The 113,387-nt window shown below is 72.6% G+C and carries 102 protein-coding genes and 1 pseudogene (1 of these 103 running past the window's edge); 45 read left to right on the top strand and 58 right to left on the bottom strand.

Features of this window, described 5'->3' with window-relative positions:
• The 4 genes from AB0C22_RS24890 to AB0C22_RS24875 form a co-directional block, all read right to left on the bottom strand.
• Positions 1-3,005: the 5' portion of an FG-GAP-like repeat-containing protein gene (locus tag AB0C22_RS24890; RefSeq protein ID WP_219460286.1), read on the bottom strand. 268 nt of this gene lie to the left of the window's left edge; the window shows 3,005 of its 3,273 coding nt (coding positions 1-3,005); the start codon lies at positions 3,003-3,005; its stop codon lies off the left edge, out of view.
• A gap of 184 nt (positions 3,006-3,189) precedes the next feature.
• Positions 3,190-3,390, bottom strand: coding sequence for a DUF664 domain-containing protein (locus AB0C22_RS24885; RefSeq protein ID WP_255597981.1), 201 nt, complete (start codon positions 3,388-3,390; stop codon positions 3,190-3,192).
• 110 nt (positions 3,391-3,500) lie between these two features.
• The gene (locus tag AB0C22_RS24880; RefSeq protein WP_308290676.1) at positions 3,501-4,139 is read right to left on the bottom strand and encodes a class I SAM-dependent methyltransferase; all 639 of its coding nucleotides are present in this window, start codon (positions 4,137-4,139) and stop codon (positions 3,501-3,503) included.
• The gene (locus AB0C22_RS24875) at positions 4,136-5,200 is read right to left on the bottom strand and encodes an alpha/beta hydrolase (protein WP_219460294.1); all 1,065 of its coding nucleotides are present in this window, start codon (positions 5,198-5,200) and stop codon (positions 4,136-4,138) included. The genes AB0C22_RS24880 and AB0C22_RS24875 overlap by 4 nt, the downstream gene beginning before the upstream one ends.
• Positions 5,201-5,280: 80 nt before the next feature.
• On the opposite strand from AB0C22_RS24875, the gene AB0C22_RS24870 reads away from it, so the two are divergent.
• Positions 5,281-5,868, top strand: coding sequence for an XRE family transcriptional regulator (locus tag AB0C22_RS24870; protein WP_219460297.1), 588 nt, complete (start codon positions 5,281-5,283; stop codon positions 5,866-5,868).
• Between the two features lie 103 nt (positions 5,869-5,971).
• Here AB0C22_RS24870 and AB0C22_RS24865 read toward each other — a convergent pair whose 3' ends face one another.
• The 3 genes from AB0C22_RS24865 to AB0C22_RS24855 all read right to left on the bottom strand — a co-directional run bounded on the left by AB0C22_RS24865 (position 5,972) and on the right by AB0C22_RS24855 (position 10,100).
• The gene (locus AB0C22_RS24865; RefSeq protein WP_357537301.1) at positions 5,972-8,887 is read right to left on the bottom strand and encodes a tetratricopeptide repeat protein; all 2,916 of its coding nucleotides are present in this window, start codon (positions 8,885-8,887) and stop codon (positions 5,972-5,974) included.
• A complete protein-coding gene (locus AB0C22_RS24860) occupies positions 8,817-9,278 on the bottom strand; it encodes a hypothetical protein (RefSeq protein WP_357537299.1) in 462 nt (153 codons plus the stop codon). Before AB0C22_RS24860 ends, AB0C22_RS24865 begins: the two co-directional genes overlap by 71 nt.
• A 201-nt stretch (positions 9,279-9,479) precedes the next feature.
• Positions 9,480-10,100 carry a CatB-related O-acetyltransferase gene (locus tag AB0C22_RS24855; RefSeq protein WP_357537371.1) on the bottom strand — a complete coding sequence of 207 codons (621 nt, stop codon included), beginning with the start codon at positions 10,098-10,100 and terminating at the stop codon, positions 9,480-9,482.
• A gap of 84 nt (positions 10,101-10,184) precedes the next feature.
• Between AB0C22_RS24855 and AB0C22_RS24850 the strand changes: the two genes are divergently transcribed.
• On the top strand, positions 10,185-10,817 hold the full coding sequence (locus AB0C22_RS24850; protein ID WP_219460308.1) for a TetR/AcrR family transcriptional regulator: 633 nt from the start codon (positions 10,185-10,187) through the stop codon (positions 10,815-10,817).
• Positions 10,818-10,858: 41 nt separating this feature from the next.
• On the opposite strand, the gene AB0C22_RS24845 is transcribed toward AB0C22_RS24850, so the two are convergent.
• The 4 genes from AB0C22_RS24845 to AB0C22_RS24830 form a co-directional block, all read right to left on the bottom strand.
• Positions 10,859-11,422 (bottom strand): hypothetical protein, encoded by a 564-nt coding sequence (locus AB0C22_RS24845; protein WP_357537297.1) that lies wholly within the window; start codon positions 11,420-11,422, stop codon positions 10,859-10,861.
• A gap of 302 nt (positions 11,423-11,724) precedes the next feature.
• A complete protein-coding gene (locus AB0C22_RS24840; protein ID WP_219460315.1) occupies positions 11,725-11,838 on the bottom strand; it encodes an LPXTG cell wall anchor domain-containing protein in 114 nt (37 codons plus the stop codon).
• 59 nt (positions 11,839-11,897) lie between these two features.
• Positions 11,898-12,341: an IPT/TIG domain-containing protein gene (locus AB0C22_RS24835; RefSeq protein WP_357537295.1), complete on the bottom strand. Its 444-nt coding sequence runs from the start codon at positions 12,339-12,341 to the stop codon at positions 11,898-11,900.
• Positions 12,307-13,008, bottom strand: a complete 702-nt coding sequence (locus AB0C22_RS24830) for a hypothetical protein (RefSeq protein ID WP_219460324.1) — start codon at positions 13,006-13,008, stop codon at positions 12,307-12,309. The genes AB0C22_RS24835 and AB0C22_RS24830 overlap by 35 nt, the downstream gene beginning before the upstream one ends.
• A gap of 382 nt (positions 13,009-13,390) precedes the next feature.
• Here AB0C22_RS24830 and AB0C22_RS24825 point away from each other — a divergent pair, with 382 nt between their 5' ends.
• Together AB0C22_RS24825 and AB0C22_RS24820 are read left to right on the top strand one after the other, a co-directional pair.
• Positions 13,391-14,797 (top strand): NAD(P)/FAD-dependent oxidoreductase, encoded by a 1,407-nt coding sequence (locus tag AB0C22_RS24825; protein WP_219460326.1) that lies wholly within the window; start codon positions 13,391-13,393, stop codon positions 14,795-14,797.
• Between the two features lie 406 nt (positions 14,798-15,203).
• Positions 15,204-16,421: a chitosanase gene (locus AB0C22_RS24820; RefSeq protein ID WP_219460330.1), complete on the top strand. Its 1,218-nt coding sequence runs from the start codon at positions 15,204-15,206 to the stop codon at positions 16,419-16,421.
• A 63-nt stretch (positions 16,422-16,484) separates the two neighbouring features.
• Here the strand turns inward: AB0C22_RS24820 and AB0C22_RS24815 are convergent, their stop codons facing one another.
• Positions 16,485-18,839 (bottom strand): AbfB domain-containing protein, encoded by a 2,355-nt coding sequence (locus tag AB0C22_RS24815; protein ID WP_357537292.1) that lies wholly within the window; start codon positions 18,837-18,839, stop codon positions 16,485-16,487.
• A gap of 361 nt (positions 18,840-19,200) precedes the next feature.
• On the opposite strand from AB0C22_RS24815, the gene AB0C22_RS24810 reads away from it, so the two are divergent.
• Positions 19,201-20,211: a LacI family DNA-binding transcriptional regulator gene (locus AB0C22_RS24810; RefSeq protein ID WP_219460339.1), complete on the top strand. Its 1,011-nt coding sequence runs from the start codon at positions 19,201-19,203 to the stop codon at positions 20,209-20,211.
• A gap of 208 nt (positions 20,212-20,419) precedes the next feature.
• Here AB0C22_RS24810 and AB0C22_RS24805 read toward each other — a convergent pair whose 3' ends face one another.
• Positions 20,420-21,148, bottom strand: coding sequence for a DUF1062 domain-containing protein (locus AB0C22_RS24805; protein WP_255597534.1), 729 nt, complete (start codon positions 21,146-21,148; stop codon positions 20,420-20,422).
• Between the two features lie 373 nt (positions 21,149-21,521).
• On the opposite strand from AB0C22_RS24805, the gene AB0C22_RS24800 reads away from it, so the two are divergent.
• Positions 21,522-22,298: a maleylpyruvate isomerase family mycothiol-dependent enzyme gene (locus AB0C22_RS24800; protein ID WP_219460346.1), complete on the top strand. Its 777-nt coding sequence runs from the start codon at positions 21,522-21,524 to the stop codon at positions 22,296-22,298.
• Between the two features lie 142 nt (positions 22,299-22,440).
• Here the strand turns inward: AB0C22_RS24800 and AB0C22_RS24795 are convergent, their stop codons facing one another.
• The 7 genes from AB0C22_RS24795 to AB0C22_RS24765 form a co-directional block, all read right to left on the bottom strand.
• Positions 22,441-23,649: an iron-containing alcohol dehydrogenase gene (locus AB0C22_RS24795; RefSeq protein WP_357537289.1), complete on the bottom strand. Its 1,209-nt coding sequence runs from the start codon at positions 23,647-23,649 to the stop codon at positions 22,441-22,443.
• A 195-nt stretch (positions 23,650-23,844) separates the two neighbouring features.
• Complete coding sequence (locus AB0C22_RS24790; RefSeq protein ID WP_357537287.1) at positions 23,845-25,305, bottom strand: NAD-dependent succinate-semialdehyde dehydrogenase; 1,461 nt, start codon at positions 25,303-25,305, stop codon at positions 23,845-23,847.
• Between the two features lie 230 nt (positions 25,306-25,535).
• Complete coding sequence (locus tag AB0C22_RS24785; protein WP_208570269.1) at positions 25,536-26,612, bottom strand: ABC transporter ATP-binding protein; 1,077 nt, start codon at positions 26,610-26,612, stop codon at positions 25,536-25,538.
• The gene (locus tag AB0C22_RS24780; protein ID WP_219460358.1) at positions 26,612-27,679 is read right to left on the bottom strand and encodes an ATP-binding cassette domain-containing protein; all 1,068 of its coding nucleotides are present in this window, start codon (positions 27,677-27,679) and stop codon (positions 26,612-26,614) included. The genes AB0C22_RS24785 and AB0C22_RS24780 overlap by 1 nt, the downstream gene beginning before the upstream one ends.
• Positions 27,679-28,596: a carbohydrate ABC transporter permease gene (locus AB0C22_RS24775; protein ID WP_219460361.1), complete on the bottom strand. Its 918-nt coding sequence runs from the start codon at positions 28,594-28,596 to the stop codon at positions 27,679-27,681. Before AB0C22_RS24775 ends, AB0C22_RS24780 begins: the two co-directional genes overlap by 1 nt.
• On the bottom strand, positions 28,596-29,549 hold the full coding sequence (locus AB0C22_RS24770; RefSeq protein ID WP_219460363.1) for a sugar ABC transporter permease: 954 nt from the start codon (positions 29,547-29,549) through the stop codon (positions 28,596-28,598). Before AB0C22_RS24770 ends, AB0C22_RS24775 begins: the two co-directional genes overlap by 1 nt.
• Positions 29,546-30,931, bottom strand: a complete 1,386-nt coding sequence (locus AB0C22_RS24765) for an extracellular solute-binding protein (protein WP_308290677.1) — start codon at positions 30,929-30,931, stop codon at positions 29,546-29,548. Before AB0C22_RS24765 ends, AB0C22_RS24770 begins: the two co-directional genes overlap by 4 nt.
• A gap of 443 nt (positions 30,932-31,374) precedes the next feature.
• Here AB0C22_RS24765 and AB0C22_RS24760 point away from each other — a divergent pair, with 443 nt between their 5' ends.
• From AB0C22_RS24760 to AB0C22_RS24750, 3 genes are all read left to right on the top strand, one after another.
• Positions 31,375-32,118, top strand: coding sequence for a GntR family transcriptional regulator (locus AB0C22_RS24760; RefSeq protein ID WP_208570274.1), 744 nt, complete (start codon positions 31,375-31,377; stop codon positions 32,116-32,118).
• Positions 32,119-32,211: 93 nt separating this feature from the next.
• Positions 32,212-32,781, top strand: coding sequence for a DJ-1/PfpI family protein (locus AB0C22_RS24755; RefSeq protein ID WP_357537284.1), 570 nt, complete (start codon positions 32,212-32,214; stop codon positions 32,779-32,781).
• A gap of 19 nt (positions 32,782-32,800) precedes the next feature.
• Positions 32,801-33,619 carry an alpha/beta hydrolase gene (locus AB0C22_RS24750; RefSeq protein ID WP_357537282.1) on the top strand — a complete coding sequence of 273 codons (819 nt, stop codon included), beginning with the start codon at positions 32,801-32,803 and terminating at the stop codon, positions 33,617-33,619.
• Positions 33,620-33,783: 164 nt separating this feature from the next.
• Here AB0C22_RS24750 and AB0C22_RS24745 read toward each other — a convergent pair whose 3' ends face one another.
• Together AB0C22_RS24745 and AB0C22_RS24740 are read right to left on the bottom strand one after the other, a co-directional pair.
• On the bottom strand, positions 33,784-34,974 hold the full coding sequence (locus AB0C22_RS24745) for a nucleotide-binding protein (RefSeq protein ID WP_219460379.1): 1,191 nt from the start codon (positions 34,972-34,974) through the stop codon (positions 33,784-33,786).
• A complete protein-coding gene (locus AB0C22_RS24740) occupies positions 34,971-36,488 on the bottom strand; it encodes a hypothetical protein (RefSeq protein ID WP_357537279.1) in 1,518 nt (505 codons plus the stop codon). The genes AB0C22_RS24745 and AB0C22_RS24740 overlap by 4 nt, the downstream gene beginning before the upstream one ends.
• 26 nt (positions 36,489-36,514) lie before the next feature.
• Here AB0C22_RS24740 and AB0C22_RS24735 point away from each other — a divergent pair, with 26 nt between their 5' ends.
• Complete coding sequence (locus AB0C22_RS24735; RefSeq protein WP_219460383.1) at positions 36,515-38,089, top strand: hypothetical protein; 1,575 nt, start codon at positions 36,515-36,517, stop codon at positions 38,087-38,089.
• A gap of 29 nt (positions 38,090-38,118) precedes the next feature.
• Here AB0C22_RS24735 and AB0C22_RS24730 read toward each other — a convergent pair whose 3' ends face one another.
• A complete protein-coding gene (locus AB0C22_RS24730) occupies positions 38,119-39,006 on the bottom strand; it encodes a macro domain-containing protein (protein ID WP_219460386.1) in 888 nt (295 codons plus the stop codon).
• A 379-nt stretch (positions 39,007-39,385) separates the two neighbouring features.
• Here AB0C22_RS24730 and AB0C22_RS24725 point away from each other — a divergent pair, with 379 nt between their 5' ends.
• Positions 39,386-39,922: a hypothetical protein gene (locus AB0C22_RS24725; protein ID WP_219460389.1), complete on the top strand. Its 537-nt coding sequence runs from the start codon at positions 39,386-39,388 to the stop codon at positions 39,920-39,922.
• The gene (locus AB0C22_RS24720; RefSeq protein WP_357537275.1) at positions 39,919-41,445 is read left to right on the top strand and encodes a hypothetical protein; all 1,527 of its coding nucleotides are present in this window, start codon (positions 39,919-39,921) and stop codon (positions 41,443-41,445) included. Before AB0C22_RS24725 ends, AB0C22_RS24720 begins: the two co-directional genes overlap by 4 nt.
• Before the next feature lie 146 nt (positions 41,446-41,591).
• Here AB0C22_RS24720 and AB0C22_RS24715 read toward each other — a convergent pair whose 3' ends face one another.
• Entirely contained in the window at positions 41,592-42,242 is a 651-nt protein-coding gene (locus tag AB0C22_RS24715; protein WP_219469873.1) for a DUF4291 domain-containing protein, read from the bottom strand.
• 503 nt (positions 42,243-42,745) lie between these two features.
• Between AB0C22_RS24715 and AB0C22_RS24710 the strand changes: the two genes are divergently transcribed.
• Positions 42,746-43,108: a hypothetical protein gene (locus AB0C22_RS24710; protein WP_357537273.1), complete on the top strand. Its 363-nt coding sequence runs from the start codon at positions 42,746-42,748 to the stop codon at positions 43,106-43,108.
• 46 nt (positions 43,109-43,154) lie between these two features.
• On the opposite strand, the gene AB0C22_RS24705 is transcribed toward AB0C22_RS24710, so the two are convergent.
• The 3 genes from AB0C22_RS24705 to AB0C22_RS24695 form a co-directional block, all read right to left on the bottom strand.
• A complete protein-coding gene (locus AB0C22_RS24705; protein ID WP_357537271.1) occupies positions 43,155-43,508 on the bottom strand; it encodes a hypothetical protein in 354 nt (117 codons plus the stop codon).
• A gap of 82 nt (positions 43,509-43,590) precedes the next feature.
• Positions 43,591-44,358: a hypothetical protein gene (locus tag AB0C22_RS24700; RefSeq protein WP_357537269.1), complete on the bottom strand. Its 768-nt coding sequence runs from the start codon at positions 44,356-44,358 to the stop codon at positions 43,591-43,593.
• Between the two features lie 78 nt (positions 44,359-44,436).
• Positions 44,437-44,802 (bottom strand): hypothetical protein, encoded by a 366-nt coding sequence (locus AB0C22_RS24695; protein ID WP_357537267.1) that lies wholly within the window; start codon positions 44,800-44,802, stop codon positions 44,437-44,439.
• Between the two features lie 75 nt (positions 44,803-44,877).
• On the opposite strand from AB0C22_RS24695, the gene AB0C22_RS24690 reads away from it, so the two are divergent.
• Positions 44,878-45,243 carry a nuclear transport factor 2 family protein gene (locus AB0C22_RS24690; protein ID WP_357537265.1) on the top strand — a complete coding sequence of 122 codons (366 nt, stop codon included), beginning with the start codon at positions 44,878-44,880 and terminating at the stop codon, positions 45,241-45,243.
• A gap of 160 nt (positions 45,244-45,403) precedes the next feature.
• On the opposite strand, the gene AB0C22_RS24685 is transcribed toward AB0C22_RS24690, so the two are convergent.
• The 3 genes from AB0C22_RS24685 to AB0C22_RS24675 all read right to left on the bottom strand — a co-directional run bounded on the left by AB0C22_RS24685 (position 45,404) and on the right by AB0C22_RS24675 (position 47,431).
• Complete coding sequence (locus tag AB0C22_RS24685) at positions 45,404-45,574, bottom strand: hypothetical protein (protein ID WP_208570549.1); 171 nt, start codon at positions 45,572-45,574, stop codon at positions 45,404-45,406.
• A gap of 137 nt (positions 45,575-45,711) precedes the next feature.
• Entirely contained in the window at positions 45,712-46,542 is an 831-nt protein-coding gene (locus AB0C22_RS24680) for a M23 family metallopeptidase (protein WP_357537263.1), read from the bottom strand.
• A gap of 115 nt (positions 46,543-46,657) precedes the next feature.
• Positions 46,658-47,431, bottom strand: a complete 774-nt coding sequence (locus AB0C22_RS24675; RefSeq protein ID WP_357537261.1) for an SDR family oxidoreductase — start codon at positions 47,429-47,431, stop codon at positions 46,658-46,660.
• A 101-nt stretch (positions 47,432-47,532) separates the two neighbouring features.
• Between AB0C22_RS24675 and AB0C22_RS24670 the strand changes: the two genes are divergently transcribed.
• Entirely contained in the window at positions 47,533-48,402 is an 870-nt protein-coding gene (locus AB0C22_RS24670; protein WP_357537259.1) for a helix-turn-helix transcriptional regulator, read from the top strand.
• A gap of 319 nt (positions 48,403-48,721) precedes the next feature.
• On the opposite strand, the gene AB0C22_RS24665 is transcribed toward AB0C22_RS24670, so the two are convergent.
• Positions 48,722-50,449, bottom strand: coding sequence for an aminotransferase class V-fold PLP-dependent enzyme (locus AB0C22_RS24665; protein ID WP_357537257.1), 1,728 nt, complete (start codon positions 50,447-50,449; stop codon positions 48,722-48,724).
• Positions 50,450-50,726: 277 nt separating this feature from the next.
• Between AB0C22_RS24665 and AB0C22_RS24660 the strand changes: the two genes are divergently transcribed.
• Positions 50,727-51,509, top strand: coding sequence for an inositol monophosphatase family protein (locus AB0C22_RS24660; RefSeq protein WP_219460416.1), 783 nt, complete (start codon positions 50,727-50,729; stop codon positions 51,507-51,509).
• Between the two features lie 31 nt (positions 51,510-51,540).
• Here AB0C22_RS24660 and AB0C22_RS24655 read toward each other — a convergent pair whose 3' ends face one another.
• Entirely contained in the window at positions 51,541-54,153 is a 2,613-nt protein-coding gene (locus AB0C22_RS24655; protein WP_219460418.1) for a CHAT domain-containing tetratricopeptide repeat protein, read from the bottom strand.
• Positions 54,154-54,339: 186 nt separating this feature from the next.
• Between AB0C22_RS24655 and AB0C22_RS24650 the strand changes: the two genes are divergently transcribed.
• The 3 genes from AB0C22_RS24650 to AB0C22_RS24640 are packed head-to-tail and all read left to right on the top strand — an operon-like array spanning position 54,340 to position 56,762.
• On the top strand, positions 54,340-55,653 hold the full coding sequence (locus tag AB0C22_RS24650; RefSeq protein ID WP_357537255.1) for a S8 family serine peptidase: 1,314 nt from the start codon (positions 54,340-54,342) through the stop codon (positions 55,651-55,653).
• A gap of 28 nt (positions 55,654-55,681) precedes the next feature.
• Positions 55,682-56,323 carry a sigma-70 family RNA polymerase sigma factor gene (locus AB0C22_RS24645; protein ID WP_219460421.1) on the top strand — a complete coding sequence of 214 codons (642 nt, stop codon included), beginning with the start codon at positions 55,682-55,684 and terminating at the stop codon, positions 56,321-56,323.
• Positions 56,298-56,762, top strand: a complete 465-nt coding sequence (locus tag AB0C22_RS24640; protein ID WP_219460426.1) for a hypothetical protein — start codon at positions 56,298-56,300, stop codon at positions 56,760-56,762. Before AB0C22_RS24645 ends, AB0C22_RS24640 begins: the two co-directional genes overlap by 26 nt.
• Positions 56,763-56,889: 127 nt before the next feature.
• Here AB0C22_RS24640 and AB0C22_RS24635 read toward each other — a convergent pair whose 3' ends face one another.
• Entirely contained in the window at positions 56,890-57,918 is a 1,029-nt protein-coding gene (locus AB0C22_RS24635; protein ID WP_208570537.1) for a hypothetical protein, read from the bottom strand.
• A 389-nt stretch (positions 57,919-58,307) separates the two neighbouring features.
• Here AB0C22_RS24635 and AB0C22_RS24630 point away from each other — a divergent pair, with 389 nt between their 5' ends.
• On the top strand, positions 58,308-58,805 hold the full coding sequence (locus tag AB0C22_RS24630; RefSeq protein ID WP_357537252.1) for a cellulose binding domain-containing protein: 498 nt from the start codon (positions 58,308-58,310) through the stop codon (positions 58,803-58,805).
• 177 nt (positions 58,806-58,982) lie between these two features.
• Here AB0C22_RS24630 and AB0C22_RS24625 read toward each other — a convergent pair whose 3' ends face one another.
• From AB0C22_RS24625 to AB0C22_RS24600, 6 genes are all read right to left on the bottom strand, one after another.
• Positions 58,983-59,666 carry a lytic polysaccharide monooxygenase gene (locus AB0C22_RS24625; protein ID WP_357537250.1) on the bottom strand — a complete coding sequence of 228 codons (684 nt, stop codon included), beginning with the start codon at positions 59,664-59,666 and terminating at the stop codon, positions 58,983-58,985.
• 343 nt (positions 59,667-60,009) lie between these two features.
• A complete protein-coding gene (locus tag AB0C22_RS24620) occupies positions 60,010-60,585 on the bottom strand; it encodes a hypothetical protein (protein ID WP_357537248.1) in 576 nt (191 codons plus the stop codon).
• 363 nt (positions 60,586-60,948) lie between these two features.
• A complete protein-coding gene (locus AB0C22_RS24615; protein ID WP_357537247.1) occupies positions 60,949-61,485 on the bottom strand; it encodes an ATP-binding protein in 537 nt (178 codons plus the stop codon).
• Positions 61,486-61,625: 140 nt separating this feature from the next.
• Positions 61,626-62,021, bottom strand: coding sequence for an Imm7 family immunity protein (locus AB0C22_RS24610; protein ID WP_357537245.1), 396 nt, complete (start codon positions 62,019-62,021; stop codon positions 61,626-61,628).
• A 23-nt stretch (positions 62,022-62,044) separates the two neighbouring features.
• Entirely contained in the window at positions 62,045-62,593 is a 549-nt protein-coding gene (locus AB0C22_RS24605) for a hypothetical protein (protein ID WP_357537243.1), read from the bottom strand.
• Positions 62,594-62,743: 150 nt separating this feature from the next.
• On the bottom strand, positions 62,744-63,478 hold the full coding sequence (locus AB0C22_RS24600) for a DUF2470 domain-containing protein (RefSeq protein WP_357537241.1): 735 nt from the start codon (positions 63,476-63,478) through the stop codon (positions 62,744-62,746).
• A gap of 73 nt (positions 63,479-63,551) precedes the next feature.
• On the opposite strand from AB0C22_RS24600, the gene rpsD reads away from it, so the two are divergent.
• Complete coding sequence (rpsD, locus tag AB0C22_RS24595; protein WP_219460451.1) at positions 63,552-64,160, top strand: 30S ribosomal protein S4; 609 nt, start codon at positions 63,552-63,554, stop codon at positions 64,158-64,160.
• On the opposite strand, the gene AB0C22_RS24590 is transcribed toward rpsD, so the two are convergent.
• On the bottom strand, positions 64,148-66,007 hold the full coding sequence (locus AB0C22_RS24590; protein WP_357537239.1) for an ABC transporter ATP-binding protein: 1,860 nt from the start codon (positions 66,005-66,007) through the stop codon (positions 64,148-64,150). The genes rpsD and AB0C22_RS24590 overlap by 13 nt on opposite strands.
• On the bottom strand, positions 66,004-67,746 hold the full coding sequence (locus AB0C22_RS24585) for an ABC transporter ATP-binding protein (protein WP_357537237.1): 1,743 nt from the start codon (positions 67,744-67,746) through the stop codon (positions 66,004-66,006). The genes AB0C22_RS24590 and AB0C22_RS24585 overlap by 4 nt, the downstream gene beginning before the upstream one ends.
• A gap of 99 nt (positions 67,747-67,845) precedes the next feature.
• Here AB0C22_RS24585 and AB0C22_RS24580 point away from each other — a divergent pair, with 99 nt between their 5' ends.
• From AB0C22_RS24580 to AB0C22_RS24550, 7 genes are all read left to right on the top strand, one after another.
• Entirely contained in the window at positions 67,846-68,883 is a 1,038-nt protein-coding gene (locus AB0C22_RS24580; protein ID WP_357537235.1) for an iron-siderophore ABC transporter substrate-binding protein, read from the top strand.
• Positions 68,883-69,923: an iron ABC transporter permease gene (locus AB0C22_RS24575; protein ID WP_357537233.1), complete on the top strand. Its 1,041-nt coding sequence runs from the start codon at positions 68,883-68,885 to the stop codon at positions 69,921-69,923. The genes AB0C22_RS24580 and AB0C22_RS24575 overlap by 1 nt, the downstream gene beginning before the upstream one ends.
• Positions 69,920-70,954: an iron chelate uptake ABC transporter family permease subunit gene (locus tag AB0C22_RS24570; RefSeq protein WP_357537231.1), complete on the top strand. Its 1,035-nt coding sequence runs from the start codon at positions 69,920-69,922 to the stop codon at positions 70,952-70,954. Before AB0C22_RS24575 ends, AB0C22_RS24570 begins: the two co-directional genes overlap by 4 nt.
• On the top strand, positions 70,951-71,763 hold the full coding sequence (locus AB0C22_RS24565) for an ABC transporter ATP-binding protein (RefSeq protein WP_208570525.1): 813 nt from the start codon (positions 70,951-70,953) through the stop codon (positions 71,761-71,763). Before AB0C22_RS24570 ends, AB0C22_RS24565 begins: the two co-directional genes overlap by 4 nt.
• A gap of 35 nt (positions 71,764-71,798) precedes the next feature.
• Complete coding sequence (locus AB0C22_RS24560) at positions 71,799-72,194, top strand: hypothetical protein (RefSeq protein ID WP_219460474.1); 396 nt, start codon at positions 71,799-71,801, stop codon at positions 72,192-72,194.
• 84 nt (positions 72,195-72,278) lie between these two features.
• Entirely contained in the window at positions 72,279-72,923 is a 645-nt protein-coding gene (locus AB0C22_RS24555) for a hypothetical protein (protein ID WP_219460477.1), read from the top strand.
• A gap of 156 nt (positions 72,924-73,079) precedes the next feature.
• Positions 73,080-73,961: a fructosamine kinase family protein gene (locus tag AB0C22_RS24550; protein WP_219460483.1), complete on the top strand. Its 882-nt coding sequence runs from the start codon at positions 73,080-73,082 to the stop codon at positions 73,959-73,961.
• A gap of 68 nt (positions 73,962-74,029) precedes the next feature.
• Here the strand turns inward: AB0C22_RS24550 and AB0C22_RS24545 are convergent, their stop codons facing one another.
• Positions 74,030-74,422 (bottom strand): nuclear transport factor 2 family protein, encoded by a 393-nt coding sequence (locus AB0C22_RS24545; RefSeq protein WP_219460487.1) that lies wholly within the window; start codon positions 74,420-74,422, stop codon positions 74,030-74,032.
• Between the two features lie 175 nt (positions 74,423-74,597).
• Here AB0C22_RS24545 and AB0C22_RS24540 point away from each other — a divergent pair, with 175 nt between their 5' ends.
• From AB0C22_RS24540 to AB0C22_RS24515, 6 genes are all read left to right on the top strand, one after another.
• The gene (locus AB0C22_RS24540) at positions 74,598-76,106 is read left to right on the top strand and encodes an MFS transporter (RefSeq protein WP_219460491.1); all 1,509 of its coding nucleotides are present in this window, start codon (positions 74,598-74,600) and stop codon (positions 76,104-76,106) included.
• 13 nt (positions 76,107-76,119) lie between these two features.
• A complete protein-coding gene (locus AB0C22_RS24535) occupies positions 76,120-76,698 on the top strand; it encodes a TetR/AcrR family transcriptional regulator (RefSeq protein ID WP_219460494.1) in 579 nt (192 codons plus the stop codon).
• Positions 76,699-76,834: 136 nt separating this feature from the next.
• Positions 76,835-77,509 (top strand): hypothetical protein, encoded by a 675-nt coding sequence (locus AB0C22_RS24530; RefSeq protein WP_219460495.1) that lies wholly within the window; start codon positions 76,835-76,837, stop codon positions 77,507-77,509.
• 216 nt (positions 77,510-77,725) lie between these two features.
• Positions 77,726-78,136 carry a hypothetical protein gene (locus AB0C22_RS24525; RefSeq protein WP_219460498.1) on the top strand — a complete coding sequence of 137 codons (411 nt, stop codon included), beginning with the start codon at positions 77,726-77,728 and terminating at the stop codon, positions 78,134-78,136.
• Between the two features lie 136 nt (positions 78,137-78,272).
• Positions 78,273-78,533, top strand: a complete 261-nt coding sequence (locus tag AB0C22_RS24520; RefSeq protein ID WP_219460501.1) for a hypothetical protein — start codon at positions 78,273-78,275, stop codon at positions 78,531-78,533.
• A gap of 175 nt (positions 78,534-78,708) precedes the next feature.
• Positions 78,709-78,969: a hypothetical protein gene (locus tag AB0C22_RS24515; protein WP_219460505.1), complete on the top strand. Its 261-nt coding sequence runs from the start codon at positions 78,709-78,711 to the stop codon at positions 78,967-78,969.
• Between the two features lie 6 nt (positions 78,970-78,975).
• Here AB0C22_RS24515 and AB0C22_RS24510 read toward each other — a convergent pair whose 3' ends face one another.
• From AB0C22_RS24510 to AB0C22_RS24490, 5 genes are all read right to left on the bottom strand, one after another.
• Entirely contained in the window at positions 78,976-79,926 is a 951-nt protein-coding gene (locus tag AB0C22_RS24510) for a hypothetical protein (protein ID WP_219460508.1), read from the bottom strand.
• 9 nt (positions 79,927-79,935) lie between these two features.
• Positions 79,936-81,357: a DHA2 family efflux MFS transporter permease subunit gene (locus tag AB0C22_RS24505; protein WP_219460511.1), complete on the bottom strand. Its 1,422-nt coding sequence runs from the start codon at positions 81,355-81,357 to the stop codon at positions 79,936-79,938.
• Between the two features lie 190 nt (positions 81,358-81,547).
• Positions 81,548-82,246, bottom strand: a complete 699-nt coding sequence (locus AB0C22_RS24500; RefSeq protein ID WP_219460515.1) for a class I SAM-dependent methyltransferase — start codon at positions 82,244-82,246, stop codon at positions 81,548-81,550.
• Positions 82,243-83,064 (bottom strand): glycosyltransferase domain-containing protein, encoded by an 822-nt coding sequence (locus AB0C22_RS24495; RefSeq protein WP_219460519.1) that lies wholly within the window; start codon positions 83,062-83,064, stop codon positions 82,243-82,245. Before AB0C22_RS24495 ends, AB0C22_RS24500 begins: the two co-directional genes overlap by 4 nt.
• 176 nt (positions 83,065-83,240) lie before the next feature.
• Positions 83,241-83,471: a hypothetical protein gene (locus AB0C22_RS24490; protein ID WP_219460522.1), complete on the bottom strand. Its 231-nt coding sequence runs from the start codon at positions 83,469-83,471 to the stop codon at positions 83,241-83,243.
• Between the two features lie 287 nt (positions 83,472-83,758).
• On the opposite strand from AB0C22_RS24490, the gene AB0C22_RS24485 reads away from it, so the two are divergent.
• On the top strand, positions 83,759-90,241 hold the full coding sequence (locus tag AB0C22_RS24485; protein ID WP_357537225.1) for a type I polyketide synthase: 6,483 nt from the start codon (positions 83,759-83,761) through the stop codon (positions 90,239-90,241).
• 178 nt (positions 90,242-90,419) lie between these two features.
• Here AB0C22_RS24485 and AB0C22_RS24480 read toward each other — a convergent pair whose 3' ends face one another.
• The gene (locus AB0C22_RS24480) at positions 90,420-90,698 is read right to left on the bottom strand and encodes an acyl carrier protein (RefSeq protein WP_219460528.1); all 279 of its coding nucleotides are present in this window, start codon (positions 90,696-90,698) and stop codon (positions 90,420-90,422) included.
• Positions 90,699-91,066: 368 nt separating this feature from the next.
• Between AB0C22_RS24480 and AB0C22_RS24475 the strand changes: the two genes are divergently transcribed.
• Genes AB0C22_RS24475 through AB0C22_RS24460 form a run of 4 tightly spaced genes read left to right on the top strand, consistent with a single transcriptional unit; the run spans position 91,067 to position 95,175 of the window.
• The gene (locus AB0C22_RS24475; RefSeq protein WP_357537223.1) at positions 91,067-92,101 is read left to right on the top strand and encodes a ketoacyl-ACP synthase III family protein; all 1,035 of its coding nucleotides are present in this window, start codon (positions 91,067-91,069) and stop codon (positions 92,099-92,101) included.
• The gene (locus tag AB0C22_RS24470; protein WP_357537221.1) at positions 92,098-93,027 is read left to right on the top strand and encodes an SDR family oxidoreductase; all 930 of its coding nucleotides are present in this window, start codon (positions 92,098-92,100) and stop codon (positions 93,025-93,027) included. Before AB0C22_RS24475 ends, AB0C22_RS24470 begins: the two co-directional genes overlap by 4 nt.
• Positions 92,990-94,249 (top strand): glycosyltransferase, encoded by a 1,260-nt coding sequence (locus AB0C22_RS24465; RefSeq protein WP_357537219.1) that lies wholly within the window; start codon positions 92,990-92,992, stop codon positions 94,247-94,249. Before AB0C22_RS24470 ends, AB0C22_RS24465 begins: the two co-directional genes overlap by 38 nt.
• The gene (locus AB0C22_RS24460) at positions 94,246-95,175 is read left to right on the top strand and encodes an acyl-CoA thioesterase domain-containing protein (protein ID WP_357537217.1); all 930 of its coding nucleotides are present in this window, start codon (positions 94,246-94,248) and stop codon (positions 95,173-95,175) included. The genes AB0C22_RS24465 and AB0C22_RS24460 overlap by 4 nt, the downstream gene beginning before the upstream one ends.
• A gap of 39 nt (positions 95,176-95,214) precedes the next feature.
• On the opposite strand, the gene AB0C22_RS24455 is transcribed toward AB0C22_RS24460, so the two are convergent.
• Positions 95,215-96,234, bottom strand: a complete 1,020-nt coding sequence (locus tag AB0C22_RS24455; RefSeq protein ID WP_357537215.1) for a methyltransferase — start codon at positions 96,232-96,234, stop codon at positions 95,215-95,217.
• A gap of 401 nt (positions 96,235-96,635) precedes the next feature.
• Between AB0C22_RS24455 and AB0C22_RS24450 the strand changes: the two genes are divergently transcribed.
• The 3 genes from AB0C22_RS24450 (at position 96,636) to AB0C22_RS24440 (ending at position 99,860) form a co-directional block, all read left to right on the top strand.
• Positions 96,636-97,220 (top strand): 4'-phosphopantetheinyl transferase superfamily protein, encoded by a 585-nt coding sequence (locus tag AB0C22_RS24450; protein ID WP_219460542.1) that lies wholly within the window; start codon positions 96,636-96,638, stop codon positions 97,218-97,220.
• The gene (locus AB0C22_RS24445; protein WP_357537213.1) at positions 97,220-98,548 is read left to right on the top strand and encodes an FAD-dependent oxidoreductase; all 1,329 of its coding nucleotides are present in this window, start codon (positions 97,220-97,222) and stop codon (positions 98,546-98,548) included. Before AB0C22_RS24450 ends, AB0C22_RS24445 begins: the two co-directional genes overlap by 1 nt.
• 469 nt (positions 98,549-99,017) lie before the next feature.
• Complete coding sequence (locus AB0C22_RS24440; protein ID WP_208570499.1) at positions 99,018-99,860, top strand: AfsR/SARP family transcriptional regulator; 843 nt, start codon at positions 99,018-99,020, stop codon at positions 99,858-99,860.
• Between the two features lie 76 nt (positions 99,861-99,936).
• Here the strand turns inward: AB0C22_RS24440 and AB0C22_RS24435 are convergent, their stop codons facing one another.
• Together AB0C22_RS24435 and AB0C22_RS24430 are read right to left on the bottom strand one after the other, a co-directional pair.
• A complete protein-coding gene (locus tag AB0C22_RS24435; RefSeq protein ID WP_219460549.1) occupies positions 99,937-103,251 on the bottom strand; it encodes a BTAD domain-containing putative transcriptional regulator in 3,315 nt (1,104 codons plus the stop codon).
• A 218-nt stretch (positions 103,252-103,469) separates the two neighbouring features.
• Complete coding sequence (locus AB0C22_RS24430) at positions 103,470-104,339, bottom strand: hypothetical protein (RefSeq protein ID WP_219460552.1); 870 nt, start codon at positions 104,337-104,339, stop codon at positions 103,470-103,472.
• A 135-nt stretch (positions 104,340-104,474) separates the two neighbouring features.
• Here AB0C22_RS24430 and AB0C22_RS24425 point away from each other — a divergent pair, with 135 nt between their 5' ends.
• Entirely contained in the window at positions 104,475-105,266 is a 792-nt protein-coding gene (locus tag AB0C22_RS24425; protein WP_357537211.1) for an SDR family NAD(P)-dependent oxidoreductase, read from the top strand.
• A gap of 181 nt (positions 105,267-105,447) precedes the next feature.
• Here AB0C22_RS24425 and AB0C22_RS24420 read toward each other — a convergent pair whose 3' ends face one another.
• The 6 genes and pseudogenes from AB0C22_RS24420 to AB0C22_RS24395 form a co-directional block, all read right to left on the bottom strand.
• Positions 105,448-106,038, bottom strand: a complete 591-nt coding sequence (locus AB0C22_RS24420) for a hypothetical protein (RefSeq protein WP_219460558.1) — start codon at positions 106,036-106,038, stop codon at positions 105,448-105,450.
• Positions 106,035-107,429 (bottom strand): hypothetical protein, encoded by a 1,395-nt coding sequence (locus AB0C22_RS24415; protein WP_255597538.1) that lies wholly within the window; start codon positions 107,427-107,429, stop codon positions 106,035-106,037. The genes AB0C22_RS24420 and AB0C22_RS24415 overlap by 4 nt, the downstream gene beginning before the upstream one ends.
• Complete coding sequence (locus AB0C22_RS24410; protein ID WP_219460559.1) at positions 107,426-108,226, bottom strand: ABC transporter ATP-binding protein; 801 nt, start codon at positions 108,224-108,226, stop codon at positions 107,426-107,428. The genes AB0C22_RS24415 and AB0C22_RS24410 overlap by 4 nt, the downstream gene beginning before the upstream one ends.
• Positions 108,227-108,308: 82 nt before the next feature.
• A complete protein-coding gene (locus AB0C22_RS24405; RefSeq protein ID WP_357537208.1) occupies positions 108,309-109,112 on the bottom strand; it encodes a hypothetical protein in 804 nt (267 codons plus the stop codon).
• Positions 109,109-109,678, bottom strand: a complete 570-nt coding sequence (locus AB0C22_RS24400) for a sigma-70 family RNA polymerase sigma factor (RefSeq protein ID WP_219460563.1) — start codon at positions 109,676-109,678, stop codon at positions 109,109-109,111. Before AB0C22_RS24400 ends, AB0C22_RS24405 begins: the two co-directional genes overlap by 4 nt.
• Positions 109,679-109,816: 138 nt before the next feature.
• Positions 109,817-109,975, bottom strand: a pseudogene (locus AB0C22_RS24395) (RNase III inhibitor); the annotation flags it as partial.
• Positions 109,976-110,161: 186 nt separating this feature from the next.
• Between AB0C22_RS24395 and AB0C22_RS24390 the strand changes: the two are divergent.
• The gene (locus AB0C22_RS24390) at positions 110,162-110,602 is read left to right on the top strand and encodes a hypothetical protein (protein ID WP_219460570.1); all 441 of its coding nucleotides are present in this window, start codon (positions 110,162-110,164) and stop codon (positions 110,600-110,602) included.
• A gap of 192 nt (positions 110,603-110,794) precedes the next feature.
• Here the strand turns inward: AB0C22_RS24390 and AB0C22_RS24385 are convergent, their stop codons facing one another.
• On the bottom strand, positions 110,795-111,532 hold the full coding sequence (locus tag AB0C22_RS24385; RefSeq protein ID WP_357537205.1) for an isocitrate lyase/phosphoenolpyruvate mutase family protein: 738 nt from the start codon (positions 111,530-111,532) through the stop codon (positions 110,795-110,797).
• Positions 111,533-111,800: 268 nt separating this feature from the next.
• On the opposite strand from AB0C22_RS24385, the gene AB0C22_RS24380 reads away from it, so the two are divergent.
• A complete protein-coding gene (locus AB0C22_RS24380) occupies positions 111,801-113,174 on the top strand; it encodes a PQQ-binding-like beta-propeller repeat protein (RefSeq protein WP_357537204.1) in 1,374 nt (457 codons plus the stop codon).
• The last annotated feature ends 213 nt before the right edge of the window (positions 113,175-113,387 follow it).

Genomic DNA, 113,387 nt, shown 5'->3' with positions numbered 1-113,387 from the left:
AGCCAGGCGCTGCCCGGCCCGCCCCGGTTGTTGATCCACGCCCGGACCTGGCCGTACTCACCCAGCACCAGGTAGTCGTCCCGGCGGTCGCCGTTGAGGTCGGCGAAGGTGACCGTTGCCCCGGCCGCACCGAAGCCCGAGGTGACCTCGCCCTGGGACGCCCAACTGACGGTGTTGCCGGTGCCGGCGTTGAGCCAGGCCTTGACCTGGCCCTGGTCGCCGACCACCAGGTAGTCGTCCCGGTTGTCGCCGTTCACATCGGCGAACCGGATCTGGTCGCGCGGGCCGGAGCCGGCAGCCACCTGCCCGATCGACGACCAGGCGACCGCATTGCCGGTGCCGGCGTTGAGCCAGGCCTTGACCTGGCCCTGGTCGCCGACCACCAGGTAGTCGTCGCGGCCGTCGCCGTTGAGGTCGGCGAACCGGATCTGCTCACGCGGACCCGAACCGGAGGCCACCTCGCCCCGCCAGTCCCAGCCGACACCACCGCTGTCCCGGACGTTGAACCAGGCGCTGACCTGCCCCTGGCCGCCGACCACGAGGTAGTCGTCGCGGCCGTCGCCGTTCAGGTCCGCCCACCGCACCTGCTGACGTGGAGCGCCGCTGCTGGCGATCAGCCCCTGCCAGGCCCACGGGTCCGGGCGGCCGTACCGGTCGTTGAGCCAGGCGGTGACCTGGCCGCTCGCGCCGACCTTGAGGTAGTCGTCGCGGCCGTCGCCGTTCAGATCGGCCAGGTCCAACTCGGCACTGGTTACGCCGGCCCCACCGGCGACGGTGCCCTCGTAGCCCCACGGTCGACCGCCGGTGCCGATGTTGTTGAGCCAGGCGCGGATCCCGGCCTGCTCGTCGACCACCAGGTAGTCGTCCCGGCCATCACCGTTGAGGTCGGCGAAGCGGACCTGGTTGCCGTTGGCGCCGACGCCCGAGGCGATCTCACCGAGCCCACCCCACGGGGAGCCGGCACCACCGATGTTGTTCTGCCAGGCCCTGACCCGACCCACGCTGTCCACGACCAGGTAGTCGTCGCGGCCGTCGACGTCGATGTCGGCGAACCGGATCTGGTCGCGGGTCGCACCCACGCCCGAGGCGATCTCACCCTGGGCGGCCCAGGCCACCCCGTCGCCGACGCCGACGTTGAACCACGCCTTGACCTGACCCTGGTCGCCGACCACCAGGTAGTCGTCGCGGCCGTCGCCGTTGAGGTCGGCGAACCGGATCTGCTCGCGGGGCCCGGATCCGGAGGCGACCTGCCCCCGGCTCTGCCAGCTGACGCCGTTGCCGACACCGGCGTTGAGCCAGGCCCTGACCTGGCCCTGGTCGCCGACGAGCAGGTAGTCGTCGCGGCCGTCGCCGTTGAGGTCGGCGAACCGGACCTGCTCACGCGGGCCGGCCCCGGCGGCGACCTCGCCGACGTAGTTCCAGCCCTCCGGTCGAGGACCGGTCGGCGGCGGGGTCGTGCTGGGCGGCACACCACACGCCCCGGGATCGCCCGTACGCGGCGGCCGGATCAGTCCTTCGGTCAGCGCGCTGTCGATCGCGCCGTCGAAGGCGTCGGCCATCTTGCGGTACCCGGTGTTGTTCGGGTGCAGCCCGTCGGTCATGTCGGCGGCAGTCACCGCGCTCATGCTGACCAGCCGCACCGGCCGTCCGACGGCGCGCAGTTCGCCGACCAGGCTCACCACCTGCGCGTTGTACTGCTGCACCCGCGCGTTGATGTCCGGCGACAGCGACGGCACCAGGGTGGCCACGAAGACGGTGGACTCCGGGCCACGCCGGAGAGTGGTGTTGATCAACGTGCGCAGCTGCCCCACGGTGGCCGGGATGTCGACGGCGCTGCGCAGGTCGTTCGTCCCGATGTGCAGGGTGACCACGTTGGGGCGGTAGCGGGCCACCGGGCAGTCACGCACCAGGCTGTTGATCTGGTTGATCTTCCAGCCTGGGTGACCTTCGTGGTTGGTGTCCGGCAGCTCACCGGTGTCCACCGAGCCGACGAAGTCCAGTGCGCCCGGCTGGTCCGACAGCAGGTCCCACAGCCGGGCCCGGTAGCCGGTCCCGGCCGGGCTTCCGCCGACACCCTGCGTGATCGAGTCACCCAATGGCATGACGCGCAGCGACAGCGGTGGCGGTGGCGGCGTGGGTGCCGGAGGCCGCTGTACCGCCGCCCATATGTCGCCCCAACGGGCTGCCACCCAGTCGGCGGTCGCGGAGATGGTGTCGGCGAGGGCGGGCCACCACGAGTTCCTCCACTTCGCCGCGATCGCCTTCATTTGCTTCAAGACCCACTCTCGCCCCTCGCCGGACCTGATCCAATCACCGAATCGGGACTCCCAGAACGCCTGGAACGTGCCGGCGGCGGCCCCGGCCAGGCCGGCGGCGAACGCGTAGAGATACTGGTGCCAGTCGTCCAGCCGGTTCTCCCAGTGGGCCTTGATGATCCAGGTGGTGAACCCGGCGAGGAACCCTCCCACCGCCCCGCAGGTCAGCACGAAGGCCGGAACAATGAGCCCGCAGATCGCCGTCAGGGCCCACTGCAGGCCCCACCCGATCGCGGCCAGAATCAGGTCCTGATACCAGGTCAGATCGGGATGGTCGTCGTCCGCCTCCAGGGTGAACACCAGGCTGGTGCTTGTCAGCGTGACCTGACCGTCGACATCGACCCAGTGTAGAGCCCCACCTCCCGGCGGTAGATCCGGCTGGTAACGCTCGATCTCCTCCCGGATCGTGTCGCTGAACAGCGGATTGCGGTTGTTGAGTTCGTTGACCCTGGCCGCCAACACGGCGCGGTCGACCTCGGCATCCAACGGGATCTCGACCGTTATGGTGTCGGGCACCGCATCGGCCAGCCGCGCCCCGAATGTCGCCAGTTTCGCCTGGAAAGCCGCCTTCGCCGCGGCTCTGGCCGGTTCTCCCACCCCCGCCCGGCCCGGCCCGGCCAGGCCGGCCACCAGTGCTGATATCAGAATTGTTGCCAGGAAGAGGAATGTCCTTCGATGTCTACGGAGCATGGCACGGAGAATAATTTCGATCGACATCGAAGTCCACTGTGCTGTGTGGCACGTCCACTCGGGCCGGATTAATTGTGTTTCCGAGCGACTGTCGAGGATATTTAACGGGCATTTTACCGCCCAGCCATTAATTATCGGCGCTTTCAGGCTGGCTGAGGGAGCTGAGAGTTGGCCGCAGTGGCTGTCAGCGGCCGGTGGACCCGTCGATCCTCTCGCGGATGATGTCCGCGTGCCCCGCGTGGCGTCCGATCTCCTCGATCATGTGGACCAGCACCCATCGCTGCGACGGCGGCAGGGCGCCACGGCCGGGCGGCCGGCGTGCCGGCTGGGTCAGCTCGGTCCAGGTCTCGAACTCGGGCTCCGGTACGCCGGCGACCTTGTCCATGATCGCATTGCGGAGGTAGTCGATGAAGCCGACCAGAGTGTCCTTCTCCCCGGGGGCGGTCCATCCGGGCCCGGTGTCCTTGCGTTTCCTGGTTCGGGTGGTCGGCGGCATCAGCTTCTCCGATCATGTCGTTGGATGAGCAGAACGTTGTCGGTGACGGTGGCGCTCCGGCCTTCCGGTCCGGTGGCCCGGCGGCGCGGCATGTCGGCGCGTACGACGGACCACCGGGCCGGGTCGAGGGCCAGCTCGGCTGCGGTCTCGCCGGGTGAGGGGTAATGCGTGTCGGGATCTCTGTTCCACGACCAGGGCGCGGTCGAGCCGTGGTCGACGATCAGGAGATGACCGCCGGGGCGCAGCGCGTGCGCCGCGGTACGCAGTACTCGCCCGCGGTCCAGCGCGAAGGGAGTGTGCAGATACTGCGCGGAGATCAGGTCGAACTGCCCGTCGGGGAAGCTCCGGGCCAGATCGTGCTGTTCGCCGGTCACCCGGCCGTCGACGCCGAGTTGCCGGGCGCGTGCCCACACCCGTTCCACGGCGGCGGTTGAGATGTCCACAGCGGTGACCTGCCAGCCATGCCGGGCAAGCCAGATGGTGTCGCCGCCGGCGCCACATCCCAGGTCGAGGGCATCGCCGGGAGGCAGTGTCCCGGCTGTCTCCTCCAGCACCGGGTTGGGGTTCCCAGCGGAGCCGCCGCGCCGGGCGCGGTGGTGCTGTTCCCAGAACGACTCGGCATCGAGTGCACCGGTCACCGGTCCGCCCCCCTCGCGAAGAACGTCACCAGTTCGGTGGTGACGAATTCCGGGTTCTCCTGGATCAGCCAGTGCCCGGCCCTGGGCACCTCCACGGCGCGGGTGATGGTGGGCATGAGGGGCCGGACCGTCGAGCGGGTGAAGTCGAGCGTGCCTTCGGCCGTCAGCAGCATCGTCGGCATGGTGATCGGCTTCGCGGCCTTGTTGTCCCGTTCGTCCTGGTCCAGGGTGCGGTAGAGCTCAAACCCGCCGGTCAGGACTTGCGGGCGCTGGTACGTGCGGGCGTACTCGTCAATCTGTTGTGCGGTGAAGGGAGCCTTCGCGCCCGGCCCGCCGAAGCTGACCCCACCGTAGGCAACATACCCGTAGAAAAGAGACAGGTAGTCACGGACGTCGTCGTCGACCAACAACTCGGGGAACCCGTCCTGGTGGTGGAACGACATGTGCCAGCTCGCCTGCCGGTAGGCGCTCGCGCTGAGGGCGGGGCCGGGCATCGGATAGTCGAGGTGGGCGTACTTGACGACCTCGTCCGGGAACTGTGTGGCGTACTGGAACGCCACTCCGGCACCGAGATCGTGGCCGGCCAGGTTGATCTTCTTCAGCCCGAGCTTGTCGACGAGCAGCCGGTGGACGTAGCGGGCCAGGGTCGCCTTGTCGTAACTGGACGGCGCACCCTCGCTGTCGCCGAGTCCCGGCAGATCAAGCGCATACACGGTGTACTTCTCGGCGAGCGCCGGCATGATCTCGCGCCACGAGTACCACGACTGGGGCCAGCCGTGCAGGAGGACGAGCGGCTCGCCGGTGCCGCCGGTGACGTAGTGCATCGTCACGCCATCGACGTCGGCTGTCTCGTGGGTGAATTGACGGTTGAACGGGGCATCATCCCGGGTGGCCGCATCGTGACCTGCCGTGATGGTGGCGCTCGCCTGCTGTGCCGTCGTGTTCTGCGTCCTGCCGCCGGTGGTCGTGCACGCTGTCGCCAGGACGAGCGCGGCCGTGGCGGCCGCGACGGTGCGCGACCACCGTGTTGCCGGTGTCGAAGTTGCTGCTGATGTGAGCATCGGTTACCTACCTCCGCCACCAGCATGACCAGCAGCGTTGCCTATTTGCGAGAAACGTTGCGGATCCGCATCATGAATCCATGAACGTCACGTCGCACGACGTCCTCGCGGGCGTCGGCCCGCGCCTGCACGCACTACGCAAGGCCCGGAACATCTCCCTGGCCGCCCTGGCGGCAGAGACCGGCCTGACCGCAAGCACGCTGTCGCGTCTCGAGAACGGGAAACTGCGCCCGACGCTGGAGCAACTCCTGCCGCTGGCGCGGGCGCACGGCGTCCCGCTCGACGAACTGGTCGCGGCCCCGCCCACCGGCGATCCACGCATCCACCTGCGGCCGGTACGGCGGTCCGGCTTCACCGTCGTGCCGCTGACCAGACGTCCCGGAGGCATCCAGGCCTACAAGGTGATCTATCCACCGGCCGGCAGATCGGCTACGACGACACTGCAGACCCACGATGGGTACGAATGGTTCTACGTACTCAACGGACATGTCAGGCTCGTCCTCGGTGACCAGGAATACCAGCTGGGCCCCGGCGAAGCCGCAGAGTTCGACACCCGCATCCCGCACCAAATCGGCAGCGCCGACGCTCAGGCCGCAGAGCTGCTCACCCTCTTCAGCGCCCAGGGCGAACGCGCCCACCTGTCGCCCTCCCTGACATCGCCCACCTGAACGACCCGGCTCCGGAGCAGACACCTCACCCGAGCCAGGCCGAGGGTGGCGCGACCAGCCACGGCATCCTTCGCAGAAACGCCCAGGAGCTCGGCTACCCCGCCTACCTGCCGTCCGGCACGCCGGGACCGCCCCGCAGCGACCTGCCCGACCGGGCATCGGCGAACATGAGCCCCATCAGAACGACGAACGCCGCCTGATGGAACTCCGGCGGGAAGATCCCCGGCGGGATCGTTCCCGGGTGAAGGTTGCCGAGCCACCGCTGCACCAGCGCGACGCTCTCGTGTTCGTCGACGCCGGCAAACACCTCGACCGCCCGTTCATAGTGGCGTCGAACCTCGTCGGCCGGCCCCGTGTCGAGCAGGGCCAGGCAGAGGCCGAGCAGCGCTTTGCCTTCGCGGTACCGGTCGCCGACCGTCCGGAAGATGCCCGCGGCCCGGGAGTGGGCGACGGCCGCGTCCCCGCACCGCCCCGCCGCCCGCAGATTGTTGCCGAGGTTGTACGAGGCGACACCCTCGCCCGGCCGGTCACCAGTCTCGCGACACGCCTCCACTGCCTGTTCGTAGGCCTCGGTGGCATCGTCGAACCGTTCCGCGTCCTGCAGGGCCACACCGAGGTTGCTCAGCGCGATGCCCTCGCTGCGCCGGTCGCCGGCCTCGCGGTACGCCTGCGCCGCCCGGGTGTGGGCGGCCGCCGCCTCGGCACACCGTCCACCTCTGCGCAGAGTCAGGCCGAGGCCGGTCAACGCCAAGCCTTCGTCGTCCCGGTCACCGCTGTCCCGGAAGAGCTCGACGGCCCGGGTGTGTGCGACGACCGCCTCGTCGAACCGCCGCACCGCCCGCAGCGCCGAGCCCAGATGGTGCCGTGCCTCAGCTTCGTGGTGCCGGTCGTCGAGCTCGCTGAAGAGGTCAGCGGCTCGGGTGTGCACGGCGATGGCCCGCTCGTGCTGCTGCATCCCCTGTAGGTCCGCGCCGAGGTTGTTCAGGGCGAGAGCCTCACCCTGCCGATCCCCGGTCTCGCGACAGATCCCGGCGGCCCGGGTGTGGGCGATGACCGCCTCGTCGAACCGCCCCACCGCCCGCAGCGCCTGGCCGATATTGTTCAACGCCGTGCCCTCGCTGTGCCGGGCGTCGATCTCACGATAGATGTCCAACGCCCGGGTGTGGGCGGCGATCGCCTCGTCGAACCGCTCCACCGCCCGCAGTGCCAGGCCGAGATTGTTCAGCGCCACGCCGACGTCGTGCCGGTCACCGGTCTCCCCGATGAGCTCGACCGCCCGGATGTGGGCGGTGACGGCCTCGTCGGACCGGCCCGCCTCGTTGAGGGCCGCGCCGAGGTGGCTCAGCGCCATGCCTTCGCCGTGCCGGTCCCCGGCCTCCCGGCAGAGGGCACGGAAGCTGTCGGTGACCGTGATCAGCTCCGACAGATACCGACGGAACGACAGGAACGTGTACAGGAGCGACGCCAGTCCGATGCTGGCCGTGCGGTGCCCGTGCGTCGCCGCGGTCGTACAGACGGCAATCAGATTGGGCCGTTCGATCTCCAACCAGGCCAACGCCTGTGCCCGCGTGGAAAAGGTGACCGTGACCGGGGGCGGCTGCATCTGCCCGGCCGCGGCGTAGGTGGTCTCGATCCGGGCCAGGGCGTCCGCCGGGACGGAGCGCGCGGCGAGCGCGGCGGCGACCGACGGAGGCTCCAGTTGGACACTGGCGGCGGCGGTGGTCGCGACGTAGTAGGTGAACAGCCGGGCACGGGCGGCATCCGGAGCATCGGCTCCGGCAGCCGAGTCCGACTGCTCCTCGGCGTAGAGGCGGACCAGGTCGTGCATCCGCCACCGCCCCCAGCTGGGGCCGGCCGCGACGAGGTGGGCCCGGGCCAGGTCCGCCAGCAGCGTCTCGGCCCGCTGCGCATCGGTGTCGACCAGGCATGCGGCGGCCTCCGTGCCGACCTCGGGGCCGGGGTTGACCGGCAGCAGTCGGAACAGGCGGGCCTGGGTGGGGTTCAGCTGCCGGTAGGAGAGGTCGAACGCGGCGCGCACCGCACGGTCCTCCCGGGTCAGCCGGTCCAGCCGGGTGTGTGCGGCGCGCAACGCCCCCGCGAGGGAGGCCAGCGTACGGGTGCCGGGATCGGCCAGCAGACCGGCGGCGATGTGCAGCGCCAGGGGCAGGCCCGCGCACAGTTCAGCGATCTCGGCAGCGGCCTGCGGCTCGTCGTGCCCCCTGCTGTCGGCCGGGCCGCGCAGCTGTCCCAACTGGTCGACCAGGAGCCGAACGGACGTCTCGACGTCCAACACGTCGAGGTCGTGCAGTCGGGCCCCGACCGCCAGGGTGTGTCGGGAGGTGATCAATGTGGCGGTGCTGTCGTCGCTCGGCAGCAGCGGGGTCACCTGGGCGGCGGTGGCCGCATTGTCGATCACCAGCAGCAGCCGCCGGTCCTGTGCGGCATAGGCGGCCAGCACGCTGCGGAACAACGCACTGCGGTCCTGCTCGCCCGCGGGGATGTACTCACCGGGCAGCCCCAGTGCCTGCAACAGGCCGAGCAGCGCCGCGCCGGGCGACAGGCTCCGTTGCGGGTCGTAGCCGGACAGGTCCACGAACAGCACTCCGCCCGGGAACCACCCCGGCTGTCGTCGGGCCCGGGTGGCGGCCTGCACGACCAGCTCGGTCTTGCCGACCCCGGCCAGACCGGCCACCGCCGAGACCGGTCCCGCTCCGGTGCTCCCGCCGGGAGCCAGCTCCCTGAGCAGCAGCTCGACCTCGGTTTCCCGACCGGTGAAGGACTTCGTGGCCCGGGGGAGCCCGGCGGGGGTGACCTGCGGCGGCAGGGTCACGTTGATGGTGTGACCCTGAATCACCACGTTGAGGAACACCCCACCCGTGATCGTGTTCGAGGTCGCTCCGTCCGTCCGCCGGCCGAAGAGCCGGCGTCCGAACCCGTCGCCCTTCACGTCACCCCGCCCGGGACGGGTCGGCACCGTCGTCGGCAGCCGGCGGGTCGGCTGGCTGCCGGACGACGTCACGGGCCTGGATGACCGGGCCGCGGTACGTGCCGGCCGTGATCGTGTTGGTCACCGCACCGTCGGCGGCCGCCCGGGATGCCGGGGCGGGTGGGACCCCGAGCGTCAGGTCACGGGCCTGGATGACCGACTGGGCGAACTCGCCACCCTGGATCGTGTTGTCGACCCGACCGGCCGGCCCGGCCCCGGCCTGCGGCGTGGCCCTGCGGGTCGCCGCCGCGGTGTAGGCCGTCAGCGCCAACCCCAGCACGGTGGCGAAGATCCCCAGCGTGCTGGCCCACTTGTCGGCCTCCGTCACGCCGACCCGGACGAACGCCACGCCGAGGCCGACCAGGCCCAGCGAGCAGAGTGTGCCGGCCGCCCACCCGGCGATCTTCGTGTTACGACGGGTCATCGTTGCATTGTCTAGGGTCACCGCCACTGGTGGAACACAGCCGGGGCGGCGGGCGACGTTCGGCCGGCGGCCGGTGGTCGCCGCTTCGGCGACGAGACCGCGGAGGATGAGGGCGAGCCCCGCCTCGAAGGCGGTTTCGTGGCCGATGGGCGGCAGGCCCGCGCTGTGTCGGCCACGGCGCATTCCCGCAGGGGGCGGACTTCACCGGGCCGGTGCCAACCCGTTCTCGACGGCGATGCGTTCGATCTCGGCGGGTGTGCCCGTCATCAGGGCGCGGCAGTGCCGGTTGACCAGGTCGGCGGGCCAGTCCCACCACGCGGCCCGTCGCAGCCGGTGGATGTCGTCGTCGTCGAAGCGCTGCCGGATCGGCCGCGCCGGGTTACCGCCGACGATCGTGTAGGCCGGCACGTCGGTGGTGACCACCGCACCGGCGGCGATGATCGCCCCGTCGCCGATCCGTACGCCCGGCATGACCGTCGCCCGGTAGCCGAACCACACGTCGTTGCCGATGACGGTGTCACCCCGGCTGGGCATGGCGGTCACGACGTCGAGGGTCCGCTCGGCCCATTCGCCGCCGAAGAGGGTGAACGGGAAGGTCGACGGACCCGTGACCGGGTGGTCGCCCCCGGCCATCAGGAACCGGGTGCCTGCCGCTATCGCGCAGAACCTGCCGATGACCAGCTGTTCCGGTCCGAAGTGGTAGAGCACGTTGCGTTGCTCGAAGCCGGTAGCGTCGTCGGGATCGTCGTAGTACGTGTAGTCCCCGACGGTGATCTTGGGGGAGGTGACCAGCGGCTTGAGGAACACCACCCGGGGATGCATCGCCACCGGGTGGAGGGTCGTCGGGTCGGGCGGCATGGCGGACCTCGCTCGTTAAGGCTACGGCTGTAGCGATAGCATCGTGGCATGGCGTCGCCACGACCGACAAGCGATCACCCCGACGAGGCGGTGACCGACCGCGCGCGCCGACCCGGCGGACGCAGCGCAGCGGTCCGCCGCCGCGTACTCGACGCCGCGCTCGCCCAGCTGGTGCAGCACGGCTACGACTCCCTGAGCATCGACGTGGTGGCCGAGCGCTCGGGTGTCCACCGCACGACGGTCTACCGACGCTGGCGGGATGTCGGTGGCCTGCTGGCCGACGTCCTGAACGAGGCGAGCGTCGACGCCTGGCGCCCACCCGACACCGGCTCACTCGAAGGTGACCTCGTCGCGGCCAACCACGAGGTGTACGCGGCACTGACCACCGACCCGGTGACCGTCGCGCTCATCGGCGCGTCCTTCCGGTCCGACCAGGCCGCCGAGGCCCTACGCGCCTTCTGGGTCGACCGCTACGACCGTTGCGCCGACATCACCCGGCGTGCCGTCGAACGCGGTGAGATCCCGGCGGGCACCGACAGCCGTCAACTGCTCGTCGCCGCAACCGCCCCGCTGTACCACGAACTCCTCCTCCTGCGGGCGGCCAGCGACGCCGACCTTCCCGAACGCGTCGCCCGCAGCGTCGCCACCGCCGCCCGCGCGGGCGCCTACGCCCACCGGTAGCACACCAGCGAACCGGGCCGGGCCCGCAGCGATCACGCGGGTCAGTCGGGACGACGCTCACCCCCGGCGTCGGCCAGACCGTCGACGAGCAGCTGCGCCTCGTCGGTCGAGATGGCCATCGTGGTGCTGAGCAGGTCGACGGCCTGCTCGCGGTGCCCGGCTTCCACGAGTGCCGCGATCCGCAGCCAGGCGAACGCGTCGACCATCGCGTCGGGTGTCGGGGATCGCCCCTCCAACGGGGCGGTGGGGTCCTGAGCCGACCGGTCCGCCGCCGGACGATCCGCGGTGGCGGGGGAGGCCGTGTCCGCGGCGGACGCCGCAGCAGTCGGCGGGTCGGACGGGACGTCGTCAGCGGCGGGGGCCCGGGCGGCGGCTTCGTGTCTGCGGGCGTCGGCGATCCGGGTGGCCGCGTCCCACTGGCGGGTGTCCGCGCTCGGGGACGCGGCGGCGGCCCGGGCCCGCAGCTCGCGTACCTGGGAGCCCAGCAGGTCCCGGCTGCCGCCACGGCGACGCAGGATCATCGTGATCACCGTGATGAGCACGACCGCGACGACGAACCCCAGCACCAGCTCCAGCAGGCTCACGTCGGTACCACCGGGACTCATCAGGTCACACGGTCCCGGCCCGGATCACCGCGGCGCGCAGGTGCTCGTCGGAGGCGGCGCTGGCCGGCCGGTGGGGGACACGTCCGACGACAGGCTCCGGGCTGCCCGGGCCACCGTGGCCCATTGCAGGTCCCGGTGGAACGCGGCGGTGCGCGGTCCGGCCGAGGGACGCGGCCGGCAACGCCACCGTCGGCACCGCTGCGGTCTTCCACCACATGCGGGGCATGGTAGTGCCGCAACGGCACCTGCCCGACCGTGCGTCCCGGCCAGGGTCCGGTCGGACCCTGGCCGGGAGCATCCGGTCAGCCGATCCGGCCGGCGCGCTGCCGGCGGCGGGTCAGCAGGAGGAGGACGATGCCCAGGAGCGCGAGCATCACCCCGACGGTCAGCGGCGCGACGATGGCGTCACCGGTCACCGGCAAGGATCCGCGCCACGTAACGGAAGGTAAACCCGTTGGACGTGCCCCGCCGGTGCTTACCACGACAGTGGTGTCACCGGCCGCGCAGGGCGGCGTACGGAAGGTCGACGAGCGACCGTCCGGTGCCACCGTGACCTGCTGGCCGGGATGGTCGTGGCGCGGATGGTGACCGTGGTGCCGCCCGGCACGAACCCGGAACCACTGACCGTCACCGTGGTGCCGCCACCGGTCGGCCCCTGCCCGGGGCTGACGGTGTCGATGCGCGGCGGGACGGGTTCGTAGGTGAACCCGTCAGGCGCGGTGACGTCGTCGCCGGGCAGCAGGACGGTGACGTCCACCGCGCCGGGCGAACCGGGTGGGGTGACCACGGTCAGCGAGGTGCCGTTCGGGTTCACCACGAGGTTGGTGCCGGCCGGGTTGACGGTGAACCCGGTGCCGGGCACCCCCTCGAAGGTGACTGTCGTGTCACCGGGGACGAAGCCGGTGCCGGTGATCGTCACCGTCTGGCCGCCCGACTGGGCCCTCGTCGGGGTTGATCGTCGCGGTGGTCGGTGCCGCCGCCGGATGCTCGCAGATGGCCTCGGCCACGATCACGATGCCGACCGGGATGGTGACCGGGACGACGAGGACGGTGCCCGACAGGGTGAGGACGGCCCGCACGGTGATCGCGGTGGCGCCGGTGGCGGTGGTCGTCTCGACGCGGGTCAACGAGGCGTTCAGACTCGCGCCCAGCAGCCCCGGCACCACCACTGCCGCGCTGCCCACGACGGCGGGAGTGTTCGCCGTCAGCGTCACCGTCGTGCCGAACAGCTCCAGCCCGACGAGCGTGGTGTCGGCGCTGGTCGCGCCGACCTGCGGGCAGACGGCGGTGGCGGTGACCTCGGCGGCGTCCAGCACGTCGATGCCGAGCACGGTCAGGTTGAGTCCGTTGACGCTGGAGGACGCCGACGACCCGTCCGCCGCCCGGGTGGCGGTGACCTCCTCGACGGTGCCGCTGGCGGTCACGCCGAGCGCACCCGGTATCGAGATCGCCAGTAGCGTCTCGGTGTCGGTGCCCCCGGCGGCCGGCGCGGTGGCGGTGCCGATGGTGGCGCCGGCGGTGATCACTGCTATCCCGGCCACCTCGGCGGACAGGTCGACTGAGCACGGTGCGTCCGCCCCGGTCATGCCCCGGTCGACCTGGGCGGGATCGCGTCCCCACCCGATGGCGCGTCCCCGTCGACCGCGGCGGGCGGCAGTTTGTTCACAGCATTGGAATACCGGAGTTAACCCGGTTCTCGGTTTATCGCGGAATCAAGACGATCGTCGATACCTTCATGTACGATCGTCTATCGGTGACGTGCGAGGACGGGGTCTTCTGTGCTGCATGGCCGGTACCACCCCTGATGTCGGCTGCGGCCCTGGTCGCACCAAATGGAAGCGCTCCGCCGGTGTCCGCCCGGGCCAGCTGTCGCGGCTGGCTGAGCCGCAGTTCGACTCCCGGAGAAAGACGTCGTCGTCGCATCGTCGGCGACCCCATACACGGCCAGAACGGCGAGGTGGCAGTGACATGAAGGTTCTCGTAATCGGCGGTGGCCCGGCTGGTAGCACCGCAGCGACAGCGATGGCCCAGTCCGGACTCGACGTGCAGCTCATCGAGAGCTCCCACTTTCCGCGATACCACGTGGGTGAGTCGCTCACGCCGTCGTGCCGGGTGGTGCTGGACGTCATCGGCATGTCGAAAGTCATCGACGACTATGGTTTCGTGAAGAAGAACGGCGGCGTCATCCACTGGGATGACGACCAGTGGGCGTTCGACTGGCAAGAACAGTCCGGAGTGCAGTCGTGGCAGGTGGATCGCAGCGAGTTCGACACGCTGCTGCTGGAGCACGCCCGCCAGAACGGGGTTGCCGTCACCACCGGCGTCACCGGTCGTTCAGTTCGGTTCGCCGACGGCCGGCCCGTGGCCGTGGAGTGCTCCTCGGAGCACGGTGAATCGTTCACCGTGGATGATTTCGACTTTCTGGTCGACGCCACCGGCCGTAACGGGCTGCTCAGCACCCGTCACTTCGGCAACCGTGAGCCGCTGAGCAACCTGCGGAACGTCGGCATCTGGGGCTACTGGACCGGCGCCAGGCTGCTGCCCGAAACGCCGACCGGAGGAATCAACATCATTTCCTCGCCAGAGGGTTGGTACTGGGTGATCCCCATGGCGGGCGGACGGATGAGTATCGGTTACGTCACCACCAAGGACGCCTTCGCCCGTGACCGTTCCGAGCATCCGTCGTCGGACGACCTGTACCGGCACCTGATCACCGCCTCGCCGACCGTGGCGGACCTGACCGCCGGGGCGGCGTTCCTGGGCACTACCAGGGTCGAGACCGACTACTCGTACATCGCGGATCAGTTCTGCGGGCCGGGTTACGCGATCGTGGGCGACGCCGCATGCTTCCTGGACCCGCTCCTGTCCACCGGCGTGCATCTGGCGCTCTACAGCGCTCTGACCGCGGCGGCGTGCGTCGCTTCGATGGACCGTGGCGAGGTCAGTGAAGCGGAGGCCCTCAGGTTCTTCGAATTTGCCTACCGTCGTGCGTACATGCGTCTCTTCGCGCTGGTGAGCATCATGTACGAGCGCTATCTCGGTAAGGACGGCTTCTTCCTCACGTCCGACCGGTTGATCGGAGACGAGCAGGCCGTGCAGGCGGATGAAGGCGTCTCGTCCCGTTCCTTCGCGGAGATCATCGGTGGCCTGTCCGACCTGCGTGAGGCGGCCAACTCGTCCACCCGCGTCATCACCGATCAACTGCGTGACGAAGCGGTGCGGGTGCAGATGCGGGCCGTGCGCGCACCGGACTCCGTCGGGCCCGACTTCACCCCGGTCCGTGGCAACCCGCTCTCCGATGCGGAGTCGGCTGACTACCGCCTCGTCACCAGCCCGCACCTCGGCCTTGAGCGGGTCCGTGAGACGCCTGCCTGAAGGCGCTCACGGTCGCTCCCACCCTGTCCCGACGGTCCGCGCCTGACCCGGGCTCGGCAGGCTGCGCGTGACCCGGGCTCGGCAGTCTGCGCCTGTCGTACGGGTCGTGACGTGCCGACTGTGCGCGCCCGGGTCATGGGGGCGTGGCTGACCGTGGTTGCCCTGGTCGTGCGGCCAGGGCAACCTGGGGGCTGTGCGGCCAGGGCGACCCGGGGCCGTGCGGGAGGGGGACGCCGGGTTGGGCCGGCGTTGCGGACTCGTGCGGTCTTCCTCCCTGTTTGACAGCCGATGGACGTACTGCTAGTTGTTAATAGAGTTTCCTAATTCTTGCGGTGCCCGCCTGGGCGAACGTCGCGTCCGGGCACCGACCGGCCGGCGGCCTGCCGCCCTTCCCCCGAGGAACGCCATGGTGCGCAGAAGAACAGTCGCCTACGCGGTGGGCACCCTGCTGACCGGCATCGCGGCGGTCGGCTACGGCCTGCCGTCGGCCAGCGCCGCAGCCGCCGGCCCGATCACCGGTCTGGCCGGCAGGTGCGTCGACGTGGCCGGTGCCAACCCGGCCAACGGCACGGCCGTGCAGCTCTACGACTGCAACGGCACGGCGGCCCAGACGTGGACGGTGGGCAACAGCGACAGCTCGATCCGTGCGCTCGGCAAGTGCCTCGACGTCACCGCCGCGTCGACCACCAACGGCACCAAGATCCAGCTGTACGACTGCAACGGCACCGGCGCCCAGAAATGGACCGCCGCCGCTGGCGGCGCCCTGGTCAACCCCGCCTCGGGCAAGTGTCTCGACGTGACCGACCACAGCACCGCGAACGGCGCCCGACTACAGATCTGGACCTGCGGTGGCACCGCCAACCAGCAGTGGACCCTCCCCGGCGGCGGCACCCCGACCCCGACCCCGACCGCCACCGCCCCGGCCGGCACCAACCTCGACGACCCGGCGAAGAAGGACGTCGCCATGCAGCTCGTCTCGGCGGCCGAGAACTCCTCGCTCGACTGGCGTGCCCAGTTCTCCTACATCGAGGACATCGGCGACGGTCGTGGCTACACCGCCGGCATCATCGGCTTCTGCTCCGGCACCGGCGACATGCTCGAACTGGTCCAGGCGTACACGAACACCAAGCCCGGCAACGTGCTGGCCGGCTACCTGCCGGCGCTGCGCGCCGTCAACGGCACCGCGTCGCACGCGGGCCTCGACCCGAACTACCCCCGCGACTGGCGCACCGCCGCCAACGACCCGGTGTTCCGCGCCGCCCAGGAGGCCGAACGGGACCGGGTCTACTTCACCCCGTCGGTCCGCGACGGGAAGAACGACGGGGTCCGGGCACTCGGCCAGTTCGCCTACTACGACGCGGCCGTCATGCACGGGTACGAGGGCATGCGGCAGATCCGCAGCCGCGCCCTCACCCGGGCGAAGCCCCCGGCGCAGGGCGGCAACGAGCGGACCTGGCTCAACGCGTTCCTCGACGAGCGGGTCGTCGAGATGAAGAAGGAGGAGGCCCACTCGGACACCTCCCGCGTCGACACGGCCCAGCGGGTGTTCCTCGACAACGGCAACTTCGACCTGAACACGCCACTGGTCTTCGCCGTCTACGGCGACCAGTTCCGCATCGGCTGAAACGTGTCGTGCCACGGTGTGGTCCAGGGCGTCGGCGCGGTGCCGACGCCCTGGACCGTTCCCTCAGGGTGCCCAGGGTGTCGCGATGTTCCAGGTGCTGTCCGCGGCCCACAGCACGGGTGTGTTCCACGCCGAGCCGCCCGTGCCGTCACTCAGCCAGACCTCCGAGTTGAAGTGCCGCAGGTACCTGCCCCGGAAGTTGTAGGACTCCAACGAGACCCCGCCCCCGCCGACCCCGACCCGGGCACACCAGGTGGCATCCGCGCGCAGCAGCGCCGAGCCGTCGTCCGGCGAGTTGCGTACGCGCGACTCCTGGTGCCGGAGGAACTGCCCGGGGAAGTTGACCGACTCGAACGAATAGCACGCCGCGTCGGCCAGACCCGCCCGGACCGTGTACGTCGCGTCGTTCCTGAGCACCGCCGAGCTGTTGGCGTCCACGACCTCGGTGTAGGCGAGGCTGTCCCGGTGCCGCAGGAACCGGTTGGTGTACCCGGGAGTCGTCACCTGTAGGGAACGGCGGGTGTTCAGCGGCAGCGCCACCGGTGCCGAGCTGCCGACCGTCCTCGACGCGGCGATGAGGGCCAGGTTCGCGGCCCGCACCCGGGCCTGGTCCATCTTGACCACCTGCCGGTCGTAGGTGAGGAATCCGTTCAGCTCACCCTCCTGGTCGGTGATCTCGGTGTAGACCGAGGCGCTGAGCCCCTTGCCGATCATGAGGTTCTGCGTGCCCTGCACCAGGCCGACGTAGCGGTCGGTCAGCACGGTCGCGTTCGGCTGCCACTCGTAGGCGAAGAAGCTGCCGTTCGGGCTCCACTCGTGCCCGGGCGCGCGCAGGCCGAGGCCGCCGAACTCACCGAGCACGGCGATCCGGCTCCCCGACGGCACCGGTGAGCCCGGCCCCAGATAGACGTGCCAGTCGTCGATGTCGCCGTTGCCGGGATCGCCCAACGACTGGCAGCAGTTGTGGCCGCTGTGCGCGTTGACCAGCCGGGTCGGGTCCTGGGTCTTGACGGCCTGGGCGACCCGGCGGGTGTCGGCCAGCGCCCGCTCACCCCACCCCTCGTTGTAGACGGTGTAGGTGACGACGGCCGGCGAGCTGCGATGCTCGTTCACGATCTCGCGGGCCTCGGCTTCGAGCTGCGCCTGCTGCGCGTCGGTCGCGTTGATGTCCTGCGCGGTCAGGGACGGGACGTCCTGCCACACCAGCAGACCGAGCCGGTCGGCGTGGTAGAACCAGCGCTGCGGTTCGACCTTGATGTGCTTGCGCACCATGTTGAAGCCCAGGTCCTTGTGTTTTTGCAGGTCGAAGGCGAGCGCGGCGTCGGTGGGCGCGGTGTAGAGCCCGTCCGGCCAGAAGCCCTGGTCCAGCGTGCCGGCCTGGAAGACAAACTGGCCGTTGAGCTTGGGCCGTAGGACACCGTTGACCACGCCGGTGCTGATCTCGCGCATCCCGAAGTAGTGGGTGGTCCGGTCGACCTCACCGCCCGCGGCATTACGCAGGGTGATGCGCAGGTGGTAGAGGAACGGGTCGTCGGGCGACCAGCGGCGGGCGTTCGGCACGGGCACCGCGAACTCGGTGAAACCGCCGGTGGCGGAGCCGACCACGGTGGTGCCGTCGAGCGCTTCGGCCAGGACACGGTGACCACTGACGTCCCCCCGGGTGGCGACCCGGACGCGCAGGGTGTCGTCGGCCAGCCTCGGTGTGAGGTCGACGCTGCTGATCGAGGCCGTCGGCACCGGTTCCAGCCACACGGTCTGCCAGATGCCCGAGCTGGGCGTGTAGAAGATCCCGCCGGGCTGCTTGGTCTGCTTGCCGATCGGCGGCAGACTGCCGTTCTGCCGGCTGTCCGTCGGGTCCCACACCTTCACCACGATCTCGTTCGCGCCGCCCCGCAACGGCGCGGTGACGTCGAGGGTGAAGGCGTCGTAGCCACCGGTGTGACCACCGACGGCCACCCCGTTGACCCAGACGGTGGTCTGCCAGTCCACCGCGCCGAAGTGGAGCAGCACCCGGCGTCCGTTCCAGCTCTCGGGCACCGTCACCACCCGCCGGTAGAACAGGTAGTTGCGGTTGTCGCCGGCGGCGCGCTGCACCCCGGACAGGGCGCTCTCCACCGGGAACGGCACGTTGATCCGCTCGGGCAGCTCGGTGCCGAACGCCGGGGCGTCGTCGGTGGCGGACTGGCGTAGCTGCCATTCGCCGTTGAGGTTGAGCCAGTCGGACCGGGTCATCTGCGGTCGCGGGTACTCCGGCAGTGGCGTGCCGACGAGTGCCTGGGCGGTCCAGGGGGTGGTCAGCGGTGGGTTCTTGGCCGGCACGGCGCGCGCCGGGCTGGCCGGCGCGGCGAGCAGGCCGGCGATCAGGGTGAGAACGAGTAGCAGGGGGGCGGCGAGGCGGACGGGATCGGGACGTGTCATGCCGTCTCCATCGGACGGGCCGTCAGGGCCGAACTGCGCCGCCGGCGGCTGGCAGTGGGTGTCGGGCGGCCGGTCAGGTCACGTCCGGTCCCCAGGCCGGGCGCGGACGTCGGGGGAAGTCCCGGGCGGCAGGTGGCAGTCGGCAGAACTTCCGGGCGGTGTGTATAACGTTATAGATCCCCGACGGACAACACGTCAATCCCCATCCGTCGATGCGTTGCCGCCCGCGCGTCCGCCACCCGGATCGGTAGCCTCATCTCCGCACCGCCGCGCTGTGCCCGGTGGACGTCGGCGTCGCTGCGGCGGCTGCGTGGCGGCGGTGCCGGCAACCGGTCGACGGCGCAGGAGGCGGGGACGGCAGATGGGTGTCAGCCTGAAGGACATCGCCGAGCGGGCGGGAGTCTCCCTCGCCACCGTCTCCAACGTGGTCAACGGCTACCGGCCGGTGGGGGAGGGCACCCGGCAACGGGTGCAGCGGGCCATCGACGAACTGGGCTACACCCCCAACCTGAGCGCCCGGCACCTGCGCCGTGGCCGTACCGGGTTGATCGCGCTTGCCGTTCCCGAGCTGACCAATCCGTACTTCGCCGAACTGGCGGACGTGGCCATCCGCGAGGCCGCCGGACTCGGGTACACGCTGCTGATGGAGAACACCGCCGCCGAGCGCGGTGCCGAGCTGGCCCTCCTGGAGGGGGCGCAGCGGCACCTCATCGACGGTCTCATCCTCAGTCCGGTGGCGATCGGTCGGGAGGAGGTGCTGGCCCGGCGGGCCCGGATGCCGTTGGTCCTGATCGGGGAGGGGGTCTACGACGTGCCGTACGACCACGTCGCGATCGACAACGTCGCGGCGAGCCGGACGGCGACCGCGCACCTGGTCGCGCTGGGCCGTCGGCGGATCGCGTTCGTCGGCGCACCGCCGGGGGGCGACCGGCAGTCCGCGCACCTGCGCATCCGTGGCTACCGGGAGGCGCTCGACGCGGCCGGGATCCCGTTCGACCCCGGTCTCGTCGTACCCACGGAGCAGTTCGGCCGGGCGGACGGCGAGCACGCGATGCGCCACCTGCTGAGCCTGGACCATCCTCCCGATGCCGTGCTCGCCTACAACGACCTGACCGCCATCGGCGCCCTGCGAACGCTCACCCGGTCCGGGGCGGGAGTGCCCGACGACGTGGCGGTGGCCGGCATCGACGACATCGAGGAGGGACGCTTCAGCAATCCCACCCTGACCACCGTCGCCCCGGACAAACGCGCGATCGGCCGGTCGGCGGTGCGCCGGTTGGTGTCCCGCATCGAGGGGGAGGGGGGTCCGCCGATGCACGTGCAGCCCTCCTTCCACCTCGTCACGCGGGAGAGCACCGGGCCGGTGCGCTGACCGGTCGTCCCTTCCGGGGTGCGCCACGTCGACCCCGGAGCCCTACCCCGAGGCCGAGTTCGAGCGGACCTACCGGTGGCTGGTGAAGTGGGGCCTGATCACCCCCGAGTCGACGTTCACCTCCCTCGTGGACAACCGGGTCGTCACGGTCCGACCCCCGCGCGGGGCCGGCCCGGACGACGACGTCTGGGCCAGCCCCGCGCGGGGGTCAGCCCCCGTCCGACGCCGAGACCGCCGGGCGGGAGCCGCGCCGGCCACCACCGCCTCCGACCGACGCACCCCCGCCGGGACGTGCACCGACAGCCCCGGGTGACCGGGGCGGGGCGACGACCAGGAAGGTGAAATCCTCGCGGGCCCTGGCTCCGACGGGCAGGGGCAGGCGGATGCGCCCGGAGTCCACCATGCCCCGCAGGGCGGGACGACTCAGGCCGAACCCGGCGGTGAGCAGCTTCTCGATCCGGACGGGCGCCGGCAGCTCGAACCTGACGACGACCTCCAGTGGCGCGGCGTCCGCATCCTGGAGGTCGTAGAACGGCAGGTCGGTGTCCAGCTGCCAGGTGCCGGTCCAGTCGAGCTGGTGGCCGGCCCGATGGGCGAGTGTCGCGTCCATGGTCAACTGTCGCACCACGGCCGGATCGTTGTTCTCGAACAGCCGCAGCCGATCGTTGTCCAGCGCCCGCACGTTGACGCGTTCGTGGACGGGAATCTTCGACGTGCGACCGCACCGGTCGCAGCAGATCAACAACCACACGTCGAGCAGCTTGTGGTTGGCGTTGACCCGGACCTTGCCGGTGGGGTGGTGCCGGGTGGACCTGCACGACACGCAGGACCTGACGATGGTGGGTAGTCCGAGCTCGCTGACCACCCACAGCGCTTTGCGGTCGATGCCGGGCCCATGGCCGTGGGCCGGCACGCGGAGATGGCGGGAACTGTTCATGACTTCGGCGATTCCAGGGTCTAGGCAGGAGACGCCCGGGGGTGCGATGGCACGCCGGGGGTGCATCCCGGATCCGGTGGCGGGCAGCCGGCATCTCGGCGGGGAGCATGCCGGCTGGCGCGACGTCGCAGATCACGTCGCGTGAAGGAAGCCCGCACCGGTCACCCGGTGCGGGCTTCGAGTGGCACGACGAATGAGACGGGGAGCTGACTCGAACCCGTCGTCATCGCGCACGTGCGCCACTGGTCACCGACCCATGCGCGTCAGCATGGTCAACCCGCGCGACGAGGGACAACCGGTTTTCCGTGCGACCCCGCCGCCCGGAAGACGAAATCCCCTGTCGGTTGTGGCCGGGAGCTAGTAGAAAGCTGCCGTGGAAGAGACTCTGGAGTTCGCTGACCTGTTGCGCCTGATGGACGAACGATCATGCGCGTTCCGGGCGGCGGTCGCGACGGCACCCAGCCTCGACGTGCGGGTACCGACCTGCCCGGAGTGGACGCTGTTCGACCTGGTGCAGCACCTGGGCGAAGGGCGACGCAGGTGGGCCGCCATCGTGGCCGCCGGCCCCGCCGACGCTCCACCGGCGATGTCCGCCCCGGTGGTTCCCCGGGAGCGCGACGCTCTGCTGGACTGGTTCGCCGCGTCGACGGAGCAACTGCTCGACGCGCTGCGTGATGCCGGCCCGGACCGCGGTTGCTGGACGTGGTGGGGTCCGTCGCAGTCGCCGCAGACGACCGGTGCCGTCGCCCGGCACCAACTCCAGCAGGTCGCCGTGCACACCTACGACGCCCAGGCCGCCGTGGGCACCCCGCAGCCGCTGCCGGACGAGGTGGCCCTCGACGGTGTCGACGAGTTCCTGACCACCTGCGTCGCGACGACCATCGCCTGGCCGCACCAGCCCGCGGTCGTCGACTACCACGCCACCGAGGGCCGGTCATGGCGAACCTGGTTCTCCGCCGACGGCGCCCGGACCGCCCGCCTCCCCACGCCGGTCGCCGTCGAGGACCCGCAGATGGCCTACGTCTCCGCCCGGGGCACGGCCCATGAGCTGGTCATGTTCTGCTACGGCCGGATTACGATGGATTCGCTGCGGGTCGACGGCGACCGGCGTGTCTTCGACCAGTTGATCGCCTGGGAGCCGGAGGAGTAGCACGCGACGACGGACCCACCCGCCGTGCGCCGGCCTCGGCGCACGGCGGTGGACCCTGCCGGCCCTGCCCGGACAGCGGACGGGGCCGCGCCGCGACGACCTCCCCGACGGGGGCCGCCGCCCACGCAGCACCGGCGCCGGGTCAGGCCCGGTCCCCGGCCCAGGCCGCCTGCAGGATCGCGGTCAGGCTCGCGGTGTCGGTCGGGCCCGGGTGGTTCTGGATCAGGCGGGTGACGCCACCTGCCATCTCCGCGAAGCGGGGAAGATCGGCGCGGGCCACCCCGATGTCGGCCAGGGTGGGCGGGATGCCGATGTCGGCAAGGAGCCCGTCGAGCCAGCTGAGGAACGTGTCTGCGGCCTCGGCATCCGAGGCGTCGGCGACGTCGAGCCCGCACACCCCGGCGAGGACGGCCAACCGGTCGCCGACAGCGTTTCTGGCCGCACGCAGCGCGTAGGGCAGCAACAGTCCGACACCCAGACCGTGCGGCGTGTGCGTGGCCGCGCCGATGGGGTACTGGAGCGCGTGCGGGGCCGCGTTGCCCGCGTGGGAGAAGGCGAGCCCGGCGAGCACCGACCCGTAGGACATGTCCGCCCGCGCGTCGGTGTCGCCGCCGTCCCTGACGGCACGACGCAGGCTCCGGGCGATCCGCTCGGCGGCCCGGAGCGCGTAGTGGTCGGTGACCGGGTTGCGACCGAGGAACACCTGCTCCACCGGATCGCGCGGTCCGTGGGCCCGGGGCCGCGCCGTGTAGCTCTCCACCGCGTGGCAGAACGCGTCGATGCCCGAGTGTGCGGTGACGGTCGCCGGGCAGGTGTAGGTGAGTTCGGGGTCGACGATGGCGAAGTCGGGCACGATGTGGACGCTGGAGACCCCCACCTTCAGCGCACGGTCCGGGTCGGTCAGCACCGAGACGGGGGTCAGCTCGGAGCCGGTCCCCGACGTCGTGGGGACCGCGACCAGCGGAATCGTCGGCCCCGGCACCCGCGCCTCGCCGTAGAAGTCGCGCGGCGTCCCACCGTGCCGCCGGATGACCCCGACGATCTTGGCGAGGTCGATCACCGTGCCACCCCCGACGGCGAGGATCACGTCGGCGTCCACCGCGGCGGCGGCCGAGACCGCCAGGTCGACATCGGTGAGTGGTACGTCCGGGGTCGCGTCGGAGAACACCTCGACGACCTCGACCCGCTCCCGTACGGCGGCCACGATCCCGGCCACCCCCGGCTGCCCCAGCAGGATCCGGTCGGTCACGATGAGGACCCGCGAGCCACTCTCGGCCACCACCCGGGGGATGTTCTGCGCGACCCCTTCGCCGACTATCAACTGGCGCGGTCCGCGGACGGTCTCAAGCATGTCGGTGCCTCTCCGGAACATCGGCGGCGATGTGCTGGGCGGACCGCCAGGTCACCTGCGGGACCCCGACGGCGTCGGTGAGGTCGGCCGCCCGGGCGGCCTGAGCGGCCCGGACGCCTCCCGGGCGGGGACCGGGCAGGGCGGACGGGCACCGGACGCGACGATCTCCGGTGGATGCCCGGGGCGGGAGGCCGGTCACGGGAGGTCGATCGCCGCGTAGGTGAGGTCGAGGTACTCCAGGATGCCCTCGTGCGACCCCTCCTTGCCGATCCCGGACTGCTTCACGCCACCGAACGGGGCCGACGGGTCCGAGATCAGGCCACGGTTGATGCCGACCATCCCGGTTTCCAGCCCCTCGGCGAACCGGAGCGCCCGCCGCAGGTCACGGGTGAAGACGTACCCGACGAGGCCGTGCTCGGTGTCGTTGGCCCTCGCCAGCACCTCGTCGTCGGACGTGAACGAGATGATCGGCGCCACCGGGCCGAAGATCTCCTCCCCCAGCATCCGCGCCTCCCCCGGCACGTCGACGAGGACCGTGGGCGGATAGAAGTGCCCCGGCCCGGCCGGACGCTCACCACCCACCAGGACCCGGGCGCCGCGATCGACCGCGTCGGTGACCAGCTCGTCGATCCGGGTGACCGAGGCATCGTCGATCAACGCACCGACGTCCACACCGTCGTCGAGACCGGGGCCCACCGACAGCGCACCCATCCGCTCGACGAAACGCGCCGTGAACTCCTCGCGTACCGGCTCCTCGACGTAGATCCGGTTGGCCGCGACGCACGACTCCCCGATGTTGCGCATCTTGGCCACCATGGCACCGTCCAGCGCGACGTCCAGGTCGGCGTCGGCACACACGATCAGGGCCGCGTTGCCGCCCAGTTCCATCGAGGTACGCAGCACGTTGTCCGCGGCCTGCCGGAGCAGCACCCGCCCGACCTCGGTCGAGCCGGTGAACGACAGCTTGCGGGTCCGGGCGTCGGCCAGCAGCGCGGAGACCACCGCGCCGGAACGCCTGGTGGTGACCACGTTGACGACCCCCGGGGGTACGCCGACCTCCGCCATGATGCGGGCCAGCAACAGCATGGTCAGCGGTGTCTGGGCGGCCGGCTTGGTGATCGTCGTGCAGCCTGCGGCCAACGCAGGGGCGATCTTGCGGGCACCCATGGCCAGCGGAAAGTTCCACGGCGTCACGAAGACGCACGGTCCGACCGGCTTCGGCACGGTGAGGATGCGGTATCCACCAGCAGGGGCGGTGCTGTAGCGCCCCTCGACCCGTACCGCCTCCTCGGCGAACCACCGGAAGAACCCGGCGCCGTAGGCCACCTCCGCCCGGGCCTCGGCGAGCGGCTTGCCCATCTCCAGCGTGATCAGCCGGGCCACCTCCTCGGACCGTTCGGTCAGCACCCGGTACGTCGCGGTCAACAACTCCGACCGTTTCCGTGGCGGGGTCGCCGCCCACTGCGCCGCCGCCCCGCTCGCCGCGTCCAGGGCGGCCAGCCCGTCGGCGACGTCGGCGTCCGCCACCTCGGCGATGGTCCTGCCGGTGGCCGGGTCCTCGACGGCGAAGGTGACGCCGCCCGCGGCGTCGCGCCAGGCGTCGCCGATCCGCAGCCGCCGGTGCTCGGGGGCCAGGACGTCCATCGGGTCACTCATTGCGTCGCCTCCTGTGCTCGTCGTGGTGCTGTCCGGGTTGCCCGGCGATCGCGCCGCGCGCAGTCGGACGGGTCACCCGCCCCCGGCGGGGCGCGGTTCGAAGATGGCTTCGTCTGCGGTGCCGCCCGCACCACCGACCGCCCTCGCGGGCGCTGGTCGTCAGGTCGTGCTCACCGGTGACGCGCCGCGGGGTACGTGGCGGTGCCTGGTGCCGGTGCCCCCCGACGTGGCTACCGCCCGGCCTCGGACAGCGACAGCCCGGTTCCCGCGTCGAACAGGTGCGCCCGGTCCAGGTCGACCGCGACGAGCACCTGTTCGCCAGGCGTACCGGTGATGGTGGGTCGGGACTTGACCTTGAGGATCTGCGCACCGACCCGGACGTCGACCACCGTCCGGTCGCCGAGCGGCTCCAGCCCGTAGAGCTCTCCCGGCAACGTGGCGCTAGCGCGCCGCTCGACGGACAGGTCCTCCGCACGCAGACCCAGCAGCAGCGGGCGGCCGTCCTGCGCGGCGGCCCAGCGGGGCCGCGGCAGCGTCCAGCCTGCCGCACCGACCAGGCGGTCCCCCTCGGCGTGGCAGGGGAGCAGGCTGATCGGCGGGCTCCCGACGAATCCCGCGACCCACTGGTTGGCGGGACGCTCGTACACCTCGGTCGGGGTGCCTACCTGTTGCACCTTCCCCTCCTTGAGGACCGCGACCTGATCGGCCATGGACAGCGCCTCGACCTGGTCGTTGGTCACGTAGACGAAGGTCGCCCCGAGGCTGCGGTGGATGCGGGTGAGCTCGGTACGCATCTCGACGCGGAGCTTGAGGTCGAGATTGGTCAGCGGCTCGTCCATGAGGAACGCACGGGGGCTGCGCACCAGCGCCCGGGCCAACGCGACCCGCTGCATCTCACCGCCGGACAACTGCGCGGGACGACGGTTCAGCAGACGCCCGATGTGCAGCAGGTCCGACATCCGCTCGACGGCGGCGGAGATCTCGCCCGACGGACGGCGCCGGGCCCGCAACGGTGATGCGATGTTCTCGTACACCGTGTGTCGCGGGTAGAGGGCGTAGTTCTGGAAGACCATCGCGAGATCACGGGCGGCCGGGGCGTCGGTGGTCGCGTCCCTGCCGTCCAGGTGCACCGTCCCGGCGTCGAGCCGGTCGAGGCCGGCGATCGCCCGCAGGGTCGTCGTCTTGCCCGCCCCGGAGGGCCCGAGCACCACGAAGAACGCGCCGTCCGGCACGTCCAGCGTCACCCCGTCCAGGGCCTGGACCTTACCGAAGGACTTGCACAGCCCCTGTACCGCAACGGTTCCCATCAGGCCACCAGCTCTTCCGTGCGTACGTCGTAGACCGCCGGTGTCCCGCCGGTGTGCCGCAGCCCGACCTGGGCGTCGGCGGCGAACCGGACCGTCGGTGGCATCCGGACCCGGACGTCGCGTCCGCCGCTGTGGTCGACCACGTAGATGATCTCGTCGCCCAGCCACTCCGCCGACACCACGCGGGCCGGAACCGACCGGTCCGCCCCCGGCGCGGTGACCTCCAGCGCCTCCGGCCGGACCCCGGCGACCAGTGGGCGGTCGCGGGGCAGGCCGGGCGGTGGCGTGAGGACCAGTCCGCCCTGACCGCGCAGCTTCCCGTCGGCCACCTCCACCTCGATGAGGTTCATCGGTGGGGAGCCGATGAACGCCGCGCAGAACAGGCTCGCCGGCCGGTCGTACACCTCGAGCGGGGTGCCTATCTGCTCGACACGGCCCTTGTTGAGGATGGCGATGCGGTGACCGAGCGACATCGCCTCGACCTGGTCGTGGGTGACGTAGACCATCGTCGCCCCCAGCTCCCCCTGCAGGTGCTTGATCTCGGTGCGCATGTCCGCCCGCAACTCGGCGTCCAGGTTGGTGAGGGGTTCGTCCATCAGGAAGGCGCGCGGCCGGCGCACCAGGGCGCGGGCGAGCGCGACCCGCTGCTGCTCTCCGCCGGAGAGCTGACGGGGCCGCCGGTCCAGCAGCGGACCGAGCCGCATCAGCCGGGCCGCCTCCTCGACCCGCGCCTGCACCTCGTGCTTGGGCAGTCCCTCGGCCCGCAGCGGGAACGCCAGGTTGTCGCGGGTCTTCAGGTGCGGGTACAGCGCGTAGAACTGGAACACCATGGCGATGTCGCGTTCGGCCGGCGGCAGGTCGTTGACCAGCGTGTCGCCGATGCGGATGTCGCCGCTGGTCTGCCGCTCCAAACCGGCGACGGCCCGCAGCGTGGTGGTCTTGCCGCACCCCGACGGGCCGAGCATCACGAACAGCTCGCCGTCGCCGATGGACAGGTCGACGTGCTCGACGGCGACCGTGCCGTCCGGGTAGCGCTTGTGCAGGGCGCTCACCTCGATGCCCGCCATCAGCGTCGCACCGCCCCGAGGGTCACACCGGCGACGAGGTGCCGGCGGACCAGGTAGGCGAAGACGAGCACCGGCAGGGCGAACACCACCGAGGCGGCGGCCACCAGACCCCAGTCCACGGTGGTGCCGCCGATCAGGCCGGCGATGGCCGGTGGTGCCGTCCGTACGTCGTCGCTGGAGGTGAGGAAGATGGCGAACACGAACTCGTTCCACGAGAAGATGAGCGCAAAGACCGCCGTCGCGGCGATGCCGGGCACGAGCAGGGGCAGGGTGAACTTCCCGAACGCCTGCAGGCGGCTGTAGCCGTCGAGCATGGCGGCGTCCTCGTACTCGGCGGGCACCTCGTCGACGAATCCCTTCATCATCCAGATCGTGAACGGGACGTTGAAGGCGGCGTAGATGAGGATCAGACCGAGCTTGCTGTCGATGAGTCCGACCTGGCGGTACATGAGGAAGATCGGCACCACGACCACCACCGGCGGCATGAAGCGGGTGGACAGGATGAAGAACAGCTGGTCCTTCTTGGCCTTCAGGGTGAAGCGGGAGTAGGCCCAGGCCGCCGGCACCCCCAGCACGGTGGCCAGCACCGTGGACACCCCGGCGACCACCACGGAATTGAGGAACGCCACGGACAGTGCCGAGCGTCCACCGTCGGCGCCGACGAAGACGTCCCGGAAGTGGTCGAGGGTGACCGTGAAGCCGAAGAACTCGGCCGGCACGGCGTAGACGTCCCGGTTCTCCTTGATGGACGTCTCGATCATCCAGAGCACCGGGAAGAGCATCACGACGGCCAGCACGGTCAGCAGCACGACCTCCAGCACCGACCGGCCACGGCCCCGACGGCGTACCCGGCGTGCGGGGGGCGGGCGGTCCGGGGTCGGGCCCGCGGACACGGCCTCGTCGACGGAGACGGCCATCAGCCCTCCTTGAGCTTGTTCAGGTAGCGCAGGTAGAGCTGCGTCAGGACGATGACGACGAGGACCATGAGGATGCCGTACGCCGAGGCGGTGCCGGTGTTGAAGCCCAGGAACGCGACCTTGTAGACGTGGAACGACAGCGTCTCGGTGGAGACCCCCGGTCCTCCGCTGGTGAGGATGTAGACGAGGTCGAACAGCCGGAACGCCTCGATGGCCCGGAACAGCACGGCGATGAGCAGCAGTGGCCAGACCAGCGGAAGGGTGATGGTGCGGAACCGGAACCACTCGGACGCCCGGTCGATCGAGGCGGCCTCGTACAGGTACTTCGGGACGGCGGTGAGGCCGGCGAGCGCGATGAGCATGATGAACGGCGTCCACTGCCAGGTGTCGACGACGATCAGGGAGACCAGTGCGGTGCGCTGCCGGGTGAGCCACTCCACCTGCCCCAGACCCAGTGAGCCGAGCATGCTGTTGACCACGCCGAACTGCGCGTCGAGCATGAACCGCCAGAACAGCCCGACCACGACCGGCGACAACATCATCGGCACCAGGAACAGGGTGGTCAGCACTCCGCGCCCGTGCGTACGGCGGGAGATCAGGTAGGCGATGGAGAAGCCGAGCACGGTCTGCAGGGTGACCGCGCCGACCACGTAGATCAGCGTGGTCAGGGCCCGCTGGTGGACCTGCGCCGAGGTCAGGATGGCGGTGTAGTTGCCGAACCCGACGAACCGGGCGGGCCCGCCCCGGGTGGCCGAGTAGTCGGTGAACGACAGGTACAACGCCCACAGCAGCGGGAACACCGACATGCCGAGCAACAGCAGCAGCGCGGGGGAGACGAAGACCACGGCGAGGCCACGGTCGCTGAGCCGGCGGCGGGACCGGCCCGGTGCAGGTGGCGTCGCGGACACCACCTGCCCGGGGCGGTCGGTCGTCAGCGGGACGGGGTCTTTCACAGCCCGCCGCCGCCCTTGCGGTTGCTGGAGTCGAGCACGCCCTGCTGCTCCCGGGCGATGTCGTCGAGCGCGGCCTTCGGGTTCTTCGCACCGTTGAGGGCCGCGTTGACGCCGGTGTTCTCGATGTCGACCAGCCGCGCGTACTCGGGCACGTTCCACATGTCCCGCATCCGCGGCACCGAGTCGGCGTACACCTGGTTGAACGGCCCGGCGTTGAGGAACTCGGGTGACTGCAGGGCATCCGTACGCGCGGGCACGCCACCGGCCGCGGCCCACTTCTTCTGCACGTCGGCCTGCTCGAACCACCGCATGAAGTTCAGCGCCTCGGCCTGCTGCGCCGAGGGGGAGTAGGCCGACACGTGCATCCCCATCCCGCCGAGCGGGACCAGGTTCGTCTTCTGGGTGGGCAGGGTGGCGAACCCCAGCTTGCCGAGGATCTGCTCCCGGCTGGTGCCGAGCGTCGACTGCTTCGGGTCGAGCAGGCCGCCGCTGGCGGCGATCCAGTTGAACGCGATGCACGCCTTGCCCTGGGCGACCGCGGCGTTAACCTCGTCGATGAACCAGTTGCCGGAGCCCTTGGCGGTCAGCGGCTTCATCTTGTTGACCAGGACGTCCATCGCCTCGTGGCCCGCCGTGTCGTTGAGGACGCCGTCGATCTTGCGGTCCTTGGCGTTCCAGAGGTTGCCGCCGTAGACGCCGTTGACCGTGTTGTAGGTGACGGCTGCCGCGTCGGAGCCGTTGGCCTGGTGGAAGGCCAGCCCGCTGACGCCCGGGTTGTCCGCCTGGCACTTCGCGGCGACCGAGATCATCTCGTCCCAGGTCTGCGGGGGCTTGTCGCCGATCAGGTCCTTGCGGTAGATCATCGTCCAGGTGTCGCCGAGCAGCGGCAGCCCGTACAGGCTGGCGTTCTCGTCGCGCTTGCCGGTCTCGGCCTGCGGGAACTGGCCGTACGCCGCGAGCAGGTACGGGTTGTAGGCGTCGACGTCGATGTTCTTCTTGACGAAGTCGGTGAGGTCGAGGATGTTGCCGTTCGTCACGGCCTCGCCGATGTGCTGCGAGTCCAGGATCGCGATGTCGAAGTCGGTCTTGCGCGCGGCGAACTGGGTGAACATCGCGTCGTGCCAGTTCGCGTTCGGCACGGTGTTGACCTTGATGGTGGCGTTCGGCCGTTCCTTCTTGTACTCCGCGTTGGCGAAGTCCTCCAGGGCGTGGGCGGGGGGCCAGTCGAACCAGATGAAGCTGAGGGTCAGCGGGTCCTTGGTGAGTTCCGGGATGGTCGCCGGTGCCTTCGGGGCGCTCGTCTTCGTACCGTCGTCCTGGCCGTCGCCGCAGGCGGCCAGGGTCGTGGCCAGCAGGAGCATGGCCGCCGTCGCCAGCCGCACCTTTCGGCCGGAAACGGATGTTCGTCCAACTCGCTTCGGATGCCGCATGAGGGTTCCTGCTTTCTGGGGTGGTGGGGACTTCTAGAGCCTCGCTAGGTGCCTCGCCGAGCAGGTGCCGGGTCGTTCAGGCGTGGTGCCGGGCCGGCGCGATGGTCGACCCGTGGACGGTGGTCACGGACCGCCGCGACGTGCCGGTCGTCAGCTGTCGAGAAGGGGTACGTCGGCCCATCGGTGGCCCGGTGACGAAGCGGGCAGGACGTCGAGCATGCTCATGGGAGCTCCAGATGATCGAGTGGAGCGATGGCAGGCGTTACGGCGACGGTGCAGGATGACGGGCGTCCGTCACGTTTCCTATACGATCGGGTGGGGGGCGTCAGCATGTCGCAGCGTCGTGACTGATGTCAACAGGTTCCCGCAGGCGCAAGAGAGGACCCCACGTCACGATGGACGACGAAGCGACGGCCGCGCGGGGCCGTAGGGTCGTGCCGGGCGCAACGTCGCCGGGACGAGCTGGCGGCCGCCTTGCCGACGAGGTGTACGACACGCTGCTCGGACAGCTGATGTCGCTCCGGATCGAGCCCGGCTCCCGCGTCACGATCGACGTCCTGGCGCGCGAGTTGGGGGTCTCGCAGACGCCGATCCGGGACGCGCTGAACCGGATGGAGGCCGAGGGGCTGGTCGTGCGGGTGCCCCACGCCGGCTACCGCATCCCGCCCCAGATCACCCGGCACCGCTTCGAGGACATGCTCGAGGTCCGCCTGCTGCTCGAACCGGCGGCGGCGCGCAGATCCGCCGAACGTGCCACCCTGGCGCAGGTCGCCGGCCTGCGGCGGATGCTGGAGGAGATGGCGGAGCTGGAGGGTGGCAGTGGACCCGCCGCCTACGGCGCGTTCGGGCTGCGCGACGCCGCCTTCCACGATCTCGTCGCGCAGAGCGCGGAGAACCAGGTCATCCGGGAGTCGCTCGCCCGGCTGCACAGCCACGTGCACCTGTTCCGGCTGCACCACGACACCCAGGTCACCCACCTGGCCATGGCCGAGCACGAGGACGTGGTGGCGGCGATCGCCGCGCGGGACCCCGACGCCGCCGCCTATGCGATGCGTCGGCACATCCTGCGCTCCGGCGAGCGTTTCCGGCGGCTGTTCGACGAGATCGAAGGCGCGGAGGCGATGGCCGTGCAGGCTTGACGGGCGGGCGGGGCGGAGGAATGCTAGCTCAATCGGATTGGATCGGATTGGATCGCGTCCACCTCACCGCCACCACATTGCGAGGAGAAGCAGATGCCCAGAGCGCTGCTCCTGACCGGCGACGCCGCCGAGGAACTCGACACCATGTACCCCTACTACCGCGTGCAGGAGGGCGGCTGGGACGTCGACGTCGCGTCACGCACGCTACGTGACGTGCAACTGGTCATCCACGAGTTCGACCCCAACTCCGACGCCTATGTGGAGAAGAACGGCAGGAAACTGCCGGTCGACGTGCCCTGGGCCGAGGTCGACGTCGAACGCTACGACGCCCTGATCATCCCCGGCGGACGGGCACCCGAGTGGATCCGGGTCGACGCCGACGTCCGCCGCATCACCGAACACTTCTTCGCCCGCAACCTCCCCGTCGCGCTGGTCTGCCACGGCGCGCAGGTCCCCGCGGTGTACGGGCTGCTCAAGGGCCGCAAGACGGCCTGCTTCCCGCCCATCACCGGTGACATGGAGAACGCGGGCGCGACCGTCATCGACGCGCCCGACGTCGTCGACGGCAACCTCGTCTCCTGCCGGGGATGGCCCGACATGCCGCAGTTCGGCCGGGCGATGATGGAACTCTTCGCGAAGTCCGTCGACTCGCCCTCGGCGTGAGCGCACCCGGCCCGTCCCGATGACGACACCGCGGACGGTCACCGTCGACGGCTCTCCCGTCCACGTCTTCGACAGTGGCGTCGGGCCGGCGGTGCTGATGCTGCACGGCTCCGGACCCGGCACGACCGGGTCCGGAGCCTGGGCGGCGACGGCCCAGGCCCTGGGCCCGTCCTGGCGCGTGCTCGCCCCTGACCAGGCCGGGTTCGGCGGCACCCCCGTCCCGGCGGGCTCCCGGGGTGGACTCCGGCTGTGGACCCGGCAGGCCGCTGGACTGATGGATGCGCTCGGTATCGAGCACTACGCCGTGGTGGGCCACTCCATGGGCGGGGCCGTGGCGCTGGCCCTGGCGGCCGCGTACCCCCGGCAGGTCACCCGGGTCGTGGCGGTCTCGACGATGGGTGCCCCCGGGGCACCGCTGTCGGCCGACCTCGACGCGCTCTGGGCCGCCCCCACCGGCCCCGTCGGGGCACGGGACATGCTCAGTCGACTCTTCCTCGACCAGACGCTGGTGACCGACGCGGCCGTCGCCGCCCGCGCGGACGCGATGCGGGCGGGAGCCGCCGCGTACGCGGCGTTGTTCCCGCCGCCCCGGGCGCGCTGGGTCGACGACCTCACCCTCGGGGCGCGGACGCTGGCCGCGATCCGCGCGCCCGTCCTGCTCGTCCACGGTGCCGATGACCGGGTCACCCCGCTCGCGACGGCGACCCGACCCCTGCTCGACCACCTGACCGACGTGCGTCTGCACGTGTTCGATCGCTGCGGACACGTGCCGGCGATCGAGCACCCGCACGAGTTCCGGCACCTGCTGTCGTGCTTCCTCAACCCGGACCGGACGTAACGCGCCGGCCGCCGCGGCAGGTCCCCCGCCCCGGCGGGCAGATGACGCGGCCCCTGCCGGGTGCCGCCGCGCACAGCCTGAGGTGCCACCGGGATCACCGATGTCGCATCGTCGTGCGCAAACGACCGGCCTCCGGACCCGGCAACAGGGTGCCGGTGTGCCGGTCAGGCCGGGCGGCGGGTGAAGGTGTCGAGCCCTTCGAACCGGGTCGGACGCCGCCACTCGGTGCCCCGGTCGTCGACGACGCAACCGGCCCGGCGAAGCCGCTCCACGAGTTTCGCCCGGGACGGCTCGCGGCCGTCGAAGTCGATGTAGTTGATCCCGCCGAGATCGGCGATCGGCCGGATCGCCCCGGCCCGGACGATGACCGTCCGGTCGGCGAAACCGTACAGGGCGCCGCCCAGCTCGATCAGGACGTTGGGTCGGGGCTGACCGGCCGGGGTCAGTTCGTGGCCGTCCTCCTGATCGCGACGCAGATTGGGATGTAGGTGGACCACGTCGTCCGGGGTCAGCAGCACGACCACGGCCTGCGCCCGGGACAGCCCTTCGCGGATCACCTCGTGTAGGACCGGTGCGGGTCCCCGGTCTGCCGCCGCGACCAGCGACTCCCATTCCATCGGGCGCAGGCCGAGGAGGCTGAGCAGCTCGAACATCCGCCCGACGAAGGCGTCGTCGCGGCCGTGGACGACGAAGACCCGCTGACGGTGCTCGTGGGAGGTGTCCGGGGCGTCGGGTAACGCCGCCGACATCGCGGCTGCCGAAGGGGCACGGGCGACCAACCGGAATCCGCGTCGGGCGTTCGCCGCGCGGAGGTTGACGCCGGTGCCGGTCCATTCGACCAGGCCGATTTCGTGCAGGCGCAGCGCCACCGCCGCGAACTCGGTCAGCGTCAACTCGTCCCGGACATCTGCGGGCAGCGCTGCGTACAGGGCCGCCACGCTCTGCGGGTCGCCGCTGGCCGCCGCCGCGCACAGCCGGGCGTGCACGACCACGTCAGCCTCGGCGACCTCGACCTGCTCGACGTGCAGCAGCGCCCCGGCGGCCAGGCCGAGCAGTACCCCGGGCAGCGAGCCGACGTCCAGCAGTTGGAGCACCGCCGCGCCGACCAGCCCGGTCACCGCCGAGACGGCGACCGCCGGGAGAAGGTTGACGCGCCAAGCCCCCGACCGCATCTCGAACGCCGCCAGCGGATGCTCCTGCTCGATCAGTCCGCGCATCCACACGCGGGTGTCGTCCGGATCGAGACCGAGGGTGTCGCCGAGCCGGTTGACCGATGCGGCGTCCACCGGCACCGTGCCATCGACGGTTGGCTCCGTCGCGCCGAGCAGGGCCAGTGGCCAGGAGCGGGCGGTCACTCGACAGCGTCCTGGTCGAACACGTGCCAGGTGTCGAAGACCCTGGTGAGAACGGCGTTAACGACGCTCGCCTCAGTGCTCAGGAGCGCGCCGTCGATCACCAACCGCTCACCATGCCGTTGCCGGAGCCGCTCCACCAGTACCGACACTCCCACCTTGCCTCCCACCGCGAGGAAACGAAGCCCGGGTCGGCGGTCGATCGCGAACACCGCCAACCACAGCTCGACGCCACCGAACGGCGAGTCGAGCGGCGTCGGCGCCAGCCGGACGGTGGCGCCCTGCCTGAGCCAGTCGGCTACGTGCCAAGCTACCGGAAGATCCATCAACACGAGGACCGGCGAGGACCGCCGCAGCAGCGCGTCGGCCTCCGGGACGGCGAGCGTGAGGTGGGTGGTCAGCGCCACGACCGGCACCGGTCCGAGCCACGTCTGCACCTCACCGGGTGTCATGCCGTCCGGCAGCAGTCCGAGCCGTACGACCGGCTCCGTTCCACCGCCGTCGATCAGAGCCGCCACCAGATCGGGCAACGGAGGCGTCGCCGGAAGCCGGAACTGTTTGGCCAGTACGTCTCGTCTCATCCAGACGGCGCAGACGAATGACCCACCAAAGGACCGGCTGGCCTGCTCGGCATCGGTCAGGATGCTGACCTCGGCGGGCAGCCGATCGCGCAGGACGACCTTCTGCCGGTCGTATTCGAGGCCGTCGTCGAGCAGCGGACGCCGTCCGGTCACGATGTTCAGCCGGGCCGCCAGGTCGGTGTCCACTGCGCCGACCGCAGCCCGCAGCGCCTCGGCCACCTCAGCCTGGTCAGCCCACGCGACCGACGGCAGGCCGACCCGGTCCAGGACGTGCCGCGCGTGCTCGTACGTGGCCCGCATCAGCTCCCCCTCCGGAGCGCCAGCCAGGTCCCGCACCATCCGGCCGAGCTCAGGACCGGCGCGGGCGGCGCGGAACCGATCCAGCCGGACGTCCGGGGTGAGGTCGTCTGCCGCCAGGTGCTCCCGGGAGAGGCGGCGGAACCCGCTGGAGATCAGGGTCGAGACGCCGGCAGGCGCCATGCAGCAGCGCAGCACCGCGGCCGCGACCGTGGCCCGCTGAGGCTCGGGCACGCCGGGACCGGCGAGTCGCAGGCCGGTCTCCAGGTGTCCTGTGTAGTCGGTGTTGTCGGACAACAGCCGCCGGGTGAGATCGACGCCGACCACGCCGGCCGCCAGGGTGGTAGCGAACACCTCGTGGACCTGCCGGGACCGGACGACCATCTCGTGAAACACCTCGCGGAGCCGGTAGCGGGACACCCCCCGCCCGGACAGCCGGGCGGACAGCGCGGCGACCAGTCCGTAGCCGGTGGAACTCTGTAGCTCGTGGTGGAGTCCCTCGTGGGTCTCGACCAGCAGTTGTTCGTCGTCACCGCGGATCTGGGGCGCGGCGATCGACCACGATCCCGCACCGTCGTACCCGCCGAGCAGCACGGCGGCCAGGCCGTCCCGCGAACAGGCGAAGGTCTGGGGGATCACCGGTCACCAAGGTGCATCATCGGTACATGGCCGGCGAAACCCTGAGCTGCGGACGAGATCACCTCTCCGATGTCCTTCGCTTCGATCAGTACGGCGCCTACGACGGGTCGGACAGTTGGGCCCTGACGATGGGAAGCCTGACCGGGCCGGCCCAGGTGTCCATGACAGAGTTGCACGAGGCGCTCCATCACGAGTTGCAACGGTCGTCCGGATGGGGGCTGCTGGCGACCGGTGCGGGAATTCTAGCCCGCTCCGGATTCCGGCGGCACACGCTGCGCGAGGTCTTTCTGCGTCTGGTCGACCAGTCGAGAGACAGCCACGAGACGTACGCGACGACGCTCTCCGCCATCGTGACCGGTGTCGACGCCGCACGCGAACTGCTGGTCGGTAACCGCGAGTACCTGGCGTACCTGGATCGAGGGCTTGCCCTCGTCGACGTGGCGGGCGACTGGCCCTGGCAGTTTCGGATCAGCGCCATCGACGCGGTGCTGCGAGTCTGCATGCGCCCTGCGATGTCACTCGACCTGGTGCACCGCGGGTTCCGCCAACTCGCCAGTGACGACGTGGCGGCTGGCCGGGACAGCCCGGACCGGCGTCTGGCGGTGTTCGAGCAGACAGGCGGGCCGCAGTCCTGGACACAACTGTTCGCGGCGGTGCGCGCCGAGTTCCCGGAACGGGGCGGTGACGACGGCGCGGCACGTCCGAGGGCCGGCTCGCCGGGATTCGAGCGGCTGCGCCAGTTCGAGGAGGAGGTCCTCGGTCCCCGATGCCACGCCCATGTGTGCGAGGTCCTGGACCGGGCCGGCCTCGGCTCGGTCGGGTCCCACCAGCAGTCCGCGCTGGCCACCGCGTACCGGGACGCCGTCGCCGAGGTCGACCCGGAGACAGCTGCGTTGATCACGGTGGCCCGGGAGCGTCTGGCGGCGCACGAGGACGGGCTCGAACTGCACCGGCAGCGGGTTCTGCTCCGGGCGCCGCTGACCGCCGAGTTCGCCTCCGTCGCGGAGTCGGCCGGCGGCGAGGACCATGTCTGTGGGCTCTGGCTGGACGGCGCCGTGGCGAAGGGCCAGTTCACGTTCGGCGAGCAGGCCGTGCCGGAGCGGTTCGCCGCGATCGCCAGCGTGAGCGGTGCCACGATCCGGCTCGGGCTACTGCCTGACGGGGCTACGCCGACGCAGTGCCAGGGCATGGTGGCGAACCGGCCGCTACTGGCCCTGACCACCCATCACACGCTGGCCCGGCACGGTGACCTGCTGGCAATGCTGCAAACCGTCGAGCCGGTGTTCGTGTTGATGGACCTGCCGGTGGAGCGGCATGTCGCGCAGTGGACGGCCAGCGGGATCCTGGTCCGCACGGCAACCCGCGACATCGGCGACGTCACCTTGCTGATGCTCGCAGTCACCCGCAACCACCCGTTCCGATTCCTGTGCATCGGCACCCCGGCAGGCATGTATCTGCTCACCGACCGCCTCCGCCGCCGCCACCCCGGGCAGGTCGTGCTGGAGCCGACGCTGCTGGAGGAGCACCCGGCGGCGACCGGCTTCGCTGTGGACTTCGTCCTGAACGCCTGGCACCTGCTCAAACAGGGGGGCCCGACCTGACGTCCGGGCCTTCGACCGCCGTCCCCCGGTCACAGAGCCCGGAGAAAGGCCCGGACCTCAAGAAGATTCACGGAGTGCAGGTCGTCGGGATGAACGATGATGCGTAGCTCCCGGCAGATCGGCGTCTTTCGGGACCGCGCCAGGAAAGAGATGAGAATCAATTTCAGTAGGGACTCGCGGTCGAGCTGATCGATGCGCGCCAGCCCCGAACCGATGATGGGCATCGCGAGCGGGCGTCGTTCGGCGCGCTCGTAGACGGCGTCCCAGAGCCGGTTCAGGCTGACCCACATATCGTCCACTGACGAGCGTGGTACGAGGTCGTTGCCGAGACGGCTGTACGCCACGGCGAAGATCTGCTGCCCCGGCCGGCCGGCGACGGCAACTGTGCCGATCGGGTACCGTTTGCGCTTGCCGGGCTTGCTCCCGGGTGGCTCTGTCGCGATCGGTGCCGCACGCCGCAGGGCGGCTGCCAGTTCCTGGTCGAGACGCCGCTGGTCGTCACCGTAGCGCCGGTGCAGAAGCTGCCCCTGCACGGCGGCACCACTGATGATGCGGTCGTCGCCCACCGCCGTGTCGAAGGTGTCGGTGAAGCCGACCACGAGGTGGGTCTCCTGCTCGAACAGGTCACCGACCTCGACCCGGACCGTGGTGTCCGGCGTGCTGAACTCGCGCTCGATCCGGGAGCGGGGATAGGCCTGGGCGACAGCCCAGGCGAAGCAGCAGAAAAGAGTGACGGCCGTGACGGCGACTGGCGCCGGGAATGCCTGGTTGAAGAACATCTGCCCGAGGAACTGCACCACTGCCGACACCAGGCCGACGGCCGCGAGAAAGTGAGCGAGCAGGGTGCGTAGTCCACGGCGGGTGCGGAAGATCGCGCGGCTGGCACAAGCCGGGCCGACAACCGAGAGGTTCTTCATGATGACATTGTGTTCAGCTCGCACCAACGGTTGCCCTGCCGTGGTCGCTGGGGCCGCCATGGCACGGGAGGCCGGACCGGCGGAGCCGAAACCAGGGGCACCGTTCAGTCGATGGTGCACCGTAGGAGACCAGTCGTCTTCGACCCGGCTCGCCGGCCCCGGCAACGGGCACCGGTGCGGTGAAGTCTCTGTCGGCATCTAGACACCGTCGCCGCCGCAACGGCCGGAAACCACCGTGACCTCGGCCGACACGTCCACCCCCCGTCGCGGCGAGCGCGCGGCCCCGGTCGCGATCGTGGGACAGTTCTGGTCGTCGGCCGGAGCGCTCGGCCGACGACCGCCTACCGCAAACGTTCATCGAAATATGGGGAATCAGAGCATGAGTGCCGACTCGGACTGGGGCGACTTCCTGACCACCGACACGCCGATCGGGGACACCACCCCGACCGAGGCGGTGGTGGCGCTACCGGAACCCTCGGCGTCCATCGTGGAAAGTGAGATCAGCGGCGCGGTCGGCGACCAGGACTGGTCGAACTGGCACGCGGACAGCGGTGACGACTGGGCCGACTCCGCCCAGGACTGGGCCGACTACGCCGTGGAGAACGCCGCCGCCGGCAACATCGACGTCGCCGAGAGCGCCATGGCGCGGGCGGCCGACCACGCCGACATCGCCGAGAACAACTACACGGTCTCCGCCGACTACTCCGACGCCGTCGTGGACCACGTGGAGACCGCAGCCGCCGAGGTCGACTGGGCCACCAGCGGCACCGACACCAGCACCTCCTACGACACCAGCACGTACGACGCGACCTCCTACGACGCCAGCACGTCGTACGACACCTCCTACGACGCCGGGGGCTACGACGCCACCGGGTCCAGCTTCGACACCAGCGTCTCCTACGACGTAGCGGAATGAGCTGGGCTGACACCGGTGGACCCGGAGCCGTGCCGCCGGTCGTCGCGGCCGGGCTGGAGCCCGGCCGGCTGGCGGCCGGCGCGCAACGACGGCTCGGCGCCCCGCCGAGCGTGGCCCGCCAGCAACTGCTGCGCAGTCTCCGTGAACTCGCCTTCGAGCTGAAGACCGAGCAGCTCAGCCTGCTGGAGGCGGTACGCGGCTCCCGCCTCGGTGGCGTCACCCTCTCGCCGACCCAGGTGCCGGTACAGCTGCGCATCACCCTGGAGGCCGACGGCCCAGGGGCACTGGTGGGCGTGCTGCTGGTCGACCGATGGCCGGGCCGGCTGGGGCGGAACTGGGGCGTGACCTCGGTGTACGTCGGTCTCTTCGAGTCCGTGCTGAGCGCCTTCGACGCCGTACTCGGTCGGCTCGACCCGGCGGCGGCCACCTCGTTCAGCCCATGGTGGCGGCAGACGGGCCCGGGTGACGTGGCGATGATGCAGCACGCCGCCGGCCTGGCCAACCGCGCGCAGGCGGCACTGTCCCGGCACGCGGGCCGGCTGCTCGACGGCGACGGGCAGGCGCACCGGCAGGCGGTCGTCACCCGTACCGGCGGCGCGACCTTCACCTTCGAGACGGCCGATGCCGTTGCCGAGGTCCCTGCCAACCTGGCCGACGGCATGCTGATGGTCGGCACGCTGATCGTCAGCCGGCCGGGCGGTATGCCGCCGAAGCTCGTCGGGCAGGTGCAGTCGCTGGTGTTCCGGGTCGAGGAACGCCTCGCGGCGGGCGGGGCCGACCGGATCACCGTCGAGCCGGCGGACGTGCCGGCGGTGACCTTCCTGCACCAGCAGGCCCGGCTACGTGGACTGCTGCCGGTGCGGACCCTGCGCACCTGCACCACCTGCCGGCTGGAGAAGGTCGCCAACCCCGAGATGGAACGCATGCAGGAGCGCACTCGACGAACCCGGGACCTGGCCAGCAGCATCGGCGGGCTGGTCACGCCCTACGTGCTCGCCGGCCGGCTGGTGCAGCTCAACAACAAGGGCCCCAAGTTCGCCTGCCCCCGCTGCCAGGGGATGGACGCCGACGAGACGGTGGTGACCTACTGCCAGAAGTGCGGTGACCGCCGCGCCGAGACCGCACTGCGCACCTGCCCGAAGTGTCAGTTCGACTTCCGCAGCCTGATCGGCGGGGAGCAGGTCTGGCGGCCCCGGGTTGCCGTACCGGCGCTCCCGGGGCCGCAGCCCACCGGCCACCGGCCACCAGCGGCGCGGCCTGCCACCCCACCGATGGACGCGCCGGGTGTCCCGGCCGAGCCCGGCGTGGCCCGGCCCGTGGTCGGCGTCGCGGCTGCGCCCCCACCGGGCGGCGCTCCACCCGTGGCCGGGGTCACCGTTCCACCCGCCGCCGGGGCGCACGGTCCGGGCCCGTCCGCCGCGCCGCCGTCCTCGGTACGCCCACACGCCGGGCAGCCGCCACCGGGCTACCGGCCCGACCCGGAGGCGGAGCAGTGGCCCCGGCCGCCGGGTTTTCCGCCCTGAGCCGGACGTGACGCCTGGCGCCCGTCGGCGGCGGTCCGGGCCCGCGGTGGAGCACCGTGCGCCCCGGGCCAGGGGAGCACGGTGCGGCGGCGGTCGAAGCCGCCGGAACGTCGGCGGGTGATCTGCTGCGGCCAGGCCGCAGGGCGTCAGTTGCCCCTGGCGGTGCCGTCGAGCGGGACTCCCGGCGCAGCGGCGACATCGGGGCTGGCCGCGAGGCCGACGGCGATCCGGTCCGGGAGCGGATAGCCGCGCTCGGCGGGCAGGCGTGCTGCCGCTGCCTGCTCGTCACCCCGGCGCAGCAGGTCCCGGATCTGCTCGACGGCGGGGGTGACGTCCTCGACGGCGACGATCCAGTCGTCGACGTACCGGTGGACGGCCTCGCAGGACAGCCCGACCTGTAGCGACCGGTACGGCAACGCGGCCAGACGCAGCGACCGCTCCGGGTCCCACTGCACCCGGACCGGGCTGGTCTTCACCTGCTGCGCCCAGGTCGCCGCGTCGCCGTGCAGGTCACGGTCGTAGTGGCTCAGGCAGGCGTGTGCCAGCGCCCACTCGAAACCCGCCCGGGTGATCTCGATGGACAGCACGCGTTCCTGCCCGGGCTTGGTGGCCCAGCCGCAGCGGTACATCATCCACAGGAACGACGGTTTGATCCACGTCATCCGGTCCCGTTTGAAGGGGGCCACGAAACGTCCGGCGGACACCGCCGGCAGCGCGATCTGCGGCGGGTACGCCTGGTACACGGTGATCGTCGTGGTCGAGTAGCGAGCACGGATCTGACGTACGGGTACGGACATCCGCCGATCCTCGACGATCAGGAACCGACAGGTCCACCGGATTCGCCCCTGCACCGAGCCGCACGATCCACCACGGACCGGGCTGTCGCGTCGACCACCTCCCCGATGGACAGTGTCTGTTGCTCGCACCCGGTGTACTGAAAGTCCGCGTCGGCTGATCGAGGAGGGTACGGATGCGGCGATGGTGGCGAACGCTGAGGTCTGCCGAGCAGGTGGCTGCGCTCGGCGTGCTGGTGACGGCGCTCGGCGCGCTGGTCACGCTGATCGTGGGGGTCGTGGCGGCCATGCCGACCTACCGCACACCCGGCAAGGAGAGCCAGTCGGGTTCCGAGTCGTCGATCGGCCAGACTTCACCGCCGGCTCCGACGCCGTCTCCACCAGGGACGCCGACCCCTGACGCATCGGCCGGACCGGAGACGCCGACTCCACCGCCGACACGGAGCAGTCCACCCCCCACCCGGAAGCCCCCCACGACGGCTCCGACACCGTCCAGGACCCCGTCGGTGCGCTTCGCGATCACGAGTGCGACGGTCGTGCCGAACTGCTCGGACGTCTCCGGCACGGGGGACGAGCCGGCAGCGGGACGAACCGCCGTGATCTTCGTGCGCCCGGCCGGTGTCCAGGGCTACTTCTACGAACAACCGCTCCACTTCCCCACCCCGCACACCTGGCAGGCGAACCGCGTCGTGGTCGGCGACGACAGGTCACCGGGACAGAGCTTCGAACTGCACGTCTACGCCGTCAGCGACGCGTACGCGAAGACGCTCAAGCAGTCCGACGGCAGCCCCTACCTGGTCACGGTGGTGCCCGGCCAGCTGCTCACCTGGACCGCCGTGACACGCAACGACAAGCCCGGCAACTGCTGAAGGTGCCGTGCGCCACCTTCCCCCGGCACCCCTGCCGCGTCCGCCCTCAACGACCCTCACCCGGATGGCGGCTGCGCGTCAGGAGGTAGCCGGCGTAGGCGGCCAACGCCACGGCCGCCACCGTCGCCGTCGGACCGACCAGCGTGCGGGCGCTCTCGCGGGAACCCATCGCGGCCCCCGAGGAACGGTCGGCCAGCAGCGACCAGCGGGACCGCCACGCCAGGGCCGACCCGACCGAGAGTGCCGACCCGATGGACAGGACCGATCCGGCGGAGCCGACGCTGCCGACGGAGGCGATCGAGCCGACGCTGCCGATGGACAGCACCGAGCCCCGCGACCCGATCGACAGCACCGAGTCGGTGGACCACAACGACAGCCGCGACGATCCGGTAGAGGTCATGGGAGTATTGTCCCGCACCCCGGTCGCACCCGAGGACCGTTCGGGCCCGTCCCCGGTCGGCACGCGGGGAGACCGCGTGCTGCTAGGCGTCCGGTCGCGGCACCCACCAGTCACCCAGTGACTGATGCAGGACCAGCAGCACGGCACCGATCAGAACCGACGCGAGGGCGCCGACGCCGAAGCCGAGCACGCCCCGGTCCCGTGGGTACGTCGGGCTCCGCGTGGTCACCGCCGCCGCGGACCTCGACCACGGGTGGTCCCGGGCCATCCAGAACAGCAGTCCGAGGCCGTACGGGGCGAGGCAGATCAGCCAGAACCAGAACCACCGGGTGCCCCGGACCGGAGCCGGGCCGGCGGCGACGACGACGAGCGCGACGACTGCGACGAGGAGGTCGGTCCCGCTGACGACGGTCATCGATGAGTGGACGCCACCGGCGCGGTGTTCGAGCCCGGCGACCCGCAGCTGCTGCGCGATACCGACGGCACCGGGTCCCGAGTAGCTCTCCTGCTCGACGGTCCCGGTGGTGCTCACCTGTCCGAACCGGTCGGTGTTCGTCCAGTGCACCCGCCCGTCGGGTGTTCTCCACGCGAACAGCGGCCCGGAGGTGCCGGAGCCCCACAGGGTGGCGGAGCCGAACCAGGGTGGCGAACGGTCCACCTGCCACCGGTCACCCCACTGGTACGCGACCACCCGGCCCGCGACCGCGTCCGCCCTGGCCCGGTCGTAGCCCTGCTGGCGCGGAGCGGTCCACCACGTCGTCGCCGCCCCGAGCAGCCACAGCAGGACCAGGGCGATCCGTAACGCTCCCCACCACCGGCCGGACGACACGCCGGGCACACCCTGACTCATGGGCGCAGTGTCCCAGCCCCGCGCCAGTTGCGGGAGTCGATGCGTGGTGCGGTCAGCGGGTGATGCGTAGGGTGGCGATCAGGTCCTCGTGGAGCTCGAACCAGACGTGGTGCACGAGTCGACCTGCACGCCGGTGATCCACGCCGGATCGTCGCCGGCCCGGGTGAGCGCCCGGGTGACCCGGTCGTGGTAGCCGGCGAAGCAGGCCAGGCACGCGGTCAGGTGTCGTTCGAGGTCGCGGAGTTCGTCGGCGAGGCCGGCGAGGTGACGTAGCGTCCCGGTGGCCTCGCCCGGTCGCAGCTGCCAGGCGGTCCTGCTCGGCGAAGGACGATCTGCCGACGCAGCCGTACGGGCCGTACCCGGCGGAAATCCTCCACCGAGCTCCGGTTCAGCTACCCCGGAATCGCCGACATCGTCGGCCGCACCCCGGCCGCGTGTCGGCAACTCGCCTCCTCGGCCCGGCGTCGCGTCCGTGAGCAACGCCGTACGCCGGTGCGCCCGGCCGAGCACGCCGCGGCCGTGCGGGCGTTCCGGACCGCCTGGCAGACCGGCGACCTCGCCGCTCTGGTCGGCGTGCTCGACCCGGACGCCACCGCGATCACCGACGGTGGTGGCCTCGTCTCCGCATCTCTGGTGCCGCTGCACGGGCCGCAGGCGATCGCCGGCTTCCTGCTGAGCGTGTGGAACCGGCAACCCGACCTGGTCGTCGACGAGGAACTCGTCAACGGCGAGCCGGGCCTGGTCGCCACCGACCGGCAGGGCCACATCCTGGCCGTGCTTGCCCTCCCCGCGACCGGCCCGGGCCGGATCAGTCACGTGTGGGTGGTCCGTAACCCTGGGAAGCTCGAAGGGTGGCGGCGCGGTCCCACCGGTCGGAGCCGCTGACCGCCGCCCCCGTCGGCGCGGCGGCGGGGGGCGTCGACATCACGTCTGCGGCCCCCGACCGTCGCCCGCGCCGACCGGGACGTGACCGAAGGCGACCGGGACGTGGCCGGCGGCGGCCGGTGGAGGCCCGCACGAGCGGCCGGCCCGTCCGCGTTCGCCGTCAGGCCGGCTCGGGCACGCCGCCCGGCTCGCCGTCGTCGGGCATCGGCTCGACCGGTGCCTCCGGCAGCTCACCGGGCGTATCGGGGAGAAGCTCGCCGGCGTCGTCCGGCACCGGCTCACCGGGGTCCAGGGGTGGGTAGACGTCGGGGTCGAGGTCTGGATTTGTCATCGGGCAATTATCCGCCATGGTCGCATCGGGCACCCACTTGCCTCGGCCCACCCTTCATGGTCGCCCCGGTCCGCCTTCGGCGGGGACGACGGCGGCGCGGGCGGACGGCCGGTGACCGGAGGAGATCCCGGGCCAGCTCAGCCGATGCCGTCGACCGCGGCCCGGAGCGCGTTGATCGACGGATCCCAGCTGAAGTTCAGCACCGGAAGGCCGGCGGCGGCGGCGTTGCTGTCGCCACCCAGGACCACCGCCCGCGGCTTACCGGTCCCCTGGGGGACTATGAGGTACCAGCTACCTTTCACGTTCGCGATGAACACCTCGTCTACCTCCTGGTCCGGCGGGTTCGGGTTGGCGACGTCTCCGACGTGGTTCTCGAAGTCCACCGTCGCGGAGAAGTTCGTCGGGCTTGCGGTGTTCAGCCAGAGACTCGTGTGCACGTGCGGTCCGACACCATGGTCACTGCCGTTCGCCGAGGAGCCGGAGTACGCGATCGGCTGGCCTCGTGACACACGTTGACCGACGGAGACGGTGATCGTCGACAGGTGCAGGTGCCGGCTGTAGTTGCCGTCGTCGTGGGCCATTCCCACGACGCGCCCGGTCCCGGTGGCGGTGTCGGTCTTCACGAAGCGGATCGTGCCGTTCGCCGCGGCCATGACGGGAGTGCCGGTGCCGACCGCGTAGTCGGTGCCCGGCTCACCCGAGGGCGGCGTCCGGTTGCGGTGGTCCTGCCAGGAGCTGGAAATCCGGACGTTTCCGCACGGTCGCAGGTAGCCGCCAGCAGCCCGGGCGGAGTCGGGCAGCAGTGCGAAGGCGGCCGACAGCCCGGATGCCGCCAACGCGGCCCCCGTGATGAAGCCCCGCCTCGACAGCCCCCGCAGATAGGCGACGCCACCGAGATCCTCGGGCCGCGGAGCGCCGGCCCCGGCGCTCCGCGGCGGGTCAGGGTGCGGCTCACCACTGAGGATCATCAATGTAACCTAAGGTCATCTCCGTTGCGGGGCAAGGGATTCACCCCGATCGTTTCGGAGCGTCGATGACCTTCCGGCGAGCACACCCGGCGTCTTCGGGCCTGCGTGACGGCACTCAACCGGGACGGGTCGCCGTGATACCTCCGTCGACGGCGATCTCCGCGCCGTGGATGTAGCCGGCCTGCTCCGAGAGCAGCCACGCCACCGCGTCGGCGGTCTCGTCGGGGGTCCCGGGTCGTCCGGCGGGGGTGCCGGCGGTCATCCGGGTGATCACGTCGCCGTCGCCGGCGTTGATCGGGGTACGCGTCGCCCCGGGGGAGACGGCGTTGACCCGTACCCCGTGGGGACCGAACTCCGCGGCCCAACTGCGGGCGAGTTGGATCTCCGCGGCCTTGGTCGCCGAGTACAGCCCGACGAAGGGGTGCCCGACGTGGGCCATCCACGAGCCGATGACCACGATCGCGCCATGGCCGCGTGCCGCCATCGCCGGAGCCAGGGCGGCGGTCAGGACGTGCGGGGCGCGGACGTTGACCGCGAGCGTGGCCTCCAGGTCGGTGTCGGTGAGGCGTACGGTGTCGACGGCCGGGCACAGCGCGGCGTTGTGGACCAGCGCGTCCAGGTGCCCACCGGCGGCCTCGGTGGCGGCGCGGGCGAAGTCCCGCAGCGCTCCGGGCGGGCCGGTCAGGTCGGAGGCGACGAACACGGCGTGTCCGCCGGTGCCCTCGATGTCGGCGACGACGGCGGCACCGCGGGTCCGATCGCGGCCGGTGACGACGACGCGCCATCCCCGCGCCGCCAGTATCCGGGCGGTGGCGGCACCGATGCCGCTGGTGGAGCCGGTGATCAGGACGGTGCGGATCCGCCCGGCAGGGGTCTCGGGGTGTGTCATGGTCACCATCCCAGGGCAGGCACGCGGCCCGCACCAGGGCGCGTGCTGCCTGGTCACCGCATGACCAGGCGCGCGCCGAGGTCCGCTCCTACACTGGGTGGGTGCCTGCCGACCGCACTGCCCTGGGGGCGTTCCTACGGTCTCGGCGGGACCGCCTGACCCCCGCCCAGGCCGGCATCGAGGCATTCCCCGGCCCACGGCGGGTGCCGGGTCTACGCAAGGAGGAACTCGCCGTGCTCGCCGGGCTGAGCCCGGACCACTACAGCCGCCTGGAACAGGGACGCCAGCACGTCGTCACCGACGAGGTGGTGCAGGCGCTGTCGCGGGCGCTGCAGCTCGACGAGATCGAACGTGCCCACCTGCGGGATCTGGCCGCGCCGACCTCGCGGCGGCGGTGGGCGGGGCCGGAGGTCGCGCAGCGACCCGACCCGGGGATGCTGCGCCTGATGGGAGCGCTGAGCCACGTCCCGGTGCTGCTGCTGGGACGCCGTACGCAGGTGCTGGCGCGCAACGGGCTGTTGAGCGCGGTGCTGGGGTCCGCCGCCGAACCGGGGTCGTCGTTCGCGCGGTGGCTGTTCCTGGACCCCGACGCGCGGGTGCGGATCGTCAACTGGGCCGACTTCGCCGCCGCCGCGGTCGGAGCGCTGCGCTACGAGGTGGGACGCCACCCCGACGACCGGCGACTCGTCGAGCTGGTGCGGGAGCTGCGGGACGGCGATCCCGACGTGGCGCAGTGGTGGGACGACCAGCGGGTCACCTTCCGTACCTCGCTGACCAAGCAACTGGTCCACCCGACGGCCGGACCGCTCAGCTTCGGCATCGAATCCGTCGTCGGGCCGCACGATCCCGAGCAACGGCTGGTCGTCTACACCGTCGAACCCGACTCACCCACGGCGCGGGTGCTGCCCCTGCTGGCCAGCTGGACAACCGAGCCGCAGGCGGCACCCGGTGCGGGCCGATCCACCACCTGAACGAGCCGCCGGCTGATCGGCACAGGCGTCGCAACCGGACCAGCTCCCGCGCGGAGATGCGCTCCGGCAGGCCGGCCAGCGGCCACTGGTCGATCGCCCTGCCGGTCGCCGTCTCGTCCCGAACCGTCACCGTGGCCATTGCGCCGTGCTCCTTGCCTTGGGTGAGCGGCATCATGGCACGACGGTCCGACGGGACCGTCCGGTCAGCCCGCCGGGCAGCGCTGTCGCCGCGCGCAGCAGCGTGCCGGCAGCCGGGTACCGCGGCGTACGCCCGGGGGGCGATCTCGACGCGTGACACGACCAGCGCCACCACCGACACTCACCCTGCTCGGCGCGAGGACGGCCCGTTCGGGGCGGTCACGCAGGCCGGCGGTAGGTGGAACCAGCGCAGCGCCTCCACGCCGGCCGGCAGGCCGGTGGGTCCCTCGTCGACGTGGTCCCCACGCCCGGCCAGGATCTCGCGTGCCTCGTGCAGGTGACCGGCCAGGGCGTCCTCACCGGCCCACCGCCGCGGCGGGACCGGCTGGTCGTCGCCGGTGAACAGGCCGCCCAGCTCGGCCAGGCGCAGCGACTGCCCCGGGCCCCGGTGGTGGTGCCACAGACCGCTGCGGGCATCGAAGTGGTAGTCGGGCAGCAGGCGGTGCCCCAGGCGGGCGACCAGGTCGACCGCGTCGATCAGATGGTCGGCGACCAGGTCGGAGACGAAGTAGCCGAAGCTGATCCGGGTCCACCCGGGCTTGATCCCCTCCCAGCCCAGGGCGATCTGCTCCCGGAACGCCCGGGAGCGCTCCTCGTCGATGCCCAGCAGGCGGTGCCCGTAGGGGCCTGCGCAGGAGCACCCCCCACGGGCCTGGATGCCGAACAGGTCGTTGAGCAGCGCGACGACGAAGTTGTGGTGCAGATGGCGGCTGCCGTGGCGGATCTGCACCGACACGATGGGCAGCCGCCGCGCCCGGGGATTGCCCAGGACCACGATCCCCGGATTGGCCGACCAGCGGCCCAGCGCCCGCGACCACAGCCGCTCCTCGCGGGCCTGGATGACGTCGGCGCCGACGGACTGCTTGAGGGCGAACACCAGGCCCGCCCGGATCGACTCGACGATCGCCGGAGTGCCGCCCTCCTCGCGGGCCACCGGATCGTCGAGGTACCGGTGCCCGGCGGGGTCGACGAACGCCACGGTGCCCCCACCGGGGACCACCGGGACCCGGTTGCGCATCAGATCCCGCCGCACCACCAGGACACCGGGGGTCTGCGGGCCGCCGACGAACTTGTGCGGGGACAGGAAGACCGCGTCCTTGCCGTCCGCCGCGCCCGGCGTCGACTCACCCATCCGGATCGGCACGTACGGGCCGGCGGCGGCGTAGTCCCAGCACGACAGTGCCCCGTGGGCGTGCAGCAGGGCCGCGATCGCGTCGGCGTCGGACAGGATGCCGGTGACGTTGGAGGCGGCGGAGAAGCTGCCGACCCGCAGCGGTCGGTCCGCGTACCGGACCAGCCGGTCGGCCAGTTCGACGCGGTCGATGTGCCCGTCGGCGTCCGCGCCGATGACGACCACGTCGGCGTACGTCTCCCGCCACGGCAGCTCGTTGGAGTGGTGCTCGTAGGGGCCCACGAAGACCACCGGGCGCTGCGCCACGGGGATGCCGTCCAGCAGCTTGTGCCGGTGCGCCGGGCCGGCGGGCAGCCGCAGTTCGAGGAGCCCGACCAGCTTGTCGACCGCCGCCGTGGCCCCGGAACCGCAGAAGAGCACCGCATGCTCGTCGGTGCCGCCGACGGCGTCGAGGATGGTCCGTCGGGCGTCCTCGCGCAACCGCCCCGTCGCCCGACCGGTCGCGGAACTCTCGGTGTGGGTGTTGGCGTAGCGGGGCAACACCCGGTCGCGGATGGTGTCCTCCACGAAGTCCAACGCCCGGCCGGAGGCGGTGTAGTCGGCGTAGGTGATCCGGCGTGGCCCGTAGGGCCCGTCGAGCAGCTCACCCTCGCCGATGACCCCGTCGCGGATCCGCGCCAGCAACCGGTCCACCCTGGACGTGTCCACCGTACCCATGTCGCGCTGCCTCCCCACGGCGATGGCGACGGGGCGGGTCGACGGCGCGTCGGCGGGCGTCGGTGTCCCGACCGCTGTCCACAGTGTGCCCGACCGGCCGCCCCCGTCGCTCGCCGCCCGGGATGCCGACCCGCACGCCCCGGGGCCACGCCGGGCGGCGACCGGGAGCCGGCCGGTCGGGCAACCGGCGTCCGTGCCCGCGCCGGGATGCTGGCGCCCGCGCCCGTACGGGTGCGACGATTTCGACCGGCCCTGCCGACGACCCGAGGAGAACGCGATGGCCACCGGTGCCGAGCTGGACGACTGCCGGCGGGTCGCCGAGGAGGCGGCTCGCCTCGGTGGCCGGGAGCTGCTACGGCGCTTCGGCGACCACGGCCGCGTCGACTACAAGACCGCCTCCACCGACCTGGTCAGCGAGGCGGACCGGGCCAGCGAGGCGCGCATCGTCGAGCTGCTGCGCACCCGCCGGCCCCGCGACGGCATCCTCGCCGAGGAGGGCAGCGACCACCTCGGCGACTCCGGGCTGCGCTGGGTGCTCGACCCCCTCGACGGCACCGTCAACTACGTCGCCGGAATGCCGTTCTGGTGCGTCAGCGTCGCCTGCGAACAGCAGACACCGGACGGCTGGCAGCCCGTCGTCGGGGTGGTCCACGACCCGGTGCACGACGAGACGTTCCGTGGCGTCCGGGGCCGGGGCGCGTTCCTCGACGACACGCCGCTGATCCGGCCCGCCGGGATCACGCTCGGCGAGGTCGTCCTCGCCGCCGGGTACGCCTACGACGTCGCCCACCGCCGGGTGCAGGCGGCCGTGGTCACCGACCTGGCCGGTGACGTACGCGGGGTGCGGATGCTGGGCTCGACGGCCCTGGCTCTGGCCTGGATCGCGGCGGGCCGCTGCGACGCCTACGTCGAGGACCGCACGTTCCGCTGGGACTGGGCCGCCGGTCTGGTGATCGCCGTCGAAGCCGGTGTCGCCGTCGAGGTGAGCGGAAGTCGGGTGCTCGCCGCCCCACCGGAGCTGATCGACGGACTGCGTCCCCGGGTGGCCACGCTGGGCTGACACCGCGTCCGCCGGGCGGCTCGGCGCGGCCTCAGCCGGCACCGAGGCAGACGAACGCCGCCGCCGTGGCCCCGGCGGTGCCGTCGCCGGGCACGGCGAAGGCCTGCTGGGCGTCGGCGAGCGCCTGCGCCGGGCGGACCCCGCCCCGCATCCGTCGGTGCAGGTCCAGCATCAGCGCGGTGGTGGGTTCGGCCGGCACCGGCAGCACGGTGGCGATCAGGCACCGTGCGCCCAGGGCGAGCAGCACGGCGGTGAAGCCCATCACCTCGTCGCCGGGCCGCACCCCGGTCAGCCCCGAGTCGCAGGCGGAGAGCACCACGCAGCCGGGCGGCCGGGCGACCCGTTCCCACTCGTAGGCGAACAGCGGTCCACCGGCCAGCTCCAACGTGGAGAACTGCGGGTTGTCGGCGCGGAAGGTGCCGTGGGCGGCGATGTGGACCAGGCCGGCGCCGTCCAGGGCCGTGGTCAACGCGTCGGCGGTGGCGTCCGCACCGGTGAGCAGGGTGGCGTCGGGCAGGACCTGCCCGAGGCGGCGTACCTCGGCCAGGCCGGCCGGCAGGCGCGGCCCGCAGGCCAGCACCGAGGGCCCGGCCGGCGGACACCGGCCGTCCGCCCGCAGCCAGGCGGTGGCCGACGGGGCGACGGTCACCGCGCGCCCGGCGCAGGTCGGCAGACCCGACCACGGCACCGCGTGCAGGGCCCCGACCGGCACGATCACCAGGGGGCGGTCGCCGAGGTGCCGGCGCAGCGGCTCGAAGAGCTGCCGGTCCAGCGTGGCGGCGGCATGGCGGGCCCCGGCCTGCGCGGTGGGCGTGTCGCCGGTGGTGACCAGCCGGCGCAGGGCGAACCGGTGCCACCGGGTCAGGTGCACCGCCTCCGCCAGCGGGCCGAGGTCGTGCAGGCTGGCCCGGCCGTCGCGGACCAGCACCGCCCGCAGCCGCTCGCCGTGGGCGACCAGCTCGACCAACACGCGGGAACCGAGCCGCCCGGCGAGCACCCCCACGCCGGGCGGGGTCACCACGCCACTCCCGCCGGGCACCCGGCGGGCCAGGTCCTGGATGCGCTGTTCCAACCGGGCCTGCCGGCTGCGTAGGGCATGGGCCGGCCGGCCGGCCAGCACCTCGTCCTCCAGCAGGCTGCTGACGAGCCGCAGCTCGGTGAGCGCCGCGAACAGGTCCGGGTCATCGGGAGGCAACGCCGGGCGCATCCGCAGCGTGTTGGCCCGCCAGCGTTCGGCCCAGGCCAGCGTCCGGGCCGGGGAGCCGGCGCGGACTGCGATGTCGAGGCCCTCGGCGGCCAGCTCCTGCCCGTACGTGCCGCTGTGGGCCCGCAACTCCGTGGCCCCGAGCGACGTGCGGTGCCGGTCGAGGACGGCCAGCCCCCGGCGCAGTGCCCGGGCCGCACCGGCGTCGTCTCCGGTGAGCCGCCGCGACCGGGCCAGGGCGTACCACCCCTGGGCGCGGCGGGGGGCGGTGCCGCGCCGGCGGGCCAGGGCGGCCACGTCGAGCAGGGCCACGGCCCGGTCGACGCGACCCGCTGCGGCGGCCAGCAGACCGGCTTCGATGCGGGTGGTCAGCGCCGGACCCGACCACCCGGTGGCGTCGAGCTGGCCGGCGGTGCGCACCATCGCGGCGAGCAGGGCCGGCGTGCGGGTGCCCCGGCGGAACTCGGCGCGCAGTTCGACGTGCCTGGCGAAAACGGCCCAGGTGCGTCGGCCCTGCCGCCGGAACCGGACCCGGGCCTGGGCGGCGGCGGCGGTCGCGGTGTCCAGGTCGTCGGCGAGCAGCGCGGCCCGGGCCTGGGCGAGCAGCGCCTCGGCGAGGTCCGAGGCCATCCCTCTGCGGTGCAGCTCGCGGACCGCGGCGGCGGCGACCTCGACCGCCTCGTCGAGCAGCGGCACCGACAGCAGCAGCTCGAACCGGTCCAGCAGCAGCGCCGGTCGGGGCACGGCGAGCCGCCGGTACTCCTCGTCGACGTCGGCGAAGCAGCGCAGGGCCATGGCGATCTCGCCGCGTTGCCCGGCGGCGATACCGCTGTTCCAGCGGGCGTCGGCCGCCGCGAGGTCGAGGCCGAGCCGGCGGAAGGCCGCCGCCGCCCGGGAGAGGTCGTCGTCGGTGCCGCCGGGGGAGCCCCGGTGGGCGTTGAGCAGACCACGGTTGTTGCGGGCACGGGCCTCCAGCAGCGGGTCGCCCTCGCGCTGGGCGATGTCGATGGCGATGCCGTAGTCGCGCACCGCCTCGGCGTAGCGTCCGCGGTAGTGCAGCACCACCCCCCGTTGCATCCGGGCCCGACCGGCGTCGGCACCGGTGAGCTGGGGCAGCGCGGCGGTCACCGCCCGCAACGCCGCAGCGGTACGGCCGGCGTTGGCCAGCACGTACCCGAGGCTCATCCGGGCCAACGCCTGGGTACGGGGGGTGCCGGCGGCCCGTACCGCCCGCCGGAGGTGGCGCAGTGCGCCGGTCAGGTCGTTCAACTCGCGCAGGGCCAGACCGATGGCCCGCTCGGCGGTGGAGCGTTCGTCGTCGTCGGCGGTCTGGCCGGCGAGCACCCGGTGGGCGATCGTGATCGCCTCGGGTGGGTATCGCTGGACGGCGTCGAGTGCCGCCTGGGCCGCCGTGGCACCGGAACCGGTGCTGTCGGACATGCCCTAGAGAGTCCACGACGGACAGCCGCGAGTCAACGTCGAGAATCCGTCGCGGGAATTTCGTCAATGGGTGTCCTGCTTGGTTTCACAATTGACAACCGGCGATGGTCCGGAATAATTGGCGGTCGGGGAATTCGCCGCGTCCACCATCGGTGGGCGCGCTTCTCTCACGAGCATGGAGGATCCGTGCCGCCGTCCGACCACCCCACCGTGCCGGGTCCGGCCGGCCGGCTGTCCCGACGGCGGGTCCTGGCGCTGTCCGCGCTGGCCGTGGCGGCACCGCTCGGCGTCGTGCCGCGCCCTGCCCCGGCGGTCGCTGGCGACGCGGACGCCAACGCCTACCAGAAGGCGTTCGAAGCGGCGCTGGCCGCCGACCAGAATGTGCGTCGGTACACCGTGCCGGGGCGGGAGATCCTCTACCGGCCCCGGCAACTGCTCGCCGCCGCCGCCGACGCCAAACGGGTCACCACCTGGCTGCGTGCCCACGACTATCCGGTGACCGTCGGCGCCGGCTTCGCCGGTGTCACCCGGCTGTTGTTCGACCGGGAGACCGACATCCCCGGCGTCGTGGGGAAACTACGCGACCCCCAGCAGTGGCCCGGTCAACCGGTGCCGGCGGTGCAGCCGCACCACGTGCTGCTCGGCCTGGGCAACATCATGGGCAACCCGGGCACGCCGCCCCGCCCGGCGGCGGCGCTGCCGCCGCCCGACCCGACCCGGCTCGGTGAGGGGGCAGGCGTCACCGTCGGGATCTGCGACACCGGGATCTGGCAGCAGGCCGGCGCGTGTCACCCGCAGTGGCTCGGCGGCACGTACCTGCCGCAGCCCGACGACGAGGACCCGCTCTACGTCCACACCGACGTGCTCGCCCCGCAGGGCGGGCACGGCACCTTCGTCGCGGGGGTGGTCCGGCAGGCCGCGCCGGGGATACGCGTCGACCCGGAGCAGGCCCTGGACCCGACCGGGGTGGGGGACGAGGCGAGCGTGGTGGCCGCCCTGAGCCGGCTCGCGCCGCAGGTGTCCGTGTTCAACCTCTCCCTGGGTGGCTACACCCTGGACGACCAGCCGTCGCTGCCACTGGCCAACGCGTTGGCCGCGCTGCCGACGACGAGCGCCGTGGTCGCGGCGGCCGGCAACGCGGGCACCAGTCGTCCGCTCTGGCCCGCCGCCCTGGACCGGGTGCTGGCGGTCGCGGCGGTCGCCCAGACGTCCGGCGGTCTGGTGCCGGCGGTCGACAGCTGCTTCGGCCCCTGGGTGGACGCCTGCGCCCTCGGCGAGCGCCACAGCACCTACGTCGAGGGGCAACTGTCGCTACCCGGGCGGCCGGTACGCCAGTTCCACGGGTTCGCCGTCTGGGCCGGCACCTCGTTCGCCACCGCACACGTCTCCGGGCGGCTCGCCGCCCTGATGACGGCCGGGGGCCTCAGCGCGGACCAGGCGCGGACGACCCTGCTCGCCGCCCCCCGGTGGCACCCCGACTACGGGGTGCTCGTCGGATGAGCCGTGCGACGCCCCGGGCGGTGGCCCGGTGACCGGTGCCAGCACGACCAGCCTGTTGTCCGCCGCCGCCGGTGGGGACGAGTCGGCCTGGGCCGAACTGGTCCGCCGGTACACCCCGGTCGTCTACTCGGTCATCCGGGCGTACGACCTCAGCCGGGCCGACGCGGCGGATGTCAACCAGACCGTCTGGCTCCGCCTGGTGGAGCAGCTCGGCCGGGTACGCGAACCCGAGGCGTTACCGGGCTGGCTGGCCACCACGGCCCGGCGCGAGTGCTACCGGTTGTCCCGCCTCAGCCGTCGGGCCCAGCCCGTCGACCCGTACGACCAGTCGTTGCAGACCTATCACGGGCTCTCCCGGGAGCTGGCGGCGATGGCGCCCGCCCCGGACGACGAGCTGCTGCGCGCGGAGCGGCGGCAGGCGTTGCGCGAGGGTTTCGTGCAGCTCCCGCCGCGCTGCCAGGCGCTGTTGGCACTGCTGACGACCGACCCGCCGATGAGCTACCGGGAGGTTGCCGAGCGGCTCGGCATTCCGATCGGCAGTATCGGACCCACCCAGGCCCGCTGTCTGCGTAGGCTGCGGAGATGTCCGGCGATCGTCGAGTTTCTCGGAGCGTCCGCCATCGGCACGAACGGGGGTGAGCCGGATGGAGCCGTGGCCGCCGGTCGATGACGACGCGCTGACGACGGAGCTGGGCGCGGCGCTGTGGGACACGGGGCCGGTCTCGGAGGCCTACCTGAGCGCGGCGTTGGCCGCGTTCACCTGGCGTACCGCCGACGCGGAGCTGGCCGTCGCCGAGCTGACCTTCGACTCGGCGGTCGACGCCGAACTGGTGGGCATGACCCGGTCTGCCGCGTCCGCGCGGACGCTCTCCTTCCGCAGCGGGTCGGTGCTGGTGGAGATCGAGGTGAGTGACGCCGGGATCGTCGGGCAGCTCTCCCCGTCCGGTGGCGGACGGGTGAGCGCCCGCACGGCCGCCGGCACCTACGACGAGGCGTCGGTGGACGCGATGGGCTTCTTCTCGTTGGGCGCCCCACCGCCGGGTCCGGTCCAGTTGTGCGCGCGTACCGTCGGGTATGCCCTGTCCACCGCCTGGGTCTGTCTGCGCTGACCGGCGCTCTGCTCCCGGGAGGGCGGCGCGGGCGGTGCCGCGCGTCCGGTGTCCGACCCCGACCGACGACGGTGGGGCGTGGGCCGGACGGCCCACGCCCCACCGTCGCAGGTGGCGACGACCCGGGTTATCCCCGCTGCCCGTCCGCCAGCAGGTACTGCACCCCGCCGAGGTCGGCGCGGGCGGTGCCGTCGGCGTCCGGCCCGAACTGGGTCACGTTGAGCGCGGTCTCCTTGGCCAGGGCGGTCTCGGCCGAGAAGGCCAACGAGAACTCGAGGCGCTCACCGGGCTTCAACACCAGCCCGCTGATGCTGGCCTTCGTCGGTTCGACGATCTCCAATTCGGTCTTGCCGACCTGGCGGATGCCCGTGCCGACCTTTCCGGTGGACTGCCAGCGCTCGAACAGGGTCGGGCCGAGGTCGACGAAGACCCGGGCGCCCCGGGCCTGCTCCGCCGGCTGGGTGAAGACCAGGTCGTTCTTGGTCTCCGCGGTGGTCACGTTGCCGATGGCGAACGGCCGCACGACCCGCGGTCCGCCAGCGACGAGCCGGACCGAGTCGACGTTGCGCCAGACGATGTTGTTGTTGTGCTGGGTGTTGACGCTCGTGCTCGGACCCTCGAAGGTCATCGGGTCGGTGGGTGACACCCAGCGCGCCAACAGGCAGAAGTGACCCGGTCCGGGCACCCCGGTCCACGGGATCGTGACCGTGGTGACGCCGGGGTAGACGGGCACGCTGACCGCGCCGATCTGGGTCCAGTGCGTCGGCCAGGTGGCGCCGCCGCCCGGGGTCGTCCGGTAGACCCGCAGCACCCCGTTGTCGATGCCCGAGCCGTACGGTCCGTTGTTGCGCACCTTCAGGAAGAGATAGTTGGTGACCCCGACGATCGGGTTCTGGCTGACGGCACACTCGACGGCGGTCGGGCAGACCTTGATGTCGGGGCTGGCCCACAACGGGCCGTACGAGTGCGGCTGGACGCCGGTGTCGGCGGCGACGTCCTTCATGTAGACGTCGGTGCGGGCCGCCGCGGCGGCCTTGCCCTGCGGTGCCTCGCCGGGTGCCGCGGCGGCTGCGGTGACCGCCAGCAGCCCGGCCAGCGCCGCACCCGTGAGTACGGCCAGCGTGGAGCGGCGGACGCGCTTTCCTACCTTGCCCATGACAGGTTTTCTCCCATCGGCGGGGGACGTCGATCACGACGTGTTTCGATGTCGTGTCGGCGCGATGACGTAGTTGAGGAGTTGGCCATGCGCCGGGAAATACCGTCCCGGGTGTCTGCCGTCAGATGGCGCGAGGACCGGCAAAACGACAGCCATCGATGCATGCGGGGGTCGACCGCCCGTCTCGACGGCCGCGATCGATCCCGTGGCCCGCCCCCCGGGGGTGTCCGGCCCGTCGGCGACGGGGCCGGCGCGATGCCTTTGACAATCGACAGTGATGAATTAACGTTGGGGCTCGCGAACGTGCGCGCCGGGCGGTCATCGGGGCGGCTCGCGCCCCGTGTCCCGCCGCCCCGCCGTGCGCCGACCCCCGGGAGGGAACCGCCGCCATGAGACTGAGGAGCAGTCATCTCGGTGCCGCTGCGGCGACCCTGACGCTGGCCGCCGCCCTGGACGGCGTCAGCGTCCCGACCACCGTGCCCGCCAGCATGAGCCCACGACCCGGCACGGCGGTGCCGGGCAGCCCACCACTCGGTACGGCGGTGCCGGGCAGCCCGCCGCCCAGCGGGGCGGCGTGCACCGTCCGGTACTCGGTCTACACCTGGGACACCTTCCTGACGAGCAGCATCACCATCACCAACACCGGTGCCAGCGCGATCACCTCCTGGAGGCTGACGTTCCCGCTGCCGGCCGGGCAACGCATCACCACCGACTGGAACGCGGTGTACTCGCCGTCCAGCGGCACCGTCACGGCCCGTGGACTCGACGACCACGTCATCCTCGGGCCGGGGGCCTCGATCGCCATCGGGTTCGTGGCCGAGCACACCGGTGACACCGGCGGCCCGTCCTCGTTCACCCTCAACGGGACGCCCTGTTCGCTCACCTGAGGCGGAGTCCCGCCGGCCGGGCCGGGTCCCCGCCGTGGCGGTCGGCTGCGTGCCGGAGAGCGTCGGTTGACGGCGGCCCGCCGCCACCACCAGCGTCACGCGGTGCCGCTGGAGGACCCCGAGACGGGCTCCGGCCCAGGACGGTGACGTCCTGGGCCGGGAGTACCGCGTCGCCGATCAGGCGATCTTGACGTCGCTGCACCACATGTAGGTCTGGTCAGCGTGCGACGCCTTCCAGATGAAGAACAGGACGTGGCTTCCGCTGCGCGAGGACGGAATCGAGACGTTGAACGAGATGTTCTGTGCCGGCGCGTACCGCCCGGTCGTGGTGATCAGGTCCAGGTTGCCCCACCCGACCCGCTGGGTGGCCGGGTTGAACCCCTGCTTGGTGACGTAGACCCGGAAGAAGTCAGCACCGTGGCTGGCCTGGTCGTACATCTGGACGGTGAGGTTGCGGCCGACGGTGGTCGCCTTCCATGCCCCGGGCGTGTTCAGCGAGTTGTTCCGGGACAGGGCGTTGCTGCACAGCTGCCCGTCCGGGGTGCTGGGCTGGTACTGGCCGGCCAGGCCGTCGCGCAACGCGCTCATCCAGTTCCACATGGTGTCCGGGTTGGCCTGCCACGCCTGCCAGCACATCGGGTCCTGCTGCTGCATGGCCGGGTTGGTGTGCTGGCTGCCCCAGGTCTGCCAGCACTGGTACGCCCGGGTCGCCGGGTTGATGATCGTCCCGTGCGCCTGGGCGGGGCTGGTCAGGGGCAGGGTGCCGACCACCATGGCGAACATCAGGGCGAGCGCCTGGAGGGACCGGCGGACGGTTGACCGGGGGCGTCCGCCGGATCGGTCGGACTGGTGTGAACGCACTGTTCATCCTCCATTCGTCGGTACGGGACATCGAGTGGTGAATGCTCCCGAATCCACTGTTGCACCCATGCCGCCAAATATCAATGTTGATCGATATTTAGTCGGATTGGATCGAGCTGTCGGATGTGGAGCGAGCTGTCCGAGATCGCCGGATCGCCGGCGGGCGGCCGGGCCGTGGAGCCGACGTCACCGCAGGTCCGGGTCCGGGCGGCCGGACGGCGTGGTGTCGGGCCGGCCACCGGGGGCGGCAACCGGGCGTCGGCCACCCGGCACGGTGACCCCGGGTCGGCCGACGGGCGCGGTCACCACGTGGCGGGGCGTGCCGGCCTGTCGGCCGGACGGGTCACAGCTTCGCTGCGGCGTCGTACCTCCGGCGCAGGTCGGCCATCTCCGAGGCGCCCAGCGCCTCCTGCTGCGCGATCGTCGCGTACGCGGGCGGGAACATCTCCCGGAGCCGGTCGACGAACCTGACCTCCGCGGTCGCCTCGACGACCTGGATTCCCGGCGGATCGGTGGACAGGTCCATGATCAGTGGGCCGGCCAGCTTGACCGCCACGTCCCAGGGGCGCTTCTGCTCGGCGATGCCGCACAGATGGAAGCCGTAGATCTTCTGGACGTCGGTGAACGTGGTGGCCCCGGCCGGTTCGAAGCCGTAGACGCGGACCCCACAGATCACCGGCGGCTTCTCCGTGGTGGCGCCCTGCTGGGCGTCGTGCCCGGCATGCTGGTGCTGCCCCGGATCCGCCTTTTCGAGCGTGGTACGCATCCGGGCCACGATCTGCGCCTGCAGATCCGCCGGCTCCGCCCCCGTGCTGCTCCGGTTGGCCAACACGACAGTGCCGACCGACACCACCAGCAGGATCACCGCCACCCACACCAGGCGGTGCCGGTACCACGCGGAACTCTCTGGGGAACTCATCGCTTCTCACCTCGTCGCCGGTTGTGGTGCTCTGGCAGGCCCGTCAGGCGACCCCGGGCAGGCGTCGAGCGTGTCGACCGTCGGGGCGCGTGGCGGCGGATACGTGTGGCGGGCGGGAGTGCCCACCCGGCGGGGTGCCCGTCAGCACGGCGATGGCCCGTCGAGGCGGTGTGCGAGCGTCCGTCGAGGCGGCGCGCTGTCGATGCCGTGCTGCTCCCGTGCTGGCCGTTCTCAGTGCGGTTGCCCCCGCGCTGCGGCGATATGAGCTATTCCAACACGTCTGGATGCACTCTGGCAACATTGACGGATCTCAGTGGGCTTTCGACCCGCTCGGGTACTTGCGGCACGGCCGGTCGGCGGGGGTCAGTGGACCGAGGGCGGCCAGCGGTGGGTGCGCCACTCGTACCAGGTCGGGAATCCCGCCGGGGGGTCGTCGATGGGCTCGCCGCCGTCGAGCTCGCCCGGCGTGGGGACGTCGAAGCGGGCGGCCCACTCGACGAGTTCCCCGTCGGACATGGGCCACGTCGTGTGCGGTTCCTCGGCCTGGCGTTGGTCACGTCGTTTCCGCTGCTCGGACGGGCTGAGAGCGAAGTAGTGCAGTTCCACCGTCGCGCCGACGTCAAGCGCCGCGCGGCGCAGGGCGGAACGCTCGTTGCGGTCCCACAGGCCGTAGTCGAGCACGACGTTGGTGCCGAGTTCGAGGGCGCGCAGCGCGATCTGGATGAGCCTTCCCTCGATCACGGCTCCCGCCAGGGGCGGATTCCCGGGCCCGTAGAGAGCCTTCACCCACTCGTCCTTGGTCAGCCGAAGTGCTCTCCGTTCGATCTCGATGCGCCGGGCAGCCGTGGTCTTCCCGGCGCAGGGCAGGCCCACGGTCAGGAACAGTGTCGGTTTCTCCATCAACATCCTCCGGCCGGACGCCCCCATCATCGCGCACCGCCACCCGGGCCGCTCCCCGTTGCCCGGTGTTCCCCGCCGTGCTGACGTACGGCGACGGGTGGACGGGCGGTGTCACATGGTGCGGGCGGGCCTCGCCATGGTCAGCCGAGGTACTCGTCTTCGAGGGTGGGGATCACCGGGGACAGCAGGCGGTCGGCGTGTTCGGTGACCGTTGCGCGCACCAGCCGGAAGACCCGGAAGGCCAGTTCGTGCCCGGGGTCCTCGTCGTCGTGGACGTACAGCAGCCCGTAGGACCCGGGGGCGAGCTGACCGATCCTGGTGAACAGGTCGAGGATGTCGGCACCGAACGTGCCCCGGTGGTTGGGGAACCCGCCGAGATGGACGTGGTACGCGCCGTTGGCCGGGCGTAGGTCGACCAGCCCGTGGCCCGTGAGGCCGTCGAGCAGGTCCTGGATCTCGTCGAGGCGCAGGGGTGGGTCGTCGTCGACCGCGGCGGCTGTCGAGCGGAGGGTGATCCACCCGTGGTACTCGAACATGGCGGCAGTGTAGGTGCACCTCCTCAGGCCGCGGTGCCGTCGCCCGGCGTGCCGGTGCGGCGTAGCTCGCGTAGTACGCCGTGGCGGCGCAGGGCCCAGGCGAGGCGTGGAACGCTCGGGTGCCGGACGAACAGCACGGCGACGCGGCGGGCCAGGCCGACCCGGTCGGCGTCCACCCGGTTCTCGACCGCCTGCCAGACCAGCTCGCGCACCCTGGCGTCGTCCAGCACCGCCCGTACCTCACGCCGCACCCTGGGGTCCTCGGCGGCCGAGGTGATGGCGGCAGCCTGACCCGGTCGGTCGGCACGCGGTCGGACCACCGCCGCGAGGAGCGGTCGGCGTACCTCGTCGCGTTCCAGCAGCAGCAACACCGCCTCCCGGATCTCGGTCGTGTCCAGACTGGACCGCAGCAGCCGCAGCAGGCTGCGTTCCACCTCGCGGTCATGGTCCGCAACGGCGAGCGTGGCCAGCAGCAGCGCCACCTCGTCGAGGTCGATGACGTGGCGTACCCCGTCGCGGAACTCCGGCAGGCCCCAGGCAGCCTGCAACGCCGTCACGAGATCGCGGTTCACGGTCAACCGCTACCCGCAACCGGCGACCGGTGAAACCGGGATCCGCCGATTCATCGCGACGGCCGCTGCCCTCCGGATGCGGTTGTCCCGTCGTCGACCAGGACGTCCTACCGCGACCGGGTCTGCATCAGGGATGCCCGGTCGCCCGGATCAGGCGGCTGCCTGCCGGGGGCAGAGCATCGGGTGCAGCAGCCGGGACAGCTCGGCGACGTCGGCGACGGGTCGCGCGAAGCTCACCCTCGCCCGTCGGGCCGCCCCGGGCTGGCCGTACGCGACCAGCAGGCCGTACCGGTCGATCCGGACCACCCGTGGCGACTCGGCACCGGTGAGCTTCAACTGCCGGCGCAGGTGGGCCGCGACCTGCTCGGCGTGGTGGTCGGCGAGGTCGGCCAGCAGCCCCGCCTCGGCCGCGTGCAACGGGTCGGGCTCGGCCTGTGCGTACGCCTGCGGGTCGATCGGGCGCGTTGCACCGGCGCGTTCCCAGCGGGCCTCGGTCACCTCGAACCGGTGCAGCTGGAACCTGCTGCCCACGTCGAGCAGGTCGCCGGTGGGCCGGGTGGCGGCGAAGTCCATCGCGGCCTGCCGGGCCGCGTCGCCGTCGAGGCGTTCGGCCCAGCCGGAGACCCAGGCCCGGCCGAGCGAGGGGGCACCGGCGGTGGGCGGCAGGTCGAGCACGTCGAGGACGGTGGCGACGGCGGTGTCCCCGGCGGGCGGCGTGAGCGCCGTGGCGAGGTCGCCGGGCGCCGGCACCAGCAGCAGCACCCGGCCGGCCGGGTCGGTGGCGTGCCGGACCTGGTGCGGGCCGGTGCTGCCGGCCAGCTGGGCGAGGGCCGGCAGCCCGCCCGCGACGAGGGTACGCACGATCTCCGCCGGGCTGGGTCGCATGATCCCTGACTCCTCAATGTAGGTTAGCCTTACCTAAGTTGCAGGCTAGACCATTCGATCGGAGACGTCGAACGTGAACCACCCCCGCCCCAAGGCCCGGCTCTCCCGCGCGCTCGGCATCCCGCTCACCCGCAAGTGCGTGCGGTACTTCGAGCGACGTCCCTACCCGCCGGGTGTGCACGGCCGCAACCGGCGCAAGACCTCCGACTACCAGGTCCGACTGCTGGAGAAGCAGCGGCTGCGCCACCAGTACAACGTCAGCGAGGCCCAACTGCGCCGGACGTTCGACGAGGCCGCCCGGGGCGCCGGGAAGACCGGTGAGTCGCTGGTCGCCCTCCTGGAACGGCGACTCGACGCGGTGGTGCTCCGGGCCGGGCTGGCCCGCAGCATCTACCAGGCACGCCAACTCGTCGGGCACGGCCACTTCACCGTCGACGGGCACAAGGTCGACCGGCCCTCGTACCGGCTGCGGCCCGGCCAGGTGGTCGCGGTACGCGAGCGCAGCCGCGCCCTGCCACCGTTCCAGCTCGCCGCCACCGGCGCGCACGCCGACGACCGACCCCGCCCGTACCTGTCGGTGGAGCTCACCGGGCTGCGCGCCACGCTGCTGCGCGAGCCCGCCCGGCACGAGGTGCCGGTGGTCTGCGACGAGCAGCTCGTGGTGGAGTTCTACTCCCGCTGAGCGGTCAGCGGCGGCCCGTCCCTCCGCACCTGCCGCCGCTGCGGCACCGGCGGGTCGCCGCTGCCCACCACGGGCCCCGCAGCGGCGTCGGTGCGGGTCGGCCCGGGACCGTCGGCGGCCCGGGCGGTCCACGCCGCCCACAGCCGGGCGTAGCTTGCCCCCGCACCGACCAGGTCGGCGTGCGGACCACTCTCGACGATCTCGCCATGGTCCATGACGATGATGTGGTCCGCGGCCACGGCCTGGGTGAGGCGGTGGGCGACGACCAGGGCGGTGCGTCCCGCCAACGCCGCGGCGGCGGCCTGTTCGAGGTCGCGCGCACCCGCGCTGCCCGCCTCGGCGGTCGCCTCGTCCAGCACCACCACCGCGGGGTCGAGCAGCACCACCCGGGCCAGCGCCAACTGCTGCGCCTGCGCCGGAGTCAGCGGGTGGCCGCCCTCACCGACCACGGTGCCCAGGCCCTCGGGGAGGGCGAGCACCCAGGTCAGGGCACCGACGCGGGCCAGGGCCGCGGTGAGTTCCTCCGGCGAGGCGTGCGGGCGGGCCAACCGCAGGTCCTCGTCGAGGGGCCCGGCGAACACGTGGGTCTCCTGACTGACCAGGGCGACCGTCCGGGCGGGCAGCTCGGTGACGGGTACGCCGCCCAGGGTGGCGGTGCCGTGCCCGGGGCGCAGGGCCCCGGCGGCGATCGACGCGACCGTGGTCTTCCCGGCGCCGGTGGACCCGACCAGCGCGACGACCTGGCCCGACCCGACCCGCAGGGAGACGTCGCGCAGCACCGGCGTGGCCCCGTCGTAGCTGAAGCCGACGCCGGTCAGGACGAGGTCGTGCGCCGTCGGCACGGTGCCGCCGCCACGGCCTTCGGGGTCCGTGCCGAGCACACCGACGAGACGGGCCAGGCTCGCCCCCGCATCCTGGGCCTTGTCGAAGGTGACCATCAGGTGCAGCACCGGGCCGAACAGGCGGTGCAGCAGCAGCGCGGCCGCGGAGACCTCGCCGAGAGTGACGGCGTCCCGGCGGACGAGCAGGAATCCCACCGCCAGCACCGCGCCGAGCCCGGCCAGCTCCGCCCCGTGGATGCGGCCCACGAAACGGGTGTAGAGGGCGAACACGCTCGTCGAGATGTCCCGCGCGCGGGCCGAGACCGCCGTGATGCCGGCGAGGTGCCGGTCCTCCAGCCGGTAGGCGTGCACCGTACGGATGCCCTGCACACTCTCGACGAACTGCTGCGACCGCTGCGCGATGGCGACCCGCTCCGCCGCGTAGGCTGGCGCGGCCCGGGGGAGGTACCACCGCAGGCCGAGCACATGGAGCGGGACGGCGACCGCGCCGGCCAGCCCCAGCCGCCAGTCGATGCCGGTCATCGTGCCGAGGCTGATCGCCGCCAGCAGCAGGGCCGAGATCAGGGTGGGCAGAACCTCGGTGACGGCCCGGTCGATGGCGCTGACGTCCGCACCGACCCGCGAGACCAGGTCGCCCCGGCCCGCCCGGTCGAGCACCGCCGCCGGCAGGCGCAGCGCGGTGTCCAGGGCACGTTCACGCAGGTCGGCGAGGATCCCCGCACCCAACCGGCGGATCAGGTGGGCGCTGACGCCGGTGGCCACGCCGCCGACGACCGCCGCGGCCACGATGACCACGGCGACCGGCACGAGCGCGTCGGTGCCGCCACCGGCCCGGACCCGGTCGACCAGCAGGCCCAGGGCGTATGCGGGGACGATCGCCGTGGCGGCGGCGAGCAGCCCGACGACCAGGGTGCCGCCGGTGCCGCCCGGGCGGGCCCGTAGTTGCGCACCGAGCCACGCCCTGCTCGCGCGCGGGCCGGCCACGGGCAGGATCGGGTGGGTCACCGCAGCACCGTCCGGCGGTAGCTGTCGTCGTGGCTGACGAGTTCGGCGTGCGTACCCTCGGCGGCGACGGTGCCGTCCCCGATGAACACCACCCGGTCGGTGGCGGCCAGCAGCGTCGGGCTGGTGGTGATGACGACGGTGCCGTAGCCGGCAGCCGAACCGTGCCGCAGGGCGCGGATGCCGTCGGCGACGGCCCGTTCGGTGACCGCGTCGACGGCGGTGGTCGGGTCGTGCAGGACCAGCAGCGGCGGCGCGGCGAGCAACGCGCGGGCGAGCGCGACACGTTGACGCTGGCCGCCGGAGAGGTTCGCGCCGCGTTCGGTGACCGGCATGCGTAGGCCCTCCGGGTGCAGGTGCGCCACCTCGGCGGCGGCAGCGGCGCGCAGGGCCTCGTCGAGCCGTCCGCCGTCGTGCCGTCCGTCGTCGTCGTGCCGCCCTCCGTCGTCGTGCCGTCCTGCGTCGTCGCGCAGGGCGATGTTCGAGGCGAGGGTGCCGGTGAACAGGTCGGTGCGGTGCGGTTCGCTGTGCAGCACCTGCCGCGCCCGGCCCCGGTCCACGGCCTCGAGCCGTTCGCCGCCGAGCAGGACGTCACCCGTGTGACCGTCGGGCACCGCCAGCAGCCGCGCCAGCGCCTCGGCGTCCGCCGGTCGGCGGGCCACCACACCGACGAACTCCCCGCCACGCACGTGCAGGCGCAGCCCGGCGAGCGGGCCGTACGTCACGTCGGTCAGGCGCAGCTCGTGGCCGCTGCTGCGGGGCGCGGCGGCACCCGGCGGCAGGACCACGTCGGCCCCGACGACGGCGGCGACCCGCTCCGCCGCCGCGCGGGCGGCAGCGGTCCAACCGGGTACGACCGCGAGCACGCCGAACGGTTCGACGAGGAACTGCGCGGAGCCGATCACCGTGATGAACTGGCCGACCGTGATGCGGCCGGTGAGCGCGAACCAGCCCGCCATGAGCGCGATGCCCCCGGCCAGCAGGGCGCTCAGCATCGTGGACGCGCCCAGGTAGGCGTTCTGGGTCCGGGAGGCGCGCAGCGTGGCCGCCAGGGCGTGGCGGCTCACCCGGTGGTACCGCTCGACCGCGGCGTCCTGCGCGCCGATGCCGCGCAACGCCCGCAGCCCGGTCACCAGGTCGGTGGCGAGCGCGGTGGCCCGGCCGGCCTGATCCTGTTGCTCCTTGACACGTCGGGCGATCAGCGGCGCGGTGCGGTTGAGGACCGCCAGCACGACCGGGATGGCGACCAGCACGGTCAGTCCGAGCGGTGGCGAGATCAGCAGCAGCGCGACCGCGCTGACCGTGACCGCCACCAGGGCGCTGGTGATCCGGGGGATGTGGTCGAGCAGGTAGGAGGTGTACTCGGCGTCGGTGGTGGTGACCGCGAGCAGGTCGCCGGTGTGCCGTTCGGCCCGGAGTACGCGTGGGTGCAGGATCCGTGCCGCCAGCTCGACCCGCAGTTGGTGACCCTCCTCGGCGATGGCCCGTTGCAGGCGTCGCGCGCCGAAGCGGTAGGTCACCGCCAGCACCAGGTAGACCGCCGCCAGGACGGCGATCCAGACGAGCAGTGCGGTCAGGTCGCCGGTGGCGACGCCCCGGTCGACGATGACGCCGATGAGGATCGGCACCAGGGCCGCGCAGAGCTGGTAGACGCCGGCCAGTGCCGTTCCGCTCCAGAGGCGTCGCCCGTTGCGGGCGACCGCCCTACGCAGGATGACGGTGCCAGCACCGATCTTGCTCACTGCCTCATACCCCCTGGTCAACGGCTCAGGAACGTGGAGTACTTTACCGATCAAGTATTAGGTAAGCCTGTCCTTACTATGTGAGTTGGAGTACTCCGTATGCGCCCCTCCCGGTTGCTCACCGGAATCGTCGCGGTCGCCACCACGCTCGCCCTCGCCGCCTGCGGCGGGTCGTCCGACCCCGACGGGAAGCCCGCCGCGTCCGGGCCCGCGACGGCGACCTTCCCGCTCACCGTCACCCACGCGCTGGGCACCACCACGATCGACAAGAAGCCGGAGCGGGTCGCCACCGTCAACTGGGCCAACCACGAGGTCCCCCTCGCCCTGGGCGTCGTCCCGGTCGGCTACGCCAAGGCCAACTTCGGCGACGAGGACGGCGACGGGCTGCTGCCCTGGGACGCCGCACGACTCAAGGAACTCGGCGCGTCGACCCCGGTGCTGTTCGACGAGACCGACGGCATCGACTTCGAGGCGGTGGCGAACACCAGGCCGGACGTCATCCTGGCCGCGTACTCCGGCCTGACCAAACAGGACTACGACACCCTGACGAAGATCGCGCCGGTCGTCGCGTACCCGCAGGCGCCCTGGGCCACCTCGTGGCGCGACAGCATCAAGCTGGAGAGCAAGGCCCTCGGCCTGGCCACCGAGGGTGACGCGTTGATCGCGAAGATCGAGAAGCAGATGAAGGACGAGGCCGCCCGCTACCCGAAGCTGGCCGGCCGGTCGGCGATGTTCCTGACCCACCTCGACCCGACCGACCTCAGCAAGATCAGCTTCTACACCACGAACGACACCCGGGCCCAGTTCTTCACCGACCTCGGCATGACGCACCCGCAGAGCATCGCGAAGGCCTCCGCCGCGACCAAGGAGTTCAGCCTCACCCAGAGCGCCGAGCAGGTGCAGAACCTCAGCGACGTCGACATCATCGTGACCTACGGCGACGCCGACGGCACCACCCTGGCCACCCTCCAGAAGGACCCGCTGCTGTCCAAGATTCCCGCGATCAAGCGCGGCTCCTTCGTCTCGCTGCCCGGCAGCACCCCCGTCGCCACCGCCGCCAACCCGACACCCCTGGGCGTCTCGTTCGTCCTCAAGGACTACGTCGACCTGCTCGGCAAAGCCGCCGACAAGCTCTGATGACCGGTGCAACCACCTCCGGGCCGGACGTCGCCCTGCTGCGACGTCCGGCCCGGACCCGCCTGACCTGGCTCCTGGTCGTCCTCGCCGCGCTGACGCTGGCCCTGATCGCGTCGGTCGCCTTCGGTTCCCGGATCGTCGGCTGGGCCGACATCACCGCCGCACTCGGCGGCACCCACGACACCCTCGACCAGGCGGCCGTGGTCAAACGCCTGCCCCGGACGGTGCTCGCGGCCCTGGTCGGCGCGGCACTGGCCCTGTCCGGGGCCGTGATGCAGGGCGTCACCCGCAACCCGCTCGCCGACCCGGGCATCCTCGGGGTGAACATGGGCGCGATGCTCGCCATCGCCGTCGCCATGACCACCGTCGGCCTGTACACCGCCACCATGTACATCTGGGTCGCCATCGCCGGAGCGGCGGTGTCCGCGCTGTTCGTCTACGCGGTCGGCTCGCTCGGTCGCGGCGGCGCCACCCCCCTCAAGATCGCCCTGGCCGGTGCGGCCACCTCCGCCGCCCTCGCCTCGCTGGTGGTCGCGGTCGTGCTGCCGCGTGGCGACATCGCCGAGAACTTCCAGTCCTGGCAGGTCGGCGGCGTCGGCGGGGCCAACTGGGACAGCATCGGCCAGGTCCTGCCGTTCCTGCTCGCCGGGCTGGCCAGCTGCCTGCTGTGCGCCCGGGCACTCAACTCCCTCGCGCTCGGCGACGAACTCGCCGCCGGCCTCGGCGAACGCGTCGCCCTGGTCCGCGGGATCGCCGCCGCCGGCGCGGTGGTGCTCTGCGGCGCGGCCACCGCGGTCGCCGGACCGATCGCCTTCGTCGGCCTGATCGTCCCGCACCTGTGCCGGCTGCTCGTCGGACTCGACCACCGTTGGCTGCTGCCGTTCGCGACCCTGGTCGGCGCGGTGCTGCTGACCGTCGCGGACGTCGCCGGACGGGTGGTGAACCGCCCCGACGAGATCGAGGCCGGGATCATCACCGCCCTGATCGGCGCCCCCTTCTTCATCTACATCGTCCGCCGGCAGAAGGTACGCGAACTGTGAGCACCACGACCCTGAGGGCCGTCACCCGCGGCCGGGTCCGGCGCAGCCGACGACGCCGTGCCGTGCTGACCGCACTCTCGGCGGCGGTGGCCGCGCTGGTCGTCGTCTCGCTGATGGTCGGGCAGACGTTCTACCCGCCCGGCGACGTGCTGCGGGTGATCCTCGGCGAGACCGTGCCCGGCGCGTCGTTCACCGTCGGTGAACTCCGGCTGCCCCGCACCGTCCTGGCCCTGGCGACCGGGCTCTGCTTCGGCATGGGCGGCGTCACCTTCCAGACCATGTTGCGCAACCCGCTGGCCAGCCCCGACATCATCGGCATCAGCTCGGCGGCGAGCGCCGCAGCGGCCTTCGGCATCATCGTGCTCGGCCTCGGCGAGACCGGCGTCTCGATCTTCGCCATCGTCGCCGCGCTCGGCGTCGCCGTGCTCATCTACCTGCTGTCGTTCACCGACGGGGTGGCCGGCACCCGGCTGGTGCTGATCGGCATCGGCATCGCCGCCATGCTCAACAGCGCCACCTCGTACGTCCTCAACCAGGCCGGCCAGTGGGACCTGCAGGCGGCGACCCGCTGGCTCAACGGCAGTCTCAACGGCTCCACCTGGGACGAGACCGTTCCGGTGCTGGCCGCGCTGGCCCTGTTCGGCCCGGTGCTGCTGAGCCAGGCCCGGAACCTGACCATGCTGCAACTCGGCGACGACACCGCCGCGGCGCTCGGCACCCGGCTGGAACGTACCCGGCTGGTCTCGATCGTCGCGGCCGTCGGCCTGATCGCGTTCGCCACCTCGGCCACCGGGCCGATCGCGTTCGTGGCCTTCCTGGCCGGGCCGATCGCCGCCCGGCTGGTCGGCGCCGGCGGCTCACCGCTGGTGCCGTCCGCCCTCGTCGGCGCGTTGCTGGTGCTGGTCGCCGACTTCCTCGGCCAGTTCGCCTTCGACATCCGCTTCCCGGTGGGGGTGATCACCGGGGTGCTCGGTGCCCCGTACCTCATCTACCTGCTCGTCCGCACGAACCGCGCCGGAGGCTCGCTGTGACCACCGACCACGCCCTGACGACGGAGAAACTGACCGTCGGCTACGGCGACCGCGTCGTCATCGAATCGCTCGACCTGCTCGTCCCGCCCGGCCGGATCACCGCGATCGTCGGCGCCAACGCCTGCGGGAAATCGACGCTGCTGCGGTCGATGTCGCGACTGCTCGCCCCGCGCGCCGGTCACGTCCTGCTCGACGGCCGGCAGGTGCACCGGACGCCGGCCAAGGAGCTGGCCCGCACCCTCGGCCTGCTGCCCCAGTCACCGATCGCCCCGGAGGGCATCACCGTGGCCGACCTGGTCGGTCGGGGCCGCAACCCGCACCAGCGACTGCTGTCGCGCTGGAGCGGGGACGACGACCGTGCGGTGGCCGCCGCCCTCGACGCCACCCACACCGCCGACCTGGCCGACCGGTCGGTCGACGAACTCTCCGGCGGGCAGCGGCAACGGGTGTGGATCGCGATGGCGCTGGCCCAACAGACCGAACTGCTGCTGCTCGACGAGCCGACCACCTTCCTCGACGTCAGCCACCAGGTCGAGGTGCTCGACCTGCTCACCGACCTCAACGCCACACGCGGCACCACGATCGTGATGGTGCTGCACGACCTGAACATGGCCGCCCGCTACGCCGGCCACCTCATCGCGCTGGCCGACGGTGGCCTGTACGCGGCGGGGCCGCCGACCGAGGTGCTGACCGAGGAGTGCGTCCGGGCCGTCTTCGGCCTGGACAGTCGGGTCATCGTCGATCCGGTCTCCGGCCGGCCGTTGATGCTGCCGATCGGTCGCCATCACGTCTCGGCCGCTCGCACCTAGCCCCACGACGAGCCCTCCCGGTCGGCCGGTACGGGTTGCGGAGGTCCCCTGTCCCACCCTCGCCGTCGTGGATCTGCACCCGGTGGTTCGGCCCGAGTGCGCTGCGGGTGGCCCGCCGCTACCGGCTGGACCTGCACCTGGAGGTCGGCGGACGGCCCGATTCGCGCGGGTACGCCACCACGGTGACCCGCGACCTCGACCGGGCGCTGCGCGACCGGGGCCTGGGCCACGCCGAGCAGAGTGGCAGCAGCATGCGCCGGGACGCCTCCGGTGGCTACGTCACCCACGCCGTCAGCGTGGACATCGCGGTCTTCGACGATCTCGCCGCCGGCACCGACCTCATCCGGCACACGCTGCTGCGCCACGATCCGGCACCGGAGACCGTGCTGCGTCACCAGGGGGGCACCGACGCAGTGGTGGCGCTGCGGTGACCCCGGCGGGTCGGCAAACGGCCGACCCGCCGCCGGCCGGACGGCACTATGCTGCGACCAGTCCCCGTCGAGCAGGGAGATGACGTGTCGCGTCGTACCGGTAGGCCCTCGTATCTGCTGGCCGCGTCGCCTTCACCACGCCGCCGGCCGTCCCGGCTCGCCGTCGTCGCCGCGATCGGGCTGGTCGTCGCCCTGGTCGGTGGCGGCATCGGATACACGGTCGGTCGACCGGACGCCACCGAGTCGGCCATCGCCGACCTGCGCCGGGCCGAGGCGAAGCGGGACGCCCAGCAGATCACCGAGCTGACGGCCACCGCCCGACGCCTCCGCGACGAGATCACCCCCGTGCTCGACGCCCTGCGGGCCGGGCCGACCGCCGACCAGCAGCAGGCACGCCAGTGGCAGCAGACCGTGCTGCGGGCGGCGGAGCCGTTCGCCGACCCACCGTCGGGCAGCACGGCGACCAACGTGGCACGCGGTGGTCTGCGTGGTGCCGTGGAGCAGACGTCCCTGGCCGTCGAGTCGTACCTCCTCGCGGTCACCGGGCCACCCGGGCAGCGGGCGGCGCTGACGGCACTGGCGAAACGGCAGGCGGAGCAGGCCGCCGCCGCCTGGTCCGTCGCCGCTACCCAACTCGATCAGGTCAACGTCGACGCCGGCCACGGCCACCAGCACGTCTACCTGGACGGCGACCAGCACGACGGCGCGCAGGAGGGCACCGGCGGGTGACCGGGGCCGGGCCGGGCCAGCCACCCGGTTCGGTCCGGCGTACCCGCGCCACCCGGGTCGTGCCCGTGCGGCGTCGACCGGCCGGCGGGGCTGCGGTGCGCGACGGGGAATGCCATGGTGGACCCGCCGCACCCCCGACCCGGACGGAGCGCACCGATGCCCGCGACGGAACTGCTCGCCGAACGGTTGGTGCGGGCCGGGATCGGGGACGTCGTCACGGTCGAGCCGGTGAGCGGTGGCCTCGCCGCGCTCGCCGGGATCGCCCACCGCAGGGACGCGCCACCGGTCTTCGTCAAGACCTTCGCCGATCCACCCGACGGCGACGCGTTCGTCGCGGAGGCCGACGGGCTGACGGCCCTGCGGGAACTGGGCGGCCTGGCGACCCCCGACGTGCTCGTGGCGAACCACGAACTGCTGGTGCTGTCGCTGTTGTCGCCGAGGCCGCAGGACGGGGCCTTCTGGGAGCGGTTCGCTCACGCGCTCGCCCACCTGCACACCAGCACCGTCCATCCCCGCTTCGGCTGGCACCGCGACAACTGGTTGGGGCGTCGCCGGCAGGTCAACACCTGGGCCGACGACGGCTTTGCCTTCTTCGCCGAACGCCGTCTGCTGCGCTGGCTCTCCGAGCCCCGGGTCGAGGCGGCGCTCGGTGCCGCCGACCGGGCCGCGATGCAACGGCTGTGCGCCCGGCTGCCCGAGCTGCTGCCGGACCGGCCGGCGTGCCTGACGCACGGCGACCTCTGGTCGCAGAACGTGCTGTCCACCGGGGACGGACAGGCGGCGTTGATCGACCCGGCGGTGTCGTACCTGTGGGCTGAGGTGGACCTGGCCCACCTGTGGACCACGGCTGCGCCACCGCAGTCGCGTCGGTTCTTCGCCGTCTATGCCGAGCTGACCGGCCTCGACGCCGACTGGCGGGACCGCATGCCGATCATCCAACTGCGGCAACACCTGGCGGTGCTGGCCCAGTTCGACGACGACTGGGGTGCCGCCGAGACGATCCGCGCCACGCTCGCCCCGTTCCGGTCGCGGGCCTGACCGGCCGCGATCGTCGAGCACCGGGAACGTCCCGGGAGCCGGCGGCCGACCCGGGCGGCCGGGCGCCGTCACGATCCCGACGGCACCGCGGGCGGCTGCCGATCCGGCCAGAACGGCCATTCCTCGAACGACCGGCACCGCCCGTCGTCGGCGAAGCGCATCACCCACAGGTCGCGGTACTCCTGCCTGACCGGGTCGCCGTAGTGCACCTCGTGGCGGGACACGGCGGTGTCGCCGTCGACCGCGACGATCGCGCTGGTCATCCGGAACACCTCGTCGGGGCCCTTGCGCTGCGCCTCCCACATCCGGGCGATGGCCGGCAGACCCACCACGGGGGTCAGGTAGGGCCCCTGCTGGTAGCTCGCGTCCTCGGTGAAGAGCGCGCCGAGGGTGTCCGTACCCGGCGTCCGCCAGGCCCGCTCGTAGGCGACGAGCCAGTCGTCGACATGCTTCCTGTCCATGCGCCCCACCCTGCCATCCGGCAGACGATGGAGTGCCGCACACCGCCCACACCGCGGGCAGCGGACCGGCGGCGCTGCCGCCGCGATCGCGCCGGGAGCGGCCGGGAAGGCCGACAGGCGGGAGTGCGGTACGTCACCCTGACAAACTGTACCGGCTGGTCGGTACAGTTCCGGCATGATCACGCCCTCGACCCCGGTCGCCGCAGCGGCGCTGTCGACCCGCCGACGGTGGGCGGCGCTGGCCGTGCTGGCCGCGGCGGTGCTGCTGCTCGCCGTCGACGGGACGGTGCTCTCCCTGGCGGTGCCGGCGCTGACCGCGAGCCTGGCACCGACCGCGGAACAGGTCCTCTGGATCGGTGACATCTACTCGCTGACCCTGGCGGGGCTGCTGGTGCTGATGGGCAACCTGGCCGACCGGTTCGGACGCAAACGGGTCCTGCTGATCGGTTCGGTGGCCTTCGGTGCGGCATCGCTGCTGGCCGCGTTCGCCCCCAGCGCGCCCGCGCTGATCGGGGCGCGTCTGCTGCTCGGTGTGGCCGGCGCGACGCTGATGCCGTCCACCCTGTCGCTGATCCGCAACATCTTCCCCGACAGCGGCGAACGGACCCGGGCCATCGCCATCTGGTCCACCGCCTTCGGGGCCGGGTCGGCGATCGGGCCGCTGGTGGGCGGGTTCCTGCTGGAACACTTCTGGTGGGGCTCGGTGTTCCTCATCAACGTGCCCGTGATGGTCCTGGTGGTGGTCTCCGGTCTGCTGCTGCTCCCGGAGTCCCGGGACCCGCGACCGGGCCGCTTCGACGTGCTCTCCGCCGTGCTGTCCATGACGGCGGTCGTGCCCCTGGTGTACGCCGTCAAGCACGTGGTCGGGGCCGGCCTCGACGGCGTGACCGTGGCCTGCCTGCTGGCCGGGCTGGTCGCCGGCGTGCTGTTCGTCAGGCGGCAGCGGCGGCTGGAACAGCCCATGCTCGACGTCGAACTGTTCGGCAACCCGGCGTTCGTCGGGGCGGTCGTCGCCAACGTGATCGCCATCTTCGCACTGGTCGGCATGCTCTTCTTCTTCTCGCAGTACCTCCAGTTCGCCCGGGGGTTCAGCCCGTTGCAGGCGGGTCTGGCCGAGTTGCCCGCCACCCTGGCCTCGATCGTCGTCGTCGTGATCATCGCGTTGGTCGTGGCCCGGTTCGGCCGGGGCCGGGCCATCGCGCTCGGCCTGGGCCTCGCCGCCGCGGGGCTGGGCGCGGTGGCGGCGGCCGCGCACGCGCCGTACCTCTGGCTCGGGTTGGCGCTGGTGCCGATCGGCCTCGGCATCGGACTGGCGATGACGCTGACCGGCGACGCCATCCTCTCGGCCGCGCCACCACGCAAGGCCGGTTCCGTCTCGGCGATCACCGAGACCGCCAACGAACTCGGTGTGGTGCTGGGCATCGCGGTGCTGGGCTCCCTGCTGTCGCTGGTCTACCGCCACGCGGTGAGCGTGCCGGCCGGACTGCCGGCCGGGGACGCGGCCCGGGTCCGTGACTCGCTGGGCTCGGCGTTGCAGGTGCTCCCGCCGCAGTCCACCGCCGGTGCGCGGGACGCCTTCATCACCGGAGTGCAGGTCAGCTCGTCGGTCGCGGCGGTGCTGACCCTCGGCGCGGCCGTGCTGGCGTGGGCGCTGATCCCGTCGCCGCGCCCGCCCCGGCCGTAGGTACGGTGTCGCCGTGGGACGTACCGCCGGCCGGTCGCCGCAGGCCACCCGACGTGCCCTGCTGGACGCCGCCGCGGACGCCGTGCGCGCCCGGGGGATCCACGCCTCGCTGGACGACATCGCCCGCTTCGCCGGGGTGTCCAAGGGTGGGCTGATCTACCACTTCGCCAGCAAGGACGAGTTGATCGCCGAGTTGGCCCGCGATCAGCTCGCCGCCTTCCAGGCGAGCATCGACGCCGCGCTGGACCCCAGCGACACCGCACCGGGACGACTGACCCGGGCCTACCTGCGCGCGGCGGTGGCGCCCGCCGACGACGCCACGGTACGCGCATCGCTGTCGCTGATCACCCAGCTCATGACGGTGCCCGCGGTCGCCGAACTCGCCCGGGCCGACGCGGAACGGCTGGAGGCGGCCCTCGCCGCCGACGGGCTGCCCGCCGAGGTGCTGGCGCTCGTGGTGGCGGCGGCGGACGGCATGAGCACCGCGCCGTTGTGGGGCGCCCCGACGCACACCCCGGCCCACCGACGGCTGGTGGAGCGGCTGCTGCACCTGACCCGGAACCCGCACCTGTGGGAGACGCTCACGCCCTGAGCCGGGCGACCCGCACGGCCCGTCACGGCCGCGATGTCGGCGGCTGTCGACGTCCCGCCACCGGCGGTATCCTCATCCACTCTCGTCGATCGGCGAGGTGGTTTCGTTCCGCTCCGCACACCCTTTCGGAGGCACGATGAGGTTCCGTATCGCCCGTACGCTCGGCGCGCTCGCGCTCGTGCTGGGAGCCGTCGCCGTACCGGCGACCCCGGCCGCCGCGCACGACACCGCCGACGCGATCGCGGTGTACCCACCGATCCAGGACTCGTCCACCTGGAACAGGTTCGGCGGGTCCGGGCCGGCCAACCACCACATCGTGTTCGGCAACTGGGGCTACACCAACGACTGGGCGGTCGACATCTACCGCAACCCGGGAGCCACCGTCGTCTCCCCGTTCGGCACCAAGACGGCGGCCGGGCACCCGGTCGCGGTCACCGTGGTCACCGTCCGTCCGGGCTGCGCGACCGGCAACCTCGCCGACGGCGGCTACCGGATCGGACTCGAAGCCCGGGACACCACGACCGGTGGGATCATCGGCCGGGCGGACGTGATGCACGTGAACGACAAACCCGGCGGTGTCGTCGTCGGGGCCTCGGTCGGCCCGTGGACCAAGCTCGGTGAGACCGGCCGGTTCCGGTACTCCAGCTGCTACCAGGTCAACGGGGACAGCGGCGCGCACATCCACCTTGAGGTGATCAACCAGCACCGGTACTCCTGCTACGTCAACCGCGCCGCCGACACCGCCCTGACCGACCTGACCGTGGTCGGCCGGATCGGCGTCCACTACTCCGGCCAGCGCGCCGCCTGCTGACGACGGCCGGTGGCGCGACGACCGATCCGTCAACCGACGGTCGGCGTCGCCACCGCCCGCCGGGGCCGGGTCCGTGCCGGACGCTGTCGGTTGGCCGGCAGTGTCCGGGCACGGACAGTAGCCGCCATGTGACTTCGGGTCCCACCCATGATGGGTCACGTCGACGTGCCGTCGCGACAGGCCGGCGGACGGGACACCCCGGTCAGGAGGATGGGCATGCCGTTCGAGGTCGACTTCAACTGGGCATCGCAGGCCGTCATCGAGACGGTGGCCGTGCCGTTCCCGTCCCTGGAGACACCACCCGGCGTGGTCGTCGCCGACCCCGCGGTCCCGCAGTTGGCGTTCCAGCACTCCGGCCCGGTGACGGTCACGATGCTCGGCAGCGGCCGGTGGAACCGCGACACCAGCTACCGGTTCAACGCCGGCTGCAACCAGGAACCGCACCAGGCAGCGGCGATCGGGGAGGTCGGGGTGCTCGCCGCCGCGCAGGCGCAGCAGTTGGAGGACTGGTTCCTCCAGCGGTATCCGACCGTCAACCCGGTGGTGCTGAAGAACGGCGGGAAGTGGAACCTCACCCTCACCCGCAACGGTGCGGTCTTCAACTTCCACGTCGGCGTCCACGACTGACACCTCCCGTGCCGGCGCAGGGCGGCCCGGCCGTCCCGCGTCGGGTCCCCGGGGCCTGCCCGAACGGTGGATCAGCGATCGGCCACTGTGGATCTACGATCGGTCACAGTCCCGTCACCCCTGCGGAAGGACCCCCATGCCCCAGCCGATGCGCCGCCGGTTCACCCGACTCGCGGTGGTCGCCACCGCGGCGGCCGCCGTCAGTTTCACCGTCCAGCCGGCCCCGGCCGCCGCCGTGCCGTTCGACTGGAACGGGGCCTTCGCCACGTACGAGGAGTGCGAGCAGTGGCGCATCGACGCCAGCTACTGGGGCGAGGTGGCCAGCAACTGCGTCTACCGCACCCTGCCCGACAGCCAGTACAACGGCTGGTACTTCCGGGCCTCGATCGCGGGCTGAGCCCCGACGACGGGCGGCCCCGGCCCACGGCCCGCCCGGGCGTACCGGACGGGTTCACCGCACCCGTCCGGTACGCCCGGGCGGCCACCGAGGCGGGCAGCAGCGCGACCATCCGTCCGAGTTCGATCTGCCGCAGCATCTGCACCATGTCCGCGAACGGTGGCCGCTGCTCACCGTGGCGGACGTAGACGTACGCGCCGGGGACGACCTGCTGGTGCCCGGCCTCGATGTCGGCCAGCCGCAGCCGTGGCGGCGCGGTGAGCGGGTGACCGGTCGGCAGCGCCAGGGTGATGATCGCGCCCGAACCGGTCCTTCTCCCCGTGCCGCCCACCGCGTGACGATGGGCGTCATGGTCGTCGTCACGACCCCCACGGGCACCATCGGTGCCGCCGTCGCCGCCCGCCTGCACCGCAGCGCCGCTGAGCGGCAGGGGTGACGCAGGTCAGCTCTGCTGGTAGTTGACGGCGGCGAACCCGCACGGCCGGTGCAGGTGCAGGTAGTAGGCGCCCTCGCCGTACTCGTCCAGGTCCGCGCCGCCGACCAGACCGACGTAGTCCATCGGCTGCCGGCACCCGGGGCAGTCGGGGTGGTCGGCGTCCTGGATCCAGTCGGGCCGGCCACCAAGCGTCGAACCGCCCCGGTCCCACGCGCTGGCCTGATAGGGGCTCTCCTGGGCTTCCCCGGGGACCGGCAGCAGCGCGGGCGGATCCTCCGTCCCGGCGGGACCGAGATGGTCGGGGCGGGTGTTACCGGTCCACCAGCCGGTGCCGCCGTCCGGCGTGACCCGGCTGTACAGCGTCGTGTAACAGGCGCAGAAGTGGCACGTCTCGATCACCAGGCGACCGGACCAGCCGGTGTGCGCCAACGCGACACCGACGGCGGGGTCCGCCGGGTCGAGGTCCGCAGCCGTCCACAGCGGCGACGCGCACCACGGGCAGATCGCCACGTCCGGCCGCCGTGGTGCCTCGCGCATGAGCCACCGGTACGCGGTGTCCCCGCACAGGTCGCGCCGGTGGCCCTGCGGGTCGACCGTCCAGCCGCCCTCGGACGCGTAGTCCAGGATGTCGACGTGCAGCGTGTCCGCGCCGGGCGGGGGCTGAGCCGACCAGCGACGTAGGGCGTCCTCGGCCAGCGGGTGGGCGGTGTGCGCCAGGACGACCAGCAGGTGGTTGAGCTGCTCCGGTGTCCGCCCGCCGTCGACACGCGCGACGACCCGGCGGACCACGTCGGCGTCCGCCGCCCGGTACAGCTTTCCCGGCCACAGCACGTCGTGGTCGAGAAGCGAGCTCAGGTGCGGCGTCAGCCTGCCCGGCTCGGTGTCCGCGATCAGGGACAACTCCTCGACCGCGTCGTCGTCACCGGCGGACACCTTCCGGACCAGCTCCTCGATCATGGCCCGATGCTAACCAACCCGACCGACGGCACCGAACCGCGTGGCGGCCCGCGAAGCGGTGCCCCTCGCCCACCGTCCGGTGCTGAGCAGCGCCAGGGCGGCGATGCCCACGCCGAGACCGGACACCAGCCACCACACCGGCCGGGTGGAGTCGGTGAACGAGGTGCCGTCACCGACCGAGCCCACCATCGTGCCGGCGATCGCGACCCCCAGGGTGGTGCCGGTCTGACGGCCCGCCGAGGCGAGTGAGGTGGCCAGGCCCGCCATCGAACGCGGCATCCCGGAGACCGCGGTGTTGGTGACCGGCGGGTTGAGGGTGCCCTGGAAGATTCCGAAGAGCAGATAGCTCGCGAGCACGGCGACGAGCGGGGTGGCCGGCCCGATCAGCAGGGACGTGAGGCCGCCCAGCGTGAGCGCCGTCCCCGAGGCGAGCAGCGGCAGGCGCGGCCCACGGGCCCCGACCACCGTCCCGGTGTACGGCGAGAGCAGCGCGATCGACGCACCGAGCGGCAGCAGGCTGAGCCCGGCGGTCAGCGCCGACATGCCGCGGACGTGCTGGAGGTAGAGCGTGGTCACGAACAGGAAGGCCCCGAAGGCGCAGAGCGCGAACAGGGCCATCAGGATCGCCGAGCTGAACGGCACGCTGCGGAACAGCCGCCACTCCAGCAGTGGATCGACCCGGCGGGCCTCGTACCCGACGAGGCCGACCGTGGCCAGCGCGGCGGCGACGAGCAGCCCCAGGATGACCGGTGCCGTCCAGCCCTGCCGGTTGGACCCGATGACCGCGTAGACGACGCTGCCGAGCACCACGATCACCAGGAGCTGGCCGACCGGGTCGAACCGGCGGGGCCGCGGCGCGCGCGACTCCGGCACGTACCTCGCGGTGAGGGCGAACGCGACGAGCGCCAACGGCACATTGATCCAGAAGACGGAGCGCCAGCCGAAGCCGTCGATCAGCGCACCGCCGAGGACGGGGCCCAGCGCGAGCGACAGGCCGGACATCGAACCGAAGACGCCGATGGCCCTGGCCCGTTCGGCGGGGACGGTGAAGGTGTTCGCGACGATCGCCATCGCCACGGGGTTCAGCATGGTCGCGCCGATGGCCTGCACGGCCCGCGCCGCGATCAACCAGCCGATGCCCGGCGACACGCCACACAGCAGCGAGCCGACGCCGAACATGAGGAGGCCGGTCTGGAAGACCCGCCGCCGACCGACCCGGTCCGCCGTGGAACCGGCCAGCAGGAGGAAGGCGGCCAGCACCAGTGTGTAGGCGTCGATGATCCACTGCAGGCCGGTCACCGTGGCGGCCAGGTCGTCGCGGATGCGGGGCAGGGCGGTGTTGACGATGGAGATGTCCACCACCACCAGGACCATGCTGGCGCAGCAGATCGCCAGCACCAGGGTGCGACGGCGTGGGCTGAGCTCGCTCACCAGGTTCTCCCGATACGTACGGTCATCATCTGATGTCACGTCGTGACCGGGGTGATGCTAGGTATTCGAGTGCGCTCCAGGTCAAGCCGGAGCCGGGCGTCGCTGCGGCGGTGCGGGGCTTGTTCCCGGTCCGCACCCGGCTGCGGGTGACCGGCCGGGGCGCTCGGCGGGCGCGGTGGTCGGCCCGTTCCTACACGGTGAATGCCGGTCCGGGCCGGCCGATGCCGATCCGGCCGTTGGTCGGGCGGTGCTCGAACGTCACCCCGATCTCGTCTTCCCAGCACCGCATGATGTCCTGTTCACCACGCCGGTCGATGTCGTCGAGCACGACGGCGAAGTCCTCGGCGAACCGCGCGGCGAAGAAGGGCCCGGCGGGATGACGGGCGTGCGCGTTCGCCGCCTGGTAGGCGGGAGGTCCGTCGACGAGGAGCAGGTCGACGGCCCGGCCCGCGGTCATCTCCGCGAGACGGCGCTGCTCGTACCAGGTCGACTCCTCGTCCGGCCAGCGGGACTCCACAGGCACCAGGGGGGCGTGCACCACGGTCACCACGTCGCCGAGGCCCTCGCGCGCCAGCTCCTGACCGAGCAGTTCCGCCCAGCGTTCGTCGTGCTCCACGGTCCACAGGTGCCCGCCCCGCTGCCGCAGGAGCCGGCCGATGTAGAAGGTGGAGACGCCACTGCCCAGCTCGACGACGGACCGACGCTGGTTGACCAGGATCTCGTTGAGCACCGCGACGACTCCGCTCGGCCGCATGGCGCTCGCGCTCCACGGCAGGTACGTCAGCGACAGCGGGGCCAGTGCCTGCATGGCCAGCAGGTCGTTGCGTTGGAGTTCGTTGCGTTGCAGGGAGGGGCGGTGGCGCTCCTCGTATTCCGGCCGGGCGCTCACCGCGGCAACACCCCCGCCAGCCAGGAGGGCAGCTGCCCCTCGTCGAGGAGGTCGAGGACCACCGTCTTGGCCAGGGCGGAGGCGAAGTGCACCTGGGCGGCGCCGCTTGGTGACTGCAACCGCGACTCGAGCCTCGTACGCTCCCGTCGGTAGCTGGCCGCCTGCCGGCCGTTGGTGCGGAAGTCACTCGTCCAGCGGGACAGCTCACAGAAGTTCGCGACCGCCGGGGCGAAGTTCTCGAACAGGACCGCGCCGTGGTCGAGCCCGACGGTGTCCGGTTCGAGGAGCTGGACGAGCATCCAGTGGTACTGGTCGCTGGTGGCGTGCAGCCGGTCCGGGTCGACGCCGTGCGCCCTCAGGCGACCCAGGAGGGGAAAGTGCTCGCTGGGGGGCTTCGGGTACTTCGCGGAGAGGGCCACGATGTCTCCGGCCGGCCCGATGAAGCCACCGCTGTTGAGATAGGGGTACGGGCGCACGGGCGGGCTGTCGTGCAGGGCGAGGCCGACGTTGCCCAGCGGCCAGCAGTTCGACTCGGCACTGAACACGACACGCTGCGGGAAGCCCGCGTACGTGTCGAGGATGTGATCCGCCCCCCGCAGGAAGAGCGTGTCGTACGCGTCGGTGAACATCACCAACTCGTCGGGCGCCACGTGCCGGTCGAGGTATTCGGTCAGTAACGCGCGCTTGTCCCTCGGCCGGAAACCCTTCTGCGTGCCCTCCAGGACGACCAGCCTGAGTCCCGCAGCCGCGCAGGACGGTTCCAGCAGTCTGCGTAGGAAGGGATGTTCGAGGTCGGTGGCGATGGTGATGACCCTCATCTTCGGCGTCCAATCGTGCTGGCGGATCGTGGCGTGGGACCGCACCGGACGCGCGCTGGGACGGCTGCCCGAGCTGGGCGGGGGTCGACCGGCTGCCAAACTATCTATCCACCATGGTCGCTGTCGAGCAGCGCCACCCACCCCCGCCGCCCGCAAGAGCTGTTGTCGAGCCGTTCTCAAGCGCAGTGGTCGACGGGGTTCCCGCACCGCCGCCCGGGGGCCTGGCGACGTACGAGGTGGTCGAGGAGCCGGCTCGCCGCCGCCGCGACGTGCTCGCCGGCCGCGAGGGAGCGCCGCCCGGTCGTGGCGAGCTGCTCGAAGGTCCGCAGGTCCAACTCGCTGGTGTCGAGCCCCAGCCGGTATCCGCCGGCCAAGGTGACCAGCAGACGCCGGGCGACCTCGGTCACCGCGGCGTCCAGCAGTCGGCCCAGGCACTTGCGGACCTGCAGGACGTACGTCTACAGCGTGGTCTGTGCGCTGACCGGCGGATTCGCACCCCTGAGGACCAGTGGACCGAGGATCCGAATTTCATCTGCACCCGCAGAAGAGGGGAATTGGGGCCTCACGCCGATGGTCCCGACCGAGAGGCAAGCGTGTCTGACCATTGATGTCCGTAGTTTCTCAAGCCATTTCCTAGTGGTGGCCGGGAGACTCGGGTCGCAGCCATCACACGATGCCGAGAGAGGCGGGCCGGATGACCGGACGGGGCGAGTCGGCACGGTCGCAGGTCGGGAAACCGACCGGGACTCCGGTCGCCGTGGTGGGCATCGGCTGCCGCTTCCCGGGGGCCGACGGACCGGCGCAGCTCTGGCAACTGCTCAGCGGTGGCGGTGACGCGATCACCGAGGTGCCGGCCAGCCGGTACGACATCGACGCCTACCACGACCCGCGACCGGGCACGCCGAACCGGATCATCAGCCGCCGGGGCGGCTTCCTCGACCAGATCGACCAGTTCGACGCCGGCTACTTCGGGGTGGCGCCCCGGGAGGCGGAGCGGATGGACCCCCAGCAGCGCCTGCTGCTGGAGACCGCGGCCGAGGCGCTCGCCGACGCGGGCCTGACCCGCGAGCGGTTGTCCACGACCCGCACCGGTGTCTACATCGGCGGCATGTCCTCCGCCTACGGGCACCTGCTCAGTGACGCGTCGGTGCTGGACCTGCACGCGGCGACTGGCGGTGCCCGCAGCTTCCTGGCCGGACGGGTGTCGTTCGCCTTCGATCTGCGCGGCCCCAGCATGGCGGTGGACTGCGCCTGCTCCTCCAGCCTGGCGGCGCTGCACCTGGCCTACCAGAGCGTCCGCAACGGGGAGACCCAGCTGGCGTTGGCCGGCGGGGTGAACCTGGTCCTCTCTCCCGAGGAGACCATCCCGTTCTCCGCGGCCAGGATGCTCGCGCCCGACGGCCGGTGCAAGTTCGGCAGCGCCCACGGCGACGGCTTCGTCCGCAGCGAGGGGGTCGCCGTGCTGGTGCTCAAGCCGCTGGACCGGGCCGAGGCGGACGGCGACGCGATCCACGCGGTGATCTACGGGTCCGCGGTCGGCAACGACGGCCAGTCCGGCGGGTACCTGCTCACGCCGTCCCAGCCGGGCCAGGAGGAGACGCTGCGCGCGGCGTACGCCGACGCGGGCGTGTCGGCCGGGCTGGTGGACTACGTCGAGGCGCACGGCACCGGGACGGCGGCCGGTGACCCGGTGGAGCTGAGGGCCCTCGGCGTGGTGACCGGCGAGGGTCGGGACGGGCGGTCGCCGTGTCTGGTCGGCTCGGTCAAGACGAACATCGGCCACACCGAGGCGGCCGCCGGGCTGGCCGGGGTGATCAAGGCGGTGCTCGCCCTCCAGCACCGGGAGATCCCGCCGAGCCTGCACGCCGAGGAGCTGACCGGCGCGGTCGACTGGACGGGCCTGCGGCTGCGGCTGGTGCGCGAACGCACCCCGTGGCCGCAGACCGACCGGCCGGGCCTGGTCGGGGTCAGTTCGTTCGGCATCTCCGGCACCAACGCCCACGTGGTGCTCGGCGGGTACCCACCGGCCGCACCCGCACCCGCACCTGCCGACGGGGACGAGGCGCAGCTGCTGGTGCTCTCCGCACCCGACCCGGACGCGCTCGCCGCGCTCGCCACCGGGTACGCACGCTTTCTCGAACCGGGTGGTGCCGGGCGGGAACTGCCGCTGCGCGACGTGTGTTTCAGCGCGGCCACCCGGCGCGACCACCATGAGCACCGGCTGACCGCCGTCGGCACGTCGCCGGACGAGCTGGTCGAGCGGCTGCGGGCGTACGCCGCCGGTGAGTCCCGGCCCCGGCTGGGCGTCACCGCGTCGGCGCCGGTGGAGGGCGACCGGCCGGCGGTCGTCTTCGTCTTCCCCGGCCAGGGCTCGCAGTGGGACGGCATGGGGCGCGAGTTGCTGGCCGGCTCGCCGGTCTTCCGCGACATGCTCACCCGCTGCGACGAGGCGGTCCGGGCCGAGACCGGCTGGTCGCTGCTGGCCCGGCTGACCGGCGAGGCGGACGCCCCGGCGTCGATCGACACGATCCAGCCGACCCTGTGGGCGATGCAGACCGCCCTGTGCGCGCTGCTGCGCGACTGGGGCGTCGAGCCGGACCACGTGGTGGGGCACAGCATGGGCGAGGTGGCCGCGGCATGCGCGTCGGGCGCGCTCAGCCTCGCCGACGCCGCAGCGGTGATCTGCCGGCGTAGTCGGCTGCTGAAGACGGTCGCCGGGCAGGGCGCCATGTACTCGGTGGAGCTGTCCGTCACCGACGCGCAGGCCGCGCTGGCCGGCCACGAGCACCTGGTGGGCGTGGCGGTGAGCAACAGCCCCGGCTCGACGGTCCTCTCCGGCGACCCGCAGGCCCTGACCGCCATCGTCGCGGACCTCGAGGGGCGCGGCGTGTTCTGCCGCCAGGTGAAGGTGGACGTCGCCTCGCACAGCCCGCAGATGGAGCAGCTGCGCGAGGAGCTGCTGGCCTGCCTCGGCGACATCGCGCCCCGCGCGGGGCGTACCCCGTTGCACTCCACCGTGGACGACGCGCCGTGCGACGGCTCCGGGTGGGACGCGGCCTACTGGGTACGCAACCTGCGTGAGCCGGTGCGCTTCGGCGGCGCGGTGGCACACCTGGCCGGGCGGGGCGAGACGGTGTTCGTGGAGATCAGCCCGCACCCCGTCCTGTTGCCGGCCATCCGGGAGGCCCTGGCCCTCGCCGGGTCCGGCGGTGCCGCCGTCGGCTGCCTGCGCCGCGACGAGCCGGAACGGGCCAGCCTGCTCGACACCGTCGGCGCCCTGCACCGGGCCGGGTGCCCGGTCGACTGGCACCGGGTGTCCGGCGGGCCGCCGCCCCGCTACGTGCGACTGCCGTCCTACCCCTGGCAGCGCCAGCGGTACTGGCTCGTCCCGCCCGTAGCCGGCCGGCCGGCCCCGCACCGGGTGGAGCGGGTCGTCGACCTCACCCGCGAGCGTTACCTGCTCGACCATCAGGTGCAGGGCACCGTGGTCGTGCCCGGCACGGCGTACGCGGAGATGGTGCACGCCGCCGCCGACGGGATCTGCGGCGGGCAGACGCCCGTCCTGCGCGACATCCGGTACGTCGACGCGCTGTTCCTGCGCCCGGACCAGCCGGCACCCGCCCTGGCCACGACGTTCACCCCGCGCGGGCCGGACACCTGGGACTTCGCGGTGACCGGTGCGGAGGCGACCCACGTCACCGGCACGGTGACCCGGACCCCACCCGCCGGGCGGCGCACGCTGCCGCTGGACACGATCCGGGCGGCCTGCCCCGACCACCTCACCGGCGCGGACTTCTACCGGCGTTTCGCCGAGCGGGGCAACGAGTGGCGGGGCGCGTTCCAGGGCGTCGCGGAGCTCTGGCTGGGCGACGGTCAGGCGTTGGGCCGCATCCAGGTGCCCGCCGGGGTCGACCCGAGCGGGTACACCTGCCACCCGGCGCTGCTGGACGCGTGCGGGCAGGTGCTCGCGTCGCTGATCCCGGCCGGGGACCGGTCGTCGGCGTTCGTCCTGGGCAGCATCGACGAGTTGTCGATCCACCCGGATCCCGGCACACCCGCCTGGGCGCACGCCGTCGCGGTCACCGCCTGGCGCTCCGACTCGGTCTGCGGCGACCTGGTGGTGTCCGACGCGGACGGCCGGGTGATCGTGGAGATCAACGGACTGCGCCTGCAGTACCTACAACCGCCGGACTCGGTACGTGACCCCGACGGCTGGTTCCACGAGCTGCGGTGGCAGCCGCTGCCGGCGCTGTCCGACGTGCCGCGGCCGGGCGACCGCCGCCTGGTCCTCGCCGACCGGACCGGCGTCGGCGGCGCGCTCGACGCCGAGGTGCGGGTGTTCGCGGGCACCGGCTACCGGCGGCTGGCAGCCGACCACTACGAGATCGACCCGACCGCACCGGCGCAGTACCGCCGGTTGCTCGCCGACGTGCGGGCCGACTTCGACGGCCTGACGCCGACCGAGGTGGTGCACCTCTGGGCGCTGGACGTGGACCAGCCCGACGACTCGGCCCCGGTGCAGCGGCAGGCGCAGGACGCCGAGCGTCTCGGCTGTGCCAGCATCCTGCGCCTGCTGCGGGCCCTCGCCGACGCCGGCCTGGCCGAGCCGCCCCGGCTGACCCTGGTGACCCGGGGCGCGCACCGGGCGGGGGACACGGACCGCAGCGTGTCGATGTGGCAGGGTGCCGTCTGGGGGCTGGGCAGGGTGCTCGCCCACGAGCACCGGGATCTGCGCTGTGCCCTGGTCGACCTGGACCCGGCGGGGTCGCCGGCCGAACTCGCCGCCGCGTTGGGCCGGGAGTTGGCCGGTGCCGGCCCGGAGGACCAGGTGGCGCTGCGGGGCGACCGGCGGTACGCGGCGCGGCTGCGGTCCAGCTCCGTCGGCGTCCGTCGGCCGGACGGCGTCGAGGTCGCCCACCAGGTGCAGGCCACCGTGCCCGGCATGCTGGACGGGATGCGCCTGGTGCCGGTGCCGCGGCGCGCGCCGGGGCCGGGCGAGGTGGAGGTGCGTGCCGACTACCTCGCGTTGAACTACCGCGACGTGCTGGTCGCGATGGACATGTATCCGAGCCTGTCCGACCGACCCGCGACCGTGATCGGTGAGTGCGCCGGCACGGTCACCCGGGTCGGACCGGGCGTGGCCGGGCTGCGGCCCGGTGACGAGGTGGTGGCGGTCGCACTGGAGACGCCCGCCGCCAGCTACCTGTGCGTCAACGCGCACCTGGTACGCCGGCGGCCGGCCCGGCTCACCCCGCAGGAGGCGGCCACCGTGCCGGTCGCCCTGGTCACCGCCTACCAGTCGCTGGTGCACCTGGCCCAGGTGCGGCCGGGCGAGCGGGTGCTGATCCACCACGCCACCGGCGGGGTCGGCCTGGCCGCGGTGCAGGTGGCCCGCTGGCGTGGCGCCGAGGTGTACGCCACCGCGGGCAGCCCGGAGAAGCGGGCGCTGCTGCGGATGATGGGTGTCGCGCACGTGTCCGACTCGCGCAGCACCGGGTTCGCCGACGAGATCCGGGAAGCCACCCGGGGCGAGGGCGTCGACGTGGTGCTCAACACGCTGGCGGGGGAGGGCCTGCTCAAGAGTGTGGAGCTGCTGGCCGACCGGGGGCGCTACGTCGAGCTGAGCCGCCGTGACCTGGTCGAGGGCACCCGGTTGGACCTGCGGCTGCTGGCCCGGGGCGCCTCGTTCTTCGTGGTAGACGTGGTGGATCTCGGGCTCAGTGACCCGCGCCGCCTCGGCGCGATCCTGGAGGAGACCCTGGCCCTGGTGCAGGCCGGTCTGCTCGAACCGCTGCCGCACCGGGTCTTCCCCGCTGCCGAGCTGGTCGGGGCGTTCCGGCACCTGGCGCAGGCCCGGCACATCGGCAAGGTGCTGGTGTCCACGGCGGAACTGACCGCGCCCGCAGCGGTCGAGGTCGCCGCCCCGCACCGGCCGGTCCGGCTCGATCCGGCCGCCGGCTACCTGGTCACCGGCGGGCTGGGCGACCTCGGCCGGGTGGTCACGGACTGGCTGGTCCGCGAGGGTGCCCGGCACGTCGTGCTGACCGGGCGGACCCCGCTCGACCGGACCGGCGGCGAAGGCTGGCTGGCTGACCTGCGACGGCACGGGGTGCGGGTGGCGTACGAGGCGGTCGACGTGGCCGACGAGGAGGCGATGCGGGCGGTCCTGCGCCACCACGAGCAGGACGGCCCGGCGATCCGGGGCGTGGTGCACGCGGCCGGAGTCATCGAGTACGGCGCACTGTCCGAGCTGGACGACGGGGTGCTGTCGGCGGTCCTGCGCCCGAAGGTCACCGGTGCGGCCGTGCTGCACCGGCTGTTCGCCGAGCGGCCGCTGGACTTCTTCGTGCTGTTCTCCTCCGGCTCGGCGGTGCTCAGCTCCCCGATGCTCGGCGCGTACGCCGCCGCGAACGCCGCCCTGGACTCACTGGCCGACCAACGCCGCCTCGCCGGGGCGACCGCGCTCAGCGTGAACTGGGGTTTCTGGTCGGTCGGCATGCCGGCGCGGGTCGGTCGTCAGCAGGGTCGGGCGATCAATCCCGCCGGGATGGACACGTTCAGCCCTCGGGAGGGCATCGAGGCCCTGCGCCTGCTGCTGGCCAGGGACGCCACCCATGGCGTGGTGCTGCCTGCGGACTGGCGGCGGTGGGCGACGGCGCATCCGGACGCGGCGGCCTCGCCGCTGCTGCGTGACCTGCTCGCCGAGCCCACCACCGCTGCGACCCCGGCACCCGCAGTGCCGTGGTCGCCGTCGCCCGCGACGCCGCCCACGCACCGACCCACGGACACCGGCACCCCGGTCCCCGAGGTCACGGCCCACGTCCCCGCTGCCCCCGTCACCGCCGTCGCCAGCGCCACGGGTTCCGTACCGGTGGGACCGGGCGTCGGTCAGGTGGCGGCTCCCGGGGTGGCGGACACGCTGACCGACCAGGACGCGGTGCAGCGTTACCTGGCAGGGGTCCTCGCGGAGGTGCTGGGCATGCCGTCGGCCCAGGTGCACCCCCGGCGTCCGCTCAAGCGGCAGGGCCTGGACTCGCTGATGGCCGTGGAGGTCCGCACCCGGGTCCAACGTGACCTGGGCATGATGCTGCCGATCGCGAAGATGCTCGGTGGCCACAGCGTCGCCGACCTGGCCGGCGAGGTGTTCAGCCAGCTGGGCGACCCGGGCCGCCACTGACCGGGCGTGGCCCGCCGTACCACCTGCCGCCCGTGCGGCCCGACGCCGTCCGCCCGACGCGGTGGCCCCGGGGCGGACTGGTCCGGTACGGGCGGTGGCGGTGACCGCGAGCGTGCCGGTCACCGCCACCGTGGTCGTGCGGTAGAGCCTGTCGTCGAGCCGGGTGTCGGACCGCCCGTCAGCCGCGCGCCGCGTCGGCCTGCGGGATCAGCTCTGCCCGCTTGGCCACCTCCGCGGCGAACTCGCCCAGCGTCATGATGGCCAGCGTCTCGATGTCGTCGTCGTCGAACGTCACGCCGAACTGGTCCTCGACCCGCAGCGCGAGCTCGGACACGGCGAGCGAGTCGAGGTCGACGCCGGACGGTCCGAGCATCGAGTCGGGGCCGGTGTCGTCGGTGTAGAAGTTCATCTCCCGCAGCGCCTGCATGGTGAACGCGAGGACCTCGTCGGCTGACATGGTTCAGCTACCTTCTCTCGGGTGGCAGGGAGTGGCGGGGCGGCGTCCTCGGTGGACCGGTCGCACATTCTCCGGACGAACTGCCGTCAATCGACGACGTCGTGTGTGGTCACCGACGACCCGCAGCGCCATCACGCCAGCCGACGACAGATCTCCCCGATGCGTGGCCCGAAGTTAGCAACGGCCACTCGCGGCGGTCAATGCGACACCGGTCGCCTCCATGCGTGCTGAAGTCGCAACGGCGGCCGGATTCAAGCAGTTCTCAGTCCGGCGTCAAGGTCACGTGCGCCGTGCCCCCGTGGACGGCCACTACAGTCCTTGAAGAATGGCGGACGTGGTGCCATGGCCGGCCGATCCGGGAGACGCGGTTGAAGATCACCAACGTTCACCTGTCCGGGCTGGGTGTCTTTCAACCGCCCGTGACCGACGCCGGACAGGCCGCCCGGCGCGGGGATTACAGCCCGGCCTCCTACCTGGAGAACCGGCTGACCGGCGTCGGCATCGCCGGGGACGTCTCACCGCCGGAGATGGCCGTGCACGCGGCCCGGCAGGCGCTGACCCGGGCCGCCGTCGACCCGACCGGGATCGGCCTGGTGCTGCACGCCTCCATCCACCACCAGGGTCCGGAGATGTGGCTGCCCGGCCCGTACATCCAGCGGGAGGTCGTCGGCACGTCGACCCCCGCGTTCGAGGTCCGGTTGGGCTGCAACGGCGTGTTCGCGGCGCTGGAGATCGCCGCCGGGCACCTGGCCGTCGCGGCGGCGGGCCGGACGGTGCTGGTGACCACGGCGGAGAACCTCGGCACACCGCTGATCGACCGGTGGAACTCCGCGCCCGGCTTCATCCTGGGCGACGCCGGCAGCGCGCTGCTGCTGGACCGCGACACCGGTTTCGCCCGGCTGCGCGCCGTGGGCAGCGTCGTGGTGCCCGAGGTGGAGCCGCTGTACCGCGGCGGCGAGCCGCTGTATCCGCCGCTGGCGGCGCAGGGCCGCACGATCGACATGCGCGAACGTGCCGAGCACTTCCGCAACAATGTGATGTCGCTGACCGACGCCGCCGAGATCAGGACCCGCGCCCGGCTCGACCTGATCGAACGGACGCTGGACGAGGCCGACCGCAAGCTGACCGACATGACCCGGGTCATCTGCGGAAACTCCGCCGCCTACATGGTGCAGCACGACCTGGTGGAGCCGCTGGGCATCACCATGGAGCGCACCACCTGGCAGTTCGGGCGCGGCGTCGGGCACACCGGCGCGAGCGACCAGCTGCTGTCGCTCAACCACCTGCTGGTCACCGGGCAGCTGGCCGCCGGTGACCACCTGCTGCTCTACGGCGGTGCGCCGGCCACCCTGTCCTGCGCGGTCCTGGAGATCCTCGACGTCCCGGCGTGGGCCGGGGCATGACCGGGCCCGCACGTACCTGGCTCGTCACCGGGAGCTCGGCCGGTCTCGGCCGGGCGCTGGTGACCGAGCTGCTCGCCCGGGGTGAGACGGTGGCGGCCACCGCCCGCGATCCGCGTACCCTGGCGGACCTGCGACCCCCCTCGGCGCAGGCGCTGTGGACGGCCCGACTGGACGTCACCGATCCGGAGCAGATCCGGCAGGTGGTCGACGACGCCGCCCGGGCGCTCGGCCGGATCGACGTGGTGATCAGCAACGCCGGATACGCGCTGGTCGGCGCGGCCGAGGAGGCCAGCGGCGAGCAGGTCGACAGGCAGCTCCGGACCAACCTGACCGGCCCCATCCACCTGGCCCAGGCGGTGCTGCCGCACCTGCGGGCGCAGGGCGGCGGGCGGATCATCCAGATCTCGAGCATGGCCGGGCAACGAGGGTCGCCCGGCACGGCCGTCTACTGCGCCACCAAGTGGGGCGTGGAGGGGTTCTTCGAGTCACTGGCCGCCGAGGTGAAGGGCTTCGGCATCGGCGTGACGATCGTCGAGCCCGGCACCGTGAGCACCGGATTCTTCGGGCGGAGCAAGGAGCTGACCGCCGAGTCGCCCGCCTACGCGGGCACCCCGGCGGCGATCCTGCGTCGCCGGGCGCAGGACGGTCGCCTGCCGTGCCGCGGCGACCTGGCCAGGATGGCCGCCGCCGTGGTCGACGTCGCCACCGGGCCGACCGTCCCGCTGCGGCTCGCGCTCGGCAGCGACGCGTACGCCGCGATCCGGCGCGGACTGACCGCCCGGCTGGCGGACCTGGAGGAGCAGCGGGAGATCGCGTTCTCCACCGACCTGACCGCAGGCGACGGGTCGACGCCGTCGACGCCGCACCGAGGACCGGAGGGGAACGACGATGCGCATCACCGTCCTGGCGCTCGGCAGCCGCGGTGACGTCTATCCGCTGACGGCACTCGCCGCGGAGCTGGCCCGCCACGGCCACGAGGTACTCGTCGGGGCGTCGATGAACCTGGTCGACCTGCCCCGGCAGCTGGGGCTCGACGTGGTGCCGGTCGGGTGGAACCAGCAGTCGATGATGCAGACCGAGCGGGGCCGGGAGTGGGTCACCAAGAGCACCCTCGACTCCTTCCTCCAGATCACGATCGAGGCGTACCGGGACTACGGTCGGCGGTTCGGCGACGAGGCGATTCAGCTCACCGCCGGCTGTGAGGCCATCGTCTGTGCCGTGGTCAGCGAGCAGTGGGCCGCGACGTTGGCCGAGGCGCACGACGTCCCGCTGATCGCGTACGACCTCACGCCGTCGCGGCCGAACGACGTGGTGCCGCATCCGCTGGTGTCCGTCGACCCGCTGCCGACCCCCGAGGCGAACCGGGCGACCTACCTGCACTACACCCGGCGGGCCTGGCGGTACCGGCGGGACCTGATGTTCGATTTCCGTCGCCAGCTCGGGCTGCCTCCGATGCCGCCGCACCCGAAGCAGCTGCGGCGGCCGCTGGAACTGCAGGGCTACAGCCCCACCCTGGTGCCGGGCCTGACCTGGGACGCCTACCGTCCGATCGTCGGTGACCTCCGGCTGACCCCGGACGACCTGCACCGCGCCGGGATGTCCACCCTCGATCCGGAGCTGGCGCGGTGGCTCTCGGCGGGCGAACCACCGGCACTGTTGACGTTCGGCAGCACGCACGTGGCGGATCCGGCCGCGATGATGGCGGGCATCGAGCGGGTCTGCCGGTCGCTGGGGGTGCGTGCCCTGGTGGCCACCGGCTGGGGCCTGGCCGGGGTCGCGCCGTCCACGTCACCGCAGCTGCGGGTGGTGCCCTACGTGGACTACGACCTGGTGCTGCCGCACTGTGCCATGGTGGTGCACCACGGCAGCGCCAGCATCACCGCCGCCGGGGTGCGTGCCGGCATCCCCACCATGGTCTGCTCCTCCTACGCCGACCAGCCGTTCTGGGGCCGCCAGCTGGAACGGCTCGGCGTCGGTGTGCACGTGCGGTTCACCGACCTGTCCGAGGACGTGTTGCGCTCCGGCATGTCCCACCTGACCACCGCTGCGTTGCGGCGGCGCGCGGTACAGCTCGGCGAGCAGATGCGCGCGGAACCCCACGGCACGCTCGTCGCCGCCGACGAGGTCGACAAGTACCTCGCCGGATGAGCGGCGGAGCAGCCGCCCCCGACCGGGCCCGGGCGGTCGTCGAGGAGGTGGTCGGGCTGCTCGACCTGGTGACCGTCGACCCCGCCACGGTCACCACGGACCGGCTGGTGCCCGTCGCGGGGGTGTTCTCCGGTCGCGGCACGACGCGGGGCACCACCCGCCGGTACGGGGGGCTCATCGCCGCGCAGGCGCTGACCGCCGCCGCGCACACCGTGCGGTCCGGTCGACCGGTGCACTCGCTGCACGCCTACTTCACCCGGCCGGGCGACAGCCGCAGGCCCGTCACCTACCTGGTCGAGGCCCTGCGCGACGGCCCGTCCATGTCCGTCCGACGGGTGGTCGCCCTCCAGCGTGACACCCCGATCTTCTTCCTGACCGCCTCGTTCCACGATCCCGGCACCGGGCCGGCGCACGGGCGGCCGGCACCCGAGGTCCCGCCACCGGACGAGGTGCCGACCCTGGCCCGGCTGCTCGCCGACGCGCCCGGCCGGTTGGCCGCGGTGCAGGACATGCTCTTCGCGTTCGACGTCAGGTACCTCGGCCCGCCGCCCGGCGGGCGGACCGACGGGGAGCGGGCGGGTGAGGCGCACCGCCGGGCCTGGGTGCGGGTGGCCGGGAGGCTGCCCGACGACGGGCCGCTGCACGCCGGCGCGCTGGTGCTCATCTCGGATCTGCCCCTGCTGCTCAGCGCGATGGTGGCCGGGCACGCGACCGAGTGGGGTCCGGGTGACCTCGGCGTCAGCATCGACCACACGGTGTGGTTCCACCGGCCCTGCCGGGCCGACGAGTGGCTGCTGTACGACTGCGACAGCCCGTGGGCGGCCACCGGTCGTGGCCTGGCGACCGGCCGCCTGTACGCCCGCGACGGCGACCTGGTGGCCACGGTGGCCCAGGAGGGCCTGCTGCTGACCCGGCCCGCCCGCTGAGCCGGGGAACGACGGACCCGGGACGGCCCGCCGCCGCCCTCAGACCGGTACCGCCTCGATCGCGCCGTCGGTGACGCCCGTGACGGCGAAGCCGGCGTCGGCGAGGAGCTGGCCGTACTCCGCCGCGGTGCGGTCCCGGCCCTCCATCAGGACCAGCATCAGCAGATCCACGATCCGGTTGCGGGGCGCCCCCCAGGTGCCCGCGCCGGCTCCGGTCTGCTGCGGCTGTGCCGGCAGCAGCTCCTCCAGCACCAGCAGCCGCGCCCCGGTCGGCATCGCCGCGCGCACCCGGGCCAGCACCCGGGCGACGTTGCCGTCGTTCCAGTTGTGCAGGACCCGCCGCAGCACGTACCGGTCGCCGTGGGTGGGCACCCGGTCGAAGAAGCTGCCGACGACGATCTCGACCCGGTCCAGGACCCCGGCGGCGGCGAGCCGGGCACGTCCCCGGGCCGCGGCCTCGGGCAGCTCGACGAGGACTCCGCGCAGCTCGGGGCGGGCCCGCAGGAGGTCGGCGAGCAGGCCGCCGTCGCCGCCGCCGAGGTCCACCACCGTACGGGCGTCGTCGAACAGCCGGGCGGGGGGCGGCGGCGGTTCCGGGGCGGTGGCCATCGCCCCGTTGAACGTCGCGGCCAGCTCCGGATGCCCGCCCAGGTACTGGTAGAAGGGCTCACCGAAGCGGTCGGTGAAGGCCGGCCGGCCGGTGCGGACGGTGTCGAGCAGGCCGCCGAACGAGGCGAAGACCTCCTGGCCGTACAGGACGGCCGTGTCGCGGACCGAACCGGGGACGTCGGTGCGCAGGTATTCCCCCATGCCGGACAGGACGAAGTCGTCGGGACTCGTCTGGCGCAGGACGCCGGCGTCGGCGAGCGCGGCGAGCAACCGGCGCAGCGCGACCGGGTCCAGCCCGGCGGCGGCAGCCAACGCGGCGCCGCCGGTGGTGCCCGTGGCGATCCGGTCGGCCAGGCCGAGCAGGGCGAAGACCGAGCATGCCTGCGCCGTCCAGGTGGCACAGAGGACGTTCAGCAGCCGCTTGCGGAAGTACTCGTCGTCACGCGCCACGGACGGCTCCCCGCGCCACGGCCCGCACCGGGGCCGGGCGACCCGACCGGGCCCACCCCGACGACCGTCCCCACGGCGGTGCGGCCGGCCCCCGTCGCCGGGGGCAATGCCCTTCCGTGCCCTGTCGCTGCCGCGGCATAATCGTTCTCCACCGAACCTCTAGTGAATGTCGAGAGAAGTGCGGTCCGGGCCCGCCCACGCCTCGGTATCGTCAATTCGACCCGGGTCATCCTCGCATTAACCAGGGCGTGCTGACAATTATCGGAAATGCGGGCGGTGGGGGATTGAATGGGTGCCGTCGGAGCCGCCCGGACCGGGCCGCGCCCCGCCCGGGGTCGTCGCGGGCGGCGCAGGGCCCGGCGGGTGCCCGGGGCCGTCCCCGGCCGGCACGGCGTGCCGTGGTGACGCCGGACCTGGTGGTACGGCTGCGCCGCACGGCGGGCGACGGCCGGCCGGCCGCCCGTGCGCTGCTCGTCGAGACGGTCGCGGCGATGGCCGGTGCCCCGCCGGCCGCGATCGCGGTGGAGCGTTCGGCGGCGGGTGCGCCGGTGCTGTGCGGCGTCGCCACGGGCTGGCACGCCAGCCTCAGTCACACCCGTGGCCTGGTCGCGGTGGCGGTGTCCCGGATCGGACCGGTCGGCGTCGACGTCGAGGAGGTGCGTCCGCTGCCCGCGCTCGGTCTGAGTCGACGGTGGTTCGCCCCCGAGGACACCGACTGGCTGCGCGGCCGACCGGCGGACCGCCTCGGCGTCGACTTCCTGGCCCTGTGGACCGGCAAGGAGGCGGTGGCCAAGGTGTACGGCACCGGGTTGCGCGGTGGCCGGCTGCTGCGCCGGCGTACCGCCCCACCGGCACCACCTGCCTGGCGGCCCGCCGTCGACGATCCCGGGGTCCTGGTGACCCACCGGGAGTTGTCCGGCCACGTGTTGGCGCTCGCCAGCGCGCCGGCGTGCCCCGGGCACCCACGGCCGGTCCCCGGCCGCTGATGCGGACCGCTCTCGTCCTCGGTGGCAGCGTCGCCGGCATGATCGCCGCCCGGGTCCTGGCCGACCACGCCGACCAGGTGTGGATCGTGGAACCCGACGTGTTGGTGGACGCGCCGGTGATCCGCCGGGGTGCGCCGCACGGCAGCCAGGCGCACACCCTGCTCGGCCGGGGCCGGACCGTCATCGACCGGCTGCTGCCCGGCTTCGTCCGGCAGCTGGTGCGCGAGGGTGGCCAACTGGTCGGCAGTGGTCCCGGCGGCGCGCAGTGGTTCCTCGACGGCCGGGCGAAGGTCCCGGTGCGCGGCGGCAGCGTGGTCAGCGTGTCCCGTCCGTTCCTGGAGTGGCACATCCGCCGGCGGGTCCTGGCGCTGCCGAACGTGACCCTGGTCGGGGGCACCGCCGTCGGGTTGACCGCGACCGCCGGCCGGGTGGACGGCGCGTTGGTCCGCCCGACCGGCGGCACCGACGCCCAGCGGCACGGCGCGCAGCTGGTGGTGGACGCCACCGGCCGGTCCAGCCGGCTGGCCGACTGGCTGGGTCGGCTCGGTTACCCCGCCCCGGCCAAGCGTCGGATGGCCCTGGACCTCGGCTACGCCACCTGCCTGTTCCACCGGGAGCCGGGCCAACGGCTGGCCGGCCACGTGGCGGTCTACTCGGTCCACACGCCGAGCCGGGCGCGCAACGGTCCCAGCTCGATGACCCCCGTCGAGGGCGATCGCTGGCTGACGCTGGTCAGCGGTTACGGCGACCGGCGACCGGGCCGTGACCTGGGCGAGTTCCTGGCCCGCTGCCGGTCGAACCCGGCCACCCCGCTGCGGCTGCTGCCGGACGTGTGCGAGCCGGCCAGCGAGGTGTACGTGCACCGCTTCCCGGACAGCGTCCGCCGTGAGTTCGACCGGCTGGACCGGTTCCCGGCGGGCCTGGTGGCGATCGGCGACGCGGTCGCCTCGTTCAACCCGACCTACGGTCAGGGCATCTCGGTGGCGGCCATCCAGGCGGTCGCGCTGGACGAGTGGCTGGCCGAGCCCGGCGCGGTGGACGGGCCGGCGTACGCGTACTTCCGGCGGGTGCGGGCGGTGGTGGACGACGCCTGGGACTTCTCCGCCGCGCAGGACCGTTACCTGCCGCACGTGACCGCCGCCCGGCCGTTCGGGTGGCGGCTGCGCCGGGGCCTGGCCGAGGCGGTCCAGCACGCGACCGTGACCGACGAGGTGGTGCACCGGGCCTTCCTGGAGGTCGTCAACCTGACGACCGGGCCCGCGCGGCTGCGTCGTCCGGACATCCTCTGGCGGGTCGGTGCCGCCGTGTTGCGCCGGCACCGGGCCTGACCCCCGCCGCAGGCGCGGCAGTCGGACCTTCCGCACGACCAACCCCTTATGAGTGAAGACTGTCAATGGTGTTGATGTGTGGACAAAAGGGCTTTCTGCTGCTCGGTGTGGTGTTGTCGGGCGGCGGTGCGGGGTGCCGCCGAACCGATGTGCCGTCGCGGGCCAAAGCCCGGGTGACGACCCGCCCGGGGCCTGGCCGGTGGGCCCGCCGGGCCGGCCTTCTCGGCCCCTCCTGGCGGTCTGACCTCGGGCTTTCCATCGCTCCTCGAAGATGGCTTGAGCAATCTGCGACGGTCGCCCCAAAACCGGCTAGCCTCTCAGTCGAACCGCGCACGATCACGGAACGAAAAGACGTGAATTCTGCTTGGAACTGACGCTTATCTATGGTGATGGGTAAGGCTGTCGCTTTCATGCGGATCCCCGCAACGGCACGTCGAGAAGAGGGCGGACCGCTCTCGGGGGAGGGGCCATGGAAATCCAGATCCTGGGACCGCTCGTGCTCGCCCACGCCGGGGCGGTCACCACACCGACCGCCCCGAAGCCCCGCAGCGTGCTGGGCCTGTTGCTCCTCAACGCCGACCAGACCGTGCAGGTCTCCGCGTTGATCCAGGAGCTGTGGGGCGGGTCCCCGCCGGTGAGCGCGCTGACGACGCTCCAGACGTACGTCCTGCAGATCCGCAAGTGCTTCGCCGGCCTGCTCGGCGTGCCGGTCTCCGAGGTGGCCAAGCGGGTGCTGGTCACCGTGCCCGGCGGCTACGTCCTGCGGGTCGGTGCCGACGAGTTCGACCTGCGCCTGTTCGAACAGCTCGCCTCGGCCGGCCGGCGGGCCCTGGCAGCCGGCGAGAACGTCGACGCGGCGGCGCTGCTGGTGCGCGCCTGTGCGCTCTGGCGTGGTCCGGCCCTGGCCGACGTGCGGGCCGGCACCGTGGCCGAGCCCCGGCTCAAGGCGCTGGAACAGGTCCGGCTCAACACCCTCGAGCAGTGCATCGAGGCGCGGATGCGGCTCGGCCACCACCAGGACGTGCTGGCTGAGCTCACCCTGCTGATCGCCGAACACGGGCTGAACGAGAACCTGTGCGCGCAGCTGATGGTCGCGCTGCACCGCAGCGGCCAGCGGCGGGAGGCCCTGGCGGTCTTCCACCGGCTGCGTACGGCGATGGTGGAGGAGTTGGGGCTGGAGCCGTCCAAGCGGCTGCACCTGCTCCAGCAGGCGGTCCTCGCGGACGATCCGGCGCTGGAGGTGGCACCCCGCGACGACGGGCTGACCCAGCTGCTCGACCACCTCGTCCTGCAGCGTCCCCGCGTGCGGTAGCCGTCGCGCAGGCACCGCCCTCGTGCGACGCGGGGAGCCAACGGCCGGTCGAGGAGGAGCGGGCCTGGTGGACCGTTCAGGCCGGCACCGGCACGTACGCCGACTCGTCGCACCACGGCACCGCGCCGACGGCCCGGGCCAGGTCGAGCCCGGCGGCCCGGTGCGCGGCGGCGGCCGGGTCACCGAGCACGGCGGCCAGTTCGGCGAGGGTCTGGTCCACCGGTCCGAGTGAGATCGAGCCGCACTCCAGCCCGGCGAAGCGCCCCGCCCACGGCGTCAACTCCCGGTAGCAGCGCCGGGCGGCGGGCGCGTCGCCGAGGCGGGCCGCGACCTGGCCACGCACCGTCATCCAGTACAGCCACAGGTAGTCCGGGCGGATCGGCGCGTCCGGCCGCCACACCGCCCGGGCCGCGTCGTGGTCACCGGCCGACAGCAGGGCGTGGGCCAGCACGTCGTGGGCGTCGTCCGGCACCCGCGCGTGCACCTGCCGGAGCTCCTCGATCACCTCGTGCCCACGCCCGACGGCGGTCAGCACGGTGAACCGGCCCATCAGTCCCATCGCCGCCGCGTTCGGGCCACCGACGCGGCCCATCCGGTCACTGATCTCCGCGTACCGGCGTGTCGCCTCGTCGAGGTCGCCCCGGAACAGGGCGCGCAGGCCGGTGAACCAGCCCATGACGGCGAGGATCAGGCCGAGCTGCCCGGTGGTGGCCTCCTCGACCGCCCGGTCGACGTGGTGGTGGGCCCGGTCGAAGTCGGTGTCGGCGAGCGCCGCCTGGTAGAGGATGTGGTGGGCCTGGCAGCGGTACGCGGTCAGCCCTGCCGCTTCGGCCGTCGCCAGCAGTTCCCGGCCGACCCCGGGCAGTTCGGCGCGGTACGCGGGGGCGACGGTGACGAAGTAGCGCGCATTGAGCGCGCGGCAGAGCACCGCCGGGTCGTCCTGCCGGCGGGCCAACGCGAGGGACTCCCGGGTGACCTCGTCGGCACGGCCCAGGTCGGCGCCCTCGATCTCGAACGCGAGGGTGCTCAACAGGCGCGAGCGCAGCACCGGACGGTCCCGACCGACCCGGGTCAACTCCTGCTCCAGCAGGCCGACCAGCGGCGCGTCGACCAGGCGGTCGGGCCGGATGGTCCAGGTGACCGGGGCGTCGATGCAGGTCAGCGCGGCATGGACGGCTGCCGGGTCGCCGACGCCGGTGGCCAGTCGTACCGCCTCGGCGCGGGCGGCGCGGGCGCCGACCACGTCCCCGGCGAGCGCGCTGGCAGCGGCCAGCTCGCGGTGCAGGTCGAGCCGGGTCCGGGCGTCGGTGGCCGGGGCCAGGCCGACGGCGCGCAGCGCACCGGCCCAGAGCGCGGCGGCCTCCCTCGGTGCGCCGAGGTCGCCGGCGCGACGGGCGGCGGTGGCGAGATGACCGATGGCGTCGACGGCGGTGGACCGGGTGAGGGCCGCGAGCGCATGCCGCCCCAGCGCCGCCGCGTCGTCGCTGCCCTGTTCCCGCAGCACGGTGAGGATGCGGGCGTGGATCCGGGTGCGGCGCAGCAGCGGCACGCTGTGGTAGAGCGCGTCGCGCATCAGGGCGTGGGCGAACCGCACCCGACCCGGCGCGGGTTCGACGAGCAGCCCCGCGGTCACTCCGGCCTCCAGGCCGTCGAGGACCGGCTCCTCCGGGCCGCCGTCGAGTGCGAGCAGGGTGTCGACGTCGGCTTCGGCACCGAACACCGCAGCGTGTCGCAGCACCGTCCGCGCGTCGGCAGGCAGTCGCGCCAGTCGGCGGGCCAGCACGTGGCCGAGGCCGGCGGGCACGCCGTCGAGCGCCGCTGCCGGTCCTTCGGCCGCGACCAGTTTGGCCAGCTCGATGGTGAACAGGGGATTGCCCGCCGACCGTTGTCCGACCGTGTGCGTAAGCTCGGGATCGGTGCTGTCCACCCCGTGCCGGCGCAGCAGCTCGGCGACGGCTTCCCCGTCCAGGCCGTGCAGCGCGAGATCGACCGCCGGCACCGCGGCCAGCGCCGCCCGTGCCCCCACCAGGTCGTCGGTGACCTCGTCCGGCCGGTACGTCGCCACGATGAGCATTGGCGCGGCGGTGAGGGCGGCGACGAGGTGCCGAAGGATGCGCAGGGTCTCCCCGTCGGCGCGGTGCACATCCTCGACCGTGAGGAGCACGGGGGCCTGCGCGGTCAGTCGGGCCAGGTAGGCGGCCAGCGCCCCGCGCAGGTGGAACTCGTCGTACTCGCCACGGGCCCGGCCGGTGGGTTCGGGGTCGAGCAGCAGGCGCAGGCCCGATGCCTCCGCCTCGTCGAGGGGGAGGAGCCGTCCGGCGGCGGTGACCACGTCGCGCCAGGCCCACGCCGGCGGTGCGCCCTCCACCTGCGGGCAGTGCCCGACGACCGGCTGCCAGCCGTCAGCGGTGAGGATGTCGGCGAGTTGTCGTGCCAACGTCGACTTCCCCGCCCCCGCCTCCGCGCCGATCCAGCAGATGCCCAGGCCGGTCACGGCGGCCCGGGCGGCGGCGGCCCGGAGCCGGGCCAGTTCCGCCGCCCGGCCCACCGGGCGCGTCTCGGGTGCCCCGACGATGGGGGCGGGCAGGAGCCTGACGGTCGCCCCGGGCGGCGCGGGAGCGGCGCTGTCCAGGCGTGGGCTCTGGCGCAGCAGGTCCGTCTCCAGGCTCCGCAATTCACGGCCGGGGTCGATGCCCAACTGCGTGGCCAGCGTGGCCCGCACGGTACGGAGCACGTCGAGCGCGTCGGCCTGCCGGCCGAGGCGGTACAGCGCGACCGCGAGCAGCACGGCGGCCCGCTCCCGCAGGGGGTGGTCGCGCACGTGCGGGTCGAGGTCACGGACGACCTCGCCCGGCCGGTGCAGGACGAGCAGGAGTTCCGCCCGCTGCTCGACGGCGGACAGCCTCAGCTGGGTCAGCCGGTCGTGCTCCCGGTCCGCCCACGGCTCCCCGACGAACTCGGCGTACGGGCTGCCGCCGTGCCAGCAGGCCAGGGCCTCGTCCAGCCCGGCGATCGCCACTGCGGGTCGCTGCCCCGGCTCGGGCGTGGTGGCCCGCAGTGCCGCCTCGAACCGCCAGGCGTCCACGTCCGGGGTCGGCAGTCGCAGGGCGTACCCCGGGGCGGCGGTGAGCAGGGTCCGGGCGGGGGTGCGCGACGGACGGTCCGGCTCCAGCGCCCGGCGCAGGTTCGACACGTACACCTGGAGGGCGGCCTGGGCGCGTGGGGGCGGGTCCCCCGACCAGAGATCCTCGATCAGCCGGTCGACCGAGACCGGGTGGCCGCCACCGGCGGTCAGTCGGGCCAGCACCGCGCGTTGCCGGGGAGCGCCGAGGTTGATCGTGACGCCGCCACGGCTGGCCCGCACCGGGCCGAACACGCCGATCGTCGTCACCCGGTGACCCTAGCCGGGCACGCGGGGCCGGGGGATCCCGCGTCCGACGCCCGTGGCCGCTCCGGTCGGGCCCCGGTCCGTGGCCGGGTGTCCCGCTGGTCCGTGGCCGGGCGTCCCGTAGGTCCGGTGTCCGAACGGGACGTCGGCGGCGGCTCGGCACCGCCGGGCCGCCGCCACACATCAGGGGATACGCCAACCCCGTCGCGGCGCGGTGCAGGTCAGCGGGTGGAGATGCCCCCGCTGAGCGCGGGGGAGGTCAGACCGGCCTCGTTCGAGACCACCACGACGTGGACGAACGCCTGGGGCATGTGGGTGAAGTGCCAGGTACGTCGTCCGGTGTCCGGGGTGCCGTAGATGACCGCCCGGGCGACGCCGACCTCGGTGGTGGGGATCGGCGCACCCCAGGTGGGTATCGGGGTCGGCAGCGCGGGTCCACCCGGCGGGGTGGTCGGCAGCCCCGGATCGGTGGGGGTGTCGTCCGGGGTGGTCTGAAGCCAGCTCAGGTCGATCCGGTAGTTGTCCTCCCGCACCGAGTTGTCGGTGAAGGTGACATCCAGCGTCCGCTTGCCCTCCTGGTACCCGGCGGACAGCGTCAACGCGCTGGGCGCTGCCGGGGTGACGCGGTACTGCGGGCAGGACAGCGGGGCGACCTCGGGCACCGGTTGGCTGCCGTCGGGCACGTTGTTCGCGGTGACACAGAATCCGTGCACCCCGGCCAGCGCCGAACTCGGGACCGTGAAGGAGAAGCCGACGAACGCGCCCCGCTCGACGTGCCACAGGTTCGCCGGGCGGGTCACCGCAGGTGGTACGTCGGTCTGCACCGTCACCTGCACCGGGCCGCCGTTGGGATCACTGGCCCACCCGCTGACCCGGACCGCCCCGCCGACGTACTCCCACGACTCCAGCCAGCCCATCGGATACTTGTCGCTGCCCACCGGTGGCGGTGTCGGCTCGGCCGGGCTGTCGTCACAGGCCGGCGGCGGGTCGGGCACGTCGCAGTAGGGGCGGGCGAGCGCGGTCCCGTTCGCGACCACGGTCAGACCGGCGCTGAGGGTGAGCGCCAGGCCGATGGCGAGGAGTCTCTTCATGCCCACAGCAACGCAGGCACCACTTGTGCCGGACTTGGCGCGGCGGTCGGTGGCCGCGCTCAGCCGCCGCCAAGTGTCAGGAGCTTTCCTCGGTCGTCGCGCCGGGGCGCGCGGCGGCACGCAGAGAGGAACACCATGGGCAGCATTCTCGTCACCGGCTCGGTGGACGGCATCGGTCAGCGCACCGCGGCGCAACTCGTCGCCCGTGGGCACCGGGTCGTCCTGCACGCCCGCAACGAGGAACGGGCGGTGGTGGCCAAGGCGGCGGTTCCGGCCGCGGCCGGGATCGTGGTCGGCGACCTGCGCTCCATCGAGGAGACCACGGCGCTCGCCCGGTCGTTGGCCGCGTTCGGCCGCTTCGACGCCGTCGTGCACAACGCGGGAATCGCCCGGCTCGACGCGCCGACGCGGGAGTTGACCCGGGACGGACTGGAGTCGACGTTCCAGGTCAACGTGCTCGCGCCGTACCTGCTGACGGCGCTGTCACCGCCGCCCGGGCGGCTGGTGTTCGTGTCGTCGGCGATGGCCGCCGACGGGCTGGCCGACCTGACCGACCTGCGGTACGACACCCGCCCCTGGCACGGCGTCGAGGCGTACTCCCGGACGAAGCTGCTGGACCTGGCGCTCGCCTTCGCGGTGGCCCGCCGGTGGCCCGGTGTGCTGAGCAACGCGGTCGATCCCGGCTGGGTGCGTACCAGGATGGGCGGCGACGCCGCACCGACGAGCCCGGACGACGCCGCGCGGGAAATGGTGCGCCTCGCCGTGGACGTCGACCCCGGGGCCCTGGCCAGTGGACGGTACGTCAGCGCGCGGGACTGGCGACCGGAGCGCTCGCGGATCGACCCGCTGGGGGACGAACTGCTCCTGCGGTGCGCGCAGCTCACCGGCGTCGAGTTGCCCGGACCGGGCCGGGCGGGAGGGGCCTGACGCCGGTCGGCCGGTGCGCCGAGGCCCACGGCGGTGGGCAGCGCCCGGCGACGGTCGTCACGCCGGTCGGTTGCCGGTGCGTCGGCGGCTCAGCGCGCCTGGTCGAGCCGGAGCGCCGCCCGCGCGACCGTCGACCGGCACGCCACCCCACGGTGCGGGTGGCGTGCCGGTCGGCGGCGGACTACTCGGCCGGGTCCCGGCGGGCCGGGCCGGCGACCGCATAGGTGACCAGCCCACCGATGGCGAGCACCGCCGCCACCACCGTGGCGGCCCGGCTGTCGGGCGGTTGGCCCTGCCACGTCGCGACCGCTCCCCAGGTGCCCGGCTGTGGGTAGAGGGCGGCGATGGTGGTCCAGCCCAGTGGCAGGAACCAGGACCGGGCGGCGCCGACCACCGTGGCGCACAGCGCCATCAGACCGAGCAGCCCGGTGGCGTCGCGGACCACCAGCGCGACCGGCCCGAACCGGGCTCCGGTGTGCCGCGTGGCGAGCAGGACCACCAGGATGATCAGCAGGCCGGCGAGCAGGTGCACCGCGCGCCGCCAGGCCCAGCGCACCGACGCGGTCCGCTCCAGGTTCTCGTCCGGGCCGGCGAGGGTGGGCGCGAGCGCCGTGACCATCAGCAGGACGGTCAGGACGACCATCATCGGGGTGACGTCCCGCTCCTTGGCGAAGGCCAGGTACAGCGCCCAGAGCACCGCCACCCCGCCGACTGCGGCGGCCAGCGCCAGCGGCACGTGTCGCGACCGTAGGTAGAGCAGCGTCCAGGTCACCGGGCACTCCGCGACAGCATCCCGGTGGGATCCTGGCAGGCCCGCAGGGCGTCGCGGACCGTAGTGACCCGGGCCAGCGCCTCCGCTTCGGGCAGGTCACGCAGGCCCCGCCACAGGGTGACCGCCTCGGGGTTGATCCCGGGGTCCTCCTCGATCATGCCGGGAACCACCCCCACGGACGACCGCGGCTCACGGCCCAGGAGCCAGTAGGCCGCCGCCCGTTCGACCACCTCGTCGCCCTCTTGGCACTTGCCGTCGTACGGGACGCCCAGGTGCCCGACGATCTCGGGGACCACGGCGGCCGGGTGGGCGAGCCGGCCCCGCTTGTCGATTCGGATCTCGATCGTGACGACACCCGGCTTGGTGACCGGCGTGACCTGGTCGAACGTGATCGTGCGGGTGTCCTCGTGCACGACGGCCGCCGCATCAGGCATTTTCGCCAGCGCCGTGAGGCCCTCCCGGGCCAGCGGGGTCACCGTGTCGAGCACCTTGGCGTGGACCCGGCTGACGCACACCGTCGGGGTGTCGTCGGTGCACACCAGCTCCTGCGCGACCGGGTCGACCGGCCAGTTGAGCGTGTCCCGGTCGTGGGGGAGGACCGTCGTGGCCACCACGAACCCGAGCAGCACCGGCAGCACCGCCATCGCCCGGACCCGCCAGCCGTCGGCGACGTACAACAGCAGGCCGGTGGCGGCGAGTGTGATCATCGAGATCGCCAGCGCGCCGCTGACCCGGTTGTCGATCGTCTGGTAGTCGTGGAACGGGCCCGAGCCGTGGGCCGGGGAGATCGCCGCGGCCACCCGATCCGGCGTACCGACGGTGACGAAGAAGACCAGCAGCACCCCGCCCACCGCCAGCGCCGGTGCGGTCACCAGGGCGGGCAGCAACCGCCCGATCCCCAGTCCGAGCCACCCCGCAGCGACCAGGGACAGCGCACCGACCGTGGTGACGACGACGAAGTGCAGCAGGGGCAGGTACGACGCGGTGGTGACGATCCAGGCGATGCCCGCCACGGTCACCAGGAGATAGGCGGTCACGAGGGTGAGGGCCATCGTGCCGAGCACCGGCAGCATCCGCCCGGCGCGGGACCGGGCGGTGGTGGCGAACAGTTCGCCGACCTTCGCCCGGTGCTCCCGGCGACCCTGCCAGGCGCCGGCTGCGAGGGCCAGCGGCCACAACAGGAGCAGGTACTCCCGGATGGCCAGGGCCAGGGCCATCCAGCCACTCGACCAGCGGCCGGTCGCCACGTACAGCGCGCCGACCCCGACCACCACCGTGACCAGCGCAGCGCCGACCGCGGCGGAGCGGCGCAGTTCGATGCCCATGATGCTCATCCGGGCCCCCCGCTTTCCTTCGGGCTGCGGTGCGGCGTGGACGGTCCGCCCGCTCATCGGGCGGCCTCCGCGCGGTGCTGACGCAGCAGCGCGGAGTAGCCCCGCTCCGCCGGGCTGTCGCCGGCGTGGCCCGCGTCGCCCTGCGCGGCGAGCACCTCGGGCGTGCCCCGCCACACCAGGCGGCCCTCGTTCACCAGCACGACGTCGGTGCAGGCCGCCGCCACGTCCTCGACCAGGTGGGTGGAGACCAGCACGCAACTGTCGGTGCCGAGGTCGCGCAGCAGCTCACGGAAGTCGAGTCGCTGTTCCGGGTCGAGGCCGACGGTCGGCTCGTCGAGCAGCAGCAGCCGCGGGTCGTTGACGATGGCCTGGGCGATGCCGGCCCGACGCAGCATGCCGCCGGAGAGCGTCTTGAGCCGGGCGTCGGCCCTGGCGGTGAGCCCGACCCGGTCGATGGCCCGCTGCACCGCCGCCGGGATGGCGGACCTGGGCATCTCCTTGAGCCAGGCCAGGTAGCCGACGAACTCGCGCACCGTGAACCGGGGGTAGTAACCGAAATGCTGGGGCAGGTAACCCAGGTCGCGGCGCACCGGTCGCAGCTCGGCGCGGCCGTTGACCGGGTGCCCGAGCAGCGTCAACCGGCCACCGGCCGGGGCCACGACGGTCGCCAGGGCCCGCATCAGCGTGGTCTTGCCCGCGCCGTTGGGGCCGAGCAGCCCGTGCACGCCGGTGCCCAGGGCCAGGTCGAGGCCGTTGACGGCCAGGTGCCGACCGGCCCGGACCTGTAGGGCCTCCGCGTGGATCGTCCAGGGATAGGTGGTGGCGGTCGTCTCGACCGCGCTCACGGCACGCATCGTCGTCATCTCCTTCAGTGATCGCCTGGGGGCGGCGTGGGATACGGCCCGGAGGGCCGGGTGGCGGGTGGCGGGTGGGGGGTTACCCGTGGTGGGAGAGCCGCCGGAATCCGTTGGCCCGCAGGAGGGCCATGATGGTCAGGACGACCGTGGCCAGGGCCCAACTGGGGGCGCTCTGCGCCGACAGCAGCACCGGCAGCCGGGCGGCGACGAGGCTGGGGGCGACCACCGCGAGCGTCCAGACCGTGACCAGTCCGATCGCGGCGTGGCGTACCCCGACGAGGGTGCCCAACAGGAGCGTGGCGGCGGTGAACGCCAGGCAGGGCAGCAACATCAGGGCAAGCGACATCCCGGTGCCGGCACCGACCACCGCGAGCACGGGAATGACGAACGCCAACACCGCAGCCGTACGCCGCAGCAGCATCGTCAGACCGCTGGCGGGCGTGGCGGCGATCAGCTCCCAGGCCGGGTCGGCCCGCCGGTGCCAGGCGACGGCCACCCCGGGCAGCGGTGCCAGTGGTGCGATGAGCAGCACCAGCGAGGGGGTGCCGACCCACAGCGCACCGAGTACGGCCGCACACGCGAGCACCGTGCCGGTCATCGCCAGCCACGGCAGCAGCGTGCCGACGAACCAGCGGTGTCGCAGCACCGACCAGGGCCGGCTGCGGCCGACGGGCACCGCCGCCGTCGCGATCTCGCGGTCCAGCACCAGCGCGACCTGGTCGATCACGGCCCGGCTCGCCCCGGTGGTGCTGCCGGCCAACCGGGCGCGGCAGTCGGCGCAGTCCTCCAGGTGCACCTCGATCGCCCAGACGCCGGGTTCGTCGAGTTCCGGATCCCCGGCGGCGTAGCGTTCGATCTGGGACAGGCTGGGGTGGGCGGTCATGACAGCGCCTCCCGGAGGGCGATGCGGGCTCGGCGGACACGGGATTTGACGGTGTTCTCCGGTACGCCCAGCAGCACCGACGCCTCCCGCGAGGAGAGCCCGTCGAGGACGGTGGCCCGCAGCGCGGCCCGGACCTCGGGTGGCAGGACGAGCAGGGCCTGTTCCAACTCCTGGCCGATCCGCGCGGCCATCACCTCGTCCTCGGCGGCCGGGGCCGTGCTCGGCATCAGCTCCACCTGCGGCAGTCGGCCCTTGCGCGCCCGGTGGCGGAACGCGTCGACCAGGCGGTGGGCGGCGATGGTCCACAGCCAGCCCACGGCGCTGCCCTGCGCCCCGGCGCTGTCCCTGCCCCGGGGACCGGCGAAGCTGCCCGCCGCCCGCCAGACCGCCAGGTAGGTGTCCTGGAGCACCTCGGCGACGACGTCGGGGTCGGCGCAGCGACGGCGCAGGCGCACCTCCAGCCACGGCGCGGTACGCCGGTAGAGCTCGTCGAACGCCCGCCTGTCTCCGCGGGCGACGCGTCGTACGAGTTCACCCTCGTCGGCCGCGTCCAGGTCTGTTCTCACACCCGGTCAGACGACGGGTCCACCGGCAATGGGTCCGGCTTCCGCGTGATCGTCGTCACATCCAAGATCGCGACCGGTGCGATGTGGTCCGGCCACCCGGGGTGGGGAGGGCGGGGTCGCCGGTCCCGGCCGGGCGGGTCATCCGGCCGCCGCCAGCGCGTCCCGCAGGTGGGCGTGGGTGTCGTCGTCGAACGCGACGAGCCGGATCCGTTCGAGGTTCGTCGGGGTGGCCCGGACGGTCGCGACGGCGACGCGGGCGGCCCGGTCGGGCGGGTAGCCGTACACGCCGGTGGCGATGGCGTCCACGTTCTCCCGCGTGATGTCACCCTTGACGACCTCGATCACTGCCATCGCACAATCCTGACACATCAGGGCGAAGCCCCGCCGGGTCGCCGGTCCCCGCCGGCACCGTCCGGCGACCCCGTGGGCGGCCGTGCCCGGGGCTGCCGGCCGGCGGGGGCTGACCCACGCTAGTTTGCTCGGATGAGTCTGCTCGATGACGTCGCCCAGCGCGACGGTTGGCGGTGCTGGGTGTGCGACGAGCCGGTCGACGCCGACAGGTCGGTGAACGACCCCCGGGGGCCCAGCGTCGACAGCCGCACCGCCGACCGGAAGGCCAAGGTCGTCGAGCGGCTCGCGCACCGTGCCTGCAACACCCGCAAGGGCGCGGTCAAGGTGGTCGTCGCCTGGCCGGACCGGCTGCGCGTGGTGGAGCCCGCACCGCTGGTCGCCGTCGCCGAGCGGCTCGAACGCAAGGGCGGCCGGGAACTGGTGGCCCGCTGCCCCAGCCGCCGGGACGCCCAGGAGGCGGCCGACTGGCTGGTGGACCGGTTCTCCCGGTTGGTGCCCGGGCTGCCGGTGACCGCCAGCGTCGAGGCGGGCGGCGGACAGTACCTCGTCGCCCTGGCCGCCCACCGCCGCTGACCGGCGACCCGGCTGGCCGGCGACCCGGCTGGCCGGCGACCCGGCTGGCCGGCGACCCGGCTGGCCGGCGACCCGGCTGGCCGGCGACCCGGCTGGCCGGCGACGCGATGGCCGTTGGCAGGTGGCCGAACGACGGTGGCAACGGTCGGCCGGGCGGGGCGGCGGCCCCGGTGGGTGCGCCGTCCGTCGGCGTCAGAGGGCTCCGGGCCCGGCGTTGACCTGCGCGTAGGAGGGAAGGTCCCCGCGTACCGGATGGCCGTCGCGGACGGCCAGGGCCGTCTCCACCGTGGCGGCGAGGGCGGCGCGGAAGAGCAGGGAACCGGTGCTGATCCGTCGTACGCCGAGCTCGGTCAGGGCGGCGACGGTGTGCCGTCCGGGCAGGAAGAGGACGTTCACCGGGACGTCGACCGCCGCCACGACGGCGGCGATGTCGGCGGGCTCCGCCAGACCGGGAACGAACACGGCGTCGGCGCCGGCGTCCGCGTACCGCCGGACCCGACGCAGGGCCTCCGTCAGGTCGCCGGGGCGTTGCCAGTGGGTGTCGGTCCGGGCGTTGACGAACAGGTGGGGGACCTCCCGCTTCACCGAGCGGATCAGCGTGGCGTGCGTGTCGGCCGGACCCATGGCGTCCTCCATGTTCACCCCGACGGCTCCCGCCTGCGCCACCGCGACCGCGGCGTCGACCGAGCCGGTCTCGATGTCGACGGTGACGGTGACCGGGAGGGTCGCCAGGCTCCGGGTGAGGCGCAGGGTGTCGGCGTCGGCGGCGTTGACCCCGTCGGGCAGGCCGTTGGCGGCCGCGACGCCGAGGCTGGTCGTACCGAGCGCCGGGAACCCGGCGTCGACCAGGGCGCGGGCCGAGGCGACATCCCACACGTTCGGCAGGACCAACGGATCGCCGGTGCGGTGGAGTGCGGCGAAGTCCCTCACGCCCGCGCCGCCGCCGTGGTGGCCGGTGGGCCGGACGGAGAGTCGTTCAGGACGGCGTCAGGACAGCTGGTCGGCATGGGGTGAACCCTACGACCCGCACCGCGCGACGACCGGCCGGCCGGGAGCACGGGCCCGCCCCCGCACGCCGCCGCCGACCCGCGAGGACCCGCTATCCGACGGCCGTGCCTGGTCACCGGCGATCGACGGGCGGGGTGTGCGTCGAGGCCCTAGGGTGGCGGCTCTGGCCGGCCGATCGAGGGAGAGACCGTTGTCGCCGTCGTACCACCCCGCCCGTCGGCGCAGCGCCGTCGTCGCCCTGAGTCTGGTCGTCGGGCTCGTCGGCTGCGCCGCGCCCCGGGCCGAACGGGCGCAGCCGCCACCCGTGCGGGTCGAGGAGACCCAGGAGAGCCTGCGCGACGGCAGCGCCTCGCCCGCCCCGGCCGGCCCCCGGCCGGCCTGGTCGGCACCGGTGCGGCGGCTGGACCAGGAGTTGGCCGAGGTCGGGCAGCTCATCGTCGTGCCCGACGAGCGGGAACTGCGCGCCGTGGACCGCGCCACCGGGCAGGACCGGTGGCGGCACCCGTTCACCACCGGCTACCGCTACGTGGTCGTCGGCGGGTCGATCGTGGCCGGCGACAACGACGACGGCGGTGTGGAGGTGCTCGACGCGGCCACCGGCGTCACCCGGTGGCGGGCGGCGGAGACCCAGGACGTCGTCGTCGACGACCGGGCCGTCTACGCCCGGGAATGTGCCGGCACCGGCAGGTCGGCGACCTGCGCGATCATCGGCCGGGACGTGCAGACCGGTCGCCAACTGTGGAAACTGCCCTCCGACCGGTTCGCTCGGGTGAGCGACGTGACCCTCGGCGCGCGCACGCCGTACGCGCCGGCTGCCGGCCGGTACGTGGCGGTACGGCTGAGCACGTCCGACCGCCCGGCCACCTACACCCCCGTCGCCCCGACCACCGGCCGGACCGGTGCCGGGCGGCTGCCGAACCGGGCCTGGTACGGGTTCGTCGCCGGTGACCTGCTGGTGAGCACCGACAACGATCCGCCCAAGGGTGACCAGCGTTGCACGGTCAGCATCACCAGCGTCCAGGCGGCCAGTGGAGGCCGGGGCTGGTCCGGGGTGGTCTACAGCGGGCGCCGGGAGAACGGCGAGTGCGCCAAGCGGTTGGTCCACGACCGCAGCGGGCAGACCCTGATCGGCAGCGGCACCCGGCTCGTCGCGGTCACCGCCGACGAGCGACCGCAACTGGTGGACCTGCGCACCGGCGCGACGGTCTGGAAGGGGGCCGCCGCCGGCGTACCGATCGATGGTGACGACCGGTCGGTGCTGGTGCGCGACAAGGCCGACACGGGCGGGTTGGCGTTGCTCGACCTGGCCACCGGCGCGTCCCGGTGGACCGTGCCGGATCCGGCGCTGCCCGGCACGTCGGCGAGCTGGCGGTCGGCGGTCACCGGGGGACTGGTGGCGGTCAGCGGGGCCGAGGACGGCCGACCGCAGGTGCTGGTGTACGACGTCGGCACCGGTCGTGAGCTCGGCCGCTACCCCGGCTGGCTCGCCGGGGCGGGGCGGGACTGGGTCGCGGTCAGCCATTCCGGCACCGGCGGTCTCGCGGTGGACCTGCACACCTTCTGAACCTGACGACCGGGCACCGGCGGCGACGTGCCCCGGCGGAATCCGCCGGGGCACTCAGCTCACCGCCGTCGGCGGCCAGGGTGGCGTCGGGGCAGTGCGGTCGGCGCGGTCGCCGACCGGACGCTCCTATGGCGTGTCAAGTGGGTGGGGTGGGTTTTCGAGGCGTCGGTAGAGGTCTCGGGCGATGTAGCGCTTGAGGCAGCGTTTGATCTC

This window comes from Micromonospora sp. NPDC048894 (genome assembly GCF_040649765.1).
GTDB lineage: Bacteria > Actinomycetota > Actinomycetes > Mycobacteriales > Micromonosporaceae > Micromonospora > Micromonospora antibiotica.
This window is presented reverse-complemented; position numbering and strand designations above follow the sequence as displayed.

Coding starts and splice junctions, on each gene's coding strand:
- AB0C22_RS24460 (WP_357537217.1), top strand. CDS start 94,246: ATGAGCGGCGGAGCAGCCGCCCCCGACCGGGCCCGGGCGGTCGTCGAG.
- AB0C22_RS24660 (WP_219460416.1), top strand. CDS start 50,727: ATGGCCACCGGTGCCGAGCTGGACGACTGCCGGCGGGTCGCCGAGGAG.
- AB0C22_RS24635 (WP_208570537.1), bottom strand. CDS start 57,918: ATGGGCAAGGTAGGAAAGCGCGTCCGCCGCTCCACGCTGGCCGTACTC.
- AB0C22_RS24805 (WP_255597534.1), bottom strand. CDS start 21,148: ATGAACAGTTCCCGCCATCTCCGCGTGCCGGCCCACGGCCATGGGCCC.
- AB0C22_RS24715 (WP_219469873.1), bottom strand. CDS start 42,242: ATGTCCGTACCCGTACGTCAGATCCGTGCTCGCTACTCGACCACGACG.
- AB0C22_RS24520 (WP_219460501.1), top strand. CDS start 78,273: ATGCCCCAGCCGATGCGCCGCCGGTTCACCCGACTCGCGGTGGTCGCC.
- AB0C22_RS24445 (WP_357537213.1), top strand. CDS start 97,220: ATGCGGACCGCTCTCGTCCTCGGTGGCAGCGTCGCCGGCATGATCGCC.
- AB0C22_RS24730 (WP_219460386.1), bottom strand. CDS start 39,006: ATGAAGAACCTCTCGGTTGTCGGCCCGGCTTGTGCCAGCCGCGCGATC.
- AB0C22_RS24550 (WP_219460483.1), top strand. CDS start 73,080: ATGCCCGCGACGGAACTGCTCGCCGAACGGTTGGTGCGGGCCGGGATC.
- AB0C22_RS24480 (WP_219460528.1), bottom strand. CDS start 90,698: ATGTCAGCCGACGAGGTCCTCGCGTTCACCATGCAGGCGCTGCGGGAG.
- AB0C22_RS24845 (WP_357537297.1), bottom strand. CDS start 11,422: ATGAGTCCCGGTGGTACCGACGTGAGCCTGCTGGAGCTGGTGCTGGGG.
- AB0C22_RS24685 (WP_208570549.1), bottom strand. CDS start 45,574: ATGACAAATCCAGACCTCGACCCCGACGTCTACCCACCCCTGGACCCC.
- AB0C22_RS24750 (WP_357537282.1), top strand. CDS start 32,801: ATGACGACACCGCGGACGGTCACCGTCGACGGCTCTCCCGTCCACGTC.
- AB0C22_RS24465 (WP_357537219.1), top strand. CDS start 92,990: ATGCGCATCACCGTCCTGGCGCTCGGCAGCCGCGGTGACGTCTATCCG.
- AB0C22_RS24655 (WP_219460418.1), bottom strand. CDS start 54,153: ATGTCCGACAGCACCGGTTCCGGTGCCACGGCGGCCCAGGCGGCACTC.
- AB0C22_RS24495 (WP_219460519.1), bottom strand. CDS start 83,064: ATGAGGGTCATCACCATCGCCACCGACCTCGAACATCCCTTCCTACGC.
- AB0C22_RS24760 (WP_208570274.1), top strand. CDS start 31,375: ATGGACGACGAAGCGACGGCCGCGCGGGGCCGTAGGGTCGTGCCGGGC.
- AB0C22_RS24720 (WP_357537275.1), top strand. CDS start 39,919: ATGAGCTGGGCTGACACCGGTGGACCCGGAGCCGTGCCGCCGGTCGTC.
- AB0C22_RS24440 (WP_208570499.1), top strand. CDS start 99,018: ATGGAAATCCAGATCCTGGGACCGCTCGTGCTCGCCCACGCCGGGGCG.
- AB0C22_RS24825 (WP_219460326.1), top strand. CDS start 13,391: ATGAAGGTTCTCGTAATCGGCGGTGGCCCGGCTGGTAGCACCGCAGCG.
- AB0C22_RS24795 (WP_357537289.1), bottom strand. CDS start 23,649: ATGCTTGAGACCGTCCGCGGACCGCGCCAGTTGATAGTCGGCGAAGGG.
- AB0C22_RS24830 (WP_219460324.1), bottom strand. CDS start 13,008: ATGACCGGGGCGGACGCACCGTGCTCAGTCGACCTGTCCGCCGAGGTG.
- AB0C22_RS24675 (WP_357537261.1), bottom strand. CDS start 47,431: ATGACACACCCCGAGACCCCTGCCGGGCGGATCCGCACCGTCCTGATC.
- AB0C22_RS24815 (WP_357537292.1), bottom strand. CDS start 18,839: ATGACACGTCCCGATCCCGTCCGCCTCGCCGCCCCCCTGCTACTCGTT.
- AB0C22_RS24665 (WP_357537257.1), bottom strand. CDS start 50,449: ATGGGTACGGTGGACACGTCCAGGGTGGACCGGTTGCTGGCGCGGATC.
- AB0C22_RS24725 (WP_219460389.1), top strand. CDS start 39,386: ATGAGTGCCGACTCGGACTGGGGCGACTTCCTGACCACCGACACGCCG.
- AB0C22_RS24530 (WP_219460495.1), top strand. CDS start 76,835: ATGAGGTTCCGTATCGCCCGTACGCTCGGCGCGCTCGCGCTCGTGCTG.
- AB0C22_RS24875 (WP_219460294.1), bottom strand. CDS start 5,200: ATGCTCACATCAGCAGCAACTTCGACACCGGCAACACGGTGGTCGCGC.
- AB0C22_RS24525 (WP_219460498.1), top strand. CDS start 77,726: ATGCCGTTCGAGGTCGACTTCAACTGGGCATCGCAGGCCGTCATCGAG.
- AB0C22_RS24700 (WP_357537269.1), bottom strand. CDS start 44,358: ATGAGTCAGGGTGTGCCCGGCGTGTCGTCCGGCCGGTGGTGGGGAGCG.
- AB0C22_RS24620 (WP_357537248.1), bottom strand. CDS start 60,585: ATGAGTTCCCCAGAGAGTTCCGCGTGGTACCGGCACCGCCTGGTGTGG.
- AB0C22_RS24870 (WP_219460297.1), top strand. CDS start 5,281: ATGAACGTCACGTCGCACGACGTCCTCGCGGGCGTCGGCCCGCGCCTG.
- AB0C22_RS24705 (WP_357537271.1), bottom strand. CDS start 43,508: ATGACCTCTACCGGATCGTCGCGGCTGTCGTTGTGGTCCACCGACTCG.
- AB0C22_RS24470 (WP_357537221.1), top strand. CDS start 92,098: ATGACCGGGCCCGCACGTACCTGGCTCGTCACCGGGAGCTCGGCCGGT.
- AB0C22_RS24630 (WP_357537252.1), top strand. CDS start 58,308: ATGAGACTGAGGAGCAGTCATCTCGGTGCCGCTGCGGCGACCCTGACG.
- AB0C22_RS24405 (WP_357537208.1), bottom strand. CDS start 109,112: ATGACCGCCCACCCCAGCCTGTCCCAGATCGAACGCTACGCCGCCGGG.
- AB0C22_RS24485 (WP_357537225.1), top strand. CDS start 83,759: ATGACCGGACGGGGCGAGTCGGCACGGTCGCAGGTCGGGAAACCGACC.
- AB0C22_RS24615 (WP_357537247.1), bottom strand. CDS start 61,485: ATGGAGAAACCGACACTGTTCCTGACCGTGGGCCTGCCCTGCGCCGGG.
- AB0C22_RS24780 (WP_219460358.1), bottom strand. CDS start 27,679: ATGGCGGGCATCGAGGTGAGCGCCCTGCACAAGCGCTACCCGGACGGC.
- AB0C22_RS24810 (WP_219460339.1), top strand. CDS start 19,201: ATGGGTGTCAGCCTGAAGGACATCGCCGAGCGGGCGGGAGTCTCCCTC.
- AB0C22_RS24855 (WP_357537371.1), bottom strand. CDS start 10,100: ATGCATCCCCGGGTGGTGTTCCTCAAGCCGCTGGTCACCTCCCCCAAG.
- AB0C22_RS24850 (WP_219460308.1), top strand. CDS start 10,185: ATGGCGTCGCCACGACCGACAAGCGATCACCCCGACGAGGCGGTGACC.
- AB0C22_RS24430 (WP_219460552.1), bottom strand. CDS start 104,339: ATGAAGAGACTCCTCGCCATCGGCCTGGCGCTCACCCTCAGCGCCGGT.
- AB0C22_RS24860 (WP_357537299.1), bottom strand. CDS start 9,278: ATGACCCGTCGTAACACGAAGATCGCCGGGTGGGCGGCCGGCACACTC.
- AB0C22_RS24410 (WP_219460559.1), bottom strand. CDS start 108,226: ATGCGTGCCGTGAGCGCGGTCGAGACGACCGCCACCACCTATCCCTGG.
- AB0C22_RS24610 (WP_357537245.1), bottom strand. CDS start 62,021: ATGTTCGAGTACCACGGGTGGATCACCCTCCGCTCGACAGCCGCCGCG.
- AB0C22_RS24755 (WP_357537284.1), top strand. CDS start 32,212: ATGCCCAGAGCGCTGCTCCTGACCGGCGACGCCGCCGAGGAACTCGAC.
- AB0C22_RS24820 (WP_219460330.1), top strand. CDS start 15,204: ATGGTGCGCAGAAGAACAGTCGCCTACGCGGTGGGCACCCTGCTGACC.
- AB0C22_RS24790 (WP_357537287.1), bottom strand. CDS start 25,305: ATGAGTGACCCGATGGACGTCCTGGCCCCCGAGCACCGGCGGCTGCGG.
- AB0C22_RS24600 (WP_357537241.1), bottom strand. CDS start 63,478: ATGCGACCCAGCCCGGCGGAGATCGTGCGTACCCTCGTCGCGGGCGGG.
- AB0C22_RS24540 (WP_219460491.1), top strand. CDS start 74,598: ATGATCACGCCCTCGACCCCGGTCGCCGCAGCGGCGCTGTCGACCCGC.
- AB0C22_RS24680 (WP_357537263.1), bottom strand. CDS start 46,542: ATGATCCTCAGTGGTGAGCCGCACCCTGACCCGCCGCGGAGCGCCGGG.
- AB0C22_RS24885 (WP_255597981.1), bottom strand. CDS start 3,390: ATGGACAAGGTCGCCGGCGTACCGGAGCCCGAGTTCGAGACCTGGACC.
- AB0C22_RS24545 (WP_219460487.1), bottom strand. CDS start 74,422: ATGGACAGGAAGCATGTCGACGACTGGCTCGTCGCCTACGAGCGGGCC.
- AB0C22_RS24425 (WP_357537211.1), top strand. CDS start 104,475: ATGGGCAGCATTCTCGTCACCGGCTCGGTGGACGGCATCGGTCAGCGC.
- AB0C22_RS24415 (WP_255597538.1), bottom strand. CDS start 107,429: ATGAGCGGGCGGACCGTCCACGCCGCACCGCAGCCCGAAGGAAAGCGG.
- AB0C22_RS24575 (WP_357537233.1), top strand. CDS start 68,883: ATGACCGGTGCAACCACCTCCGGGCCGGACGTCGCCCTGCTGCGACGT.
- AB0C22_RS24510 (WP_219460508.1), bottom strand. CDS start 79,926: ATGATCGAGGAGCTGGTCCGGAAGGTGTCCGCCGGTGACGACGACGCG.
- AB0C22_RS24775 (WP_219460361.1), bottom strand. CDS start 28,596: ATGGCCGTCTCCGTCGACGAGGCCGTGTCCGCGGGCCCGACCCCGGAC.
- AB0C22_RS24390 (WP_219460570.1), top strand. CDS start 110,162: ATGAGTCTGCTCGATGACGTCGCCCAGCGCGACGGTTGGCGGTGCTGG.
- AB0C22_RS24640 (WP_219460426.1), top strand. CDS start 56,298: ATGGAGCCGTGGCCGCCGGTCGATGACGACGCGCTGACGACGGAGCTG.
- AB0C22_RS24785 (WP_208570269.1), bottom strand. CDS start 26,612: ATGGGAACCGTTGCGGTACAGGGGCTGTGCAAGTCCTTCGGTAAGGTC.
- AB0C22_RS24580 (WP_357537235.1), top strand. CDS start 67,846: ATGCGCCCCTCCCGGTTGCTCACCGGAATCGTCGCGGTCGCCACCACG.
- AB0C22_RS24735 (WP_219460383.1), top strand. CDS start 36,515: ATGGCCGGCGAAACCCTGAGCTGCGGACGAGATCACCTCTCCGATGTC.